A 115,343-nucleotide genomic window follows, 5' to 3' on the forward strand; every position below is an offset into this window, starting at 1 on the left:
CTGTTTCGACGTGTTGGGGTAGAATAAATTGTTAAGTACAGGGAAGCTATGAATCATATTTATCTTAAAAATGGCGATCTAACTAAAGAAGCAAGAAGCTTTTTCATGGATTACCTCAAGCTTCAGGTAATGCTAAATACTGCTGCTATTCTTGTGTGTATTTCAATAATAAAGGATTTGTCATCTATATTTAGCTCTCAGGTAATAGCCTACTCACTGGCCCTTTTTACAAGCTCTATTTTATTTACTGTATTCTGTAAAATGCATTTCGTTGCTTATGTGGCAAGTCATGACAACCCTAAAACATGGGCTAAGTACTTTGGTCAAGGACTATTTATCTTCTCATTCATGAGTTTTGTCTTTGGTCTTAGTCTTTTATGTATGCTGGTTTGGAAGCAGGGCGCTTAACAAGTTAATGAAAAAAGTGGACGTAAAACAGCAGGCTTGCGCTTATTCTTCGCTTAGTTTTGCCTGCTACTTTTCGCCGTTTATTAAGGTGTTATGTGAATTGGAGATGTTAAATGGATTTACTAGATGAAGAAACGATTTCTTTTTTAACTCAAGAAGAGAAGTTGGAATATTATAAAGCACAATCTGACGTTTCGAAGTTCGCACCAAAGTTAAGCGTTAATGAAGATCCGAAGTCAGAAGAAGAGATGTTAAGAGAAGCAAAAGCATATGAAAAAATGGTCAGAAAGAAGTTGGCTCCCTTTTTAAGAATCGCATTAAATAGGAAAAATCGCTCACTAAACCCAAAACAAACTGTTGCGAGTAAATTTAAAACCAAGCTCAAAATATACCTGACAGTTTTAGGTGCCATCATTGTTTTTGTTTTTATCAAGAATGTATTTTTTTAAGCAATGTTCACATAGCAAGTTTTTCAAATTCGTTCGTAAACTCACTGGGGCAATTAACAGTTGGCTTTGCGCGTCGTGCAAGTTTAATCAAGCGTCAAATGCCCCTTAGCAAAACGTTAGCTATTTAAGGGATAAAATGAAGTATAAAGTGGTACCTGTAAGATCGGATTTCTTAGATAAAGTTAGAAATTTAGGTATAGACGATCAAAATCAACCTGTAGAAATCATGGAAGCAAAAGGTGGTGAGCCATGTCGAGATGTACTTCGTGGAGCAAAGGTTGGTGAAGAATTAATATTGGCCAGTTATTGTCCATTCACAAAAACAGGCCCGTATAAAGAATATGGTCCAATTTTCGTGTTGGCAAACTCACAGAGGGGAGAATTTGATAGTAATAAACTGCCATTGCCAAATGGATCTGAAACCGATTATTTAGGTCATACATTTGTGCTAAAAGCATACTGTGAAAACGAGCGTATATTAGACGCAAAATTGACATCACCTGAGCAAGCAGAGTCAGACCTTGAAGAGTTTTTAACTAATGAAAAGGTTAGCTTTGTAATTGCAAGATATGCTGCTTATGGTTGTTACAGTTTCAGAGTTGAGCGTGCTGTATAGCTAATAATTGATTAATAGGGAAAAATTGCTGGGTCGCTATATGTATTGCGCTTCGCGTGCATAAACCAACCCAGCAAATGTTGCCAATTTTCAAGGCGCTAGATATCTTTATGAATAGTTTTAAGATGGAAGCATTTAATGAAAGAAGTTAAAAATTACATCCCGCCTTTAGTTGCTCTCCTCATTCGTGCAGAAGAGTTTAAAGAAGCTGAGTTGACAGAAACGGAGGTTCTAAAGATAAAGGATTCTTCCACATATGTTCTGGTTCCAGAAGATGTTGCTGCAGCAACTGCGGAGAGTAGAGGCTATGCGGATATTGATTCAGAAAATGTGTGGGAAGAGTGGCAAAAAATAAGAATAGAAATTTTCGCTAGCGATACCTAACAAGTTAATTCAACGATAGATACAAAATAGCAGGCTTGCGCTCATTCTTCTCTTGGTTTAGCCTGATATTTTTCACTGTTTATTAAGACGTTAGGTAACCATGAGAGTGTTCAGCAAGATTTTATTTGTGGTGCTTTTTAGCTATCTACTGTTGATGTTCTTAGCTGTTGGTTGGGAATACTATATGCTTGGAATAATAGAACAGCCGAGAATGATTGAAGAATACAGATTCGGTTCTGAAGTAATGGTGTCAAATGGCGGAATGAAATATAAGACACATCAAGCATATGTTGCGTATAGTTTTAAGGCTGTTCTCATCATACTTACCTCCATTTTCGCTGGCCTCTCAGTGTTAAAGTTCACAAAAAAGAACAGTGTATGGAAAGCTAATACAATATATGTGTTAGCAATAGTGGCACTGTTTAAGTTTACATAATTGGTTGCCTAACAAGGAGAATCAAAAATGCTGGACAAAAAAAGTTGGCTTTGCTCGCGCCTCACAAATTTTAGCCAACTATTTTTTGCTGTTTATTTGCAGCGTTAGGACATCACCATAGATGATTAGATTCTTCATATATTCCACTTTAGTAATTTTAAGTCTCAAATCTTTTGCGATAGTGCAAATTGATGACACATTTACTATTGGTTGTAGAGGGAAAACTGACTCTATTGGTGAAATGCCCCTTAGCCAAAAATTTGATCATTAATATATATCTTCAACACAAATTTGGGAGGCATCCACCGATACCTGTATCTTTTTTGCTTGGAATGCGTATCTTTGACTTTTCTTAAATCAACACTTAAGTTGAGTGGAAACCAATTTTTCAATTTATTGCTTAATATATTGTGGATCGAGCTATAGTGGAAAAATATGAATTCAGGCTAGAAATGCCGGGTATCCTGCCGAGCTGTTTTACTATAAGTTGTACCCATTTGATCTTTTAATCAGTATAATAGGCGAGATAATAATATCTATTTTGGAGTTACTCATGAAATATTTACTTGCTGCGTGCTTGATGTTCAGTGGAGCATCTTTTGCTGCATCTAATGAAACAGGAAAAATCACCTCTATTTTAACTGGTCCTGTTTATGGCGATAAGCTGTTTTTTAAAGTGAATGGAACAATTAAATACAAGGCATCATGTCATACTAACGAACATTTTGATTATGTTGTGGATATATCTACTTCAACAGGTAAAGCCTATATGAGTCTAATTATGGCAGCATACGCAGCCGGTAAAACTGTCACTGTAAGTGGATATCATGAATGTTCGATTTACCCTGGTGTGTCTAACTTTAGGTCTCTAAACTCAAAGTAACGTACAGGGGCCGTTCAATATTCTATGTCAGCTAATTTAAATCACAGATCTAAGGCCTTATTAAGACGCGCTTTGAAATGGATTGCTAACTGACATAGAGTAACATTCCTAAAATTGCAAAATACCAAAATCACATAAACACATAAAAGACACCCACCGCGGCTTCGGGGGAGAAACACATGAAAGACACCCACCGAGATTTGTAAATTTTTCCCGAGGGGAAGTCCCATGTAGAATTGATGTCCTTGGCTTTTTTGGCGGCTTCGGGGTAAGAGGTGAAGTATCACTTAAGGTCGGCTTTGCTGTCGGAGATAGCGCGGATATCCAACATGAGCCAGCCCCATTAGGGAATTTCAATTTGGAATGGGTGTCTTTGATTTTTTTGTCTTGTGGAATGGGTGTCTTTGATTTTACGTTTAGAAGTGAAGCATTACGTAAGGTCGGCTTTGGTGTCGGAGATAGCGCGGATATCCAAGTTGAATCTGCCCCCTTAGGGTATTTCAATTTGGAATGGGTGTCTTTGATTTTACGTTTATGGTTTTTAGAGTAAAAGAGCCCAATTGATGGGCTCTTTTATTTTAACCTTAATTTAATAGGTTGCTAATCACTGGTATTAGGTAGGCTAAATCGTGCCTGCCTTGTAACTCTGAATCTAGCTTAGACATGTCAGAAGCATTAAATTCGTAATCGTGTGTACGGCTATTTACATGATGAATTCTGTCGAACGGAGAAGCCGCCTCAAGCTTTTGAAGTGTTTCAGAATGGCTTGCTCCTTTAAGCCTGTTTAGGTCAGTCCCATACACGGCCGGATCAATGTCTAGAGCACTAAAAGTAGGAATAAAATTCGGCTCTTGACAGTTATGGCATCTAGCATAGGCTGGATGGGAAGGCGTCGCCTCTAATATATTGTTATTTATCGTATTCAACATACTTCGGGTAAGGCCAATATTAGTGCCGGGAGCACTGTTTACATACTGATAATAAGGAAACTCATTCAATTTTGTATCCTCTTTTACATGTTTATCGTTGCCGAAAGGTCGATCTACACGTGTATAAGACTTGAATAGACTCTCGTTTCGATTGCCATTAGGTGTGTTTTCCTTAAAAGTAAAATCAGCAGCTTCTAATTCGCCGGGATTCCCTGAATGTGGTGCAACAATAAATTTTGATGCATTCCAGTTTGAAGGTGTATTATAGCTGTTTACAAGAGATGTATTAGTAAATACAACTTTTCGTATATCGTTAGGGAGGGGCATCGAGTCTAACTCTCTTAATAAAGTTGAGCGATAGCTCCCATTTTTATCAACAATATGGTTTATCAATAGTTGCTTAGATGAGGTGGAATGTATATTTTCGTATGATACTTGCACCATCGAACGTATATCACGTATTGCTCGCTTGGCTTCGCTAGTTAGTTCAGACAACTCAAGGAAGAAAAGTGGTGTATAATCTAGAGCTGAAGTGAGAAAATCAAAAGTCGATAGGCTAATTACACCAATACTACCGAAATCATCGAGCATTGAGTCAATAAATAAAGGTAATCTTTGATAAGCCAGTGGTATGTTTGCTCCCTTAAGTGGGGAATCTATGGTAACCCATGTTCTAATGTTGGTTTCGATACCATATTTGTGCGCATAACCGATGGCATATTTAGATACTACACCACCCAAGCTTGTACCAAGTACTGAAATGCTTGGTTTATGGTTATTGGTTTGATTGGCTTCGTTTATCATTTCAATACCTTGAAGCACCGTGAAGGCATTGAGCTGTATATGGTCACCTGAGCCAAACCTTTTACCTTGCTCATATTCATAGGCAAAAAGAAAAATATCAGAGTTTGGATATCTTGCTTTAATTTCTGACGGACTAGCACCCATAAAAGCATTTCTAAATACTAGGTCTAGATCTTGGTAAATAGCGTCTGAGTTATTGTTAACTGCAAGCAGTGCGCCAGGATAAGGTGCTACTACAATTATTGGTTGATCATAAGCTTGAGCACCAGAGTCATTGGTATACAGTTTTAGTTGCATTGAGCCTCGTTTACCAGCATAGGATCTGGTAGAGGACAAAATACAGCCATTTGCGTTTAGAGCATAGTTAATATTATAGCAAGATTGAGGTAAGCTGGTTTTTGAGCTATTAAATAGTGCGAATGCATCCGCACTAGCTAAAAAAGCTGCCATGCTTAATAAAGCAAGTTTTAATTTGTAAAACACAAAATGTCCTTTTGTTTATGATTGTTTAGATAAGCCAATAAAAATTGAATTTCATCTGATATTTATAAAAATTCAACAGTTTTGAAACTGGAAGTTATAAAGTACCTAGTTTAAGTCAGTCTTGTACCTTGATCAAGAGCATGGGTTGGCGTCATGCTTGTCCTAGTTTTTGGAGAGGTCTAGAAGGTTACCAAAAGTTACATTGATACCCTTTGTGTTTACATTTAAGTTTCAAAAAAGTCACGATGACATCCTCATTAAAAGATAAAACGTAGCGATCCTGCTATTGGAACGCAAAGTTTAGGATAGTCACAGGATCGAGTCTTCCAGATGGATATGCTAAGCGCTATATGGATCCCTTCAAAAACTTGGTATGCAGATGATACGTTGTCTATCTTTAGAACATGCTCAATGGACTGAGGATGCTGGATTATGCCAATGGCAAGAAAAAGGCAGGTTAGCCTATCAGATACTAAATATTACCACTGCATATCCCGGTGTGTTCGCCGGGCATTTCTATGCGGTAAAGACCGTCTCACGGGCAAGTCATATGAACATCGGCGAGATTGGGTTGAGGAAAAATTACTGACCCTTGCTAAGGTGTTTTGCATCGATGTATGTGGCTACGCGGTTATGAGTAATCACACGCATATTGTATTGTATGTTGATGATAAAAAAGCGCAAAGGATATCAGACAAAGCAATCGTTCTTCGCTGGCATAAACAGTTTAAAGGCAACTGGCTGATGCACAAATTCATAAATGGAGATCAGCTGAGTGCATCCGAGTACAGTATGTTGGCAGCTGATATTGCTGAATTCAGACTCCGGCTTGCAAGCATCAGCTGGTTTATGCGGGTGCTTAATGAAGACATTGCCCGCAGGGCCAACAAAGAAGATGGTTGTACAGGTCGATTTTGGGAAGGGCGATTCAAGTCACAGGCTTTGCTGGATGAAGCGGCATTGGCAGCGTGCCTGGCTTACGTTGACCTGAACCCAGTCAGAGCCAAAATGGCAGAGACACCGGAAACGTCAGACTACACCAGCGTTAAACAGCGTATTGAGCATGCACAGCAAGGAAAGCAGCCCAAAAGCCTATTGCGTTTTGCAGGTAATCCAAGAAAGTACATGCCCAAAGGGCTGCCGTTTGAGCTGAGCTATTACATTCAACTGGTAGAGTTAACAGGCCGATGCATGCGTGCAGATAAGCGAGGTTATATCTGCGATAGTCAGCCACTGTTGGCGAGGTTACAAATAGAGCCGGATAACTGGCTCAAACTAACTACGCAGTTCACGAAGGTCTTTCATGGCGCGGTAGGGCGAGAGCAAGTGATGACAAATTACTGTGAGCATCTTCATAAAAGGCGTCGAGCCAATCTGACACAGTGTGAGCGGTTACTGGGTTAGTGCTTTTTTCAGTATTAGTTTGAATTCTCTAAATTCAGGTTTGGTGCGCTTTTGTACTGCCAGGCTCTGGCTAATTTTCCGTGGGGCGAGTTTAAATATTTATGACTCTCATTGCTTCTGGCTAATAAGTATGGAATTCAATCGTCTAGTATCGTCAATTTAGAACATACCATGGTATCAAGCTCGAATGGGCTGTAATATATGGCTATGATCCAAGCCATGGGCATCGCAGAGTGTTTTTCAATCAAAAAACTCATCAGGATAAGCTGGTTTGGGGCTATTGTTGATTCGGAGTATATCTTGAAACCTTTATTAAACTTAATTCAACTTCATTGGCTTTCATTCACAGCCTTAATAGCTTTGCTAATTACAGGTTTGTCTTTATATCCAGTAGATAGTCTTCCTGCGGTTCCTGGTACAGACAAAACTCATCATTTTATTGCTTATGGTGCTTTGGCATTTCCAGTTGCGTTAGCGAGACCTGAAAGGTGGTCGCTGTTTATAATAGGTTTTTTAGTCTATAGTGGAGTTATTGAGTTAGTTCAGCCTTATGTTAATCGCTATGGAGAATGGCTCGATTTAGGCGCTAATGGTTTAGGACTATTGGTGGGTGTTTTATTCGCTTCTTTTTCTAGGTCAATTTTCTTAAAAGAAAAATTTTTATAGATATCTAGCACCATTTGTTCATTTCCAAGTATAACACATAGGCTTTAGCGTAGGTGATGAGATGAACGTTTCTAAACTCGGCTGTTTTTTTAAGGTATTGGATGTATGAAGACACTGCTTTTGTACATAAGTCTGCTCTCAGTAATTTTCATATTATTAATAAAGTCAATGTATTATTGGCCAGAAAGTAAAATTAAGCATTTTACTTTTGTTTTTACTTATTCTGATCAATTTGTTGAAGCTATGCGTGCCACAGAGGACGCCGGGTATGTTTCTATCCAATGGCATGACAAATCCCATCAGCGTGATGAAAGCTCAATGGCCTGGGAAGCTGGCGAACCCAAATATAAAAAAGTGGTTGAGCCAGATTTGAGTAAAATTATTGGGCCATATAAAGAAACCGGTTTACAATCACTCTGGCTTCAACACTACCATGGGGCCTGGCTAATTAGGAAAGCGTTTTCATACAAAGATGAAAACGGAACAGGCGAAGGCATTTATGCTTTTGGTACAGTAAACCCCAAAGGTGTGTGCTTGCCAAACACCCAATGTGTGGAACACCTTTTTGGACAGTGGCATGTGATAAAGAATTAGCAAATCACAGGCTTCCAGTCAAACACACCTTGCTTCAATGTCAACTCAATGACAAACTCTGGCCGGGTCAATTTTTTTATACTCGGATTGCACAAGTGGCAGAAAATTGAAGAGACACTTCGGCTAAAACAATATAGACTTCCGGTGCACAGATTTAAGTAGGGTATACCAAGGTAACCATTCCGAATTACCTAAATATTAACCTGTTAATTTGTGCCTTATATTTAGGTGTTGGCTTTCTTTCAGAGTTTTGAGATAACTTAATGATCCGCTGTATTTTTATTTTTTCTTTGATAATTTTCAGTTCAGCTTCTTCTGCTGGCAAAAGAGAATCTGCTGACTTAATGTTGAAAAGCTTGGCAGCCAAGGCCTGTGAAAAGTCAGGCACAGATTGCGAAATAATAAAAAGGCGCTGCCCTCAGATGGTTCCAATGCCAAATACCTGTATTGTTATGGAGTATTTTGACTTGGAAGTGGCAAAAGAGCGGTGCGGTGTTGATACATATATGACATGTTATCAAGACAATATTCGCTTTAAGGGAAAAGCTCTTCATGAGTTTACGCTTCCCAATCAAGGTAAACCTATTTTAAAAAGAGCCTTCAAAGAGTGTGGCTCTGTTGGTTATTATGAGGTCAAATCAAGTCAGCTAAAGAATATCGAGTGGGCGATTATCGGTGTTATGAATAGTGTGATGGAACAAGCAGAACTTTACCCACCAACTTATCAAGATAGTAAAGTGTATTTTGATTGCTTAAGTGCTGTCAAATAGCCTTATAAAACACCAATTAATTAGTATTTAAAGGTTTCTAGTGGCTTAACCCTTGTTTCATAACATAAGTCTCTTGAAGTGTCGGGGTTCACTTATCACTTAAAAGCGACAGAGCTAGCCTGGTTGCAAAGCAAAAAGTCATTGAGAGATCGATATGATTTTTCATCCAGCCCATTGAGTTGGACAGATCCCAAATGCAGGCTCTGCTGGTTAACAATATGTGTCTGTACTTAACGTTCTCTGTACATCGTGTGAGACTCATTGCACGGTAAAAGCGTTCAGCGAGTGCCATTTCTGCAATTTATGATTTAATCAGAGCCTTTTCTTTCCCGAAATTTACAGTGCATAAGATAGTTGCAGTACATAAGAGATGCATAAGTAAGAATAAGTAAGAATAAGTAAAAGAACTAAGTGAAGAGACACCCACCCCTATTTGCAAATGCGAACAGCTGGCAGTGTCACTTTAGTAAGTATAAGTAAAGAGACACCCACCCCTAGTTGCAAATGCGAACAGCTGGCAGTTTCACTTTAGAAATGTATGAAGCACTGTCCTCTCTAGACAAAGCTATTTTTGAATAGAGAAATAAAGAGTTTGAAAATTGTTCTATCCTTACTAACTGAGTATCAGTGTGTTGTGGGGTAGTCCATGAAAAGCTCCTTAAAAGTTAAGCTGTTAACACCAATGTCTGCAATGTTAGCTATGTTTGCTATTGTCGTACTTGCAATGTTGTTTACTTTGCATACGCTTGAATCTCAATTTGTTGAGCTTAAAGATAAGAATATACATGCGGCCAACCAGGGGCGGTTGGCGCTATCGCTGTTTAAAACACAAGTGCAAGAATGGAAAAATGTACTGATCCGCTCTAAATCAGTCCAAGAGCGAAATAAATATTGGCAGCGTTTTTTAAACTCAGAAAATGAAGTGAAAAGGGTACTCGAGAACATTGGGCAGTCAAAACAGCACTCTATGGCGGTTAAAACACTTATCTCTAAAATATTAAAAGACTATAGTGATGCGACAGGAAAATACAAGGCTGGCTATGATATTTTTCTGTCTTCTGATTTAAATATAGAAAAGGCTGATCAACATGTTAAAGGCATAGACAGGGCTTTGAGCGAATCACTGGTAGAGCTTGTTCTGAAAATAGATGAAAGTGTGGATGATAATTTTGAAAGTTTAAAAGATTTTTCATCACGCACTAGTTTTACAGTAAGTTTGATCAGTATGTTGACCGCAATTATTGGGGTTGCGTTTGTTCTGCTATATATTCAAAAAATAATTGTCAGGCCGATTGGCGATCTCAATGAAGTATTAAAAGCGATTGCGGAAGGGGATTACACAAAGAACATTTCGCATTCATCAAGTGATGAGATAGGAGAGTTGGTTCAGAGTGCGCGATATATGCAAGAAAAGTTATCTGACAGTGTCGGGCTCATTAATTTAGTCAACCATGAAGTGAGTACTGCTTTTGCTAAGCTATCAGAAATTTCCGACGAAATTGGTCATAGCTCAGTATCGCAAAGCAAAATAGTCGATAGTTTAAACCAGGCTACTGCACGCTTATCCACCATCGCCGAGCAGAATAAAATGGACTCAAAACAAGCGTTCGATTCTTTTAAATCAACAAGCGAAGCGACAGCACAATGTGCAGCTTCTTTGGACTTAGCTGATAAAGATATGGGCGAGTTGGTTGGTGAAATGCAAGCAATTGCAGGTAATATTGAGCAGTTAGAAAGCCGGTCTTCTGAAATTGTTAATGTGTTACAGGTTATTCAAAATATTGCAGAGCAAACCAACTTATTGGCGCTCAATGCCGCAATAGAAGCCGCTAGGGCTGGTGAACAAGGGCGAGGGTTCGCGGTGGTTGCCGATGAGGTGAGAAGCCTTGCAACACGAACCCAAAATTCAACACTTGAAATAAAAGACATTATCGACGGCACTTTGCTAAGTTCTAAACAAGCGGTGGCCTCGATACAATCAGGTCTATCTAAAACAACGCAAACCGCGCAATCAGTTGCACAGGTGAGCAGTGTGTTGGGTCAAACCTCGACTTCATTTGATAGCCTGATCACGGTGACCCATTCAGTAGATGATAATGCGGTGCACCAACAAGATATTTCGCAAAGTATTGTTGAAGACGTTGCGCAAATGCTGGTGATTTCTGAAACGCTGGAAAAAATGGCACAAAGCGATGAGGTCTCTGTCGCAGTGAACAAAGCTTCTGTCGATTTGCAGTCATTGGTTGAGCGGCTGTCAACCAATAAAGGTGACGTGAGTTTGTTTTAACGATGGAACCAGTCGAGTCTCATAGGCCAGGTCTCCCAGCATGCCATTTAACAGCACATATTCGCAATATATCCGACGTATCCACTTCACTGTTATAAAATAACTTCTTCTGAGCCTGACATCTTTGCCTGGTTCTGTACTGCTAGTGAGAGGGAGCACTGGAAATCTGAATGTTTCAAAGTGTTTAGTATCAATATCGGGGCAGTTTTTTCTGAGCACTTCGTGTAGGATTGTGAAATAACGCATAATGTGGCTATTTTTTCTTTTGACGAGAATGAATTCGCTCAGGCTATACCGTGATTTTTTATCAAATTGATTTTCATTAAGTATCGGAGAACCTTAAGGCCACGGCGTAATTTCAAAAACCGACAACTGTAGCTTTATGAAATATTTTAGAAAAATGATTGAGCAGTATATTCCTGTCACTGATGACGAATGGGGGGATGCTTGCGGAATGTTTGATATCAAAAGTGTTAAAAAAGGAACGACGGTTCACCATGCAGGTGATGTGTTTAGTGAAATATGGTTTATAAAAAGCGGTTTAGCCAGATCATATTTGATTGATATGAATGGCAAGGAGCACACCTGGCAACTCTATTTTCGCGGGAAAAGTAAACATGGTTTGAATCACTTTATGGACGATAGTGTTAGCTTCTACGAAAAAACAGGCTCAATGCTTAACTTTGAAACCCTTGAAGATTCGGTCTTTTACGTAACGTCTCTGAATAAGCTTGATAAGTTCATATCACAAGAGAAAAAGTGGGAGCTTTTAACCAGAATATGGATACATAACACCTATTATTCTGCCACATACAAACGTGTCCTTTCTCTCATGTCAGAGACTGCTGCCCAAAGGTACGCGCGCTTACTTGAAGAGTACCCTTTTATATTTAATCAAGTTAAGTCATATCATATCGCCTCTTACCTGGGGGTTGCTCCCCAGACTTTGAGCAAATTAAAAAATGAATCTAGGTGAATGAATTCACGTATTTCGTTGTTTACCATGTGCTTTTTACTGGAGACTAACAATGAATACCTTTCAAAGATGTAAAAAACAACCTGAACAAAGTACTTCGCTTTACATTGCCAGGTGTGTATGCCGCACTGTTAATACTGCCGCTGAATATATGCAAGGAGTGAGGTGATGGAGCTTACACAAACAGGTGCACAACTTATATTTATTGGAATTGCCTTTTTTCTCATTGGTTTAATACAAGGTGCATTGATACCTGCTGTAAAAAATTCCCGGATGGCGCTTTCTGGTCACTTGACGGCTGTTCAATGTGGTATGGCAGTGGCCCTTTTTGGTGTTATCTGGTCACTCGTGGAGCTGTCTTTATTTTTGGAATTGCTTGCAGCCTATGGCTCCGTATTTGGGTTCATGCTTATCTGGCTGGGAATAACCATTGCGTCAGTAACAGGTGCAAGTCAAGCGCTTCCGATCGCGGGGGCTGGATTCACAGCTAATATTACAACTGAACTCGTTGTTATGATGACGGTACGTATTGGATCACTCCTTTCATTAATCGGGTGTACGGTACTGGTTTTTGGACTACTGCCAATACTGGGATAGAGTTTTTGCAGGAGTTTTTCAAGACAGGAGTTTTTCAAGACACCCATTCTAACATTGGGCGATATTCACATTAGTTTGTGATGGGGGTCAGGTCTGTAATATGCACCTGGCCTATGAGCAAATTAGTGTCTTCTCTCCATATTGAGATATGCATTGTTGAAAACTGACTTGCATTCATGACAGCAAAATAAATCAAACAAATAAATCAAAGACACCCAATCGAACAGTTGATTCAAAGATCTCTTTCTTTGTGCAGACACCCAGTGTAATTTGGTCTTTGTAATGGGAGTGATTATGTGGGAGTAATGTGAATCGGATCTGCATATCAAGTGAATGCAAGTATGCCATTAGTTCATTTGGTTTCCCTGCTCAATGTGTCCATTCTTTTGTTCAAAAGCATACTATTTCTATGCATTTTCTGAGTATCAAAAATGTTGGATGCTTGCTGTCGATACAAGTAGTTAGTTAAGAGCTACAGCGACTTAGCTTACTAGGATATTTAAATGTACCTGTCTAGTCATCTCGTGATACAGTCCCAGTTTATTAAACAAAAAATAACCGGATGCATCATTCTGAGTCGTGATTGTTGCCAAAAAAGTTGCACTTGCAAACACACAGCCTTCGGGCTTCGGTAGAAGCGTTCAGCCTTATGTGTCGGTATATATTGCTCAATTGGATTAAGGAAATATGAAAAAGAAACTACTCGTACTATTTACTTGTATGCTGGCTAGTACAAGTGCATTTGGTAAATATATTACTCATTTAAACTCTAGTGGTGTAGAGATTACACGATTTTTTACTCATGAAAATGGGGCTGTCAGCTTGTATATATCGGGTGCTGTAGACAATCTGGATGAATGTACGTCAACATTTAGAGTTTATATCCCTCACGATCTTCCTGGAAAAAATATAATGGTTTCTAGCGCATTAGCAGCATTTGCATCCGGTAAAAAAGTTGGTTTTCATGGTTCTGGTTGCCGTACCACTTCTTTTTGGGGGGGAACACAAGACGTGCCGATCGTAAATAATATGTGGATCATAAAGTGAGGATATAGCAAGTCATACATGATGAGCCATACAGACGCCTGATAGTATGAGCCTTCAACGCTGGCGCAGTCAGAGCTTAGAACCTTCGGAGAAGCTCTGACTCCGCCACTCTTATCTGCTTGCGGTTGGTGTGTCGAATAGTGCTTGTTGCTGGTACGATGAGTTGTTACTCTCAAAGTCATTAATCATAATGAGAGGCAACATCATGCAGGAATTTTTCGAGAAGTTTGCAATTAAGACCAAGATCAACGTTGTATGGGGTGAAATGGATGCGCTGGGGCATGTGAACAACGTGTCGTACTTTCGTTATTTTGAAACCGCACGGATCGATTTTTTAAAGCAAACAGGACTACTTTCTATCTTATCAGAACCCACCCATAGTCCTGTATTGCGCGATACTTATGCCCAATACAAACGACCAGTTACTTTTCCGGATACCCTCTATATTGGTTCGTATATTACCGACATTAAAGAAGATCGTTTCACCATGCGCTATGAAGCGTTTAGTGAGTCACAGCAGGCGATATGCACAACGGGGTATGCGAATGTGGTGATGTTTAATATGAAAACAGGGCAAAAATCTCCAATACCAGAGAATATGTTGTCGATACTTAAGCAGTACGAGATGGAAGGTGAGTAACAGAACCGGGTTGTTGTTGGCTAAGCCTGTTTTTGTTCAATTCTGCTAACTGGATCCGGTTAACGTTTTCACTTGGGGCTTATTTATGAGCCGCTCTTTTAGCTACGGGTTTGTTGGTGCTTTTGAAATGGTGAGCGGGCAGCGCCCGCTGTAATTGGCAGCTGCCTTGTCCAAACTTTGTTAATGATTCTGACTGTTCTCGTATTCCCTCGTCACCGCTTTTTGATGGCAAATGATGTATGATCAATTTACTATTCTTAGGATAAAAGTGTTGTCTGGTTCGTTTATTGGTTGAGTAATATAGCCCTTAAAGCGAAGCGTAATAATCAAAAAATTCCTGAAGGCGCATGCCGTTAACAATGTAGATAAGATTATGTATAGCAAGCAATATAAAACGCTATTTACATCGCTCAATAGCCGGAAGAGGCCTGAAGATATAGCGCAGGTGATACTAGAATTGCCCGAACTGCAATTAACTCAAGAAACGATGAGTAAGCTTAAGCTGGCCGCTGAGGGCGCATTGTCAAATAATCAATTTGGTTACTCGTCAATGTCCGATGAGTTCTTCAACCCCATAGGATGTGAAAAGCAATTGAATAAAGGTAAAGAGCTATTTCCGTCCGTGGTGTTTGAACCTGATAATGGAGCACTTCCGCAGCATGCAGATACACTGATTGAACAAGCTTGCCCTTTATTAGGGGGAGACCCATCCAAGTTAGACTTTAAACATGACAGGCTAAACAAGCTTGAAAGAAAAGCGGCAAATCTGGATATATCTAAACGACAGTACAATAAAAAATTCAGATATTTGCGCAGACTTCAAGCGAAAAGAGCTCGCCTTGCCAGGGAGCTTAAAAAAAGAGAGTTTACGCTGATAAGCAAATCTGGACTGGCCTTTACAATTGATGAACACCACTTTTTCGATGACGCTTTGACGGCTGCGTTTATCGCTTACTACGTGGCCAGATGCAATTTAAGAAGTGAATATACAACCGATAAACAGCAAAGACCTTACGATGAAATAGCACATCAGCTATTTCAGGATTGTATGCGAGCCAACTCTACAAATTGGTGGGCAATAAGCCATGTTTATCCCGCGCCATTTGTGCTTAGTAAGTTAACCGACGAACAGAAAGGAAAGATGCTGGGTACCTGGTATTCAGTGCTGTGTGAATTAGCGGAATTTTTGAAGGAGCTTTGGGGCAAATCTGACATTTCCAGACAGACAATGATCGTAAAACGCGGAAATGACTCAACGACATGGAACAACACCGCAGGTGCATGGAATAAAGTGCGCGATGCCTGGTTCAGATTTCTTTTTGATTTGGGTATGCAAGATATTGTTGATGTCTTATGCCCTGGAAAAGTACTGAGATTGATGGCTGCGGATGTTGTTGCATGGCACCACCATGAAGAGGGGACACTTGAAGTGGATACCAAAATCTGGAATGAAGTGCCGTTGCCCTGGGAGGTTCTATCTGGAGAGGCTGAATGTAGCAGGCACTTCGTGGAGCGTGTGTGTCGTCGCTATGGCGTTGATCCGGTGCATAAAGGTTGGACTGCACCACCACCTGATATTCAAGTCGCCAAGTTTAGATTAACGCCGGAACTTGTTCATGGTGTTACAGTCTCAAACCCGGGTCTGGCAAAAGTATTAAAGAAGACTGGTGTTTTTTCAGGAAAACCTGTAAAAGACTAATCTGACAGTCTCCGAGGTAGCTCAGTGGTAGAGCGCCCGGCTCTTTTTCCGGGTGGACGTAGGTTCGAGCCCTGCCCTCGGAGCCAAATTTCACACAAAGCCTGTTGAGCATCCTGCTTCACAACCCATTTCACTAAAAATTAATCAAAGACATTTAGTCGAGTGAATTTATCGTCAGGATAGATTCATGTTGTTAGGTTTACAACTTGTGAGATTGGGTTTCTGGTTAGCATTGTCTGGCGGCTGGGTATCCAGCGCAAGTAATGGGAGCAGGGGAGCAGTAATGCAAAAAATTAAAGTTATGGCATTAATCACTATGACTCTAATTTCTGGCTTTATTCATAGTTCGACTAGAGATCTATCGCCGGAAGAGAAAGCGTCTCTGGACATTAAACAGCTGGCTAAAGCCGTTGAGTATTATCACCAGGAATTTGGCAGATATCCTACCAATGAACAAGGTTTAAGCTTATTAAACCGGGAAATATTTGTAAGTAAAGATTGCCCCTGTAAAAAAGTAAAGCTCCTTAATGGGTTGCCAGAAGACCCTTGGGGGAGAGACTATTTATATCTTATGCCTGGAGAAAACAATTCGGAAGGATTCGATATATGGACAAACGGAGCGGATGGGCTTTCTGGTGGAACAGGCATAAACAGGGGATGCGGAAACTGGGATGACCTCCAGTGCGAGTTAACCGAACAAAATGACACTCTGGAGGCTGTTTTTCTTCTCCTGACCATTGGCATTGGGGTTGGTTTGCCGCCATACATTGCTGGTGTATACCTATCTTATAGAAAAGGGAATTCAATCAATAGCTCCCTATTTGGTTATCACTTGGGTGTGCTATTTTACTTGGTGTTTGTGTTGCTCCTGAGTGTGATTTTACCAAGTGCACTTTAATGATAGAGAAGCGCAGCCCATTAATTAAATGAAGGTTAGGAAAGGAATACAATGAAAAAAATATATGGCGTCTTTTTTTGTGTATTATTGCAGGCCTGTTCAACTGTCGGATCGGTTGAGCGCCCGTCAAGTTATTATCAGGAACAGGCATCGAACTCTCAAAATAGTCTAGTGGGTGATCCAGTTTTAGGTAATAACAACGACAGGATCCAGGAACTACTCAATTATCAGGTTAGGTTGCCCGAGAAAAATAGAATCGCAGTGCTTAAGCTCAGTCAAGATAAATATTGGCGTGCTTATTCTAATGACTTTACTGTACTAAATGACTCACTGGTGAAGTCACTGATCACTAAGTTGCGTTCTTCTGATAGGGTTTATGATGCCTCTTTTTTACCAGCCATGCTGGTTTCAGAAAAAAGATCGGTCTCGACGTTAAGGGAAGCTGCAGCCAGGTTTCAGGCAGATTTACTGTTGGCTTATACAAGTTCTTGTTATTCATACCAGAAATACAAATTCATTGATCCCAACAATTCGAAATCTTACTGCTCGGTCGAGTCCATATTACTGGATATACGCTCCGGAGTAATCGTTAAGTCAATTGTCAGTACGGAAGATTTCATAGCTTCAAAGGCATCAACGGATACGAATTTTCGTGAAACGATGAAACGGGCCGAGCTCGAGGCTGTTGCCGCCGCACTGGGAAATGTCGCCAGTGAAGTGACTTCATTTTTAAATGGTGTGCCAAGAATATAGCGTTTACAACGCGCCAAGCGTAAAACCGCCAGAACGGTATGCAGACATTTGTCTCAGTACTTAGCATCACAGGAGTTTGTTTTGGCATACTCCTGAGCAAGGCGACTCTTTGAGACGCTGCGTGCTAGTCTCTTTCTAACTCGCAACCAACAGTGTTTATCTCAATGTACGGTAATAGGGAGATCATTCACCACGAGCGATTGACCATTTTTCTGAGCACGATGAAAACTGGATATTAAAACGTCATTCGATAAGGTGTTAATGTCGTCAACTTCTTCCACCATACAAAACATAATGGATTCCCACCCTAAGTCCTTAATAAAGGTCTTAAGCTGATGCATATTGTCCTGATAGTTTTCATCGGTTGTTAAGAGGCCAATGGAGTGTTTATTGCCGAGTTTGTACTTCCCTGTGTGAGAGATTGAACATTTCGCATATCCACTTAACACATAAACTGTATTGGTGCTTTTATTCATGTTGGTGACATTCTCTGGATTGACTTTGACCCATTTATGCATTTTTCGAACCAGGCTGAGCAGTATGCTGATACCGCTTTTCTACGCCTTGAAAATAGAGGGTAAAAAACCACTGTCTGATGGCATCTGTGAATGATGACACGATCAGTGTCAATTTTCTGTTAGTACTGTTGGGAACAAATTCAAGATACTTAGTGTCATTAGCCTGTCTTTGGATATGGAGCACAAAGGCTTGGGTTTCTGGGAGCGAAAGAGCGCTCACGTTTGGAGTGATGTCTGCAAATTTCATAGCAGAGTTTGCGTGGTTAAAGTTGTGCTTTGGAAAGATTTGTGACGCGGGTCTAAACTTTATGAAGGCGAAAATGTACATACGTATTTTGTTAGGGCAAACTAGGAATGAGCGATATGAACCTATAAGTGGTAGTTTAGCTTTTCAACAATTATTTCACAGAATAACCGAACGGTCGCCATATGAGAGAGTGATATATGTCAATGGGTCAGAAAAGTTTTTTGTTTTTTGTGCTTATACTAGCGCCCTGCCGATTATACTCTGAAGTACAGAATATCACGTTATCTATGCCTATTATTCAGCCAACCTTATATTCAGTCTCTTCAAAGCGTGTATTAGATAGAGCTTATAGCCAAATTAAGGTTGAAGTGAAATATGAGAGGTACCCCGCGAACAGATCTCTGTATGCAGCAAACCGAGGGGTAACAGATGGAATACTTGCTCGTATACCAAATATGGAGCGGTCTTACCCAAATTTAACTATGCTGCCTATACCGCTCGCCTCCGAAAAGGTTTATGTTTATACCCATGACTTGCATTTCAGAATTTACGATTGGCGCGTGATCAGCCGCTATCGCGTGGCGATTGTGCGAGGGTTTGAGCTGGCTACAAAACATCTAAATAAAGATAGCCTGGTAGAAGTGCCCTCGGTTGAGCAGGCCTTTTCAATGCTAGAGCAAAAAAAGGTCGACTTTGTTATTGATCTGGAAAGCGGTCAATGTGTGCTTAATAAGCTCGGGCTAAATAAAATTAGGAGATTAGAACCGGCAATTTCAGAGTTGACTGTGTACCACTATCTTCATATTAGGCATCAGTCACTTTCCAGAGAGTTAAAGGTCATTCTTGAAAGTATGGCTCTTTCAGGAGAGATAAGGTCCATTTATGATAATACTCTGGAAGAATTAGACTGCGTGCGTCCGATAGCACAATAGTGATGGACGGACAGTTGCACTAAGTTTGTCCAATTAGGTTAAAACAATATTAGACTCTTGGCGTTCTGAGCATCTGTTTTAGCTGCGGCGAAGTGGTTGGCTGAAAACGTATTCTCCAAATAATGGCTTAAAGTTGCAGCAAGCAGACCCCTCCAATTGTGTGAGCGTTTTCTAACCTGATCTGCCAACGCAAAAGGGCATAATCGTGCCGGGTTACTTAACCAGGTTTTTAGCTTGCGTGATACTCATGCCAAATGTAGAGCGAAACGTGCGACTAAGATGTGCACTGTCAGAAAACCCGGCTATGTAGGCCGCATCTGTTGCGGACTTGCCTTTTACGAGTGCTTGTAGTGCACAAATCAATCTTCGCCACAACAGAAAAGGGCGCCACGCAATACCAACCTGATCTTTGAAGATGTGCAGAAATCGACTTTCTGAAAGATTAAGGGTTTGTGCGACGCTTGCTGCACGCCATTGCTGCGGCTTAATACAGTCGGCCACAAAACAGGCATCCAGGTTTTCAAGTAACCTCTGGATACGTTCATCAGTGACTGAGCTCTGATTACAGTTTAGTAAAGTCTGGTCAATTGAAATTACTCGGAATATTGGCGCAATAAGCTGAAAAGCGCTTTCCTTGTCTAAGGGGGGATATGCCTTGCAGTCAGCGTTAAGTTCAAAGGAAACCATAGACTGACCTTGTAACTTTGCTTCTAACTGTTCTCCTAACAGGCTGTGTGGCTCTACTAATAAGATCCATCCTTTGGACATTTTAAGACAATGACTGTGTTTAGACGCGATCACGACCTGGCCCCGGAGCGTCTCTCCATTCAATTCAGAGGATGAGTCACAACATGGCCATACTATCTGTATAGCAACATGCTGGTGATAGTTGGCATCTAGCTGTGAGCCGTAAATGAGCACAAGGCCTGTGTCTATCCATACAGTGGAGGTTATCACACCAATAGTCTCCGGTTTTTTTGCGTTTCTTGGGCGCTGGAGGGGCTGGCAATGTCCCTGCATTACACATCAAGTGTATCGTAGTTTTTAGGCAAATGGCTGGTCACTTGCCTGACACAGTATCATATTCGCTTGGCCAGTCCTGCGCCTTCCCAAACTGAATCGTATGGTGCTTTTATCGATGCTGTATTTTGTGCTAAGCGCGTTAGGTGCTCAGGTAGAACTATTTCAAGTATTCAGCAAGATCGGCTGGAATTGGCATAGGTTTGATGGGGCTCACATTGGTTCCGCCGGTATTTCCTTTTGGCACCCAAATTCTGGAGAAGATAACAGAAGCAAAGATCCGGGCTATTTGCCCTAGTACCTTCCTGGCGTTATATCTTTTGAAGCCCAATTTGAGCATCCACCAGTGCGACTGCGTGTGAGGAATAATAAAGGATTGTCCTAATATGTGTGCTCTTTCTAAGTGATAAAAGCTCTTACTGTATTGGGTGTTGTCATACTGCTCTTTAGCCGCGGCCATTTCCTTTTGAAACGCTAGTTTCAGTTCTGATTTCATGGCTAAGTACCTTGTTGGTTATGGTTGATAAATTACCTGCTCTCAGGATCATTCTAAACGCTGAGGATTTGGATGAATTGAATAAACTGGCTGCAAAGTTGTTCTGGTTCAGGGGCAAGGTTGCATCTGTAATCCGTGTGTAATAGCCCGTACTTTTGATTCTGATTAGGCTAGGGCTGTGAACAAATAAAAAGTGTAATAACGGGAAATCAGATGAACACAAGTGAACTTTATAAACACATGTTAGAAACAACATTGAAAGTGGTTGGTGAGGAAGCAAAGCCACTTTTGGCGCCATTGGAAAAGGCATTAGAAGCTCAAAGGGAATCAATTCAAGCTATTGTACAAGCGCATTTGAACAATGAGATCGGTAGTGAAGAAATGGAAGTTGAGTTGCTAAGAGAGCAGAAAATTTTGGAAGCTGAACTTATCTCATTAGAAATTTGTGCAAAAGCGGTAGTTCAAAAAGCCGTAGCCGCGGCTATGTCGAGTCTGACTTCGCTATTAACACGTTAGTTTGTTCCGTTCGCACTGTGTATTGACTATTTCGCAGCACAGTATCGAGGGGGAGAAGCGCCCGGCAGAAAGCATTCATCAGAGGTCCTACGCCATAGTTTTATTTTTTGGGAATAGCTTATAACAATTGGAGTGGGTGTTCGCAGTGGCTCCTGCACACATGCCTACCCAAACGGGTCGTCATAAATAATTTGTAAAAGTGCCTGCATGTTGAATGGCATGTATGCAATTTTAATTACAGAAAGAGCTTTGTTAGTAGTTGAGTGGTTGGCAAATTTTCTAAAAATTTTTTAAGGAAATAAAATGAACCAACTCTGTTACCTGCAATTAAGAGTCATACTATTGTGTTGCTCCTGTGTGTTTTTGAGTGCATGTTTTAAAGAAAGCGTTGCACAGGACGACAGAATTGGGCTGAAAAAAGTGGATTTGTTTAAACAAATACTGGCAGATTACTGTGGTAACTCGTTTTTTGGCACTGTCTATGTCACCTCAGGTGATGATGTGGTGTATGAGGCGAATTGTGGGCCAAGAAATATCCCAAGCTATACGCAATTTATGACGTTTGCGACGCAGCATAATATTGATACAAATACCTTGGGTGCAAAGTATCAAGTTGGCTTCAATACGTCTGACTCCAAATACCGCATTGGCTCAAATACCAAAGAATTTACGGCGGCGCTGTTGCAAAAAAAGCTTTCTCAGGAAGAGATTGAAACAAAGACTATCGGTGATTATTTATCTTGGTTTCCTAAGAATGCGTGCAAGGATGTGACGCTTCACAATTTATTGACTATGTCGTCAGGCATAGATAACTATAGCGATAATCCTGAAGTATATTTGAACTGGGGGTGGCGGCCATTCCTATATGAACCAGGCCTAAATTTGAATGGACCTGAGGCGTTCAGCAATCGCTTTTGTACCTGTCAAAAACAAGGGGGTGTCCCCAGCTTTACACCCGGTGAGAAGTTTGAGTATAGCAACTGCAATTATTATCTCCTTGGTAATATTATTGAGCAGCTCGCAGCTCGAAAGCAAGGTAAAATTCCCTCCGAGTTTTACTTTGGCAACATCTTGAAGCGCAAGATACTAGACAAACTGGCAATGGCCGACAGCGGCACATTTAATGCGATTGGTGTCTATGAAAACATGACGACTGGTTATGTTGATAAAGATAATCCGCTCTTGTCTGACACTACGGGTCGTTTACCGGACATGGGTTTGCCTGATTACCCAAATATTTTAGAAAGCCCTTATAGTAACTCAATGGTGCTCTATTCTGCGGGCAACATGTATTCCACTGTCAAGGATATGCATCGCTGGGATAAGGGTTTGTATGGTAATTTGATCCTTGATCATGATCAGAAAGAAATAGCGTTTACGCCTTACCAGAAGGCTGACAATGGCGCTCAGGGTGACAAGGAATGTCAGGCAGCTCAGGATGACAAGGAATGTCAGGCTGCTCAGGATGGCAATGAGCCTCAGGATACACAACCTGATAGTGTGTCTCAGTGCGAGTATTTTGGCTACGGCTGGTTTGTTAATTACATCCCTAAAATTTATACAGAGGAACTGGACTGTCCAGACACGCCTATTTCACCTGATGAGATGGAAAAACTGCAAGGATTTGAAAAGTTTGTAAGTTACTCTGGTAATTACCCTTATTCCTGGGTGACGAGTTTTTCAAGATTGCTGGATCGCAATCAAGCCGTGATGGTATTTAGTAATTATAATAAAACGGGGTATGAGACAGATTGTATAGCCCAGGAGATCCGTAATGTTATTTTTTATAATAAGGCGTATCGCTCAAAGCATTGCCAAAATGTTTTGAATGGTGGTATGCGAAAACAACTCTTTGAATGGTACTAAGCAATTTGCGTGCTTCTCAGTGCTTTTGGGCTGGATCCGGCTTTTACTTGCGATGCATTGTCGATGTCAGCGAAAGGCTTGTTATGTAGCGTAGTCAGAATCGTTGTCTTTGACTGTGTAAGGGCTTAATTCTGAAATGCCTTGCTGAATCTGGTTCAGCAAGGCATTTATTAAATCAGGGCAATCCAAGCAGGCGCTTTGGATTAATACTCTTCTGACTCATCGTCGGACACATTACGCGCTTGCCTGACGGCTGGCTTTGCCAGGATTTCCACATAGAAAGAGGTGAGGTTTTCTTCCTGAGTTTTGTCGATCAGCTTATTAAGCTGTGATACGTGTACTGGCTCAGCTTCTGCTTCGGTGTTACCAAATTGACAGTCAAAATCCCAGTAGTCAGCGCCTGTTGGTAACGTTTTATTGCGTTCACGCTTAAGGTATTTTTTAAGCTCATGTTTGACGGCGTCAACGCGTCGTGCAAGTTTGATTTTCGGGTGAGTTAGTTCAAATGTTTTTTTCATAGCTGCCTTCAAGCAAGAGATACTCAATCAGCAAAAAGCTTGCCTGAGTAGATAAAGTGTATTCATTTAGCGTCAAAGACGAGTGGATAAATACAGACATGTAATAGACCATTTTACGCTATATTCAGCGAACTGGCGAGGGGTGAAGGCTTGTCTTAGATAATGCGTACTCAAAGCGAAATGCTGTCAGCAGACTGCGCGCCCTGATTATTCATTTAAGTGCCCAAAGCCGGGGTAACCAGTCTGGTGTTCGCCAGTATTTTCCAACCGCGTGCTTATCCAACCACCAAACGATTATTGGTATCCCGACTGGTCAGGATTTGGCCTGCATCAAACCCGGTGGTGCGTTTTGCCATGCGGTCATACAGCAGCACGTTAACCGTTGCAGCCAGATTCATGCAACCGGTTGTTGGTACATACACCACGGCATCGGCAGCATCCACAATGTCTTGTGGCAGGCTGCCATCTTCGGGGCCAAAAACGTAAATTGCATTATCGGGATGCGTAAATTGTGGCAATGGTGTCGCACCTTCCACCAGCTCAATACACACGAGCGAGCGGCCAGGTACTTTCAGACTAGTAAGATCATCAACCTGTTGAATGGGGATATTATCGGCGATGTTTTTTGTGTCGGTATGGTACTTGGCAGCCTTTGCGTAGCGATTACCATTAAAATAAACGGCTTGTGCTTGATAGCAACCCGCAGCTCTTAATACGCCACCTACGTTAGTCGGCGATTTCGGATTAACTAATCCAATCGCGGCAAACGACTCACTCATACTCTTTCACTCTCAATATACGGCAGCGAGGCTACCAGGAACGCTTAACACAGGCAGCTTAGCTACCAAAATATCTGGCAGGCGATTGTATCATGTGGATGATTTTGTGCCAGCCAAAAGCCTAGCACGGGCTCAGCACAGAGATATTATCACGCAATCCGGGCTTTTTTTGTGGGTAGCAATGCTGCTTACAAATGCGCATTGGTGAGATTACATTTATCTGCGCTTATAAAAGCGGCTCCGAACGGGTTGATGAGTGCGTTCGAAAACCGCTTAGTAACCTTATTAAATAGAGATACAATGCAATTTATAGGTCGAGTTTAAAGGTTATCTATTTTACATACTGTTTGGTCCTGGCTTTCATTTACTGTTTGCTCCAGGCTTTCATATACTGGGTTACTATGACCATTCACAAAGGTATAGCAGGGTTTGATGGTATGGATCTGATCGACCTCTTCTGCGAGTGGATTACGGTCTAAGATCACTAAATCAGCCACTTTATTAACCTCTAACGTGCCTATTTTCTCATCGAGCAGGTTTTGCTGTGCAGGTACTATGGTTATACCTCGTAAAGCCTGATAGACATCGATATTTTGCTGTCCGGCAACAGGGTTGTAAGGCATCGGCTCTTTTTGAGCCGTTGCCAGGCGAGGATAAAACCAGGTATCGCGATTGACCATTTGCTCGACGTACCACAGTGGGTTAACGGGTGAGACGGGCATGTCACTGTGTAATGAAAATGGAACATCATAACTGTGTTCAAATTTCGCTGGGTCAAGCATAGTTGCACGACCTGTCGAGTCCGATTCTCCCTCGTGACCTTTGCCATCCAGGATTGATTGGAATGCGCCGCCCCAGTAAGCAACGTGGGCAGGCGTATGGCTGACGGTAATGTTCAAATGCTGTTTCAGTTCAGCATCATGAGAATTTATACAGGGTATGGCTTCATTACGTGCTTGTACAATCAGGTCAACAGCCGACTCGTTTGCAGCCGGATTTCCACCAACGGTGGCATGATGCAACGTGATTGGAAAAGTGTTGTCGCCACTCTCTCTTTGGCATTGTGCCGTTTGCAGCTCCTTGAATGCAGTCAATGCTTGTTCTATAGCTGCATCTCCATTGGCATGAACCTGAATGAGCCAGTTTTCCCCCCAGTAATTTTTTAGCTCTTCAACGAAGCTATCATACTCATAGTTTTTGCCGCTATCACCGGCTTCACCATCACAAATCCCATTTTTGGAATAATCGTCTTTAAGGTATGCACTACAGCCCTGAGTCGAGCCATCGGCCCAAATTTTAACGCCGTAGGCACCGTACAGGCCATCGGTATTGTTATCCCAGGTGTCGGTGTAAAGTGAATTAGCAACTTCGAGTGGGCTTCGATCTTCACCTGTTGAGTCCGCAATGTCTGTGGCGACAAGCGTACGATAGCGCATGTTTGGAGTGTCCTGGTTTTTCTTAGCCAGTTTTTTGAAAAATAGCGCTTCTGATGACTGAAAGGCACCGGCATTGACCAATGTGGTGACACCGGTTTGAGCTATTCTGTGTATAAAACCTGGCGCTATGGCCATTCCTTCGTCCTCAGAGAGGTAGACGAACGGGCTGCCAGGTTCAGCACCTATACTTAGAGAGATAGCTTGCAGGAATGGGACAAAATTAGGAGACTCTAACACTCGACCAGTAAAGGTACCATTGAGCCGGTTATTGTCTGGCGTGTTATAGACTTCAAAACCACCGGTTTTCTGTGCGTTATAGCAAAAGCGACCAGTGTCTTCTGGGCAGAAGTCATTAACAGATATGGTGTTCTTTTCTTTACTGCACTCTGTTACTGAGTGACATAAACCCGCTGCTACAAACGCTCTCAGATTAACATAGGCCACATGTCCAGACTGGTCTAACAGCATTATGGGGGATTGCTGTTCTGGCTCAAATGAATTAATGGGTTGTTCCGCACCCGCATTGTTTACATTTTTATTTAGTTCAATCGCTGGGTTATTGATAAATTGACGAATTTCTTCGATATTTTTATCACTGTTGCCCAGCCGAGATGGGTCGATGCCATTTCCCCACACCCAGACAGGAAGTTTGGGTTGGGGTTCACCACTTATACGTTTTTTGCTGTCATTGAGTGTGTCATAGGTCTCTTGCAATGAGGTCGGGCACTGAAAATTGTCATTGTCATCCTTGTAGTAGGTAGTTTTGTAAGGTTCTGGTAGACACGGTGATAAGTCGGTCATGACAGAAAGGCCAATCACAAATGCCAGATGAGTATGAGGTTCAATAAACCCAGGCATTAGCGTCTTGCCCGCTAAATCCAGTTTACGTGTGTCTTTTCCCGCCTTTTGTTCGAGTGTGTTGAGGTTACCGAGGGCCTTAATAATGCCATCTTGTATCCATATCGCATCAGGGTATGGCTCTTGTGTTGCTGATTCATACGCCATGGTGACTATCTTTCCATTATGGATGATATAGCTGTCAGAGCCTGACGGTTCGATTTGGTCTGAGGTGCCATTACTCATGCACGCTGTTAAAAGTGAAGCAGTACAAGTGACTAGCAGTGCACTTTTGAGGTGCCTTAGCAGCGGTTGAGTTATTGAAGGTAGTGTTAGTTTCATACTGTGATTTCCTTGTTTTACGGTTCTTTAAACCTTGATGCTGGACAGCACCTGATTGTGTAGTCATCCATTTTGTCTGTCGGTAGGTGGAAAGAACATTACATTTTGTTACATGAGCAGCGTATGTAAGGGGTCAGCATTTTTATCACAGCAAATCTAGCAGGGAAGTGAGGATCTGGATTATGTATATCTGTAGTAACACTCGCCACGATAGGAGAGGCTGTTATACCGGTGGCAAGTTTAGTGGCTTAAGCCATCTAAATTCAGCTGATACTCAGTAGATAACTGGTCAATCACACCTGTTTGTCTGGCTTTGTTGAGTGAGGTTTGCATCTTGTTGAAAAAAACACTGGGGTCAGTGATGACTTCAGAGCGTTTGGATACAGTAATGTAATACGCTTTTTCCTGAACCACATACGCACCGATTGAGAGTGCTTTCGGATAGCCCAGTGCTTTTAGCTCTGAGATCAGCGTATGGGTTGAGGCAGCGGTAATATCACTTCTGTTGGCCATGATTTTTTTCAGGGCATGTTCCAGCGTCACTGAGGTGTACACATCTCTTTCAAGTGCATTGGCTTTTTCTCTGATCTCTTGGGTGTATGACACACCCCGCACAAACTCAAATCTGAGCGGCGAAATGTCGTCTACATGGCTGATATTGGCGTGCTCAGGCCTCGAGATAAATCGCAAGGAGACAGTAAACAGAGGAAAGTCAGCATAGTTGACAAACTGGGCGCGTTCAGGCCGATAAGAGAGTACCGAGACATCCAGCTTACCCGTTTTAATATATTGGTTGCCGCGTTTGATGGGTAAGGGGACAAAACGATAGGTGTAGCCATTGTCTTCCAGCAGATACTTGAGGAGTTCTTTGGCATAGCCTGTGGCAGTGTCATCATAGGTGAAGTAGGGGCGCCAGTCAGGACTGTTGATCAGCAGTGGTTTGGTATGCGCAATATTTAAAAACGCGCTTAGTGCGCAAAACAAGATGATTGGAAGACGCATCAACAGAATCCAAGATCCATTGTCTAGCAAGTTTAGGCCATTTTTTAATACATTGCATTGTGTATTGAAATTGCAATAATTTGTTTGTATTCTGGGTTTTTATTTAACAAAAGGAAATTAAAAAATGAAGATAAAGCTAAGTCTAAGTAAGAAAAACATTAAAATGCTAAGTGCAGACAGCCAAAAATTGCCAACTCAGGCAACACCAGCTGTTGCTGGTGGTGGGTTTAAAACTTATCGCTGTACGTTTGACTGCCTGACGGAAACGCCGTTTTGCAGAACTTACAATCCAACTAATCAAACTGGTTGTTGTAATTCAACAATTTGTTAAGTGATATTTAAAGGCAAGCTCGGCTTGCCTTTTTAATGCACCTCTTGATACTAGATGCTTTTACAGCAGCCAAGGCGGATTTGATGAACGTCTCATTCACCGCTCAATACCGTACATCGAGCTCTAAGCGGTAACCTATAGAAAGTAAACTGCGCCTTTCATACCTCAATCTTCCGGGCCTTCCAGCGTAAAAGTGAGGTGTTTACGCATATCTTTCAGGATCACCCCTTTTTTCAGCATTGCGGCGCTCAAGCGCTTTTGCCATTTGAGCAAGTCGGGCTTGGCTGCATCCAGTGTGGCTTGATCTTCAAATTGAAAACACAGAAGCAGGGAGCCAGGAAAGAGGTGGTATTCCACATCAAACCAGCATTGCACCATGCCAGGGATTTCTGCGCGCGCTTGTTCTTCGATTGTATCGGCCACAGTGAGCACCAATGCCTGTTGTTTTTGCTGAACTTTAGAGAGCTTTTTCATGAGGTTTCCAAATTTAAAGCCTGTATGGCGATAACCGCGGATTATACCTAACAGGCTATTGGTAAAGGAAGTGGGAAGTAAGCCCGACTGATATTGCAATGCAGCTACTAGGTAGTTAAAGAGTCAGAGGATCAGGAGGGCAGAGCAGGTGACACCGCTTTATCAAACTGAGGTCCACATCATTTGCACACCTTGCTACTTGCAGTGATGCTTGGTCACATAGTCCTTTAATCACCAGAACATCACAATATTTGCAAAGCCACCAATCCAGTGAGGCAGATAGCTGTCTGTGGTGGACGTAATGGCATCACCTGCAATGGACTTTGAGATACCGAGCGTAACATAAGTTGATTGCGAGGCTATATAGGTGTATTCAATAAACATATCATCGGCCAGGTGGCGCTGGGTCACGCCAGATATCACGGTGGAGATGCCATCTGAAAAATCCAGCCTGGACGCCTGACCAAACTGAATCGGGCTTTTCAGCTCATTGACGTTTATCCTGGCGAGTCTGAATTTAACCTGGTGCTGCTGATGAGGTAATAAAGACAAGCTTAGCTGATGAGAGTATACATTGGTGTTGATAAATACCATGGATGACTTTGACCCGGTAGACCAGGCTGAAGGCGAGCCTTCAAAGTACAGAGGGTCAAACCGTTCGAGTCTGTTGGTGTTTGGGTTGTCACCTGAAAAGGTTTGCCATGAATAGAGTAAAGTGGGTTGCCAGGCAAATTGATGGTAAGTACTGCCTAGTCTAATTCTGCCTCCCCATGCTCTGAGATCTATATTGTTATTCCATTGATATGCCCCATCCCACTGTGAAAAGTAAAACGCTCCTTTATGTTCGTATAAAGTGGCATGCCCGTAATGATTCACAAAGTTGAGTCCGTCACGGCCATTTTCAAGAATGGTCGGCGCACCTGCGCCGCCGGGCGCGGCTTTAGGGTAAGGTGAGCGGGAACGAATAACGTGACCAAAGGTCATTCCCCACCTTCCTTTGTTTGAAAAGAGCGGTGCATTTATATCAAAGCCGTAGAGGCGCGTGTCTGTGTTATTGGAATCCAGCTCATTGGGGTCGATGTAATATCCTGTGACGTTAAACTCCGCTCTGGACAGGCGTGCAATAATCGAACGTTCCCAGGCTTTTCTTGGCCCCAGTTTTAGTGCGCCTCTTTCAAATCCGCTTGTACCGCCGTTTGAAATCAGCATACCTGAGCCAAACTTGAGTGTACGGGCTCCAACAGATAGGTCATAGTTCCAGGCATTTTTCTGATTGGTTTTAATGCCAACATAGCCTTCTTCAAGCGTGGCTCTGCCCGTATTGCCTTCATTATAGGGATCGGTACCGGTGGAATGGGATAGCACGACGGACCCTCGTCCATAAATAGTATACAAAGGGCGTTTAAATTGGAGTTTTACCCCTGGCTTGATATATTCCTCTAAGTACGTTGTGTTTCTGGAGTAGGCTATGTTGGGAGCAAATGTGCTCGGCAACTTCCAGAATAGGTTATCTTCAGCAACCAGATTTAGCCCTGCTTCAAATGTCGTTTTTACAGTGGTTTGCCCATCCTGAGATGTGGCAAGTACTGGGTTGTGCATTGATATACAAAGTGAAAGTGTAATCGTAGGTAAACGCCGCATCATGCAATCCTTTTGAATGAAAAATGAACTATATACACTTCCCGTACGTAGCAAAGGCTATACTGGTTCAACTGCACATCATATAGTCAAGGAGCTCTGTAAATGACGAGTTTAAGCGAAACAAAGCGTACCAGGGCGTTTCTGGCCCGTGAATTTTGTCCTCTAAGTAATCGTATTCTGCTCTTTTCTTTTCTCGTAGTTTGTATGGCCAGCTCGCTAACTGTAAGAGCAAGTAGCGCACAGCAGTCAGTTATGACGGATGCTCAATCTGACCCTAAGCGGCTTGGATTAATGCAGGGGTTCCCGCCGTCACCAAATAAAAGGGTTACCTTGCCAGATGCTGTTTTTTTCAGCTTTCCAAATTTACGCTGGTCCGTGTGCAATATGCGCGAACTGCTGCCAACGGCCAGTGTAAACCGCAACCCCTATCATGCACGTCCTTTGCCCTATAATTTGCGCGAAGGAATAGACGAGATTGTTTTTAACCCGACCAACTCAGATACACCTATGAGTTGGCAGCAAAGCCTCGCAGAGAACTATACCGATGGTGTTTTGATCATTCATAAGGGGCGGGTAGTGTATGAAAAATATCGGGGATGTTTAAGCGAAAGCGCCAATCATGCCGCAATGTCTATGACAAAGTCACTGACTGGCTTGCTGGCCGAAATTTTGATTGCGCAGGGTAAGCTGAATGAAGCGGCACTCGTGGGAAGTTTGATCCCTGAGCTGAAACAGTCGGCATTTGCAGATGCGACAGTCAGACAAGTCATGGATATGACCACATCTTTGCAATACAGTGAGCAGTATGCCGACCCCAATGCGGATATCTGGAAGTACAGCTATGCGGCGAACCCGTTGCCAAAGCCGGACAGTTACACCGGCCCAGTCGGTTATTTTGAATACTTACAGACGGTTAAAAAAGCCGGGCGTCATGGCCAGGGATTTGGCTATAAAACAGTGAACAGCGATGTCTTAGGCTGGTTAATATCGCGTGCATCGGGCAAAAAGTTCAATGTACTGGCGAGTGAGTTGATCTGGTCGAAACTGGGTATGGAATACAGTGCTGATATCACGGTAGATGGTTTGGGTACTCCTTTTGCCGGCGGTGGACTCAGCGCGACACTGCGTGATCTGGGCCGGCTTGGTCTGGTGATGCTTGAAGACGGTAAGGTCGACGGTGTGCAGGTTATCCCCGGCGCTGCGGTAGCCAGTATCAGAGCTGGGGGCAGTCAAAAAGCATTTGCTAAAGCAGGGTTCGGTACACTTCCCGCTGGCAGCTACAAAAGCATGTGGTGGCACTTCCATAATAAGCACGGCGCGTTTGCTGCAAGAGGGGTGCACGGGCAGACAATCTATATTGACCCGACAGCAGATATGGTTTTGGTTCGACTGTCTTCTCACCCGGTTGCCGCTAACGTGGCAATAGATCCTACATCATTACCTGCTTACGAAGCTGTTGCTCAATTTCTGCTGTCAAAACCCAGGTAACGAACTTGTTTGGCGCTACCGTAGATTGACCTGTGTGGCAGCTTTGCTGCCGGTCTCACATAGCCTGATATGCTGAGCCATTTGCTTGCGCCATTTCTCTTACTTCCTCTCGTTTTGGTGCGTCTGCGGTGCTGTAACTTGTCAACTCAACACCGTCACCAAACACTTGATTTAATAGCGCTTGATAGTCTTCAGGGGAACGCTCGGGGGAATACCTGAATAGCTCTTTAAGCGCTTCTCTTTCTATGCCTCGCGCATCTGCTACGTCTAGCAGGGGCAGGCCAACGTCGACAAAGCCTTTATCATCTCTGCTTGCCACAACCTGGCCATCAACGCTGAACACACTGGTCTGCGGTGTTTGTTCAAACATCAGTTTTCTGCGGTAGTTTTCTTCGGCAGCAATCTGGTTGGTCAGATACTGATCGCTATAGTTGCGTACCTGTTCGTCTACATAGTCCTGATAGGACTCGCCATAGCGTAATTCAAACACTTCGGCATTGGTTGGGCCTTCACCTTTGGGGTAGACCTCAATGTGAGCATCAGGAAATTGTTCTGCAATGCGTTGCTGTCGTTTTTGAGGGTCGTTGCGCGTTTCTTTGAATATCTCAGCCACCGGACCATGGCCGTAGACTGTGCCGTCATAGCCTTCGGACACAACGGCTTTGCCATCAAAAAATACGATGCGCTCAATGTCTTGTTGCTGACCTTTGTGGTGATATTGCTGCGCCAGATCGTCCTGATTCTTAAAGCCGCTGAAAAAATTGTTGAGGTCAGGCATCTCACCCTTAAACTCGCTAATGTCTTCGGGTTTTAAGAGGTATATCAGGTTAATCTTACCCGTTAAGTCAAAGCCAGTTTGGGGCACGTCTATTTGATTTGTTTGTGACTCAGACGCTTCTGTATAGCCCGTTTCTTGGGTGTTAGTTGCAGTTTTCTGATAGGTGTTGTGCGTGTGATAAGGGATCGATGTCACTTGCATGTTCAGCTCCTTTGGTCAATGGATTAATTGGCAACGAATATTCCCGTATTCGTGGGCCTATCTACTGAGCTTTTATAAGCAAGCTACGTACCAGACTCAAAAACATACCGAGAGGGCACGTGTTGCACGTTATGACTTGGGGAGAGTAACAGCACAGCTGTTGTGATAAGGGCTTTATGGCAAGGACTTGCCGCTTAGGGGTAAGCGGCAAGCTTCTGGCAGAGCTAGTCTTTTTGTTGTTTTAGCAGCGCATCTAGTTTGGCTTCAACGCGAGCGATATCCTCACGTGTGGCCATGACCTGGTCGGGTTTGCCTTCTTCTTCATGCATTACCTGCATGGCATCGACTATGATACCAATAAAGAGGTTCAGTACCGCGAAGCTGGTAATAATGATAAAAGGTACGAAAAACAACCAGGATTGCGGGAACAGTTCCATAGTCGGGCGTACAATGCCCATAGACCAGCTTTCTAATGTCATCACTTGGAACAGGGTATAGGCAGAAGCACCGATACTACCAAACCACTCTTGCATATTAGGATCCGGATGCTGACCAAATAGTTTGGTTGTCAGAACCGCTGAGACGTAAAATACAATACCCAGCACCCCAATGACCGAGGCCATACCCGGCAGAGAGTGGCCCAGTGCACCAATAACCCGGCGCATCTGCGGTACAATGGAGAACAGTCGTAACACCCGCAGGATCCGAAACGCACGCAGTACGGAGAGCGGCCCACTGGAGGGAACCCAGGAAACAGCAACAATAATTAAATCAAACCAGTTCCAGCCCGACTTGAAGAATTTAAGGCGATAAACCACCAGCTTGAGTATCAGCTCAATGGTAAATATCAGCAGGATCACAAAATCAATTTTATGCAAAATGGTTGCATTGTCTTTACCAAACTGTGTGGTCTCCAGCCCCAGGGTGACCGCATTAAATAAAATGACGGCAACCAGGAAGTTCTGAAACCACTGCGCTTCGACGAGCGACGTCAGTTTCGACATAAAGGAAGTAGAGGTTGTCATGGCTCTTTTTTAGGTAATTATCCAGGCCAGTTATCATGTCGGGAAAATGTGACTTTTTCAAGGTTTGCGACGTTTGCCAGTATATAAAAAGTCGTGAGAACTCGGTTTTGTGACAATCTGTTCCCAATCTGGCGAGTATCTGGCATAACTTTCCTCTTTTTCGGCACTGACTAAAATGATACTGATACCAAAGAACTTACTATTGGTTTTGCAAAAATGTTGTTTATAAAAAATAATTGACCCATTTTCAGGGGGCGCAATTTGCAGAGTTTGCCTGCTTCCCCTCAGGGTTAACTTTCTGAGTGGTTTGGAAATGCTCCACTTACTTTTAACAAAAGCCTACTTTAATGGATTGGAATAATAAAAATGAATGAACTGGATAACGAAATCAATCAATGTAATAACCAAAAGAGCAGACGCGGCTTTTTGACGGGTAGCTTTTTGGCATGTGTTGGGACTGGGTTGATGGCGAGTTCTGCGTTGGGGGCAGAATCGCTTCCTGGGTCGGAAGGTAGCCCAGGAGTGTGGTATTTTGAAGACTTTGGTGCCGTTGGGGATTTCTATCTGGAAAATGGTGAAGTCAATGCTAATCCAACAGATGACACATTAGCTATTATCGCGGCTTTAGAGGCCCTGCCAGAGGGCGCAAGGATATATGGTAAACCAAATGCTTGTTACTGGTTTGGTGAACTCGGTTTAAATGTAAGCCATATTTTTATCAAAAAGAACGTACATATTGATTGGCAGGGAGCTGGTTTAAAGTGTCGGATGCAGTATAACTCCGAATCGAATTCGACGGCTTTATTTGAGTTCTTAGATTGCTCAGGTAGCTTCATGAACTATGTATTTGAGGATATATCCTATGAAGCTGACGGCTCATCCAGGGGAATTATTCCGCTATTTATCAGAAATGTAACTAAGCATACCGAGAATTATAATATTGGGCCATTCCATGTCATTTCGGGCCAGTCATTACTTACTTGTTATTCGTCAAATCCAGAAGGTGCCAGAGCCAGTGACATTTCTTTCATTGGCAGTTGTACCGGAGATAATGTGTATTATGGCGTAAATCTGGGTTATAGCGGAGACAGATTTTCAGGTTCTTATTCTGTCAATAAAGTGAGAAGACTGGCGTTTTTGTATGGCGTAGACACCATTAATATTGTGGCCCATGCGCAAATGGGCCTGCCATCTAGTGGTAACATTATGTTGTCTGGAGGCCATAATGCAGGTGTAGCGGCAAAGCTGAATAACGTTGCTATCAAAGCAAATATTAATCAACTTAATGGGCCTGTCCGGATTTATAGAGCGGCAGGTGCGAGTGGGACGTTTGAAAATATTGATCTGGATATCAACATAGAGCAGGTGGGTTCAAATTTAGGCGCTAGCGAAGCACTGATTGTAATCGATGATAGCAGTGGTAGCATTCCCTCCGAGGGAATGTCGATTGATCGACTTCATGTGGCCATTTCAAACAAAGGGGAGGGTCGAATTCCAATTAGACAGCTAGCTCGCTCCGATAACATGGGGGTGATCAATATTCAGAATGTACCTTACTTTAACGCTGAGCAGTTTTTGCCTGATTTCACTATCCAAAATGGACGCAACTCTTTTACAAAAGGTTTTGTGGGGGATGTGAGTACAACACTGACAACATTGCGGTTATCCCACATCTTGTTGAAAAATAAGCCAGCTATTATTCGTGCATATGTCACAGTCTCTGCTTCTGAAGGGGCAGATTTTTTTGGTCAAAACACGGTGATTGCTAAGTATGCATTACATGGGTTTATGACAAGCAATCACTTTTTCAATATTCAATCACTGAAGTTAATTGAGCAGTCCGCAACCGGCGCAAAAACACCAGAAATCACGATTGTCGCCCAAAATGAAGACGTTTCAGCCAATACCAAGGGGAGCGGGGAGTCAGAAGACAAGAAAGATCCGGATTATATCGGCACTTTGGTATGTGGCGTTGTTGGTTATGAGTCGAATATCCAGGGTAGTATGCAGGTCACTGTAGAGCTGTTTTAACACTGAATATCAATCAGTAAGCGTCTGAACTCAAGCGTTTACTGATTTTTTCTAAGTATAAAGTGGTGACCACAATCGATCCTTATTTCGGTACATTGTTTACTTAACACAGGAAAGCTTCACTTAGCATAGGCTTGTCAACATTTCGCATTTAGTGTCTGAACGTCACTTTGCAGAAGCAATGAGCTCTAGGTTGAGATATTATCAATGATGACTGGAAAAAATAATAACAGGGTCTTGTTGTTTGATGTATACACAATTTAAAGTGCTTACCCGTATTGTAATCTGCACGCTGGTAATGAGCCTGAGTGCTTGTGGAGGCAGTGGCAGCTCGGACACAGGGGCGATGCAGCAGAATACGTCTAATCAGGCTACTCAGTCTTTTGTGCCTGGTGAGCGGTTACAGTTGGATGCGATTGCTTCCAGTTACACGGGTGTGTCGTATCCCCTGAAGATTTATCTGCCACAAAATCGGGTTGCCAATAAAACGTACCCGGTGATCTATGCGCTGGACGCTGAATGGCGTTTTGACACCATTGCGGATAGTCTGGATGATAACAAGATGGAAGTGATTGTAGTCGGTGTGGAAAATTACGCCGATGATAATTACAAACATCGAGAAGATTATTCACAGTGGCCATTGGCCAGAGATTACTTTGATTTTATTAATAAAGAGCTGGCACCGAGTATTGAAGCCCGGTATCCGGTGAATCAATCGGATAGGACGATCATGGGACACTCCAATACAGGTTTGTTTGTTGGTCTTGTCTTATTGATGGATGATCCTCAGCAGCCTTTTTTCCACCGCCACGTGTCGTTTGATGGGAGTTTCTGGGCACATCCGGAAACTACCTCGCAGCTCATTGATGATCGCAGGGCGCAGAGCCAGGCCTTAAAAAGCCGAACTATTCTGGTTGGTGCCAATGGCAGTATCGGCAATGTACTTTATGTACGACAGTTTGATGCGTTACTGGAACGTGCTAACTTTGCACAGCTGGATCTGACTTATCTTGAATATAAACAAGATCATATTCCAGTGGTGGCGCACTCGATGGATGAAGTGTTGACGGCTTTGTATCAAAATTGATGCTAAGCCAGTCGAAGAGATTGTGTGCAATCCGTTTTTCATCATCACAACAGGTGAAATATAACACGTCTCTTAGCAGATGTGTTTGCTGTCTAAAAAGCATAGGCTTAGCGTTATCAGTTTACGGCCTTATTCAATAGGCAGTAACGCTCCGCGAACTAAGGCAAAAATAAACTTACTCATACCGAAAAATAGTCTGCCAGACGTTTTGATTTTATTGAACGTCTGGTCATCACCATAGCTAGCTCTGTGACGCCAACAGCTAAAAAAGTTGCACTGATTTTGAAAATCACAAACGGAGTAAAGGCCAGGATCAGCCCCATATTGATCAAGCAGAGTAAGGCCACCAGCCAAACAACGGCAGTGAGTTGAAGGTGGTTTGTAGTAATTGTTTGCATTGGGTGCTCCACAGTTATGTTGGATGAAGATTTATAAGCCTTAGTCGATGTACCGGCTCCGGTCTTACAAAATTTTTTAATAATTTTTAAGTGCCTGATAGCTAATTGCTGGCTTCTGTAGCGAAGAGTTAGGTGCATTGTGAGAATTAAAAATAAACAAAAAATGTTGTAATAGATGCGGATCCCAGCCGACTAATACGGGCACAATCATAAAAGTGGGGTAACTGAGATTGAATGAGCGGGGCAGGGAGCTGGATAGATCGGCCATCGTCGAAACTTACTGGCCGCAGATCAATCGCGCAGCAAGGGGCTACGAAAACCGGCCATCCCTGTGTGAAGAGCTTACGCAGGATATGGCCTTTGCGCTATGGCGCGCCCTTGGACATTTTGACGGCAAGTGTCAGTTAAATACCTACGTGTACCGGGTGATCCACAATGTTGCGGTCGACCACATTCGTAAGCACAGCAGACAAAAAGAAGATGAACTGAGCGAAGCGCATACACTCAGTACGGATTCACCTGAGTCAAACATACAAAAATACCAACAGCAACAGCAGCTGACCAGAGCTATACATCGGCTGCCATTGAGTCTCAGGCAGGTGATGCTGCTCAAACTTGAAGGGGTTGATACGGCTCAAATCAGTGATGTGTTGGGGATCAGTGAGGCCAATGTCGGGATCCGACTGCATCGTGCTAAAGCACAACTCGCTGAACAATTGAAGGAGAATAGCTGATGGATAATCATGACTTTTCGGATTTAGCACAGTTGTGGCAGTCGACGCCAACGTCATCACTGGCATTGGAAAGGTGTATTCAGCGTCACAAAAAGCAGCGTTTCAGGCTTTGGTTTAGTATTGTCATTGAGACACTGGTATTGCTGTTGGTGAGCGTCTGGTTTGTGCGTGCAATACTTGAATCCGTCCCTCTGGTGACGCAACTGTGGCTGGGCTTTGGCTGCTTCTGGGGTGGGAGTATGTACATTATGGTCAATAAAAGCCGTGCAGCCAGTTTAGGTATAATAAAAACTCAACAGCTATCAGCGGGACTCAAAGTGCATCAACAGCTGCTCAGGGAGGAGATTTTTCGTTGGGATCTCAGCATTAAGGCCACGCTACTGTTTGTTCTGGTTCTACTACTCTATGCCCTGACTCCGTATCTTGTAGGAAGCGTGGAGATGGTTAAGGGGGTGATTGGACTGACAGCATTGCTTATGGTGATAGGCGTGTTTACGTTTAAAAAACGCCAAGCGGAACAGGTACTAAAAACACTGAGTGAGTAATCACTCAGTGCCACGCACCTGAAACACAAATTCGCTACCTTCACCAAGTTGGCTGTTGACCTTAATCTCCGACTTCAAAAGCCGTAATAACCTGGCTGTGATCGCCAGTCCCAGACCTGCATGGGTTTTTTTACAGCCTTTGCTGTTGCTAGCCTGGTAACGTGCTTCAAAGATATAGGGCAGCTCTTTGGGGCTGATCCCCACGCCGGTATCCTGAATAGCGATGTCATAGCCACCGTCTTTGGCGGTCACTGCAATGGAGATGGTGCCACCAGCCGGCGTATGGCGCAGCGCGTTTTCAATCAGGTTACTCATTATCCTTTCCAGTTTGGCGATGTCTGAGTAGACCACAAAGTCACACTCGGTGGGGGTGACGCACAACGTGATGTCCGCCTGTTGTGCCTTGAGGGCAAATTTGGCCAGCACATCATATATCAGTTCACCCATGTTAAAGACTTCAAAGTGCACCTGAGTGTGGCCGGATTCCAGGTGTGCCAGTTCAAATATTTGATCAATCAGGTTTTTAAGCTGCGTACAGTTCTTTAATGCAATACTCATATAGCGTTGCATTTCACCTGATGAGGCAGCACCTCGCTCCACCAGCTCTAGGTACCCCTGCAAAGAGGCCAGCGGTGTGCGCAGGTCGTGTGACAGGTGGGCAAGCAACTGGCGGCGTTGTTCATCCACTGCGGTCAGTTGCGACATCTGTTGATTGATGGTTTGCAGCATGGTGTTAATGCCATTGCCGAGCTGGTGGATTTCGTTATCCTGCTGCTGCCAACTGAGCAGGGGGGCTTGTTTGATATCAAATTTATGGTGTTCAACGGTATGAATATATTGATTCAGCCGTTTCAGTGGTTTGGTCATAAAACGGAACAGCAGTAGCAGCGTGAGAAACAATAGCAGCAGAAAAACCCCTAACCACACAGCCTGTTTCACCAGCTGATCTGAACTATTGAGTTGCGCCACAATCGAATCATAAATTGACGAGCCTATAATGACATACAGATACCCCTGCAATTTCTGCTCGTTGTACACAGGTGCTACAGAAAAGATTTTACTGCCGTCAAGCGAACGGGGGTCATCCCCATAAACCGGGAGCTTAGCAGGTGATTTGATCAGCTGCACTAGCGGGCCCAGGTCAATTGACTCACGTTTTACCTCACCAGGTTTTGCCGAGTAGGTCAGTAGTTTGCCGCTTGGGTCGACAAAGTAAAATTCAAATGCCGGGCCCAGTACCATTAAAGTATGAAACAGGTTTTCCAGTGCTTTATAGTCGTATACACCCTGTTGCAACAAGGGGTTATCCTGCGCCAGATGCTCAGCCAGTCCAATGTGCAGCTGTTGTTCTGCCTGCGCACGGGAAACGGAGGACAGGTTCTGTGTCCACCATACAAAGACAGACACGATCAGCATAAAGACGGCCGTAATAGTCAACGCCAGACGGTGATAAAGTGAAAGGGTCATTGCATTTCCTGCTGTAGCGGTTTGGCATTGAGTTTATAGCCTACACCCCACACCGTTTCTATGATGGCGTGCTCAGTTATTTGCTCAAATTTGTTGCGAATACGATTGATATGAGAATTAACGGTGTGCTCATATCCCAGATGATCATAGCCCCAAACTGATTCAAGTAGTTGGGCCCGGGAAAACACCTGGTTGGGATGCCGGGCAAAAAACAGCACTAAATCAAATTCAGTCGCGGTGAGGTCGACAGGCATTTGCTTGAGGGTTAGCTCATGATAGTGGGGATCAATATGCAGCTGGCCAATGACCACCGGGTTGGTTGTGCTTGAGCTAGGTTGTTGCTGTGGTTCTTGCAGCAGCTTGATGTGCCTGAGCTGGGCCTTGACTCGGGCCTGAAACTCCCGGTAGCTAAATGGCTTGCAAATGTAGTCATCTGCGCCCATTTCAAGACCAATGATCCGGTCCATTTCACTGCTTTTGGAGGTCATCATGATCACGCTAGTTTTAGGGTAGCGAGTTTTGATTTCCCGGCACAGTGTCAGACCGTCCACTTCAGGTAGCATGATATCGAGTATCACGATGGCATAATGTTGATTGGTCAGTTGTGGCATAACCAGATCTCCACTGGCAAGGTGATCAACGCCGAGATCTAGCTCGTTCAGGTGAACGCGTAATAGATCGGCAATATCAGCATCGTCTTCAACGATAAGCACTTTTTGCTGCATAGCAGGTCTCCACACCGGTGTTTGCTACCGGTTGTCAGTGCTCCGTGACCGCAACGGTCACGGAGCGGCTGGGAGACTACTTGGTTCTGGTAATGGTAACCGTCATTAGCGGGTTGTCGAATTTATGGCTGCTTGTTAACACCGACGTTGTCAGCCCGTCATCCATACCAACCACACCTGGGTGCATGGCCACCTTGTTTAACGCTTCTCTTTCGGCACTAAACCCTGTACCACCATCGGCTGGGCCAGGTATGGTGCCCTGGGCTTCCGTATTGGCCTCTGTGCCCGCGTCATAGGCATGTGTCGTGTATGTCATCACTTGACCTACTGTCATTGCAGACACATCCAAAGCATTAAGACCGGTAAAGCCATCATTTGTATTCACCATCATGGAAATCAAAGACAACTTTTGTCCATCCAGGGAGTCATGGGTCAGCGTCAACTCGGTTTTTTGCCCAGGTGGTAGGGGCGCGGTTGCAGAGGTCTGGCTTTGCACGACGTCGAGTGCCAGCAGGCCGCTGCTATCCCCGCCTTCTGCTAATACTTCCAGTGCATCGATTGCCGGTTCGCCCAGTTGCCAGAATTGTCCTTCCTGATGCAGCGCAACGGCAATGGGAGAAAGCGGCTGAGCGTAAGTCAGGTTAGTTGCAGTGATCATTAACTCCACTGTGGTTGGTGTGGGGTCTGTTGGATCTGTCGGATCAGTTGGGTCAGTCGGGTCCGTTGGATCTGGGTCAGCAGGATCGGGATCTGCGGGAGCCGGGTCATCGACCATGTTCATATCATCATCGGGCATAGTAACGGGCATGTTATCGTCGTTATCGCTGCCACAGGCAGCCAGTACTAAGCAGGCCGCAGGCAGGGTGAGTCTAAATAATTTCATGGCGGGCCCCTTACTTAACGGTTACGGTAACTTTGGCAACGGGGTTCAACCAGCGGTGTACTGTGTTATGTAGGTCACTTTTTCCACCGGTTGCGTCATCATCGCCCAGATTGCCGCGGTGAATATGTACAAACGCATTTTCTTCCATATCCGTAACACCACTGCCCTGAGTACCTGGGTCAACGCCCGGAGAGGCGGGAATACCTGGCGTGCCTGGTGCACCTGAGCCATCTACAATTAGTTCATTATTTGCTTCTGTACCTGCATCATAGGCATTCAGATAGATATGATAAGTACCAGGTGTAGTGGGGATCGGCCAACTGTTCAGGCCAACAAATCCATCATTGGTTGGCAGCATCATCGCGACAATTGACAAGCGGTCATTGCCTTCATCGGTTTCCAGGCTGGTCATGGTTGAAGTGACTGGTGCGAGTAGTCCTGCGGCTGGATTTTCCATTGTGTTGGCATTGATACCTGTCAATATCTCACTTAAACCGGCCAGTGAGCCACCTTCTGCCATAGCTGTGAGTGCTTCAGATGCGGCTTCGCCAGCATTGAACAACATGGCATCGCTGGTGTGTGCGCTCACCAGTAACGGGGTAAAATAGATCCCCTGTGTCAGGTTGGTGATCTTCACGTCGAGTGATGCAGCGTTGGCTGTACCAGATGCTAATAAAATACCTGTGATGAGGGGGATGATGCGTGTTTTCATAATTTACTCTTGTTGTTTGGATTTGACCCTAACAAGCATGCAGGTAAATTATTGAGAATCACTCCCGCAATTATCACAAAACCATCACAATACGGTGACGTTTTTGTCTGAGAGCATAATCCTTATTGCTAAAGTGCAACATCCATGAATCCGCCATTTGTAGCCAGATCTCTATTTGTTATTAATAGCCATGAAGTTAAGTGTGGTGAAGCAGAGCGAATCCAATGCAGTAATACTGCTATATAAAAGTGTCAGCTAACGTGGGTAGGAGTGTATAAAGGCGATATGTTCTGAAAAGCCCGCCTGATGAGTTTAATTTAGCGAGTCTGGTGCATTCCTGTTTGATTAGTGTTGCCATGTGACCGGTAGTAATAAGTTTTGCTGCACTGCCCGCAGTTTTGATGTCATTTTTGCAGGTAAGCGTACATTTTCATTTGATAGAGCTTTCATTGGTTGTTTGTGTAGTCTCAGGAACTTAGATATCCCCGTTTTTTGTTTCAAAAGCAACGTAAAAATAAGTCCAGAGTGAAATAAAAGTAAAATATTAACCCGGGTCGCTCATGTTATGCTCAACTGTCATTACCTAAACGAACTACAAGGAAACAGTTATGAAGCTTAACCTCAACAAAAAACAGTTAAAGCGTTTAACTTTTGAACAAAAAAAACTTGAAGGTCAGACACCTAAGGTTGCTGGTGGAGCTGGGTCTTACTATGCATGCTGGTCAGATCAACCATACTACTGTATGACCTGGGATGCAGACTGTATTACCGAGCGTCGTTGTAACACCTGGCCAAACTAAGACGGTCAGAGGTTTAAACGAAACACTGCAGAAAAGGGCTGTTAGTCACCCTTTTCTGTCTTTAGCCTGGTTGGGGCGGTGGAAATAAATGCTAGTCTGCACACTTTAATTCGTATCCGAATAGTAAAGTGTTATCAGTAGGGAGCCCATTACTTCTGGCTGCGACAAGCGAGTCAGATAGAAAACTCAGCTAATGCAGTGCTTAGTCGTGTAGCAGTAGCTGTTCCAGATCGCGGTGAAGTACGTCATCATCCCCCAGGTTGAGTTCAATCAGACGCTTGAGATGCGTGACGCTGTCGAGGTCGATTTGATTACAGTGTACACCGAGGTGACATTCCTCAATATGACGGACCTGTACTTCCATGGCTATCTGTATGTCACTTTGCGGCAGGGCAAAGCGCAGGCTGGCCGGCTCATCTCTAAGGGGCACATACCCAACAGGTAAAGTCACTAAAGCGCCATTGAGTGACAGGTCGATGACTTCGCACTTGTAATCGCCGCTGGCCGTCATCAACACCGCCGGGTTAGAAAACAGTACGCGTGAAAATCGTCTACGTTCTTTCATCAGTATTCTCTTAGCTTGTTTATCTATAGCTTAGCTAGTTTTTGCCCCAGTCTCCACTAATACCAATGCCACTTACAACTTGTTCGATTTGCAGGCGAAAATTTGGCACTAGCGGCGTTAAAAGTTTCTTATCTAGGTGCCTAAACCGCAAAATCTTTACCTGGTTAACGATACTCTTTTCTCGCCTTGAAATAGTACGCATTAGTTATGTAGATTGGTACAAACTCTCGTTCTGAGTAGGTATAAAAAAGCCCTGAAAGTCAGGGCTCATATCTGGCATTATTGGCGATTAACCAATTTTTTTGTACTTGATGCGCTTAGGCTCTGCGGCCTCGGCACCATAGGTCTTTTTCAGCCATTCTTCATATTCTGTGTAGTTGCCATCGAAGAAGTTCACCTGACCTTCGTCACGGTAATCCAGAATATGGGTTGCGATACGGTCAAGGAACCAGCGGTCGTGCGAGATACACATGACACAGCCCGGGAATTCCAGAATCGCGTTTTCCAGTGCACGCAGGGTTTCCACGTCCAGGTCATTGGTAGGCTCATCCAGCAGGATCACGTTACCACCGGCCTTGAGTAGTTTGGCCAGGTGCAAACGGTTGCGCTCACCACCAGACAACTCTTTCACAAATTTTTGCTGGTCATTGCCTTTGAAGTTAAAGCGGCCAACATACGCACGGCTGGGCACTTCAAAGTTACCAATTTTCAGGATGTCCTGGCCATCAGATACTTCCTGGAATACGGTGTTGTTGCCATCCATGTCGTCGCGGAACTGCTCAACGGTCGCCAGCTCTACGGTTTCGCCCAGTACAATGTCGCCGCTGTCCGGTTGGTGTTGACCACTGAGCATTCTGAACAGGGTTGATTTACCCGCACCGTTGGCACCGATAATACCGACGATAGCACCTTTAGGCACTGAGAAGCTTAAGTTGTCAATTAGGACGCGATCACCAAAGCTCTTGGTCAGGTTATTGACTTCAATTACCTGATCACCCAGGCGAGGCCCTGGTGGGATGAACAGTTCATTGGTCTCGTTACGTTTTTGGTAATCAGACTGCTGAAGTTCGCTGAACTGTGCCATACGAGCTTTGGATTTAGCCTGACGGCCTTTCGGGTTTGAACGTACCCACTCAAGTTCTTTCTCAATAGACTTCTGGCGTGCTTTTTCAGATTTCTCTTCTTGTTTCAGGCGGGCATCTTTTTGCTCCAGCCACGAAGAGTAGTTACCTTCCCACGGAATACCATGGCCACGGTCTAGTTCCAGGATCCAGCCCGCCACATTATCAAGGAAGTAACGGTCGTGGGTAATGGCAACGACAGTGCCTTCGTAGTCATGTAAGAAACGCTCTAACCAGGCCACTGACTCAGCATCCAGGTGGTTGGTTGGTTCGTCCAGTAACAGCATGTCTGGTTTTTCAAGTAACAGGCGACAGATTGCAACCCGGCGACGTTCACCCCCTGACAGGTGCTCAATTTTAGCGTCCCACTCAGGTAAGCGTAGTGCATCTGCGGCACGTTCCAGCGCGTTGTCCAGATTGTGACCGTCGTGTGCCTGGATAATGGCTTCCAGCTCACCTTGCTCTTTAGCAAGGGCGTCGAAGTCGGCGTCTTCCATTGCATACTCTGCGTATACTTCGTCGAGACGGCTCAGTGCACGTTTTACTTCGCCCACTGCTTCTTCAATGGTTTCGCGCACCGTTTTGCTTTCATCCAGCACCGGCTCCTGAGGCAGATAGCCAATTTTTGTGCCTGGCTGCGGACGTGCTTCCCCTTCAAACTCGGTATCTACCCCGGCCATGATACGTAGCAGGGTTGATTTACCTGCACCATTTAGACCAAGCACACCAATTTTGGCACCCGGAAAAAAGCACAGAGAAATATCTTTTAAGATTGTGCGTTTGGGTGGTACGACTTTGCTCACCCGCGACATTGTATAGATATATTGAGCCATGAATTTTGCTTCTCTTTATTTAGATGTGGTTATTCTAGTGAATGCCGTGCACGGGGGCAATGTTTGTCTGACACACTGGCCAATTTGTGAAGAAAACCCTTTCAAATTTTACAATTGTTAATCTGGTTTGCTTTTATCGCGAGTCGCTAGTTAGCTTTTACAAGATTCAGGGATAAATTTTAACTTTATAATTGTTAGGGCATTTTTGACCTGTTTCGGGCCAATGAAAACGGTATTATAGCCCTAAGCTTGATAAAGCTACGACATGGAGTTGTAAACATGTGATGCAGTTTTGGCATCAGCGCACTTTTCCTTCATTCCCTGCGCCAGCACATTCAGAACAGCGGATGTTACATGGGGCTTGTGACCAGTAAGCCAGGTTCACATACGCACCAGTTTAATTCAATGACCAGAGAAATAAACAGTGGCCACCATTGTCTACAACCGCTTACCTTCGCGGCCTGGCACATACGAGTGCTGCAATTTGTTAGCCATTTAAGGGACGCTGTTTTGTTTGATGAATGACTTCACAGTATAAGGAAAACGATGAAGCAATATATGTATGCAAAGCCGCGGTTAACGCAGCAAAAAAGAACCCCGATGGGGGCAGATATCCTGAGATTTGCCCGTCTCTTAAGAGGTTATACGCAGGCTGAGTCAGCAGCACATTATGGCGTCGAAGAGCGCACGCTGAGACGCTGGGAAAACAAAGAATACAGCCCTAGGTGGAACGACGTTGTCGGTCTGGTCGAGGATGTTTATGCACTCGATATTTTAGAAGTAATAGGAAAGATCAATGATGATGACACAACCAACCATTAAGCAGTTACGCGCCGCTTTAAAACGCTGGGGTCGTTTCTGGCGTGCAAAAGAACTGGGTAAAGGGTTTAGCCGTCAGGCCGTGACCGAGCGAGTAGGTGATTCCAGTGCCCGTTATGTGAGCAGCGATATGATGAGCGTGCCTGAAGAAATAGAGACATTGACACAGCAGATTGCACAACTTAGGCCTGAATGTATCCGTGCACTGCGCGGTAAGTATCTGGTTGAAGGAGACATTGCACAGGTTGCAAAAACGCTGGGTTTTGACTCAAAACGCTCGTTAGAGTTTTGGCTCGTTAAAGCTGAGCGTAGTCTGCTTCAGAGCTTGTGTCAGCCATAAGGAGGAACACAATGACAATTATGAATACGGTTGAGCAGATAAAAAAACATGAGGGATTCCGTCGTTTTCCTTATTACTGCACGGCTGGCAAACTCACGATAGGGTATGGCAGAAATTTGGAACAAAATGGTATAGCTGAGGAAGAAGCGGAGCAGTTATTGGCACAGGATGTGGCCAATGCTCAGGCTGGTGTGCGGCGTCGTGTTGATATCTCTCATTGCAATGAAGCTCGTCAGGCAGTGCTGACAAATATGGCCTTCAACCTCGGTGTGCGAGGGTTGCTGGGTTTCAATAACATGCTTGATGCAGTACAACATGGCGACTTTGAGCGAGCAGCACTGGAAATGCTGGATAGTCGCTGGGCCCGACAAGTTCCTGAGCGCGCAGAGGAGCTGGCGCAGCAAATGCTCAGTGGGCAGTGGCAATCTTAAATTGGGGGAAACTATGAATGAGGAGGTGGCCAAACCATGCAAGCCGACCAATGGCAAATGAAAAAGGAGCTGAATCTGGCTCATATCCTGACCACCATTGCACTGTTGGTGTCAGGCATTTTATATCTCAATGATCTGGACAAGCGGATCACCACGAATTCGCAGGAGCTTGCACATCTCAAGCAAATCCGCAAAGAGGACCAGAAGCGCATTGAAAAGCGTCTTGACTCTATCGATAAAAAGCTCGACGCATTGTTGAGTGCTAAACGAAACAACGGTTAGCCAGCAGGGCGGTCGATACCGACACGCGTATCGTGAAGTACCGTCACCACATTTCTACACATTGACTGAAACTGACTTACCTGAGCAAGGCTGTTCGGGCCGGACAGTTTTTGCCTGAGGAATTGACCTATGAATACCGCGATAGATCTGTCACGCCTGGCACCACCAGCGGTGATAGAAACATTGAACTACGAAGAGATCCGCGCTGAGTTAGTTGAGGCGATATCGGAACGTTTGCCTGAACACAGCTTTTTGGCATCTGATCCTGTCATCAAAGTGCTGGAGGTTGCTGCCTACCGGGAATTGCTTCTGAGACAAAGGGTGAACGACGCTGCACAAGCGGTGATGCTGGCCTTCGCCTCAGGCAGTAATCTTGATCACCTCGGTGGCTTGTTTGGTGTTGCACGGGCTGATGCAGAAGATGATGAGCGTTATCGGGCGCGTATTCCGCTTTCTTTAGAAAGCCACAGTATGGCCGGTACGACAGGTGCTTATCAGTTTCAGTCTTTGCTCGCAGACGCTCGGGTACGGGATGTTCATGTTACATCGAGCACACCCGGCGTGGTTGAAGTAACAGTACTGACCGACATAGGTGCTGATCTGGCAGCGGTACAAAGTGCAGTGTCAGACCATCTGAATCATGAGGATGTTCGGCCATTGACGGATCAGGTGCAGGTATCGGCCACCAGGCCAACCAGTGTGCCTGTTGAAGCCCACGTTTATCTTAACCCGGGTGTGAATGAGTCGCAGGTCAGACTGGCGATTGATACTGCACTGGATGCATTTAATCAGGCGCATACCCGGTTGGGTAAAGAGATCCCGCACTCTGCAATTATCGATCTGTTACATCAGGGCGGGGTGCGCAAAATTAAATTATTGTCACCTTCGGATGACATAACGCCCGAAGATACGCAGGCCGTGAGTTTGTCGCTGCATTTGAGTTTTTTCTAGGAGGTCTTCGTGACAGTCAGTACTGATTTACTGCCGCCAGGAGCCTCTGAATTAGAACGCAGCCTGAGTGCAGGCACACACTATGCGGAGCGGGGTGTCACACCTGAGCATGTGGCCAAGCTCTGGGATCCGCAAACGTGCCCGGAGTCTCTGCTGCCCTGGCTGGCATGGGCCCTGTCGGTGGATGAATGGGATGAAAACTGGCCGAGCGAAACCAAACGGGCGTTGATCGCTCGCTCAGTTCCGATCCACAAGCACAAGGGAACCGTCGGCTCAGTGAAACGAGCGCTCTCTTCGCTGGGTCTGGAGCTGGAGTTTTTCGAGTGGTTTGAAGATACCGATGATGTTTATCTGGCGCCTTACTTAAGCACGGAGCCACATACCTTCGTTTTTATTGCCTGGGCCAATGCGCTGCCTTACACCAGCCGGGCTGTCAAGCTGGATCAAAGCCTTTACGATGCTATCCATCGGGTGACCAACCAGACTAAGCCACAAAAGGCGCACTTTGATTTCCTGGTGGGGATGAAAATGGCGAGCGCTGCGGCGGCGGGGGCAATTGTCCATCCGATCACGCATAAGCGCTTATATGGTGCGGTTGAGCCCTGTATTGGCGACAAAGCCAAACAGCGTGACAGCCAGGCGAGTGTGTCTGTGGCTGCGTCTTTATCCGATAAGCGTTATCAGGTACTCAGACACCGTGCAGGAGTGGATAAACTACGTCACCGGATCTCTCAGTGCGGTTTACGCCAGGCATTTTGTATGACACGCCGACCTGTGCAGGTTGTTCGTTTCAGAGGACTGTCGGATCAGCGTATTCCCGATGAATTTATTAACAGTGTCAGTTGCGCCGCCCCGGTGATGCATATCAGTCGCCGTCGGGTGAGTGCAGTGCGTTGCTACGGCACGCTTGGCGCACCTGCATAAAGGAGTTTCTAACAATGAGTATTTTACTTCAGCCCGTGATCACTTCGGCGGGCTTGTCGGCGCTGTTCAGAGCGCAACAAGGTGGTTTTAAAGCCAAAATCAGTAAAGTGGGTCTGGGCAGCGGTAGTTATCAGCCCCATGAAGGGATCACTCGTCTGCAGGACGAGAAATACAAACTGGATCTGGCCAGTGCCAAAACACTCGCCGATGGCAAACAGCTACACCTCACGGTGCGTGATGCTGAGCCGATAGCGGGAGAGGGGTTTTTCGTCAATGAAATCGGTTTTTACACCGAAGAAGAAGTCGATGGACAAATACAGCATGTGTTGTTCGCTGTGTATTCCTCCCCAACTGAGTCAATTGCTTATAAATCCAATGACGTTGAGTTGCTACTGGCGTTTGACTTGACCCTGACAGGCGTGCCATCAGACTCAATCACAGTGATCGATCAGGGGGTTGAGTTCAATATTTTGGTGGCCCCTGAGCTGGCCAAAATGGGCAAGGCACAAATCGGCAATATGCATCGACATCTGAAACTCAAGTTTGCACTGATGGACAACGGCGTGCTTTAGGCACCAGAACAGAATACACAAGGAGGCACTACGATGACGCAATACAGCACGGCTCCTGAGCGGGCACAACAGCTGGCCGAAGAGGCCATAAAATTACTCAAACAAGCCAAAGCACTGCAACATCAGGCGCACGTTGATGCTGCCCGGGTGCAGGCCTATCAACAGCACAGTGACGGCCTCGCATTTCAGTTTTTGGCGGCATGCGCTGAGTATGGTGAACACAGCCCGCAGGCTGGCAAGGCCCGTGAGCGCTGGCTGGGCGCACGTAACGCCATTAAAGCGCAGTTTCCAAGAACTTCAATTTAGACACTTTTTAACTCAAATTTAAACGGAGAAATATATGGCATTAGAACACGATATTGCCAGCCTGGTTGAAGCCTCAGAAGCCCTGACCAGCACGGTAGACAACAAAATTCAGAGTATTGATAGCGCGCTCAATGCGGCTATTAGTGCTTCACAGAGCAAAACGGATCAGCATCTGGCAAAAGTGGATGCGAAGCTGAGTTCGTATACGGAATCTCAGTCGCATTTTCGAGTGACAAAGAACCAGGCCCTTGTTCCAAATACAGATGGTTCATTTCCAAAGGACTGGGGCGCAGGGATTTTAAAACAAGCCAGGTTAGTTGAGACTGTAGAAACCGGGGTTGAAGTAAACGACAGAAGCGAGCTTGCACGTGAGTTTTTACGCGCAATCGGCTCAGACACGAAGTATTTTGCCAAGAACTTTAATATCTGGGAGCTGGAGTTTGCCCCTTACCGCAATATCACCAATGCGCAGGGGAATACTGAGAAAGCACAATCATACATGATGTATCAATACGTGCGTCGTCCTACCTTCATGACGTGTGCAGCGGTTGTAAAACACATTCGTGGTGTGGTGCCAACTGGGTTTTGGTGTAGCGGTTTAGAAGCAAATGCGCCTGCTAAGGTGTGCGGCGGTGGTATAGGCCATAGTAATCGTAATTTGTACACACATTGCCACCCTTACATCAATGGTACGCACCTTGATCTGTCTGAAACAACGGTGATTCAGGTTGCATTGCCTGCGGTAGTCACTGGTAATGTCCCAATTGCTAGCGCCTGGGGTCAGTTCCCATACTTGGGTGACAGTGCAGTGTCTGCTTATGAACATCAACCAACCCCAACTTTACCTTAGGAGTGCAACATGGCAAAACTTATCGTCAATAATCAAATAGCAGAGCAATTCTTTGACCCATTTACCCCACCCGCGGTGATTGCGCAGTTTGTGGAGGAAAACTTCGGACAACATAGTGAGTACTCCATTGAGCTGAGTGAGGCTGAGCAGCAAATGATAAATCGTATTCAGGTTCGTAGTGACGTAGAAAAGCAGGTAGCAGACAGCCAGTCCTTGCTTGGTACAACGTCGGACACGACACACTTATTACTCAACGAACTCAGTGGATTCGTCAACAAACTGTCGGAAGCCAATAGCCTGGAAGACGTGAAAGCGTCTGTGACCTCTCTGAAAGCCAGCATTGGTGATATTGAAGGGAAAGTGGCAACGGGTGAGCTGACTTTTCCATATCAGAGCAAAGGGTTGGACACTGTAAAGCAGGAGATCATTGAACGCGCCAATGGCGTTAACAACCTGCTGTAACCCTTGCCCGCTCGCTACATTTTTTCGCTGCCCGCCTTAATTTCCAAACTTGTAATATCAGGAGCTGCTATGTCTCTGACCAATTTTAGTGCCATAGATATGGCCCGTTTACCTACGCCCAAGCTGATAGAGCAGCTGAGTTTTGATGAGATAAAAACCGCGATTGTGGCGGATTTTTCCCAACGCTATGACGGGGCTGTGCTGGATTATGCCAGTGATCCCGCCATTAAGCTCATAGAGGCCTTTGCCTATCGGGAAATGCTGTTGCGGCAGCGTATAAATGAGGCGGCTGAAGCTGTATTACTGGCCAAAGCCAGCAGCACTGAGCTGGATTACTTGGGGGCACGTTTTGGCGTTGAACGTGCTGTAACCTCACCAGGCAATGCCAAAGCGGTTCCTTCAGTGCCAGCGGAGTATGAAAGTGATGAGCGTTATCGTGAACGCATTCGCCTGGCACTGGAAGGATTCAGTACTGCGGGACCCGCGGGCGCTTATGTGTTTCATGCTATGAAAGCCTCACCGAAGGTACGGGATGTGTATGTATCCGCACCTGAATTCGAGCGTGCTTCAGTGACTGACGACAGCGCGACAAGCGCATTCGTGCTGACCTGTACATCAAATGCGGGATTAAGCGAGCCGATGCCGGGTGATGTGGCAGTGACCATTCTCAGTGATGAGGGTTCGGGCCTGGCATCGGACGCTTTATTGAATACAGTCCAGACGTATCTCAACCAGGATGAGATCCGTCCACTGACGGACAGAGTCAGGGTGATACCCGCTTCTATCCGCAGTTTTACCATCAATGCTCGCTTGTATTTATATCCGGGGATGGATAGCGATGCCATTAAGCAGCTGGCCATAAAAACCACCTCAGATTGGCTCAATGAGCACCGCAAACTCGGTCATGATATTTCTTTATCTGCTCTGTATGCGGTATTGCATCGTGAAGGCGTACAGCGGGTTGAGTTACTCGAACCACAGTGGGACATCACGGTGGATCAGGATGAAGCAGCTTATTGCACCGCAATTGAAGTTGACATCGGAGGCGAGCATGTCTGAGTCACTGCTACCCAATCAGGCAAGTAAGCTTGAGCGGGCATTGGATAACGCAGCAAGTCGCATCACCCAGGTGCCAGTATCACTCTCGCAACTTTGGGACCCATGGCACTGTCCGGTGCACTTTTTGCCCTGGCTGGCAGATGGGTTAAGCGTGGATAGTTGGGATAATCTCTGGCCTGAGCATATTCAGCGTCAGGTGATTGCCGACAGTGTGCCTAATCACAGAATTAAAGGCACCGCGGGGGCAGTTAAGCAGTCGCTGAGTAGCCTGAATGCCAGTGTTGAATTGCAGGAATGGTGGCAAACCGGTGGTGCACCACATAGTGCTGAGTTACTGGCACTGGCCCATGACAATCTGGACCCGCAAGGGGACACATTACTGACGCCAAAACTTCAGGCACAGCTGTGGCAAACAGTGGCTGCGACTAAACCATGTCGTAGTCAAATCCAGTTTCGCGTTGGGGTTGCGCAATCTGCTGAGTGTTCGCTAAGCAATATGGCAGCCTCGCACTCCGTGAGCCAGCTTAACATGCAAGCAAGTCCTGCTTTTACGTTCAGGACTGAGTTATTCGCGATAGCTGGAACAGACAAACCTTCAATATCAGACAGTACAAACCTGCTGAACGATGAGGGGGCTGAGTTTGATGAGCATAGTATAGTGCTGGCAGCGCGTTCTATGGGGTCCTGTATTGGAACCGGCAACTTTGAACAACAGAGCTATATGCGGTTTGAAGGTGAGTCAGAAGTAGCATCAAAGGCTAATACGCTATCAATTCAAAGTGTAAAAATGACGCTTATTTAAAAGGACATTATATGAATACGTATACACCTGTCATAACACAGCAGGGGTTAAATGCCGCTGTTAGCGCACATGATCAGGGGATCAAGATTGAAATTGCGCAGATAGCAGTGGGAGATCAAGGATATATCGCTCATCGTGACCAAATTCAGCTTAAAAACGAGCGAAATAGAGTCGATGTGAGTGGTGGTAAGGTCGTCGGTGCAGGTCATTACAACGTGACTGGGACTTTCAAGGATACAGCGCAATATGCCGTGCGTGAAGTGGGGTTTTTTCTTAATGATCAAAATAGAACATTGTTTGCGGTGTGGTCTCACCCCGAAAATGCATTGTTCTACCAGACTCCCTTGGCACAAATTGTTCAGGGGTTTGATCTGATCTTGAATGCTGTGCCTGGAGATAGCATTGATATCCACGCATCGGGTGACCTCAATCTGTTCTACGGTGAAGAGTTTCTCACCATGGCACTGGCTCAGACAAAAATGGCCAGTGCTCAGATCCAATCAAATTTACGACAAATAGCTTTTAATGAGCAGTTAATTCAAATGAGGAAAGCATTATGACGACGCTGAGTCAGAAAATTGCAGAGCTAATTGATGAAAATGCCAACCTTGTCGCCGGCGCTCAGTTATTAACGAATGAAGTTAATAGTCAGCTGGGTCTCATTGATACTGCCCTGAATTCAGTGCCAGATACCGCAATTAATGCCATCAAGTCGCACTTGGAAACCGAACTGTATGTAAACGCTGACCCCAATATCGGTAGCGATAACCATGATGGTAAAACGCCGGAACAACCGTTACAAACGTTGACTGAGGCATGCCGCCGTTTAACAGCCGGCTGCTCGGCACGCATAAAATTGGCGGCTAACGAACAAACGCATTATTTCAGTGGTGTTACCCTACCAGACTGTAATGTTCAATTTGAAGCATACACACAAACGGATTGGCTCCATTACGGTCTGAAATTACACTGTACAGGTGCAGTGGCATTTAATACGCGGGGTATTAATACCCGAATTGCGCTGCAGTTTGATGGTGACTTTGAAAAGCATATTACGTTAGAGCACAATCGCTTGTTTGAGAACATTGGCAGAGCGAATTACTCACTTTCGAGCAGCAATGATTTTTACCCTGTGATTGTACTTTACGGGGGAGAAGGCGCACTGTTTCCGCACTTTGTTGCCGTTAACTACAGTCGCTTCGCCGGGGTTGGTACGGTTGCCATGCAAAATGTTACTTTTGCGGCAGATGTCAGCATGGTAAATGGTGAAAGAAGCTTCACATATATGCCACAGTTTAGAGCAGATATCTCGCCGACTGGTGGTGGCATTCTGGCATTTTATCGAAATGTAGAGGTATACGCCGAACAGTTCACTCCTCCGGATACCGAACTGGCTCCGGGTTGCTATCTGATAACCCAAACCAGTCCTGACAATTCGTGGCTGGTACATAACAAGCCATCTCAGCCTTAAGCATACCCGCCGTACATTTTAACTATAAGGAATTGAATTGTGTCAACCAATACAGAAACGTTGGAAGGACGTCTCGTTTCATTAAACGAGGAAATTGCCAAACTGACTGAAGCCAATAATGCACTGACCGGTCAGGTTATTGCTAAGTCGTCAGTAATAGACAAAGAAGTAGCAGAAGCCCGTGCGTCTTTTCAGGGCTTTATGAAAGAAGCGAACAGTCGCTATTTGAGTTCAGCATATAATATTTACACTAAAGTAGATGCCCTCAGTGACGTCGATGTTGCCGAGCAAGTCAGGGAACAGTTCGAAGCAGGGCACCAGAGTGTTGAGATTATCATTCCTGAAAACACCATCTGCACCTGGAAAACGGAATTGTATGTCCCCCCTGGTCGTAACTTGTTAATTACAGGACGAAATAAAGAAACTTCAATTATCGAGTTTAAGGCCTTTCGACAATATAGTGCGGCCGGTGAGTTGTGTGACTTTATTAATCCAATCAGGATCACAAATGGGGTGAATCTGGCGACGAAGAATATCACACTCAGACAGGTTGCTGAAATTGGTAAAAAGTCTGCTCCTTACCGCCACGGTATGGTTACTCTACAGGGGTACAACGAACACAGTGGCACCGTTGATTTATATTTCCGGGACACGCAATTTGAGACGTATGACTGTATCGTCCACCCAGAGGGGATTGGATTGGGCACTGCCTCAATCTTGTTTCAGGGTTGTCACTTAAAGCAAGTGGCAAATCCACAGTGGTTTACGGCCCATAATTGCGGATGGATTGGCTGGCATTCCTGGTCGTTCATCGGAAAGTACCTATCGGTGATTAAGAGGAAGTGCACGCAGGAACCTTTGAATGTAGATGTTGATGTCTCTGACGGTAAAGTGCTTGATTTTATCGCTGCATGGGGCTTTAGCGATTCGGTGAAATCCGGAATGGATGTCAGTGAGAGATTAACACCACAGACGAATACGAGTTTACAATTTTGGGGAGCAGTCTAATGCTGGCTAATATTAAGTATCAGGGAATCGAATATATTAACTCAACAAAAGCGGAATTGCTGGAGGCGGGCGTACCGGAAAGTATTGTGGATGATGCCTGTCGGACCCAGTTACTGGATGAACTAAGAAAACGACGCAATATGCTACTTCAGGAGTGTGACTGGACGCAGATCCCGGACGCACCGATCGCGCCAGAGCAGCAGCAAGTATGGGCTGAATATCGTCAAGCACTCCGTGACTTACCGAATGGATTAACGGATCCCGGGCAAGTTACCTGGCCAGAGCTACCCTAAGATAAATTGTTTGTTTACCTAATCTGACTCAGGAAACTGGATTTCTTGCCATTCCTTGGGGCAATGTGCGGGTTATTGTAAGTGTGTCAGCAGCCTTACTGTTTTTGGCTGATGATTACTACAGTCCAGCGCATCTTCGCTTCACACTTATGTTCACTTAAAACAGGTTGTACTATGACCGACCTTTTCGATTTTACGGCGCTCCCTGCGCCCGATATTTTAGAATCTATTGAATTTGAAGACATTTATCAGGCGCGGGTGGCGCGGTTTAAAGCCCTTGCGCCGCAGTATGCAGACGCATTGGCCCTGCAAAGTGATCCGTTATCGGTATGCTTGCAGGTCGAAAGTTACCGCGAATTATTGTTACGACAGCGCATAAATGAAGCCGTACAGTCTAACTTGCTGGCAACAGCGCAGGATGCCGATCTGGACCAGCTTGGGCTGTTTTACGGTGTCCTGAGGGCAGCCAATGAAGCCGATAGCGGGTTCCGTCAACGGATCCGGCAAAAGACTCTGGCATCAAGTACGGCGGGCAGTAAAGACCACTATCGCAACGCAGCATTGACCGCCGCCCCCAGTGCGATCCGTGACGTGGAAGTAGATAGTCCCGAGTCCGGTAAGGTTCGCGTGGCGGTGCTATTTCATGCGGATCAGGATCCGACAGCGGCATTGCAGCAAGTACGCAGCTATGTACTCAGTGATGAAGTCAAAGTATTGACCGATACAGTGGACGTAGAGCTAGCAGAGGCCATTGAGGTGGATGTCCACGCTGATATTTATCTCAACTCAAATACGCCTTTACGGGTGTTTGAGCAGCTGGAAGCGAAGCTGCGTGCTGCGTGGCAGACAGAGCTGGCGCTGGGCACGGTAATGACACCCAGTTGGCTCAGTGCCCAGTTGCATGTTGCGGGCGTTAAGCATGTTGAAATCCATACTCCAGCTTCTTTGGTCGAAGTGGCGGCAAATCAATATGTTCAGCTGAAGCAGGTAAGTCTATGTCTGAAAACTTAACCGCTAATACACCTTTGGTACCACCTAATCACACCCCATTACAACGGGCGTTAGATCAGCACGGGCAGCTTACACAAACACTGGAAGCAAGTATTTCGTTGCTCAGAGGCTTTAAGTCTCATCCCAATCCCAATTTGTTGCCCTGGCTGGTCTGGGAATATGGTTTGGATCCTCTGGAACCTTATCTGGATAACCTGGATCAAGTGCTATTGCAGGGGCTGAGCTGGCAGCGGATCCGAGGTACGCGAGCGAGTCTGGCGATGGCGGTTGGTTGGCTTGGGGTGCCCTTATTACACATTGAAGAGTCGGGATCACTTCGGCACTTTTATCGTTATCAATTGCACCTTGATAGTGTACCAGGTGAGTGGCAACTCAATCGGCTGGCACAACTGAGTGAGCTAAGTGCACCGGCCCGCAGCGAGCTGGTTCGGATCACTTATCAGCTCGATATTCGCGAGCTGGCGCTGTCATCAGGTCAGTTTGGCGATCTGCTCAGTGATCAGTCAGGCTTTCATTATACCTTGAAAGATTGCAAGCAAGTGAGGTTGTCTCGCCAGCGTACTCACAGCGAACGAACGGAACTGTCTGCGCAGGGCGGGAGTAAAGTGTTGCGCAAGCGAGGCCAGCTGTGGGGTCATGTCCACAATCACCGTCTGGGCACGCTGGTGCTCAGTGTACCGCCTGTAAGTCACCTTCAGGCTGGTATTTCGCATCAACGTGCCATTGTCAGTCATATCCAAACCCAACCCGGACTCTGGCAAGCAAGCTGGTCAACAGTGAGCTGGTCTGACAGTCAGACACCTCAGCTTGTTCAGTGCCATTACTCACTTACCTAACCACTCAACAAGGAGTTACATTGTCTATTTTCACCTTTAACGGGCGGACTCTGCTTGCGCGCAGCGTAGCCCAAACCTCTCTTTATCTGGCCTGGGGCCGCGGTGATGGCAACTGGCAGACGCCACCATCCGAACCCATCAGTGCCACGCAACTGGCTGATCCCTTAGGGTATCGCAAAGTTAAATTTCAGGGTTTTTGTGAGCCGGATGAGCAAGGCGACATCGATGTTCAGGGCGCGCGTTATCGCCACAGTGCTGAACCTACGCGTCATGTTTATTGCCAATTCGTTTTCGATTTTGAAGATGCACAGGGCGAAACTGTTCGCGAACTGGGGATCTTTTCAGGCACGACGTTCACAGCTGATGTGGCTGCGGGGCAGGTCTATGTACCGCCGGAGCAAATCGCATCAACGGGGACTTTGTTGTTGTTGGATCACCGGGCGCCTTTGGTCAGAGAGCCAGGCGTCCGGGAAAGTTTTGAATTTGTGATGAGTTTTTAGGAGAGCCCATGCTACAGGATTATTATCACAATTATGATAAAGCCAATGGCTATGAGCGGCTGCTGTTTCGTTCTGGGCGTGGTTTGCAAAGCCGGGAGCTGAACGATTTACAATCTCAGGTACGGGATCAGGTGAAAGGAATTGCCGATGTCTTGCTCAAAGATGGCGATTTGGTGTCTGGCGACGATGTCGTGATAGACGCCGTATCCGGAGAGGTTCAGCTGAGCGCGGCCCAGGTTTATCTGGACGGTCATATCAGAGAGATACCCGCAGCCACATTTACTATTACGCTGCAAGGTGGTGTTGATATAGGTGTCTGGCTAACTCACAGTGTTGTAACGGAAATTGAAGATCCATCGCTCAGAGATCCGGCCGTCAATGCCCTTAACTATGATGAACCAGGCGCCGCCCGATTACAGCAGCATTGTCAGTGGGGACTGCGAGAGGACGCGTTGGCCGAAGAAGATGCGTTTTACCCCGTACACCGCATTGAAGATGGTGTGCTGATCATCAAACAAGCACCGCCTCAGCTGGATGCGGTGACTCAGGCACTGGCCCGTTATGACCGCGAAGCCAACGGCGGCAGTTATGTCGTGGAAGGCATGGCGCTGAGTTATCGTGACCGTGAAGCCGATCAGCAGGTCTTTAGCTTGCAAGAGGGTAAAGCGCATATTCAGGGTTATGAAGTCGCCTTTGATACCGCGCGCAGCACTGCCTTTGACTGGGACCCGGATATTGGCACGGTCAGAGAAGAGCCAAAGGCATTTATCAGTGTACCGGCATCTGACGATGGCGCGCGCAGTATGCGGGTTGACCTGGACTTCTTCCCGGTGAAAGCCATAGAAGAAGTGAATGTCAGCATTGAAAAAAGCGCGATATTGACTCGGGCTCAACTGGCAGGTGGAGAGGATCTGCTTCCGGATGAGTCAGTACTGGAGATCCTGAGTGTCACGCAGGGAGAGACGACCTTTGTTGCTGGCGTTGACTTCCTCTTCTTACGGAATCACATCAGCTGGCAGCTCAGTGGTGAAGAACCCGCCCCAGGCAGCCAGTTTGAGGTGCGATACCGCTTTCGTACTCAGGTGGCAATTGAACATGATGAGTTTGGTTTTACCCTGCAAAAGCAGCAGCCACAGGGAGAGCTGGTTGAGAATGCCCTGATCACAGTGGATTATCAGTGGTATCGGCCGCGTATTGATCTTGTGGTGCTGGACCGCTTTGGCCAGCTCAAACGCATTAAAGGACAACCGGCACATCAGCTGCCCGTTGCGCCAAAAGTGCCGGCCAATCATCTGCCACTGGCGCAGGTGAGTCAGATCTGGTTTACCGATCAGGCGCCGGAGATCGAAAACCTTGCAGTCAGGGCGGTCTCTATGTCAGAGCTGGAACAAATGCAGTCTCAGATCAGTGATTTATATCAGTTACTGGCGATTGAGCGTTTGCGCAATGACGCCAACAGTGAGGAGTCTGCCAGTAAGTTCGGCGTATTTGTTGATCCTTTCATTGATGATGATATGCGTGATGCCGGCATTGAACAAACGGCAGCGATTGTCGATGGTGAGCTTATTTTACCCCTGAGCGCCGATATTGTTGAACTGCCTTTGCCGAGCGGCAATGTACTGACCTTGCCTTATGAACTTGAAGACGTGCTGGCGCAAACCAAACAAACTGGCAGCATGAAGGTCAACCCCTATCAGGCGGTGGAACCTATTCCAGCCACGGTGCGTTTGACACCCAGTGTCGACCACTGGACCCAGACAAGCCGTAGCTGGACCAGCCCCATCACCCGACGTTTTGATATCGGCCGGGGACTGCGCAGGTTAACGCGTACACGCACCAGCACTCAGGTACTGAGCCGCACCACGCGTCAGGCTCAATTCATGCGTTCACGTTGGGTGAACTTTACTATTTCCGGATTTGGTCCGCAGGAAACCCTGGAGCGGGTGACCTTTGACGGGATCAGTGTCCAGGCTCAGGAGGTTTAATGATCAAGGCAGACAGCAACGGCCAGATACGTGGCCGATTTTTGATCCCCAGGCAATGTGCCGGTGGGCAGCAAAGACGTGCGTTTCATAGGTGAAAAAGACTCGATGGGGCAGGCGCGTTATACCGGCAATGCCACCATTCGCAGCGAAACCGTACGACGTATCAATTCAATAGTGACGGTGCGTTATGACCCATTGGCGCAAACCTTTACCTTACCTGAGCGCCGTTTTATAGCCGCCGTTGAGCTGTGGTTTAAAAAGACCGGTGAGGAAGCGGTCCGCGTACAGATCCGCGAAACCGAACTGGGGATCCCCAACCAGACGGTGCTGGCAGAGGCGACATTAGAGCAAGGCGACATTAAACTTGGGGGTGAACCGACCTTATTTGAGTTTACTCCGGTGTCGCTTAATGCCGGCGAAGAATACGCGATAGTGGTGCTCACGGATGGTGATGAGCATGAAGTGGCGATTGCTGAACTGGGCAAGTTTGACAGTGACAGTGGATGGGTAACCAGCCAGCCTTACCAGGTCGGTGTTTTGCTGTCTTCAAGTAATGCGTCAACCTGGACACCGCATCAGAACCGCGATCTGGCGTTTCGCCTTAAAGCGGCGCGCTTTACGCAAACAGAAAGTCAGGTGGCTTTGGGCGAGGTGGCGCTGGATGGCCACACAGACTTGCTTGCTCTGGCTGTTGCAGAGCGCCCCGGGAGTGACACCCAACTACAACTTGAGTTTTCAGGTGAAAGCACGGGCACGTTCAGCTTACAAGAGTTGCAGTCCGTCCGGCTAGCTAACAAAGCCACAGAAATAATTAATGTCAGTGCCAGGCTGACCGGCACCGAGACCCAGTCTCCGGTATTGTTTGAAAGCGTCCAGGCTGCACTGGGCACCGTGGCGGAGCAGGCTGATTACGTGACCCGGGCGTCCCCTGTGAAGTGGATGGCAGTCTTAAAGTGAGTTTTGAAGCCCAGCTACCAGGTGTTGCGAAAGTCACGGTACTGATTGAGCAGGGCGACAGCTGGCTTGAAGTGCCGCTGAAATCGACACAGGCCGCGGATGAAGGCTGGCAGTTGTGTCATTACCAGCTGGATAGCCTGACCGAGCGCAGTGCCCGGGTAAAATTATTGCTTTCTGGCAGCCATACGGAGCGTCCTCGAGTGCGCGCTTTACGGGCATTTTCTATCTAAGGAGGCGGTATGCATAATCCACTTACCCCGCATTTTTCACTGCCTCTGCCGCATTCGGACAATTTGCTGCAACAAGATGTAGTGCGGCTGGCTAATGCCCTGACGGCAGTAGACACGCAGTTATTTCAGCAACAACACATTCAACAGCAACAGTATCTTGCGGTGCAGGAGAAGCTGCGTCGCAGTCGCCTGAACCAGCTATTAGGTGAACCTCTGCTTGCGCTGTAGTGCAGGCCCCTTCATTTACTTTCTAAATCATTCAACGAGGAATTTATGGCAAGTATACAAACTGCCGTGCAGGTCATGGTCGACAAACTGGTCGCCGACATGCAAGGCGAACAACCGCTTAGTGCCGAAGAACAGGCGCTGGTCAGTAATGCAATCACCAAACTGGCCGATAACGAAAAACTGGAACAGGCTGTTGTGGCCGTGGCAGAATCGCATATTGATGAGGCCACCACAGCACTGCAACAGGCGGCTCAGGTCAGCCAGACCAGCCTGCAACAGGCAGCACAGACACTCAATGACAATGGCACCGCGCTTGAAGGCAAAGCGGCTAAACTGGATCAGCTAGATGGCATGGCGCCGAGCCTCGCCCGGGTTGAGGCATTGCAGGGGCGAGCTTTTACTAATCAGATACGACCTTTGTTCGGCATGACATCGATTGAATCCACAGGAACAGATAGTGCTTTGAGGCGTTCTACCTCAGTATTTGCTGTGTATGACCATCGTGGTGAAACTTACTTAGTTAGACCTTGTTACACGTACAATGCGAATAATGAGCAATGCAGGCTGGAGTTTTTATCAATTGACGCAGAAGGGGCGAGTAAAACAACGTTACACTCAAGTTATGTTTATAGTAACTCGTTCGCACAGAATCCAACGAATATCATATATTATTACGGCGCCAGTGCATATTTACCATTGGGTAGCAAAGATAGCCCTACGGATATCGAGTATGACATTGTGTACAGCTCTCAGGATTCTCAGGCCACAGGCATAGCCAACTACGGCGGTGTTTATGTACGCTCACAGGGCTATACATCAATGACCAAGCCTAAACAAAACGTTAACGCTAGAGATCAGTATGGTGTGGTAACAGATACTAGCTACAACTATGCACATACAGCGGTATTGTATGACAATCAGAAACATTGTCTGGTAATGGTGGACGAAAGTACTTCCTTGCTGATTGAGAAATATCGTGATGGAAACGTTGTTACTACGACTGCCATTGCGAACGAGTCAGAGCTCCAGGCATATGTCGACAACGGCGATTTTACGACGATAAAATTGATACATCATTATCTTAATCATCCTTATGGAACAAGGCGCTTAACTGGTCAGGAAGCACAGATGAGCGATGCATCGAGTTATTACGGATATTTTGGTGTATTCAATAACACAGTGAAAATGGCAGGAAATCGGTACTGCGCACACTATCGCTTCACAGCCGATTTAAAATTGGAGCCTGTAAACTATTTCTTTATGAGTAGCTCTCGGGCGGCTACAACTTCAGGGAATGCTACAGGCGCAGGAGAGGCCACCGTTGCATTAGAAAGTATGTCGGGTGAGTTATTGGGCATGTATTCTTATCGTTCTAACCCAGATACGGCAGGGTATCATGCAGGTATAATGGGCAATGTCATTATGTGTGTTAATCCATATAGTCACACAGGGTTACTCAACGAGTACTATACGCACAATTATCACGGCCTTGGCCGTACCTGTCGCGCATTTTAAGGAGAAAACATGAGTTGCGAATATTTTGCCGATAAAGGCATGAAAATCGAAGGAAACTACTGGCTGGTGCACCCGCAGACGGGCGAAGCCTGGAATGATGAGTCTGCAGCCGCCTTTATTGCTGGGTACGTGCCGCTGCACCTGAGTGAAGATGCCATTGCTTCACGTAAGGCTATGTTGATCGATGAGATCAAACGCGCTGTGTATGATTGTCTGGAAGCGCAGCTGTGGCGTGTCACCAAAGCGCATGAGCGAGTGCAGCTCGCACACTTGGGTGGCTCAGAGGTTGAAAGAACAGAGGCAAATGCGGCCTATAAGGCAGAATTGGGAAAGCGTGAAGCGCTGCGTCAGAGAAGTAATGAGGCGGAGTTACAGGTCGCGGATCTGGCATCTATCGACGCGCTGGACGAATTTTCCTTCAAAGCTGAGCTGTAATACCAGGCTATTTGCATAAAAAGGTAGGAAAAAGTCCAATCCGGTCAGAATTGACCGGTTTTCTTCCCTTTAAATCAGTAAGATACACCTAAGCTTGAGAAAGTTAAGTCAAGAGATACAGTAAGCTGTCAGAGAACAGCAAGATTCCGCAAGTTAAAAACCACCGGCTCAGAATAATGAGCGGTGGTTTTTTTATGTCTGAATCCGGAGGGTTTACTGTGTCGAGTTTAAACCGGTCAAAGTTGACCGTTTTTACTCCCTTAAAATCAGTAAGATACACCTAAGCTTGAGAAAGCTAAGTCAAGAGATACAGTAAGTTGTCAGAGAACAGCAAGATTCCGCAAGTTAAAAACCACCGGCTCAGAATGATGAGCGGTGGTTTTTTTATGTCTGAATCTGGAGGGTTTACTGTGTCGAGTTTAAACCGGTCAAAGTTGACCGTTTTTACTCCCATAAAATCAGTAAGATACACCTAAGCTTGAGAAAGCTAACGAAAGAACAAATCGTACTTCCCGTGATAAACCCGATGCGGTACTGCCTTATGCAGTGCCAAGTCGGGTTTTTTTATAACTTAATTTTGTAAGACAGAGGATGAGATGAGCCAATTTGCGACACCAGACCTGTCCCGGGTGCCTTTACCTGAGCTGCTACAGGATGTGGATTTCGAACAAGAGTTTAAGGAAATCAAACAGCGTTTTTTAACCGCTCATCCTCACTACGGCGATGCGTTGGCGCTTGAAAGTGACCCGTTGACTGCCTTGTTGCAAACGCTGGCTTATCAACAAGTCTTGCACACTCAACAGGCAAATGATGCGGTTCGGGGCGTGATGCTGGCAACGGCCACTGGTGCAGACCTGGATGCCATCGCCTCGCGTTATAACCTGTTGCGAGGCGACGCAGAGGAAGATAGCCGGTTTCGTCAGCGTATTCAACTGGCATTTGATGGCTTGAATACCGCAGGTAGTGCCTCGGCTTATACCTTTCATGCTTTGTCACTTGATACGCGCATTCGTGATGTCACCGTGTCCAGTCCGGCACCCTGTGACATTGCCCTGACCATTCTCAGTACTGAAGGAGATGGCACGCCGCCTCAGGCATTGCTTGAAAAAGTAGGTAAACACTTTGCTGCCCAGGGATGGGAGCACCAGGGGGGGTCACAAGTGAGACCCCTGGGCGATAGGGTCACCGTTCGTGCCGCTGAAATTGTGCCTTTTACCGTTAAGGCGGAGCTGGTGGTGTTACCAGGGCCGTCTGCTAACGCAATCCGTCAGGCTGCTGAGGCCGCATTACAAGATTATCTGCTGAGCCGTCAGGCGCTTGGGAAAAAAGTGACCCGGGCCGGATTGTTTGCCGCGCTGCATCGCGAGGGCGTCGATGAGGTTCATTTGCTGTCTCCTGCAAGCAATGTATCCGTCACAGATGTGCAGTCGGCTTGGTGTGAACACGCACAAGTGACTGTGGTGGTGAAAGATGAATGAATTGTTACCAGGTAGCGCATCAGTACTAAGCCGGGCTCTTGCCCGACAGATGACAAACCCAGGCAAAGTAAGATCATTACTGCTTGATACACTGGATATCAGTAGCAGGACCCAGGCTGAGCGGCAGCGACTTGCAACGCAGTGGCAGCTCGATGCGATGACCAACAGTGCTTTTTTTGGTGCGGATATCAGTCAGCTCCTCACTGTGATTTGGGACAGCACCCTTTGCCCGGTGACTAAGCTCACTGAACTTGCCCAGGCACTTAACATCCTCAATCTGGATGATGCTCCGGATGAACAGGCGCTGCGTCGCAGTGTGCAGGATGCTTGTATTTTACAGGATATCCGTTTGCTGCTGCGTGCATTATGGGATCCGATGCTCTGTCCCACGCCGTTATTGCCCTGGCTGGCTTGGTCTATGTCTGTGGATGAGTGGGACGAAGCCTGGTCAGAAGCACTCAAGCGCCAGGTGATCCGCGATGCGTTTACAGTTCACCAATATAAAGGCACACCCTATGCGCTGCAAAAAGCACTCGACAGTTTAAACATTGCTACTGAGATCAGGGAATGGTGGCAGTCCGAAGGAGCGGACATCCTCTCAGAAGAGGCCATGCCGCCCGGTACGATTAAAGTGTGGGCATTAGTGAATCAGAATTTGGACGACCATCAGCAAGGACTGCTGACACCCCAGATGTTGAAAAAAGTCCGCCGGGTGATTAACGCGGTCAAGCGCGGTGCCATCCATGTCGATTTACAGCTGGGTATTTCACTGAGCGAGTCTGTAGCACCTTTTGGGACTGTGCAAGCACCGCTCAATCTGATTGATCATGAAGCGGCGGGCCTGGGTATTACGCCAGATCCGACACAGGGCTCGGTGGCAACCTCAGCGGCAGGACACATGCTTAATTGCCAGCGCTGGCGTTTACAAGGTGAAGGCCTTACGCCAGACCGAACTGAGGGCGGGATCACATCTTGTGCTCTGCTTCATTCATTGAACCGCGCTGATATTGTCGCTGAAAGTTTGGGTATTACACCTGAACTGGTGGCTGGCGAGTTGGCGCTGTTGTCAGGGATTCAAGCTCTGAATATTCAATCTTTTCATTTACAAGGAGTGACTTAATGTCAGCATTAACCTTGCAATTTACTCAGGCGGGGCTGGATGTCCTATTGTCTGCACGCGCCAGAGGTTTTAAAGGGCAGATAAGCCATATGGCCTTTGGGGACGCAAGCTATACCCCGTCGAAAAATCAAACTACGCTGCGCTCTCAAAAAGAGCTGGTGGAAATTGCCGATTCGGACTACACCGACGGTGAAAGTAGCAGCCTGAAAGTGGCCGCCAAATTTGAGGCGCCCCTGGAGTACGCAATTGGTGAAATTGGCGTATTTCTGGATTCCGGCGAAAAGCTGGCAAACGGTCAGCCTAAACTGATTTTACTGGGTGTGTATTCTAAACCTAACACCACGCTGGGGTATCGCACGCCGGACGTTAAAGTGTTGCAGTGGCTAACTTTGAGTCTGACACAGCTGCCCTCAGACAGTGTTGAGGTCAAACTCGGTGTCGATAACCTCAACCTGATCCTCGATAACGAGCTGGCCGAATTAACTTTGGCCCAGATCGATACCATGCATCGCCAGATTAACCAAGAATGGCGCCTGACGGCCCTGGAACATGCCTGATGAAAGTGACTTACAAAGTTCAAAGGAGACTATATGACAACTGAAACTAAACCAATCTCGCAGCAGCTAACAGAGGTCGCAGGGCGTGCTAACGCATTGTGTCAGACTGTGGCCGATAAAGCAGGTGAAATCACAACGACACTGAATGCCAAGCTAGCGCAGGTTGATACGCGTGTAACAAACGCTGAAGCGTCGCTTAATGCGGAAATGGCTCAGGCCCAGTCTGAGTTTAATAGCTGGAAAAGTGGCCATACTGAACTGGTTAATGGCTTAGAAGTTCATAAGCAAGGCAAAATAAAGCGTTACTTCTTTGCGACTAATCTCGGTAATGGTGGGTATACCGCAGACAGAGATGGGCCAGATGCTGAATTTCCGCATTGCGCCGCGCCACAGGAACCTTATTACATCAACTTACTTGAATTTGATGCACAAAATGGCGGTGGTTTCGGCGCAGGCGGGGACTACTTTAAATGCGAAGTTATTATGACCCACCGGGGGATGTTTGCAACGAGTTACACTGAACACTTGGTATTTACCGGCACGTCATTTTCGGATTGTGTTTCTGCGGTGATGGAAGCAAAAAGTATTGTTCACAATAACCATCTCAGCCTGTTTATTTCAGAGCCGGACAACCCGGCGAAAGAAATTCCTTTGGGTCCGGACCTGAAAGGGTCTTCAGTCCCTGTGAATTTCAGGGCAATTGGTCAGGGGGGTGACTCGGGAATCGCGAGGTTAACCCTTAAAATTGACCCGAGATACCACTGCGGCGCATCCCGAGCTATTGGCGTCAGTACTGAGTATACGTCGGAGCGTGGTCGCCCAAGTGCAGAGCGCATCAGTCATAACCAACCAACATGGGAGCGATAAACATGGACAGAATAGAAAACGAAGCTCAGATGCCAGTTCAGCAACTTGCAGAGGAGAGTCAGTGGCACTCAATCAGAGCAATGCGCGATGCCTATCTGCGTTCAACAGACTGGCTGGTACTTAAATATCAGGAAACGGAAGGTGCGGTACCTGATGAGCTGAAGCACTATCGTCAGGCATTGAGGGATTTACCGCAAGCATTTGACTCGCCAAACGACGTCGTCTGGCCGGTCAAGCCTGAGCTGTAATACCACCCGACTTCGGGCACGTCGCCCGCCCTGACTCACTGATCGTCTTCGAGTCTTTTTAATCTAAGAGCAAGTCTATGCAAAGAACTACCTTAATCACCCAGGTGCTTGAGCGTCTGACGACGTCCCTGGCGGCTGTGGCTCAGGTAAATTATTTAATCCCGAGCCAGGTTGCCCCGGACCTGACCCAGCAAGCCCAACTGACATTAACGCCTAAACTGGAACGACAGGCCAGCGAGCTGCAAAGTAAAGGCACCGAAATCGGTGTCAGCTATGGACCGGCATACAACAAAAACCTCAGCCCAAACCCGCTGGACAGGCGGGTGCTGAGTGTGCAGCTTGATATTGAGTTGATGGATGGCGATAAAGCCAGGCTGCTGGAGCGGCTGGATGAGGTACTCAGTACAGGCGAAGCCGCAATGATGGCGGACGACGTGCCCACCCATTGGCAACACTTTATTGCCGATAAAACGACCTTTGCTTTTAGTCAGCAAAGTGAAGGCGTGAAAGCTCAGTTACAGTTGAACTGGTCATTTTACTATCAGGTTGAGCAGAGCGAATCGCCAGGCGTGCCAATCACCGACGTGTATTTGGGGCAACACGGTCATGAGCATAAATTGGTCTACAGCACCCAAACGCCCGCAGGGGAGATATTATGATTCCGGACCCCGCTCAATCAGAATTAGCCTTATCTGACTTACAGCATCGTTTAAGTAAGCTGATCACGCTTGGTACAGTACATGAAGTTGACTACGAGGCAGCTCGTGTGAAGGTCAAAATCGGTGACTGGATCACAGCTAAGCTGCCCTGGCTGACCGATATGGCGGCACACAACATGACCTGGCGTGCCCCCGAGGTCGGCGAGCAGGTTATCGTCCTTGCACCTTGTGGTGACACCGCTCAGGGCGTGATTTTGGGCAGTGTTTATAGTGCGGCCGCAGATCATCATAAGCCAGACCATGTATTAGGTGCGGGTGAGGGGGAAAGCTATGCAGCGGCAAGCAGTCGTGAACATGTGCACCGCACCCGCTATCAGGACGGCGCGCTGGTTGAATATGACACTCAAAATCACACTTATCATCTCTATGTGCCGGATACTGATGGTGAAGAAACCGCAAAAATAACGGTACACAGTGAAAGAGACCTTCGTATTGAGTGTGGCTTCAATGCCACGGTAGAAGTGGGCAACAACGCCTCAATCAATGTCGTTAATGATGCCAACCTCACAGTGGGCAATGACGCTTCTGTCAGTGCAGTAAAAAACATTCATGTAACGGCAGAAGAAACACTGAATTTAGCGGGCAAGCAGGTCAATATCAGCTCATCGGAGCAGGATATTGCCATCGCGGCGACGGGCAATCTGTTGCTCAATGGTGCAATGATCAAAGCGCAGGAGTAACCATGCCAGCCATTTCATTAAATAAAGCCCAAACCAATTTGCACGATGATTACAACCCGGCCACGGTGGCTGCAGCACAAAACACCTTTAAGGTCGGTGGAGAAGCGGTGTTGTGTGTTGGTGACGTATTGTCCGTGCACTTACACAGCAAAGACAGCAAGCTGCCGCCTCATGCAGGGCAGACGGTAACAAAAGGGGCGCCGGGCTTTACCATTGGGCGCAAAGCAGTTGCCCGAGTGGGTGATGTCAGCAGTTGTAACGCAAAGATTGAAGATGGGTTTGCGCAATTCATTGTGGGCAACAAAGGAGGTGCCGCATGATAGGGATGAATGCCCAGACGGGCAAGCCACTCAGTGGCGTTGAACATTTAAAGCAAAGTATTCAAGACATAGTAACGACGCCCAAGGGAAGCCGGGTGATGCGTCGTGATTATGGCTGCGGCTTATTTGAATTAATTGACCGACCATTTTCACATTCTCTGGTAGGCGACATTACGATTGCTATATCCAACGCACTTGAGCAATGGGAGCCCAGGTTCTCACTTGAAGGGGTGGCGGTGCACCCGGTCGGAGACGGCAAATTATCAATCGCTATTGAAGGGTTATACCTCATCAATGGTGAACCGGTAACCATCGAAGGGATCCAAATCTAACTTCTGTTTTTTTAATCTACTTCAACTTAAGCCACAGTACTGTGGGGCCAATTCATTGCCTCACGTCTGTGGCTTTTTTATTAGCTAATTGACATACCTTTAAAGGAGATATCTATGTCTGAATTTCTACACGGTGTAGAAGTCATCGAGGCGCAATCTGGTACGCGCCCTATTAAAACTGTAAAAAGCTCGGTAATTGGTGTTATCGGTACTGCGCCTGATGCTGATACAGACGCATTTCCTGCCAATACACCGGTATTGATTGCGGGTAAGCGCAGTGAGGCTGAAAAGCTCGGAACCCAGGGTACGCTGCCTGACGCACTGAACGGGATTTTTGACCAGGCGGGTGCCGCTGTGGTTGTGATCCGTGTTGAAGGTGCAGATGAAGCTGCTGTGATGGCTGCGATGACAGACAGTTCAACGGATGATGGCAAATACAAAGGGGTGTTTGCATTCCTGGGTGCTGAGTCTGTACTGGGCGTTGCACCACGAATTCTGGTTGCACCGGGTTATACGCATCAGCGCGATGGTGGTGCGAACCCTGTTGTTAGCAAATTGGTGGGTGTGGCAGAGCGACTGCGTGCAGTGATCATCGCTGACGGTCCGAATACCACAGATGCCAAAGCCATTGAGTATCGAGGTGATCAGAGCTCACGTCGTGTCTTCCTGGTCGACCCGCATGTCCGCGTATTCAAAGACGGTGTTGAAAAAGTTGAGCCAGCCAGTGCCCGTGTTGCGGGTATGATTGCCAAGTCGGATAACGACCGTGGCTTCTGGTGGAGCCCGAGCAACACGGCAATGAATGGCATTGTAGGCACTGCTCGTCCAGTGGACTTCCAGCTGGGTGACCGACAAGCTCGCGCAAATCATCTGAATGAAAACCATGTTGCGACGATTATTCGTCAGAATGGTTTCAAATTGTGGGGTAACCGCACTTGTTCTGGTGACCCGAAATGGACTTTCCTGTCAGTCGTACGTACTGCGGATATGATCAACGATTCACTGCTGCGTGCACACATGTGGGCGGTTGACCGCAACATCACCAAAACTTACATCGAAGACGTAAAACAAAGTGTGCAGTCTTATCTGGACAGTCTGAAGGCGCAAGGTGCGATTTTGGGCGGTGAGATTTGGGCAGACGAAGAGCTGAATTCGCCGGAAAACCTCCAGGCTGGCAAGGTTTACTTCAGTTTTGACTTTACGCCGCCAACACCGGCTGAGCACATCACCTTCAAGAGCATTCTGACAAACAACTACCTAGAGGAAATCGTATAATGGCAATGTCTCCTAAAATCCTTAAAAAATTCAAACTGTTCGTTGATGGCAAAGGCTACCTGGGCATTGCGGACGAAATTCAGCTGCCAAAAGTCACAGTCAAAACCCGTGAAGTCACATCAGGCTTTCAGGCGCCTATTGAGCTGGACGTAGGTCAGCTTGAGAAACTGGAAGGCAACATTACGTTACTTGAATACAACGCTGACATGATGAAGCTGCTGGGCGACTGGAGTGGCGCAACCACACCTTTGACAGCGCGTGGTGCGATTCAGGCGCAAGGTCAGCCGCCACAGCCTGTGGTTGTGACTCTGGAAGGCTTCTTCAAAGAAGTGGACATGGGTAACTGGAAAGACGGCGAAGAAGCTAAGTTGACGCTGCAATACACCGTGCAGAAGTACAAGCTGGAGATCAACAACGAAGTGATCTACGAAATTGATTTGTACAACGATGTACGCAAAATCAATGGCACAGATCAGATGGCGTTGTTACGCGCAGCGATTGGCGCTTAATTCGCGCTCTTGTCTTGATGTTAGCGGGTACACCTTGCCAGTTTAGCGACCGGTAAGGGGCACCCGCCTATGCGCTGAGTAAATAATAATAGGAGCAAAAGCATGAAAGAAATCATTACCCTGGCATTTCCAATTACGGTTGATGGGCATGAGTATGCCGAACTGACAATGAGACGACCAAAAGTACGTGACCGGTTAATGGTGGATAAGGCAGATATCAGCGAATCGGAAAGTGAAATTCGTTACTTCTCCAATTTGTGCGAAGTCTCGCCGGATATCATCGAAGAGCTTGACTGGAGCGACTTTGTGAAGCTCAGAGAAACCTTACAGGCTTTTCTCGTATCCCGCCCAGGCGCATAAGAGCCATGGTTATCGCCTTAGCCAAGTATACCGGCTGGGGCCTGGCCGAGCTCAACGCATTGACCGAAGAAGAATTAATCGACTGGTTCAATGCTGCGGTTGACTATAAAGAGGCAACCGCTGTGTCCTGATCCGTTGCGGGTCAACATTTGCAGGCATGCGCCTTTGCGCATGTTTGGCACTCAATATTCGGGCATTGCTCAGTGGCTTTTTTAAGGCTGCTGAGCAATGCCACACAACATCTCCCTTCACTCCCTGGTATCACCTCTTAACTCTTTCAGGTAAATCTATGAAACAAGGAACTGTCGAACATCTTCGTGCTCCTGGCGGAGCCAAAAATAAAGTTAAACATCGCCTGGCGCAGAGCAATGGCGTGGACCAGCGACTGGCGAAACTGGGTCGGACGCTGCACGCTTTGCAAGTACAAAGTGATGCCAGTGCAGCCTCTGTGGGACAATTACTGGCGCAGCTTCAGGCGCTGGCATTACTCGCGCCTCAAAGCAGCGATTTGCAAAAACGCCTGCAATCTGCGCTGGCACAACAGGGGTCGTCGGGTCAGCCTGCGCCAGCCGAAGGAACGGTTAACCTGAGTGTTGACAACCCGGCCTCTTTTGAGATGTCAGACGCTTTGCTGGCGTCTATAGATAACCTTGGCGCTGTGATTGCTCGCCTTACAACTCAGAATGAGTATGTACCTCAGCCTGGCGGAGTAAGCCAGATTTCAACAGTTACGGCACCTGGCTTTGTTGCGGCGAGTGCGTCTGAACAAAGTCAGGATCCGATTGAATTGGGTGGCTCGCATAGCGCAGGTGGTGAGGTTGCTGCCCCTGAGCAGGCATCGGATGTGTCCAGTGTGACTGCACTGTCTCAGGCAGTGAACGCTGATTTGAGCCGTCTGAGCAGTTTGATGCCCCAGGTGAGCCGCTCTTTAGACCTGAGTCCGACAGTCGCCGCGTTTCAGTCCGCATTACCTGCACTTCAAAGTCAGGATCTTAAAGCGTTGCTTGAAGGCGACCTGGATGGTCTGAAGACAGCATTGCCAGCGCTGATTGAGGCAGTGGATTTGCCTCAGCTGCAGCAGGCCTTGGCAGCAGAATTGCCTGCATTGGCACAGTTAGATTTGTCAGGTGTGCTGCGCGGTGACGTACAAGCGTTAGCATCGCAGGCCCCTCAGATGCTTGGTGCATTGGGTCTGGACGGCCTGTCGGCCGGTGTCGCACAAGCGTTACCGGCACTTCAGCAACTGGATATGCCAGCGCTGGCTTCGGGAGAGCTGGACTCACTGATCCAGGCTGCTCCACAGCTATTTCAGGCACTGAACATGCCTGGCGCTTCTATGGCGATGGAAAAAGCCCTGCCTGTGCTTAGTAAACTCAATGCGCCTGCAATCATTGAAGGCGATCTCAGCAGTTTACTGGATGCCGCGCCAGAGGTACTGCGCGCGTTTGAGCTGGAAGGGGCCGCAGACAAATTGCAGGCAGCTATTCCAAGCCTGACACAACTTGACCTCAAAGGCATTGCTCAGGGCGATGTTTCCAGTCTGATGAAGGTTGCTCCCCAGTTACTAAACGCGCTGGAGCTGGGTGACGCTGGCACAACTATGGCCGCGGCGCTGCCAGCTTTGCAAAAGTTTGATGTTGATGGGTTGCTTAGTGGTGATCTGACTTCACTGGCCGAAGCCGGACCTGAGTTGCTAAATGCGCTGGGCATGGAAGATGCTGCGGCTGTGTTACAACAACATGCTGGCATAGTGCAAAAACTGGATATTCAGGGAGTCATGCGTGGCGATCTGGCTTCACTGGGTGAGGTTGCTCCGGCTGTGTTTGAAGCACTGGACATGCCGGGGGCGTCGGCTGCGATGCAAAAGGCCATGCCGGTGCTTAACAAACTCAATGCGTCGGCGATTATGGAAGGCGACCTGAGCAGTTTGCTGGACGCTGCGCCTGAGGTATTACGCGCTTTTGAGTTGGATGATGCCGCAGACAAGTTGCAAACTGCAATTCCAGGTTTGGCTCAGCTTGATTTAAAAAGCATTGTGCAGGGCGATGTCTCCAGCTTGATGAATGCCGCGCCGGATCTGTTTAAAGCACTGGACTTGGGAGATGCAAGCGCCTTACTTGAATCGGCTTTACCCGCACTACAAAAATTCGATGTGGACGGGCTTTTGAGCGGCGATTTGTCGTCTCTGACCGAAGCCGGCCCTCAGCTGCTGAGTGCTTTTGGTATGGATGATGCGGCTTCATTGCTGCAACAGCATGCCGGGGTGTTCCAGAAACTGGATGTGAAAGGCGTGCTGGATGGCGACCTGTCTTCGCTGGTCTTGGCAGCACCGGATCTGCTGAATGCGTTTGGTATGGACGGCGCAGCATCTTTGTTGGCGCAACATCAAGGAGCGCTCAGCAAGCTGGACTTTAAAGGACTGATGAGCGGTGATTTATCCTCTTTGGGTGATGCCGCATCTGAGTTTTTAAGTGGCTCGGGTTTATTTGGCGATACTGATGGCGACGCAGAGGGATCCAGTGTCTTTGATGAACTCGACGGGCATTTAGAGGATGAGCCTGAAGAACAGAAAAAACAGCCACGTAAGCGCAAAAACAAGGGCAAGTCAAAGGGCAAACCTGGTGGTAAGCGAGGGCGTAACAAAGGGCAACGCAAGGGCCAGACAGACTCCGAACCGGAGAAAAATGCAGCCAGTCAGCATAAACGCAAGCCCGCAGCACAGGGCAACGCTATTCGCTCGCTCGATGCTGGCAGGCAGCTCCCTAACGCGACATCTAAATCGATACCGGTTCAGGCTGCGGCAAATGACGCAAAGGCCGGCAAACTGGGGCAGTTCGCAGGGAAAAAAGGCGGATTATTCAGTCGTCTGCCCGGGGCCAAAATGCTCGGTAAGCTGGCTGCCCCTTTGAGTGCGGTGATGGGCGCCGTGGACGTTGCAACTACGTTGTCGGATGACAGCCTGAGTGCAGAGCAAAAAACGCAACAGGTTGGCAGTGCAGTAGGGGGGGCCGGTGGTGCCTGGGCTGGCGCAGCCGCTGGGGCTGCAATTGGCTCCGTGATCCCAGGTATTGGCACTGCCATAGGTGGCCTGGTCGGCGGCGCATTGGGGGCGATGGGCGGTGAGTCTGTTGGTGGCTGGCTGGGCGAAAAGCTGGGAGGCTGGTTTGCTGATGATGAACCTGTCAAACCCCAGACAACACCAGAAATCAACAGCACTGTTGGGACATCCCATCTTGCAGCGCAGGAGGCTGGCAAGTCCGGCACTGTGTCTCCAGGTGGCGATGGAAGTAGTTTGCTGAATGTTGCCGAAGGCTTTATCAAAAACCAGTTTATCAATCCGTTTAATCTAGCCGCGGGCACGGCGTCTGCGTTTGCTGAACTCAGCGGGAATAACAAAAGCCGTGCGCATACAGTGGCCAGAGTTGGCAACTTTGTCGGCGATGCGCTGAACTATCACACCGTCTGGCAGGCTGCCAATGATGATACTTTGAGTGGCTCGCAAAAAGCACAGGTGATTGGCGGCACGCTCGGGGGTATGTTTTCCGCGAAAGCGGTGAGTGGTTTGATGGAGAAAAGCCGTAATCCCTGGTTGAAGATGGCTGCGCCACTGGCTGGGTTTATCACTAATGCGGTAGTCGGCGCGCAAATCGGTAGTTGGTTTAGCGAACAGAAAGCGGATGCGTCCGGTGAAGGGGCAGCAGATAAGGCTAATCTGGTAAACACGCCAGAGGCTCTGTCAGGTTCACAAGGTCCTGCAACACCGCACACAACGCCTGGGTCTGAAAATGGTGTCAAAGCTCACCAGGCGGCGCAGGTAACGGTCAACGCCAATATCACAGTCAACGCACGCGGTGGTGAGCAGGCTCAGGACATCGCTATTCAGGTTAAGCAGATCCTTGAACAGCAACAACAACAGGCCATTCGGGACTTGAATGCGCGTTATTTTAATCAGGTGGCTTGAGCCCACATTTCATAATTCAGGTGAACAATGAGCAATACCAATCATGCCAGACACATGATGCAGCTGGGCAACTATAAGTTTTCAGTCAGTACAGCGGCATTCAATAAATTGAAATACGACACGCAATATCGCTGGAAATCACTTGATGCTCCAACTAATAAAAACAGCCCTTTGATGCAGTTTATTGGGGTTGGCGAGCAAACGCTGGATCTGGAAGGCACCATCTTTCCGCAAATTGTCGAAAACGGGCTAAAACAGCTCGATTACATGCGTGAAGAGGCGGCCAAAGGGCAGCCTCTGACTCTGGGTTATGTAGAAGAGAGTGGCAAGACCAACCCCAGTGTTGGTCGCGTACTGGGCAAATGGGTGATCAGTAGTATCAGTGAGACTCGAACCTTGTTCTTTAACGATGGTATTCCCAGAGAGATCCAGTTTTCAATGCGATTAAGTCGTTATCAGGCAGCATTGAAGGAACCCGAATAAGGAGACGTTATGAAAGGGGTCAATTATGTAACACGCGACGGTGATTGTCTGGATTTGATCTGTTACCGACATTACGGGCAGAGCTCAGGAACCGTGGAAAAGGTGCTCGGTGCAAACACCGGGTTAGCCGGGCTAGGTGCTATCTACCCGGCTGGCATCGAAATTTTCCTGCCAGAGTTGCCCAAGCCTAAGACCAAGCATGTGATTAATATTTGGGATTAACTATGAAGCAACAACCCTATTTTTCTATCAAAGCAAACGGCAATGAAGTCACTCAAAGCCTTAAAGATCGGATTGTTGAAGTTAGTGTCACACAGCGAACCGGGCTGCTCAGTGATGTATGTGTTGTGCGCTTCGACAACCTGGAGGAGTTGCCAATTCAACTGCCCGAGCCCGGTAACATACTTGAAATCGCATTGGGCTATAAAGATGGCACGCCTGACAACCATGCCGCACTGACGCCGGTAGGAAAGTTTGATGTGGGCGCTTACGAACTCAGCGGTCCTGCGCGGGCACTCACTTTATATGGCAACAGCATTATGTGGGATGATGACTTTAAGTCGCCACGATTTCGCTCCTGGCCTGAACAGGGTAATGAAACACCGGTCACACTGGGCGAGCTGGTTGAGCAAATCGCTTCTGAGTATGGCTTGCAAAGTGGTGTGGATGACACGTTGCAGAGTATTAGTTTGCCTCATTTGGAGCAAAGTGAAAGTGACATGCAGTTGCTTACTCGCCTTGCCCTGCGTTATGACGCAGTAATGAAGGTGGCTGCAGATAAACTGCTTTTCGTTGCCAAAGGGACTGGACGGTCTTTGTCCGGACAAACCGTGACATCAGCGACTTTGGGGAAAAACCACATCATAGATTGGTCCCGGGTCAGCAATCATTGTCATTTAGTGGGGGCGGTTCAGAGCTACTATCATGATCCGGAGCAGGCACTGCGGATCGCAGTTCAGGCAGGGGGTGGGGCACCTGTGATCACATTACCTTACCTGTATCCGGATGAAGCCAGCGCCCAGGCGGCAGCAAATAGTCAACTGACACGCCTTCAACGTGCTCATGGCGCTGTAAAGCTGACGGTACCAGGCAATCCAGACATAGTTGCCGGGGCATTAATTTCGGTTGATAAAACGGTCGATCATCTTGAAGGTGAATGGTTTATCAAAGAAGTCACTCATCAGCTGACGTCACAGGGCTTTATGACCCAAGTTACAGCTGAGCAACCCAGTTAATCCCGCCTTTGCATCTGCCTGATGTGAATAAGTCCTTTCCTTTTTCCTTTCAATACATCATTTGGCGCTGTTATGCGCCAAATGATGTCCTGCCATCTGGCTCGACAAAGACAACGTATTTATCGGGCTATCTGAGCAATTTGCATATCACTTAATACATACGAAGGATGCGTGAATAAGCTGAGCTGTTTGAATCCCAAGGTTCACATGCCGCTGTAGAGTCATAAGTCAGACTCACTGCCTGGCCGCTCGCTTTTTTGGCCAGCAGCATAGAGTACATGCGGTTACGTCTTTCTTCGGTCAACCCAGAGCTGATAGCCAGCGTAGGGGATTTAGTTGTGCATTTGTTATTTAAGTTGCTTGTACCAGCTTGTAGCGTGACCAAAATGGTATTGGTATTTGCATAAACCACAATCGTATCTATGCTTCCACCAGCAGTCAACCAGGCCGCCTGTGCCTGCCCTGCGATTAACATTGCGCAGCCTAAAATGAGTTTTTTCACTTTGTTTCCTTATGCTTATTATTGAGTTATTCAATATTGTATATATAAAAGGTAAATGAAACCAAGCTTTTGTTTTTGATAATTAGGTTAACGCGTTTGAGTTGACAGTCAGAGGGGTTAAAACAACTCGATGTCAGTGGTGTTTGTACCGGTAGGTTGCTCATTTAGGATATCGATGAGGCTTGCCAGTTGTTGCTCAATCTCTTTACCGGACTCTAATTTGGTGCCTGCAGAGGATCGGGCAGCTTGTATAAGGGTAATGAGCTGTTGCTCGGCTTCCTCTGACAACTCATTGTCGATACTCATGCTGGAAAATAAGGTATCGAGCTGCACTTCAAGATCGTCAATCAGAGTGACAATGCCCGTTTTAATGTCTGTATTTTGCGTTTTAAATTGGACAATGGTTTGGCGCAACTGCTGCTCCAATAACACCTTGTTGACGCATTGCTCCACACCATCCATTACGTAAGCGAGATAATCCCGCATAGTGCCCACTTTGTCGGCATGCACTGGCATGTTTTTAACCAGTAAAGAGGCATGACGCCAGTTAAATGCCGCCCTGTGCTTGCCAAAGGCCATGATCCTGCCAGCGCCTTGCAATGATTCCAACAATGCGGCATCGATATTCTTGGTTATCCCGTCGTCAAAAAAGCAGGGGTTGGTTTTTTGATCGCGAATAATCAACGAGCACTTCAGGCCAAACCCTCGGGTGAGCTTGAAAACGGCCTGAGCGAGATGAGGCAAATCACCACATTGAAAACTATCCCGATAAAACCCCATTACATAACCGAGCGACGATAAGTCCGACAGTGCTTTAACCGCGACTTCCTCTGCATTGCCCTGATGGGCTTTGTGTGCTTTGAGCAGCACAGAGATTTTTTTGAGTAGCTCCTGCTCATCTACTGGTTTGGCAATAAAGTCGTTACCGCCCGCATCATAGGCCTTTAAGCGCTCTTCCAATGAATTCAGATTAGAAAAAAACAAAATGGGCATAGTGTGACCAGCAAGTCTGATTTTATAGGCAGCCTCATAGCCGTTCATACGGGGCATCTGAATGTCCATTAAAATCAGATCAGGCGGACATGAATCGACCAGTTTAAGTGCGGTTTCGCCGTCCTTTGCAACCTCTGTATGATAGTGTGATGACAGCATATGTGTGTGGTATTCAACAACAAACTCGTCATCATCAACGATCAGTATGGTCTCCATTCAGTTCACCTGTTTAGTTTACTTCGCGCTGGCTGACAGCTTAATTACACTGCTATTTTTCTCGTCAGCCCCCAAGTTCTCAAATCAAGACTAGAATACAAAAAGAAACTTTACCAATGACCTAATGGACGGGGCACGAAGTGAAACTTTTGTTGTTAGTACTCACATTTGCACTGATTGTCGGGTGTTCTGATGCACCGCGTACCCAGCTTAGGGTAGGGTTCAATTTGTGGCCGGGCTATGAGACCCTCTATTTGGCCAAGCAAAAGGGCCTGCTGGCAGATAACATTGAGTTGGTAGAGTTACTGTCTGCCACCGACACCATGGATGCGTTTCGGCATGGCCGTATTGAAGTAGCTGCACTGACGCTGGATGAAGCACTGCTTCTGGTGTCTGAGGGTATTGCGCTCAAAATCGTATTGATTATGGATGTCTCAAATGGGGCTGATGCGGTCGTTGCCAGAGCACCGATTGCTGAATTAGCACAACTCAAAGGAAAGCGTATCGCTTACGAGCAAACGGCCGTAGGTGCGCTGATGCTGCATGAAACACTGGATGCTGCGCATTTGACGATGGCTGACATTGAAGCGGTGCACTTACCCGTGAACCAGCACTTTCGGGCCTTTCAGTCACATGAAGTCGATGCCGTCGTGACGTTTGAGCCGGTCACAACTCAGTTGGTCAACCAGGCGCATCATATTATTTTTGATAGTGCGCAAATTCCGGGCAAAATTGTTGATGTGCTGGTGGTTCGAAGTGCACAGCTTGCTTATCACCATGATGCCTTACAAGCACTGGTGACGGCTCAGTTTGCAACGCTCGCCTACATAGAAAAAGACCCGCAAAGTGCAGCGCAGTTGATGTCTCCCAGACTTGGATTACAGCCCAAAGAATTATTGGCTGCATTGGGGGGGATTGCATTGGCCGATATGCCGACTAACCGTGATTTGTTGGTGGGTACAGGGACGCCATCTCCCTTGCAAGTCACTGCTGATCAGCTGTTAGCTGTGCTACTCGAGCATAATATGATTGCAGAAATTGGCGATGTGGATGATTTAGTTGACGCGAGGTTCGTGACTCAATGAGACGCCCGGGTGTGCCAACGTCCCTGGCGTTCTGGGTGCCTGTGGGGATATTAGTGCTTTGCTTCGCAGTACTGAGCCTGAGCACTATGGTCATTTATACGGGCAGTCGGGCCGCCGCTCAATCAAGCCATGAGTCACATGCTAATTATTTGCTGCTGACGCTGAAACGTCATGTCGAAGTAAACCTGAGCTCAGACAAACCCGACGAAATTCGGCATGACTTATCTATTATTGGCACGGTTCCGGAAGTTGCAAACATTGCAGTGGCTGATGAGGCGGGGAAAATATTATTCAGCAACCAGTTTGCTGATATAGGCAAATCGTTACAAGACGTGGCCAGTCACCACACCAATCAGGCGTTTAAAATCGCGCTGACTAACAACATGCCGTCAATGGTGTTCTCGGCGGACCATAGCACACTTGAAGCGTTGCAAAGCTTTGCCTTGCCCTCTGATACTGAGATTCGTTCTACCCGTCGTGGGTTGATTTACTTAGATTATAATCTGGCATTGAGTGAGCAAATGCTGTGGCGCAATATTCGCCTGAATCTGGCTTTGATGTGGGCCGGCTGTGGTGGGTTGATCCTAATGGTGATGGTACTGTTAAGGAAAGGCGTTATTGCGCCATTGGGGGAACTGGCCAGACAGGCGACTTTACTTGCAGATGGCACTTATACACATCAGAGCGTACGTTATGGGTTTAAAGAAATTGCAACGCTGACAGAGACATTTAACTGGGCTTCCAGTGCGATTAGTGAGCACATTGCACAATTGGACAAAAATAAGTGCGAGCTTGAATCCAGGGTCAAGTTACGCACTGCGGAATTGCAAAGTGCCAACCTGAATTATGAGCAGGCACAAAAAATGGCTCGTCTCGGTCGCTGGGAGCTCGAATTGGAAAGTGGTTTGGTACATTTATCTCAGGAAGCCTACGATATCGTTGGAGCGTCACCCGCACAGCCTGTGACGTTAAGTACATTGTTTGGCCACGCAGATGTTGTATCTGAGCCTGCGTTACAGGCTATTTTTGATAAGCAGCAACAGCACCATGACTTTAATTATGAGCTGCAAAGTGACGACGCATGTCGTTTCATTCGACTCGTCGCTGAGCGATGTGAAGACAGTAATACCGGACACTACAAAATGGTCGGTATTGTTCAGGACATATCGGAGCAGATGCACAAAGAGCTGTCGCTGATAGAAAATCAGGCGATGACGCGGGCCATCATAGATACAGCTGCGGATGCCATTATAGTGATTAATATGCAGGGAGAAGTACAGGAGTTTAGCCCGGCGGCGGTGGAGATGTTTGGCTATGCGCCTGATGAAGTATTGGGTAAAAATCTGCGAATGTTGATGCCTGAGCCTTATCGAAGTAGCCATGATCAGTATATGCAAAATTACTTTGATACCGGCGTAAAAAAAGTCATCGATAATAAGCGTGAAGTGACGGCACGCAATAAAAGTGGCCGGTGCTTTCCCATCGACTTGGCTGTTGCCGAAACTAAGGTGGGAGAGGCTAATTATTTCACTGCCATTATACGTGATATTACGGAACGTAAAGAGGCAGAGCAAAGGCTCCTGGAAGCGATGCAGGCCGCTCAAAGTGCGACCCGTGCGAAGTCGGAGTTTCTCGCCAACATGTCTCATGAAATTCGCACCCCTATGCATGCGATAACTGGATTAACGCATCTGGCACTCAAAATGGATGCGCCTCCCAAAATGCATAACTATCTGAAAAAAATACGTTATGCAGCAGATAACCTGCTGGTACTTCTGAATGACATTTTGGACATTTCTAAGATTGAGGCAGGTAAACTGAGTGTGGAGTCTGTTCCGTTTGGTTTGCAGACTTTGATTGAACATGTCTGTGGTTTGATTGCGGCCCGGGTTGACGAGAAACAACTGAGCTTTGAGGTAAAGCAAGACCCTCAACTGCCTAAAGTCCTTATGGGGGATGCGCTCAGGCTCAGTCAGGTATTGCTAAATTTGCTCAGTAACGCAATCAAATTCACCCCCCATTTTGGCCGTATCACCCTGCAATTGACTGCAAAAGCGGTGACAAAATCCAATGCTCAGATTCTATTCTGCGTGTCTGATACCGGCATCGGTATTTCACCGAGTCAGCTGCAAACTTTGTTTGCCCCGTTTACTCAGGCTGACGCTTCGACCACTCGACAATATGGAGGGACTGGCCTGGGTCTGGCGATCAGTAAAAACCTGGTGAAACTCATGGGGGGCAGGGTTTGGTGTGAGAGTAGCGAAGGAGAAGGTGCACGTTTCTTTGTCGAGATTACATTTCCACTTGGTGAGACTGCAACAGAACCGGGCGTACAAATCGGTGCCAAAATTGAGCCTGGGGCAGTATCAGCAGTACTTGAAAGGGCAACTGTGTTATTGGTGGAAGATAATGATATTAATCGGGAAATCGCACAGGAGATACTAACTGATGTGGGTATGCAGGTGTTCACGGCGGAACACGGAGAGGAAGCGCTGGAGCGGGTACGTGAAGCGGATGTTGATTTGATTCTAATGGACTGTCAGATGCCCGTGATGGATGGATACACCGCGACCCGGGAGATTAGAAAAATACCGACTTATCGCCAGGTGCCAATTATTGCCCTGACGGCGAATGTGATGCACCATGATCTGCAAGAGATTAAAGCGTGTGGCATGGACGATCACATCGCCAAGCCAATTAATGTTGAGCTGGCTTATCAAAAGATTTACCAATGGCTTTGTCGTCAATCCCAGCTAAGTATGCCTGAGGGGCTCGTTGTTATGGAGTCTGTGAAGCCTTACTCGACCGTAACCGAGCCAATGGCATCACATGAAAGTGCAGAGAGTGATTTGCTTGATATGGCGCAGGGTCTTAAGCATGTTAATGGCAACAGAGACTTTTATCGTAAAATGTCCGATAAGTTTATTGTGGCACAAAGCACGTTTTGCACGCGCCTTGAACAAAGCTTGCAGGAGAAAGATATTGAAGCGGCTGCCAGAATGGCACACACATTGAAAGGACAAGCTGGATACCTTGGGTTGTTGCGCTGTGCTGAGCTTGCGGCGCAGCTGGAGCAGTCAATTACGCAACAAACATCGCAGCAGGCGAGTTTGCTTGAGGCGCTGGATGCCGTTTTGGCACGTTCTTGCCAGATGCTAAAAGCCGCATTGGCAGAGCCTGGTGTGTGAGTTTAATTTTAGACGGCTAAACATCTAGAAGTTGAAATTTATTCCCATTGCTTCATAATGTCGCTGGAAAGTGGATCGCGTTACGGAGATCCAGTCACTGAGGGGAATACCATGCCAATCACAGTAACCGACGATTTACCTGCCATCAGCCATTTACGCCATGAGAATGTTTTTGTGATGCCGCAAAGTCGCGCCAGCACGCAGGAGATCCGGCCAATGCGGCTGGCCATACTCAATCTGATGCCAAATAAAGTAGAAACTGAAGTACAGTTTATTCGCCTGTTGGCGAATTCGCCGCTTCAGGTTAATGTTGATCTGTTGCGCCTGGATACCCACCGTAGTTCAGAAAACTCTGAGCAACACCTCAATATGTTTTATCGCTACTTCTCCGATGTAAGAAAAGAAAACTATGATGCGTTGATTGTCACAGGTGCGCCACTTGCGCACCTTGAGTACGAAGACGTGACCTATTGGGAAGAGTTACAGGCATTCTTCGACTGGGCCGAGCATCATGTTACGTCGACCCTGTTCTCCTGCTGGGCAGCGCATGCTGGTTTGTTCCACCATCACGGCCTGAAACGTGAGTTGAAAAAAGACAAACTATGTGGGGTGTTTCGTCATCAGTGTTACTTTGAACATGGTGCTTTGACGCGTGGGTTTGACGATGAATTTTTGGTACCCCACTCACGCTATGGTCATATTGAGGCCAGTCAAATTGATGCGTGTGAGGAGCTGGTGACGCTGGCGGGGTCCGAGCGAGTTGGCGCTTATTTAATTAAAAATGTGTCGGGTAGCCAGGTTTATATTACTGGACACCCTGAATATGATGCCGATACCCTCAGTAAAGAGTATTTCCGCGATTGCGAAAAAGGCCCAGATGCGCCTAAGCCGGAGAACTACTTTCCAAAAGATGACGCGTCTGCAAAGCCATCCAAGACATGGCAAAGCCATGCTTTTTTGTTATTCTCCAACTGGTTAAACTACTATGTTTACCAGACTACTCCGTACGATATTAATCTGGTTAGCCAGGATGTTAGGACTAACAATTATGCCGAATAAACATATCACCACTGCGGCCGACGGCGCAGCCATTGCTGAGGCGCTAAAAACGGCCATGCAACAGCGTATTTTGATCCTCGATGGGGCCATGGGCACCATGATCCAAAAACATAAGTTTGAGGAAGAGGACTATCGGGGCGAGCGCTTTAAAGACTGGCATGTATTGATTAAAGGTAATAATGACCTGCTCAGCCTGACTCAACCTGAGGTGATCCGTCAGATCCACCGCGAATATCTTGAAGCGGGTGCGGACATTATTGAAACGAATACTTTTAATGCCACCACCATTTCGATGGAAGACTATGACATGGCCAGCCTGAGCCGTGAGATCAACGTCGAATCGGCCCGGCTTGCACGCGCAGTATGTGATGAGTTCACTGCTAAAGACCCTGGTAAGCCGCGTTATGTGGCCGGTGTTTTGGGGCCGACTTCAAAAACCTGCTCTATTTCACCTGATGTGAACGATCCGGGTTATCGGAATGTGTCGTTTGATCAGCTGGTGGAAGCGTATATTGAATCTACGGAAGCCTTGATTGAAGGCGGCGCGGATCTGATCCTGATTGAAACCATCTTCGACACGCTTAACGCCAAAGCGGCAGCGTACGGGGTGGAAGAAGCGTTTGAGCGAACCGGTATCACTTTGCCGGTGATGATCTCCGGGACTATCACGGATGCGTCAGGACGCACTTTGTCGGGCCAGACAACCGAAGCGTTTTACAACTCTATTCGTCATATCAAACCTATCTCTATTGGTTTGAACTGTGCGCTGGGCCCCGACCTGTTACGTGCTTATGTCGAAGAATTGTCGCGGGTATGCGAAACCTATACGTCCGTGCACCCTAACGCGGGCTTGCCAAATGAATTTGGTGAGTATGATCTCGAAGCCGATGAGATGGCAAAGGAAATCATCGACTGGGGTAAAGAGGGCTTTATCAATATCGTCGGTGGCTGCTGTGGTACCACGCCTGAACATATTAGCGCTTTTGTAAATGGACTCAAGCAGGTCGCTCCGCGTACCTTACCTGAACTTGAAGTCAGAATGCGCTTGGCGGGCCTTGAAGCCTGTAATCTTAATTAGGAAGTACTGATATGACGCAATCTACAGCCATTTTTACCAACGTTGGTGAAAGAACCAATGTTACCGGCTCGGCGCGTTTTAAGCGTTTGATCCTGGAAGAAGATTACGAAACAGCACTGGATGTGGCGCGCAGCCAGGTTGAGAACGGGGCCCAGGTGATCGACATCAATATGGATGAAGCGATGCTGGACTCTAAGGCCGCCATGGTTAAGTTTTTGAACCTGATTGCCTCAGAGCCGGATATTTCTCGTGTGCCAATCATGGTTGACTCATCTAAATGGGAAGTCATCGAAGCGGGTTTGAAGTGTATTCAGGGCAAGGCCATTGTTAACTCCATCTCGCTGAAAGAGGGCCGTGAGCCGTTTGAGCGCCAGGCGAAAATCATTAAGCGCTTTGGCGCGGCAGTGGTGGTCATGGCATTTGACGAAACGGGCCAGGCCGAAACGGCCGACCGCAAGTTTGAGATCTGTGAGCGCTCTTATCGCATTTTGGTGGATGAATTGGGCTTCCCGCCTGAAGACATTATTTTTGACCCCAATATCTTTGCTGTTGCGACCGGTATTGAGGAGCACGACAATTATGCGGTCGAGTTTATTGAAGGCACGCGACGTATCAAGCAGAACCTACCGCACTGTAAAGTGTCGGGCGGGGTGTCGAACGTGTCTTTCTCATTTCGGGGCAATAACCCGGTGCGTGAGGCCATTCACTCGGTATTTCTGTACCACGCCATTCAGGCCGGTATGGATATGGGGATAGTGAATGCAGGTCAGTTGACGGTATACGATGATATTCCGGATGAACTGCGCAAAGCCGTTGAAGACGTGGTCCTCAATACGGACCCCGGAGCGGGTGAGCGTTTGGTAGAGATAGCGCCTAATTACTCGGGAATGGCTCAGGCTGAGAAAGCTGAAGACCTGGAGTGGCGCAGCTGGCCGGTGGCCAAGCGTCTTGAACACGCATTGGTAAAAGGCATCACTGAGTATATCGAAGAGGACACCGAGGCGTGTCGCCAGACGTTCGACAAACCGATTGAAGTGATTGAAGGTCCTTTGATGGACGGCATGAATGTGGTCGGTGATTTATTTGGTGCCGGTAAAATGTTCCTGCCTCAGGTGGTGAAGTCTGCACGTGTTATGAAGCGAGCTGTGGCCTATCTGGACCCTTATATTGAGGCTGAGAAGCAGGCCGGCGAGAGCAACGGTAAGATCATCATGGCCACGGTAAAGGGCGATGTTCATGACATAGGTAAAAACATTGTCGGCGTGGTGCTGCAGTGTAATAACTACGAAGTCGTCGATTTAGGCGTGATGGTGCCAGCAGAAAAAATCCTGCAAACGGCCATTGATGAAAATGCCGATGCCATTGGCTTATCGGGTCTGATCACGCCTTCGCTGGACGAGATGGTGCACGTGGCGAAAGAGATGACGCGTCGTGGTTTTGAGATCCCATTGCTTATTGGCGGTGCAACCACGTCGAAGGCACATACCGCGGTGAAGATTGAGCCGCAGTATGATAAAGGCGTCGTTTATGTGAATAATGCCAGCCGTGCGGTTGGTGTGGTTTCCAGCCTGCTTAGTGCTACACAAAAGCCGGTATTTTTGGAAAAAACTGCCAGTGAATACGTCAAGGTACGTGAACAACAGGCGCGTAAAAAGCCTCGTTCTAAGCCGGTGACGCTGGCGCGTGCACGTGACAACGCCGTTAAGCTTGACTGGGACAATTACACCCCGCCTGTGCCTAAGAAGCTGGGTATTACCGAGTTTAAAGATGTCAGTATTGCCACTTTACGTGAATACATAGACTGGACGCCGTTTTTCATGACCTGGACACTGGCGGGCAAATATCCGCGTATTCTGGAAGATGAAGTCGTGGGTGAAGAAGCGAAGAAACTCTTTGCCGATGCAAACGCCATGCTAGATGAGTTAACCGCCAAAGGCAGCTTGCAACCACTGGGTGTGATTGGTCTGTTCCCGGCCAACCGGGTAGGGGATGACATAGAAATTTATCGTGATGAAAGTCGTGAGGAAGTCCTTCTAAGATCTTGTCAGCTACGTCAGCAAACCGAGAAAACTGATTTTCCTAACTACTGTCTGGCTGATTATGTTGCACCAAAAGGCACGCCGGACTATTTTGGGGCGTTTGCCGTTACGGGGGGTCTGGAAGAAGATGATCTGGCGGATGTATTCGAGCAGCAGCAGGATGATTACAATAAGATCATGGTAAAAGCGGTTGCAGACCGCCTGGCTGAGGCTTTTGCAGAATACCTGCATGAACAGGTTCGTAAGCAGTATTGGGGTTTTGCCAGTGATGAAAATCTCAGTAATGAGCAGCTGATCCGCGAGAATTATCAGGGGATCCGACCTGCGCCTGGCTATCCTGCTTGCCCAGAGCACACCGAGAAAGACAAGATCTGGCAATTACTGGATGTGGAAAACCGTATCGGTATGAAACTGACCAGCTCATATGCCATGTGGCCCGGTGCTGCGGTATCTGGCTGGTATTTCTCTCACCCAGATTCTAAGTATTTTGCGGTAGCGGCTATCCAGCAAGATCAGGTTGAAGACTATGCCAAACGCAGCAATATGACGTTGGCTGAAGCCGAACGCTGGTTGTCACCTAACTTAGGATACGAGCCACAATAGTGGACAATAAAAAGTAAGGGCCGATAGGTCCTTACTTTTAGCCAAAAAAACAACCATTTTTCTTGCATTTGTTTATTATTTCGTTATTATTGCTCTCTTGCTTTAAATAACCTCTTATTTAAAGCGTCATAGAAGTAATGCCCTCTTGCCTTGATCCAGTAAGCCCGCATTAAAAATTAAGAAGTAGAGCTTATTATAGTCAGGCGATATACCACTGCAGTTACCCCACCGGGGTCGTTGTGAATGCAGCTATTAAGATCGCCAGTACCATTTCCTTTTAAGCGCGCGTCGGTTCGTTGACTCCAAAGTGTCGAAAAATTGATCGCAGATTTTTTCAGGTATGGTATCAAACTGTCATAAAGCTCGTTTATTGTTTAAAGCGATAGCCGACAGGCTGCGCATTATAAAAGTGAGTTTTATTATGTCTTATACATACAACGGAACAGAGATCCGTGTTGAGCAACCAATTCGCTCAATTTCGGTCAACAAATCAAAAGTCGTTTTTGCTGATGGCTCAGGCCGCAAACAAACGCAATTTTCAAGTGGCAGCGAAGCGCGTCACTTTATCAATTGGTTGACTCGTGTCTGCTAAGTAATACCGCAGCACCAATCAATACCGAACGCCGAGGTGACTGATAAGTTACGTCGGCGTTTTGCTTTTTATACATTGCGCTGATGCGCGTTGTGGTGTATTTTTTCGTAGTTTTCACGGGGACATTGCCGTGAATGCATCAATCGTGTGAAAACATTATAATAACGAAAAAGGAAGCCAACAATGGATTCGACTTCTACTCCTTCCGCTGCCGAACCTGGCAGTCAAACCGCTCCATCTCAATTGCAATTTACCGGTAATGCCAAAGAATATTTTGGTATTTGGATTGTCAATATCCTACTGACGTTGCTGACATTGGGTATTTATTCGGCCTGGGCAACGGTGCGTACTAAGCAATACTTTTACGGTCATACCGTACTGGACGGACATCGCTTTGATTATCTGGCTACGCCGATTCAGATCCTAAAAGGCCGTTTGCTCGCTGTTGGCCTGTTTGTTATCTACAGCGTGGTGTCTGGCTATTTTCCACTTGTGGGCGCGATGATGGCATTTGCACTGGTATTTCTGGTGCCCTGGATGATCAATCAGGGGCTTAAATTCAGCATGCGCATGACTCGTTACCGCAATATTCGCTTTGCCTTCAAAGGCAATTTGGGCGAGGCGATGGTGAACTTTGTGGTGCTACCATTTGTCAGTATTTTTACCTTGTATCTTTTGATGCCCTGGGTGCTCAAGCGCATTGATGCGTATATTCACAGCAATATTCGATACGGCGATAAGCCAGTACAAGTACAGTTAGAGGGCAAAGAATACTATGTAGCTGCATTATTGGTGATATTACTGGGCATCCTTGTGATGATGTTGCTGGGTCTTGCATTCAGTCTGGTAGGTGGTATCAACATTAACCCTGGTGAACTGGGCACGGTCAATTTTGGCGTGTTTCTGATTGTGCCTCTGTATTTGTTTGTGATTTCTGCATTACAAGGCATCTACCAGGCGCAGATCCGCAATCATATTCTGAACAACGCACAAATAGAAGACGTGGCTGAATTCGAATCGAATTTAGCGCCTCAGCGCTATGCGCTTATTCTGGCAACTAACGCAGCTGCGATTGTGCTGACTGCCGGCCTGGCCTTCCCCTGGGCGAAAGTACGTAAAGTCAAAGCTCTGGCCGGAGCAACTCAGGTTATGTTATTGCCTGGTGCAGATCAGGTGTTAGATAATGCGCAGCAGGCTGATTCCTCTTTTGCTGAGGAAGCCGCGAATGTGTTTGACGTTGATATTTCGTTGACCTGATGATTAAGGGATATTTTTATCTGCCAAACAGCAGTCGGGTGCAGCAGAGCTACGCCCGACTGAGTGGTGAGCGCATTGCTATTTATGTTGATGATGAATGTGTGTGTGAAAGCATGCAAACGGCGCTTAATGTAGCTGCTCATCTGCCTGGGCAGGCCAGCGAATTGAACTTTGCTGATGGCGCACGCTTTGTGCCCCATGACGTTGCATATCGCTGGCCATTTCAACAACGCAAGAGCGGATTGCTGGCGCGGCTGGAAAGTAATTTGGTGCTGATCCTATGCGCGCTTTTCGCCACACCTGTGCTGCTCTATGCTTTGTTGTTTAAGCTGGTCCCCGGCATTGCAGTGACTGCGGTAAAGGCCATGCCTGATGTGGTTGTTGAACAAATGGGTCAACAATCCATGGTGCTCATTGAGCGCACTATGTTATCGCCCAGTGAACTTTCAGCACAAGAGCAGCAAGCCGTTTTTACTTTATGGCACGACACTGTCTCTCAGCTTGGCCTGTCCGCAGAAAGGTATCGTATTGATGTGTATCGTTCGGATCATTTTGGCGCCAATGCCTTTGCTTTGCCCCATGGTCAGGTCGTGGTAACCGATGAGCTGGCGCGACGTCTGGCCGACCACCCTGACGCGCTCAGAGCGATTTTATTGCACGAAATTGGTCATGTAGAGCGCATGCATAGCGTGCGCCTGGCATCTCAGGCCGCCGTTGCCAGTATTGCGATTGCGATGCTGTTGGGAGATATGGACATAGTTGCTGAGGTGGTGCTTGGGTCGGGCAGTGCTTTGATGGATCTGCAGTTCTCACAAAATATGGAGTGGGAAGCTGACAACTATGCCTTGATGCAACTTGAGCGTCTAGGCTACAGTGGCGAAGACTTTGCACAGGCTCTGGAGTCACTGGTACCGCTTGATGAAGCGCAATCGCAAAGTTGGTTAAAGTACCTGTCTACTCACCCAAGCCTGCAAGAACGTATAGAACATGCCAGAAACCACACTACACCCTGATAGCCCGGTTAGATATGGGCTTCTGGTAAAGGGGACTGAGTGACATTGATTTACCCGCAAAACGTGTGTTTATTACTATATCTCTAAAGGCCTCAATGAGGCCTTTCATACCAATTTCACTTAATACCTGGTCTATTTGAAGGAGCAAATAGGACGCTAACAGCGTTAAAAATCTGTCATTTAGAACCTTATACCTTAGACATAGGTTCACAAATTTTTGCCTTGTTATCGACCCTATTTTCTCGCTTCAAAATAGATCACTTAATTAAGCAAATTGGTATTATTTTTCTGGCCCGGTATTGATTTGAGTTTCTTGTTGCACCACAACCCCAGACTTTTAAGTGACGTTTTTTTATCTCCTGTAACTCTTTATTATTGTTTCAATAATTGCGCTCTGTGAGCGATTTTTACTGCATTGTACTTATTTTTTGTTATGGCTAGGTTAACTTATGTTCGTGCCTTCCTGTATACTAAGGCACACTGTGCGTGATTTGTGTGCTGGGGAGGCAAATGAAGTTTTTGGTGTTGTTATTGCTCGTTGTGTCGCAATGTGCCAAAGCTCACAACCCTTTGGTTGTTGATATCATTAGCAGTGAGAATTTTTCTCAGCGTTATCAAGCTTTTCTACAGGGGCGCTCGGTGCTTGATGTCACTGATTTTCGCCCAACCACACAGGGATCTCATATCGAGATCATCGAAATGGTATTATTGCAACAAGCGCTGTTTCTTGGCGGGGAAACCCGTGAGGTGGTTTTTAATCCTAAGCCTTCAGTCAATATTCTTGAATTCACCGACATGGTTGCGGGGGAGAGCCTGATTTTGGCACGTACCGTTTGGCATGAAGATGTCATTAATTATCGTGGCTCTGTGTATGTCAGTGATCCGGTCGTGAAGTTTGGTGAGTATGAAGCCGGTATATATGTGGCAAAGCGCAATCAGGCACTGCATCAGACCACCCAAGATGGACTGGAGCAACTGACGCTGGTGGCCAACCCTCGCTGGCGGGTAGACTGGCACGCCCTGACAAATAGCAACATGAATCTGGTGAGCTTCATCGGTCCCTGGGAAAGCATGCTGAACATGGTGGAAACTGACATCGTCGATGGCATGCTGGTCAATTTCAGTGTCAGCGAATCTTTGCAATTGGTGTTTGAAGGCCGAGACTACGTACCCATAGAAGGGGTAAAAATGGTGTTGCCTGATTCACGTCACTTCATCGTCAGCAAACGTCACCCCGAAGGAGCCCAGATTTTTGCCGCGCTGAACCGGGGCTTGAAAGAGCTCCGGCGTCGGGGGGTGATCCGCAAAGCGCTGACAGAATCTGGTTTTATTAATCGTAAAGTACAAGATTGGGCTGTTATTAATCGTGCTATGCTGCCGCAGGAGTCCAGACCATGATCCGGCTCGGTGCGCCTCTAAGCTGGCTGTTATCTCTGTTGTTCAGTGTGTCTGTGACGGCCACTGAGCTCGCTTCGCCCGAGCAGCTGGAAAAATCCCTGGCCGGGTTGAACGAAACACTCAAAAGTGATTTCGATCTGTCGCTGCTCCCTGAATTAAGAAAGTTGCGGCGCGACGCACAGGCGATTGATGCGCTGGAAATTGTCGCTCAAACCTTATTACTGGAGGGGCAGATCCGCCAGCAATACGGCGACTATCAGCAAAGCCTGGTGTTGCATAATGATGCATTACAGCTGGCTGTAGAGCGTCAGGATCTGGCGCTGATGGCGCAAAGCCGATTAGCTATTGCCAGGTTGGAAATGGACCTTGAGCGCTATAACTATGCGCAACGTTCATTGGATGATGTGCATCAGCTGATAGAACAGATGAGTAATAAAGCTCAGCCAGCGCCTTATGTGGCTCACCGATTATTATTGGCGCACAGACTATGGCAAGGCTATCTGTATGTCTTGCTGGGGAGCTATCATCAGGCCGTTGCGGCCCTGCATACGGAAGATCTGGTGGTAACTGGCACGCCGGAACTCCTGGATAAACTGCTGCTGGTCAGGGCCTGGGCATTGCTAAAACTGGGCCGTTATCAACAGGCACAACCTATCCTTAATCAGGTTGCTCAAAGTAACATTCTCATTCGTAATCAGCGTATGCGGATCCGCTTTAACTTGCTGCAATCCATGGCCTGGTTGCAGGCCGGGGAGTTTCAAAAAACACTCGGTACGGCAATGCCTGCGTTAATGGAAACCTTTACAACCCGATTTTTAGAAGAGCAGGCTGATTTGCAGTTTGTGTTGTCTAATGCCTACGTCCAGCTGGCGACTACCAGCAGGCGCATTTATATCTGAAGCGCTATGCCCTGAGCAAAGATGCACTTAACTTTCAAAAGCGCAACAATAAGTTGTTGCAACTTGAGTCGCAGTACGCGCTGGCAACACAAAAACAGCAGTTGAGTTTGTTGGAAAAAGACAATGCGATACAGGCACAAGAGATTTTCCGTCACCAGCAAATTTTGGAAAATACGCGCCTGGCGCAGCAGCGTGGCGCATTGTTGCTTATTCTGGCGTTGGCATTGTTGGGTTTCTTATATTGGCGTTGGCAGAACAAGCGTTATTTGTCTTTACTGGAAGAGCAAGTGAAGCAAAGAACGGCTGAGCTCGATGAGCGAAATCGTCGCCTACAAGCGCTCAGTTATTCAGACAGCCTGACGGGTTTGCATAACCGGCATTACTTTTTTAGCGCGGCAGACAAATTACTCGTGCAATCCCGGGATGTGTCGCAGAGCACGATTTTTTGCCTGATAGACATCGATCACTTTAAACAGATCAATGACAGCTATGGTCATGCCACTGGTGATGTGGTGTTGCAGCAATTTGCCGAGGTGGTCACGAGCCAGCTCAGGGCGCAGGATGAGTTGGTGCGTTGGGGCGGCGAAGAGTTTTTGCTGGTAATGCCTCAGACTGACATGACAACAGCACAGCAGGTGGTTGAAAGGCTCCACAATGCAGTGGCGCAGTATGTGTTTAGTCACGATGATCAGCCGCTGAGCTGTACTTGTTCGATTGGTTTTGCAGCTTACCCCCTGCGCCTGGCTGATGCGCAGCTAGCGAGCTGGGAGCAGGTGCTGGAACTGGCTGATAATTGCCTGTATCGTGCAAAGAATGGCGGGCGCAATGCCTGGGTAGGGCTGAAATTACCCGCTCAGCCACTGGCTATGACCTTTGAACAACTGCAGCAAAATATGGAAACGTTTACCGTCACCAGTACGCAGCTTGCGGGCTAGTGGTGGGGTTTTTATATTTTTCTAATGATAAAGTATTTAAATAATTAAGTTTGTTCGGTTTAAAACACGCCTGCTTGGTCTATGCTGATTAGATTAAGGAAATGTGGAAGGTTTGCACGTGAGACTGAACTTGCCCGACAATGCGAGAATACTGATCGTCGATGATGACCCCAGTAGCATACTGATCATCAAAAAAGCCGTTGGTGATTTAGGTGAGGTGTTTTCAACCTCTGAAGCCAGCTATGCTTTGGTGCTTATCAAAGAGATACAGCCCCATGTGATTTTGCTTGATATCGACATGGGTGAATACAATGGCGTGGATATTTGCCGCACACTGAAAAGTGACCCTCAAACAGCCCACTACACAGTCGTTTTTATTACTGCAAGTCGCGACCCCGATACAGAATTCCAATCTCTGACTGAAGGCGGTGCTGACTATATTTCGAAACCGATTGACCTGAAAACCTGTCGTATGCGGGTGTATAACCAGCTGGCGATCGTGGCTTATCAGGATGCACTGGAAAGTACCACGGAGTTATTACTACGGGAGAAAGAGCTCTTTCAGGTGACGCTCAACTCGATAGGTGATGCCGTAATCGCCACAGATAAAGCAGGCTATGTAAGTTATATGAATCCGGTGGCAGAACGCTTAACTGGTATAGCGGCAAGCTATGCTTTGGGCTCACCGATAGAAGCGGTGATGGACTTACGTGATGCAACCACACAGAGTGAGTCAATCAACCCTGCCAGAAGAGCGTTAACCGAAAAGCGCAATGTGGCAATGGCCCTGAACTGTCAATTACACAGCAAAGATGGTCAGATTTATCGGGTCGAAGATACTGCTTCACCCATTCGTGGCGAAGATGGCTCGGTATTGGGGGCGGTGATGGTGTTTCACGATGTGAGCGAGTCGGTTGCCATGGCGGTACAAATGAACTTCTTAACCAACAATGACCAGTTGACTGGCCTGCCAAATCGGGTACTCCTCCACGACAGGTTACAACATGCAATAGCCAGTGCCCGGATATCGAATATGCACATAGCTGTCTTATTGATAGATATAGATCACTTTAAGTATATCAATGATGCGTTGGGTCACCATCTGGGCGATGAATTGATTAAGAAGGTAGCGAAGCGACTGGAGTCGGTGATTGATCCCAATGCGTCACTGGCACGGGTGGGCGGTGATGAGTTCGTTTTACTTTTGGAAGAGGTTCGTTCTGCCAGTTATGTGTCGGTTGTTGCAAACCACCTGATTGCCAGTTTTAAAGAGCCATTTCTGCTTGAACAAAAGGAGTATCAGGTCTCAGTCAGCATAGGGGTGAGTATGTCATTGTTGGATACCCACGAAGAAGAAGTGCTGATGCGCCATGCTGATGTTGCCATGTATCGGGCTAAAAACCAGGGCCGAAATACGGTGTGCTTTTTTTCTCAGGAGCTTGAAGCCGAGTTAATAAAACGCCATGAGCTGGAGTTGTTGTTGCGTGAAACGCTGGATGCAGAAGCGTTAACGGTGTTTTTTCAGCCTCAGATTGCCATTGACTCCGGTCGCGTGTGTGGTTTTGAAGCCCTTGTGCGGCTCAAAGAAAAATCAGGCGCACTGGTTGCGCCCCAGGAGTTTATTTCGCTGGCCGAAGAGTTGGGTCTAATCGACGAATTGGGTGAACAGGTTTTGCAAAAAAGTTGTGCATTCGGGCGTCGCTTGCTGGACCAGGGGGTGACGCTTAAAGTCAGTGTCAATGTGTCATCTCAACAACTGAAGCATGCTCTGTTTGTCGATCAGGTTGCAAGGTGCCTGGAGAAGCACAAGTTACCGAGCCGGCAGTTAGAGCTGGAAGTGACAGAAAGTGCGCTGGTTGAGAGTTTTGAACAAGTGCAATGCAAACTCGCGGAGCTGACTGACATGGGGGTTACGATTGCCATTGATGATTTTGGAACGGGTTATTCCAGCTTATCCTATTTAAAAGTTTTCCCCCTGGATGTACTTAAAATCGATAAGTCATTCATACAAGACATGGGATCAGGGGAGCACCACCTTGGCATTGTACAGACCATCGTATTATTAGCGCGCTCCCTTGGCCTTAAGCTGGTGGCCGAAGGCGTAGAGACAGACACCCAGGTCAGTGAGCTCAAATCGCTGAAATGTGACGTGGCACAGGGCTACTTTTATGCCAGGCCTATGGATAGCCAGAGCGCATTTGACTATGCACTGGCGCATGCTCTCGGCAAAGATCAAGTTTAGGGAGTAGAGTGTATGTTGGCGGTCCATCTGTGAGTGGAAATATCGTGGAGTGTCAGGGCTTTTCAGCTTTTCTTGAAAAAAAATGACTGTGGCCCTGTAATGCCGGTTGCATAGACTATAGTTTGCATATGCATACCATTTTTGTGGGGTGGTTGCGGTCTTGCACTTGAGAGCCGCCAAAAACTCGTCTGCTGGGTTAAAAGGTCATATATGATAGGGATTCTGTCTGGTAAAAAAAATAAGCAAACGCGCTGGTTTGCGGGCGCATTCAGTGTATGTTTGTTGTTGATGATAGTGTTGGCTTTGATTTTCTTCGAGCGCAAGTTGCAAGGAGAAGTGCAATTTGAGGTAGAAAACCAGCTCAGGCAGAGTGCAGCACATATCGCTGAGCAATTCGAGCGGCGTTATCGGGCAGATCTAAGCTATTTGCACTTTCTAAAAGATACGCCACCTTTTCCGGGCATTGCCCGCGCACTGAAAAATAATGGGGTTGATCCACAGGATAATCAGCCTATTGAGCTGTGGAAGTCTCGCATTGCCACTATTTTTAGGTCTTTGATTTATAACAATGCTGAGCTATTGCAGCTGCGTATTATCATGCCGGACGGTCGGGAGTTTGTCCGGGTTGATCGGCGCCGGGGCAAAGTAGAGCAGATCCCAGAAGCAAAATTGCAGGACAAATCGCATAAAGATTATGTTCAGGAAACCCTGGACTTGTCTGAAGAAATGCACTTTGCATCGCGTATTTCTCTGAATTTTGAAAACAACAAAGTGCAACGACCATTCACCCCGGTTTTGCGTATTGCTATGCCTCTGTTCGATGCCGACAACGACCTGTTTGGTTTGTTGGTACTCAATTCCAGTGCGAAGCAGCTCATCGACTTACTGGACAGTGACACGGGCGAGTATTATCTGACTGACCACCAGGGGCATTATATCTACGGCCCTGACACGGTTTTTCATTATACCCGGGACCTGGCCAGACCACGGATGTTTGACGATGACTTCAAACTACATAGTACTGCCAAGGGTCGTGTTGATGGGGTATATAAGCACGGCACAGATACCCTTCAGGTCGCGATACAGCAGGAATTAAATAGTGGTTACCAGGGCCCGGGGCATGAGATGTTTATCACCGCAATTGCGCTTCCGCAACAGTCCTCGGCATTATTAAATGAACGACGCTTGTCGAGTTATATGTTGTTAGCCGTCGTGACCTTAGTGCTACTGCTGTTCATGGGCGGCATTGTTGTTTTCTATCGTAATCGTGAGCGCTACCAGGAAGATAAAGCCGTCTATGAATCGATTATTGATGGCGCTGACGAGCCCATTATCAGCTTTGACACACAGCTTAACGTACAGACATATAACAGTGCGTCTTTGTTGATATTTCCCAGTCTCGCCGCCAGTGAGCGACAGCACAATATTACCGATCTGATTGAACTGCCCATGGACCGTTTGCAGAGCGCTGTGTGTTATTTTAAGAGTGAGGGGGCACCTAAGGATACCGACTGGTACGAGCGTTACACCGTACAGGATGAAGTTCGGCATGTGAATTTCAAAGTTTCGCCGGTGCGAGGTCCTGATAACCAGCTGGTTGGGGTTACTTTGTTCGGTCGTGACACAACAAAAGAAAAGCTCAGTGAACAGCAGGTAAAAAGTGCGAATGAAAGCTTGGAGCTTCAGGTTAAAGAGCGCACCGGGGAGCTGGAGGCCGAAAAAGCCAAAGCGGTCAAAGCGTCTGCGGTTAAAAGCGCCTTTATCTCTACCATCAGCCATGAAATGCGCACCCCGCTCAATGGTATTCTGGGTACACTCAACCTGATCCGCCGAGAGCCGCTGACCAAGAATCAATTATCGTATCTGGAAATGACAGAAACCAGTTCTTCAACGCTGGCTTCTCTTATCAATGACATTCTAGATTTGTCTAAAATCGAAGCGGGCAAACTAGAGCTTGAGCAAGAGCCGCTTAACCCTATTTCAGTGGTGGAGCATGTTGTGACATCCATTTCTTTAAAAGCGTATGAAAAGCAGCTCACTTTAGTGGTCGATGTTGCAGATATTGATTTTATTGAACTGGTGGGAGATGCTGGCCGGATCAAACAGGTCATCTTTAACCTGGTGAGCAACGCCATTAAATTTACCAGCAAAGGCTGTGTTTGCGTGCGGGCAGAGACGACAGAAGATGCAGGCAAGATATATTTGACGGTGGCCGTAGAAGATACCGGGGTGGGGATTGATAAAAATAACCACCATAAGATTTTCTCTGCCTTTACCCAGGAAGACAGCGGTATCAGCGCTGAGTTTGGTGGCACAGGACTTGGCTTGTCAATTTGTAAAAACCTCTGTGAATTGATGGGGGGACAAATTGGCTTTGAGTCGCAAAAGAACATTGGTAGCAAATTTTCATTTACCTTACCGTTTGCTTTGGATACGGCAAAGGCTAAACCTCACAACAACCTGTTGGACGGATATCGGTTTGAGCTGCATGTGGCTGATGGGCGGGAGCGTAGTTTCCTTTCACATGTCATTACTAAGTATGGCGGTACCTTGGTGGAACGTAACGGTGAGTATCTGGTTGTGGATCATAATCATCCGCATATTGAAAACCTGACTGATACCAAGGCATATTCTCGCACTATCGTTCTGTACAGTGAATTTACCCAACAAAATATCGCTCGTGGGTGTTTGGCGAAACTGGTTAAACCTATTCGTTTGGGTCATTTTTTGTCTGTATTTGATCAGAATGCGATAGAAAAAATGCTTAAAAATCAGCATCAGGTGCATGTCCCCAACATACAACATCATGCGCACAATGATTTCAGCGGTGTGACAGTGATGATTGTTGATGATAACCAAATTAACCGAGAAGTTGCCCGGGGGATCCTGCATGGTATCGATGCAGATGTGGTGACATACCAATCTGGCCATGAAGCCTTGAGTGCCTTGCTTAATTTTGAAAAAAACAACCAGCCGGTATTCGCTGTTTTGATGGATTGTAATATGCCAACAATGGATGGGTATCAGGCAACGCGTCTAATTAGAGAAGGGAAAGGAGGCGAGTCTTTTCGCCATATTCCGGTGATTGCAATGACAGCAAATGCGATGTCGGGGGAGCGGGAGCGCTGTCTGGCGGCAGGCATGGATGACTATGTGACCAAGCCCATACAGCCTAAGCTACTGTTTGATGTATTGTCTAAGTTTATGTCATATCAAAAACCGGATGAACGGCAAATGCACAGTTTGCCCGACAGCCATACTTCAGAAGAGACAGAGGGCCAGAGTGCGTCAAATCAGGGGGGGTTGGTGTCTGATTTAGCGGGTCAAGTACTTGATGTAAGTGGCACCATCGAACGATTGCAGGGTGACATTGAGTTATATCAGCAAATCTGCAGGTTGTTTTACGACGCTGCGTCAGAGAAGTTATTAGCACTGAAAGAACACTGTGATGAGCTTGCCCATGCTCAGGTCAAGCAGGTCAGCCATGCATTGCGAGGACAAAGCGGTGACATCGGTGCTCAAAGGCTAACCCAGTTACTGGCTAAGCTGGAAGAGAAGGCGGATCAGCAAGACGGTACCGATTATGGTGTTTTGGTGGAGTGCATTTCTGTCCAATTTGAGGCGCTTGAACAAGCGCTCCAGAATGAGGTGTTTGAAACGTCGGCCGTACCGAAGAGAAGTAACGAGAGTTAATACGCAATGATTCAATAGCAGGGAGTTATCTGCAAATGCAAATAACCAGACGGCGGACCAGACTAAGATGAGTGATGTGACAAAACACTCAGATGGGGCTCTAAGAGAAAACAGACCTCTTTGGCAGCTTATTTGGCCTTTGTTGCTTGTCATTGTGCTGGGCGCCATGGGTGGTTGGTATAGTCACCAATCCCATTTGCAACGTATTGATGCTCGAATAAAAGGTGCTATGGCAGATGATCTGACCCGTCTTACTCAGGCGATGGAAGAGCGAATGGCCTTGTATCGTTATGGACTGGCGGGAATGCGTGGTGCTATTCAGACAGTGGGGGCGCAGAACTTTACTTACGATCGTATGCAGCGCTACACAAGCAGTCGCTATCACGAACGAGAGTTCCCGGGAGCGCGAGGGTTTGGGTTTATTCGCTTTGTTCCCACTGAAAGCAAAGCGGAGTTTGTTCAGAGCACCCGACAACAAAGGCCTGATAAGCAGTTTAGCATTAAACAAATAACACCACATGAACAAAGCCTGTATGTGATCCAGTTTATTGAGCCTGAATCGCGTAACAAGCAGGCAGTAGGCCTGGACATTGGCTCAGAAGCTATGCGTCGGATTGCGGCGACTGAAGCCGCCAGACGCGCTGCAGTTACATTAACTGCGCCAATCACCTTAGTACAGGCAAATCAAAAAGCGCAGCATGGCTTTTTGATACTTATGCCAGTGTATACACAAAACGATATCCCTAAAAATTCCACGGAGCGCATGGCTCAACTTGCAGGCTGGAGTTACAGCCCGATCCTCATTGATGAAGTGCTGGACTCGCTGAAAGGAATTAAGCGTAACCTGGTCCTCAATGTCAGGGATGTCGACCGTCAGAATAGCACTTTGTTCTTTAGTCACGGAGAGCTGCAAGCAGAACTGAGTCAGTATCGAGTCCACAGTGTTAGTCAGCTGTATGGCAGGACTTGGCGGCTGGAACTCAGCCCCACCACAAATTATATCGAGGCACTGGGGTTACCGAGTCAATACAGAGCGGCGCGAGAAGCGGTGATGATCACACTGGCATTAATGCTGGTGGTGTTTTGCGTGCAGCTGCTGATATTACGTGTGCACCAGTCTAAAGCACATCAGCTGGATTTATCTGAAACACGGGAAAAAGCCCTGTCAGAGGCCAATGCGGTGCTGGAACAAAAAGTACTTGCCCGAACAGCTGAAATAGAACAGGTGGGGGTATTGCAGCGCAGTATTTTAGCCAGTGCGACCTACTCAGTGATAGCAACCGATGTTCAGGGAGTGATCACGGTTTTTAACCCGGCAGCGGAGAAGCTATTGGGTTACAAAGCGCAAGAGATGATAGGTAAATGCACACCCGCAGTGTTTCATCTGGAGCTGGAAGTGGCACAGCGCGCAGAACAATTAACAGCAGAACTGGGTTATTCTGTTGAGCCCGGCTTTGAAGCTTTTGTCGCAAAAGCACGTCTTGGCAAAAACGATGTAAACAACTGGACTTATGTCAAAAAGAGTATGCAATTGACGCCGGTGCGCCTGAGTGTGTCGCGCCTTCAGGACAACCATGGTAAGTTGGTTGGCTTTTTGGGGGTTGCTTACGACCTGACTGAACAGTTGGAGCATGAACAGGCACTGGCGGAAGCGAAGCAAGTGGCCGAGCATGCAACGCGGGCCAAATCAGAATTTTTGGCCAATATGAGCCATGAGATACGCACGCCCATGAATGGCTTGTACGGCACTTTACAGCTATTGAGTGAAGAGACACTATCAGGCAGAGCCAGGGAGTATCTGGATAAAGCCACTTATTCGGCCAAGGCATTAATCACCATAATCAATGATATTCTGGACTTTTCTAAGATTGAGGCAGGAAAACTCTCATTGGAGGTTCGGCCATTCAATTTGACGGAATTAATTAGCCATATTCAGGCAGACTTGCAGGCTGTGGCCGTTCAGAAAGGGATTTATCTGAGTGTTGTTGAGCATTCTGGTCATGCCTGCTGGGAAGGGGATGCCGTCAGGGTTCGACAAATACTCCTCAACTTAATCTCTAATGCGATTAAATTTACTCAAAAAGGAGGAGTGGATCTTGAAATCGAGGAGGTACAGGGCGAACCCGGTGTAGTGTTTAGTGTGCGCGATACAGGCGTGGGCATCGGTAAAGAAGCATTAGGCCGGCTGTTTCAGCGTTTTGAGCAGGCCGACAAGTCCACGACTCGCAAGTTCGGGGGAAGCGGGCTGGGGCTATCCATTACGCATTCTCTGGTTGAACTGATGGGGGGCACCATTGAGGTGCAAAGTATGGAAAACGTGGGCAGTGTTTTTACGGTGTACCTGCCACTTGAGAAAAGCGCACAGTCGCAGGCCGAGTTGTCCGAGGATGGGATCGTACTCCCAGATCTAACGGGTGTGCGGGTGTTAGTCGCAGAAGACAATGAAATTAACCAATTGGTGGTTCACGCGTTGCTCAACAAATGTAATGCAGACATCACTATGGTATGGAACGGTCAAGAGGCTGTCGAGCAGGTAGCGCAGCAGTGCCCGGAGTTTGTGTTAATGGATATCCAGATGCCTGTGATGGATGGGGTCGAGGCATGTAAACTCATAAAACAGCAACACCCGGCATTGCCAGTGATAGCCCTGACTGCTAATGTGTTAACCGAAGACAGGCAAAAGTATCAGCATGCAGGTTTTGATAGCTATATTGCAAAACCAATTGAACAAAAAGTGCTTTGGCAGGTGATTTCAGCGTATGCACCGAAACCTAATAGAATGTTGGGTCGGCTGAAATCCCTATAATGAGCTATGATAGTAGTACCCTCGTTAATTAACTCAGGCAGTCCGACCTGTCTTAGTGTGGGTGTAGAGTGGCAGAACCCTGGGTAAACGGGATGGAATTCGATGTTTGAAATTGTACACAGTATCGAGAGTTGTACGGTATTGGTGGTGGATGATGCAAAAGTGATCCGCAAGTTAGTGAGTGCGATATTAAAGCCTGTTTGCCGCACGGTAAGTTTTGAAAGTGCAGAAACCGCTTTAAAAGTGTGCCACAAAATTAAACCTGATTTGATCATTATGGATATTAATCTGGAGGGAATGTCCGGGCTCGAAGCGTGTAAAGCCATTAAAGCACAACCCGAACTGGCCGACATTCCTGTGATCTTTATTACTGCAAGCCAGGAACCCCAAGTACAGGAAAAGTGCTGGGATGCAGGCGCCGTCGATTTCATCGAAAAGCCCCTAGTTGCCAGTACGCTGGTTAAACGGATCTCCACCCATCTGAAGTACAAAGTACAGGCGGACATTCTCACCAACCAATCCTTCGTCGATGGCCTGACAGAATTATATAACCGCCGTTTTTTCGATATTGAAATTGATCGCCTGTTAAAGGATAGCCTGCGTCGGCGAGTGCCACTGGCATTACTGCTTATTGATATCGACTACTTTAAAAAATTTAATGACAGTCAGGGGCACCTCGAAGGGGACAGAGCGTTGAAAGACGTGACCCGACAAGTGTCGCTGTGTACTCAGCGCCCGGTCGATCTGGTGTGTCGTTATGGTGGTGAAGAAATCGCGGTGTTGTTGCCCGATACTTCAGTACATAGCGCGCAGGAATTTGCCTCTAAGGTTGTGCAAAGTGTGGCAAAGCTCGCCATTGCTCATCCAACATCGCCCCATAACTTTGTCACTGTGAGTGTTGGCTTGTCCTGCACGGGCAGTGCAAAAGCCACTACGCCGGCCAAGCTGATTGAGCAAGCTGATGCTGCTTTGTACAATGCCAAAGAATCTGGGCGAAATCAGTATCAAGCCAGTATGGCTGTCCCCTCTTACTAATACCAATTTCACTTAATACCTGGTCCATTTGAAGGAGTAAATAGGACGCTAACAGCGTTAAAAATTTTTCATTTAGAACAACTAAATAGCAAAATTTTTGCCTTGTTATCGACTATATTTTCTCGCCTCAAAATAGAACACTTAACTAAGCAAATTGGTATTATTTCCGCCGGGCTAGTGCCTTACTGTCTGGTGTATCTTGACAATAATCTGGTACACAGTGCACGTGCTGCACTGTCCAATTTATCGCCGAAGAGCTCAAAGAAAGAGATGTTTTTACGTTTTATATAGCCAATGCAAACCAGTAAGAGCAGCAACCATATTAGCTGGTTTTGCCAGGCATTCAGTGCCCACTGTCCTTGCCAGGTAAATCCGGTGTTGTTGAATGGGTAAAAGTACTGGATGGGCCATTGATAGCCATCCGGCCCTTTAGAACCAATTAAGTCAGTGAATAAATGCAAATGGATGGCGATAAACGACATCAGCCAAACGCACCCTCGCCGGGTACGTGCCAGCAATCCAGCACAGGTTGCAATACCTATCGCAAACAACAGGTTGTGGGCATAGATATGATGCCATTGTTGATAGTATCGGGTTGTCCCTGAGAGCCAGTCAATGAGCAATCCGGCACCGTCAAGATCTGGGGTTAAGCCCGCGACAGTAATGAGTATACGTTCACGTTTTGTAGTCAGTGTGCTGGCACCACATAGCCAGCTCATCATCAGGTGTGCACTGGGTGTCATAGGGCCCCTTTGATTAATATGTTTGTCTGGTTTTGTTTTTCGACCGTTCAAATTGAGTGAAGCGGTGCGTCCCCTTTCTGGATGATCCCATCAAGCTTTGCTGGTTGTCCATTTATATGAGGTAAAGTCGTCCATTTACTGTGAAAACACGACCAAAACAAATTGGATAATGGGGGCCAGATAAGATGCGGGGCAGTTGGAGAATGAGAGACGAGCTAGTCAGAATGAGTCACTTAATTTGTGGGATTAGTATAAACTAGCCTTATATTGGACTTAATACAGCAGTAAAAATGAGCTCAGCGCTACCCATTCAGGCCGTCTACAATGAACTAGTCTCGCAATTAACTACGCAGCCCCGTGTTTTGTTACAGGCCCCTCCAGGTGCTGGTAAGTCCACCAGGCTGCCGTTACAGCTCATGTTGGATGGGCATTTTAAGCGTATCATTATGCTAGAACCCAGGCGTCTTGCAGCACGTAATATTGCGGGCTTTCTTGCCGCACAGCTGGGGGAGTCTGTGGGTGAGCGTGTGGGGTTGCGGATCCGTCAGGAGGTCAAAGTCTCAGCTCGCACTCAGCTTGAAATTGTCACTGAAGGTACATTAACGCGTTTGCTGCAGGCTGACCCTGAACTGGATGGCGTTGATTTGCTCATTTTTGATGAATTTCATGAGCGCTCTTTGGCGGCAGATACCGCGCTGGCGTTTGCGCTCGAGTCGCAGATGGCGTTGCGCGATGACCTGCACGTGCTGGTGATGTCGGCGACGCTGGACAGTGAACGGTATCAACAATTTCTGGCATGTCCTCTGGTGCGCTCTGATGGGCGCAGCTTCCCCATTGATGAAATTTATGTGCCGTTAAAAGATGAACGCCGTTGGCTGGAACACATCCCGGCAATGGTACGTCAGGCCTTAAAAGATCAGACTGGCAGCATCTTAGTGTTCTTACCCGGACAAAAAGAAATTCGTTATGTTTCAGACGCGTTGCGGGATATCTTTAATGCTCAGCCGGAACTGATGTTAGCCACACTGTCAGGTGATCAGGACAAACAAGCTCAGCAGGCTGCCATTGAGCCAGCACCAGCGGGCATGCGCAAAGTGGTGCTGACGACAAATGTTGCCGAGACTTCCCTGACCATAGAAGGGATCCGCATCGTTGTAGACAGCGGCAAGCGCCGGGCTGCTCACTATAACTTGCGCACAGGTGTCAGTGAGTTGGTGACACAGTCCATTTCACGTAGTTCAGCGGTGCAACGTGCTGGGCGTGCAGGCCGTATTGAGGCTGGGGTAGTATACCGTTTGGGCAGTAAGGCCTTGTTTGAGCGTCGCGATGCCCATGACCGGGCGGATATTTTGTGTAGTGACCTGAGTGGTCTGATGTTGGAAGCTAAGGTGTGGGGCAGTGAGGTAACTGAACTGGCCTTGCTGGATGCGCCGACAGAGGCTCAGCTGTCTAAAGCACAAGCTTTGTTGCGCAGCCTGGAGTTAATTGATGACCGTGACCGCGTCACTGTGCTGGGCAAACAGGTTCAGTCATTGGGCGCAGACCCCAGATACGGACATATGTTATTAAAGTCAAAAGCGCTTGAAGCCGATTACCCGGGAATAACTCGCCTGGGCTGTTATTTTATCGCGTTGCTGGAAAGCCGGGTGTCAGTGTCTGCTGAGTTGAGTATCGCATTGCAACAGCAAGCGCTAAAACCACATGGTGCTTTTCGTCAGCAGCTGTCATATTGGTTGCGTCGGGCACAACTGCAGCAAGCACAAGGGGAGCTGGCGGTTGAGCATCTGCCAGTCGTGATTGCGCTCGCGTTTCCCGATCGGCTTGCAAAACGTCGCGGGCAGGGCTGGGTATTAGCCAATGGTGCCGGGGTGAATGCACACAAAGAATACTGGCTGGATGCCAATTATCTGGCGATTGCCGATCTCGGCGGCCACAAAGGGCAGCAAATCTTCAGTGCAACGGCATTTGAACCTAAACAGTTATACACTGCGTTGCCCTATTTGTTTACTGAGCAGGATGTGTGTGAGTTTGAGCAAAAGTCAGGGCAGTTTATCCATGAACACCGCATTTGTCTCGGTCACTGGGTGTATCTTGCAAAACCCGCAACGGGGCCGGTCGACACAGCATTACGCACTCAAGCCTGGCTAACTCTGGTGCGTCAGCAGGGGTTGCTGATTTTTAATGCCTATGTAGATTGTGAAGATTTGCTAACCCGAATGACGCTGGCTCAGCGGCTCTACCCGGAGGAGTTTCGGGCTCTGGATGAACAGAGTTTGCTGAAGCATCTTGAGTCTTGGCTTGGTCCCTATTTAGATAATATTAAGCAATTACCTCAGTTGAAAAAACTCGATCTTCATGCTGCTTTGTTAAGTACACTGGAATGGTCTCAGCAGCAGCGTCTTAATGCGTTACTCCCTCAGCGTATTACGGTGCCTAGCGGATCAAATATACGTATTCAGTATCAGCTTGATGGACCCGCACGTCTGGCGGTAAGGATGCAGGAAGTATACGGCATGAGTCACAGCCCTGTGTTATGTGAAGGGCGTTTACCTGTGCTGATGGAGTTGCTCTCACCCGCTCAGCGGCCGCTGCAACTGACTCAGGACTTAGCCCACTTCTGGCAATCCAGCTATCGTGAAGTACAAAAAGAAATGAAAGGACGCTATCCAAAACACTTCTGGCCGGATGATCCCGCAACTGCTCAGGCTACCAATCGGGTAAAGAGTCGTATGTAGACTTAATTCTGATTAGTGTTACGAACTTTTGATTAAGCTTGTTGCTACCTGTGTGCCGGATAATGGGTTAACTAAGGTTTTTGTTAAATTGTTGCTTTATTTGCAATTTTATTGATGTGTGCTAGTCTAAAAAGTCTAATCAGACTGTGTTTCGGGTGCATGTGAAGTTAAAACACTTGCTCATTGCCACCTTCATTTTAGTGACGGCATTCCCTTTGTTTATCGGACTGTATTCTCTCAACAGTTACACGGGTGTGCAGTATCGTGAGCAGGTCAAGTCCCACCTGAGTGCGATTTCGCAAATCGCTAAGCTACGGATACTGGCGGGGGTAGAGCGCGCAAATGACAATGTGGCGCAAATAGCCAGCAGAACGCAATTACGTCGGTCGCTGGCACAATGGAATGATACTCGCAGTGATCTGGCACTTGTGCAAATTACCCGGATCATTAATGATGCAGCCTTAGATAGATCCTATCTCAAAAGTATAGGGGTGTTTGATCAACGGGGTCAGTTCGTGACCGCGACCAATGGGTTTGAACGGCTCGATAATCTGGTCTCAGCCCAATTTGAAGATCGCCCCGTTCGTCTTGAGCAGCATCAAGGTGTGGTGCAACTAAGTCGGGTTGCCCCGTTATTGTTAGACGGACGATTAACCGGTTATGTGAAAGTGGACTTTTCCACTCAATTTCTGAACCAACTGGTGAGAGATCGCACGGGACTGGGTCAGACAGGCGAATGGCTGATTGCAATGCACAACAGCAATGGTGATGCCTTATTTGCGACGCCTTTGAAATATGACCCCAAGGCTGCATTCACACGTACAGTACCCTTTACCCAAGGCACAGTGCCCATTATTCAAGCTCTGTCAGGCAACGAACTGGTTCTTGAAGAGGCGCCTGATTATCGTGATGTTCCTGTGTTGGCGTCAACCCGCTACATCGAGCAGTTAGACTGGGGGTTGGTAGCCAAAATAGATGAAAGTGAAGTGAATGCCATGGTGCATGCCAATCGCTCTGTTATCTATGCCGCTCAGTTGGGTATTGTCTTTTTGGCCGTGATTGTCGGGGTTGGCCTGTCGACTTATATTTCTCAGCCTATTGAGAACCTAAAATCTCATATTGAGAAAGTCACTCATGATGGTGAATTGAGCGACCCACCAAGAGTGACGCATGGCTGGCAGGAAGTCCGAGAGCTGACCGCTCACTTTAGTTATATGATGCATTCACTTAAGTCTCTGAATGAAAATCTGCAAGATAGAATTGATGAGCGCACCGCTGAGCTAACGAAGGCCAATGCTTTGTTGGAGAAAACAGCGAACCAGGATCCTTTGACGGGCTTGTTCAACCGGCGCTTTTTTACATTACGCTTTGAGCAGGAGTTGGATCGGTCATCTCGTTATGGGTGTTTGTTTGCACTGGTGCTGCTCGACATTGATCATTTTAAGCAAATTAATGATCAGTGGGGTCACGATATCGGTGATGAAGTACTCAAGGAAGTTGCGCGGTTCTTACTGGTGTCCAGTCGTAGTTCCGATATGGTTGCCCGTATTGGGGGTGAAGAGTTTTGTATTTTGATCCCTGAATGTGAACAGGATCAAGTGGCCATTTATTTAGAGCGTCTGCGTTGTGATCTGACGGAGTTGAATTTCACTGCCAAAGATACACGGTTCACTATTTCAGCAAGTTTTGGTGTGGCATTTTATCAACCCGGGGTGCGCAGTGGTAAAGTGATGTTAAAACAAGCGGATGACGCATTGTATGATGCAAAACGTACGGGGCGAAATCGAGTATGTGTTTACCAGGAGCAGCATCATACTTAGCCTGCATTTTACACTCATGGTTTAACTAGTCACCATGAGCACATATCTTCATAGTTGTCATTTCAGCTTGAAATTGCATTTTGTCGCATGATATTTCAAAGCAGTACCTTTAATATTAATATTTTCATGGTAACTTAGCTTTGGACGTATATTGTCAATATAGTCTGGCCAAAATGTATCTTGGTTACAATTGTGTTAATTTAGGTTTGCAAGTTTGGTTCTGCTTGTTTAACATGATTGTAGCACGTGGCTAAGACTGTTCTATCTTAAAAAGAAACGTAAGGAAAAGCCCATGAAAGCTTCTATCAATCGAAATGGTCATCGCTTAGGTGTGAAATCAAAAAAGCTTAAGCAGTTAACCAATCTTAATTTATCACAGGAACAGCTAGCTGAAGTCGTTGGCGGTGGCGGGGGATCTGATGGTGCCCAACCTACACGCCCCTTTCACTCTGCTCCTTATTGTTGCTAGTAGAGTTTTTACATAAAGGATTGAGCATGAATGAATTTTATATCGTGGCGGGGTGGGGAATACGCTTTCTTGAACTGATTGTTGTGCTTTTTGTACTCTTTTCGCTCAGGAAATATAGCTTTAGCTTGTTTTTTGGTGGGAAGTCGAGTTTAAAAACACCTGCCGATCATAAAATGCATTCATGTTTTTTAACTGCGCTTGCCGTACTGGTTTTTCATGCCATCAGTGGTAGTTTAGCTACGTATATGTTGGACATAGAGGCGGGTAATCAGTTGGTGATCAAGCTGTATTACTTTGTGATAGTGTGCACAACCGCTGCTTATGCTGCCACTTTGTATTTACTTCATGTTATCAGAGGGTGCCATTTCGTCAGAGTGGCTCGGTATAGCCTGTATATTACCTTATTCCTGATGTTATTAAACGCAGCACAGCTGGTCTTGAGAGGGTATCTGGGGAATGATCTGTTGTACTCTATATACGGTCCTGCAACTGTGATTGCAAATCTGTGTGAGTGGCTGATTGTCGCCAAGTATCCGTTTTATAAATTTATGGAAACCCGGATCCGGCAGGAGGCTTAAACATGTTGCTACTCGTTCTTACCTCTTTGGCTATTTTTTTGATGCTTGGTATTATTATAGGCGCTTGTATTCAGGGCGCTCAATTACATGGGCCAGAGCAAAAAGTGCAGGACTTTTTTACGCGTTTTCGTGCTGAAGAAGACACTAAACAAGAGCTATATGAATCCGCATACAGGATTGTGATGGATTTGGGTGAGGCGCTGGATGAAGAAGATATTATTGCGCAATGTGACGCTGTGCGCAGTGCTCACGATAGAGCGCGTGCATTTAAAGCCTACGCGAAGGATCAACCGATACCCGAGCCTTCAAGAACAGCTAGACAAGGGCTGAAGGTGGTCAAGTAAGCGCATTAAGGCGCTGACCTACAGCAGCAGATCAGCGCATTCTTTCGTTCGCCTAAAATGTAATGATGGTTGATACGGCTTCTTCTTCAGCCGTTTCTATCGACATTTTAATGGTCCGTTTTTGCCAGTCTATATCCAGCATGCCATAGTTACTACCCGACTTATTGATTAAGTGGCGGTTGCTGGTGGTGAGATCTGCGATGTTTTTGCTGACAACGCCAACCTGACCTGTCGGTATGGTTGCGCCACTGGCAGCACAATTACCCCATTCACCTTTAACGCCATTGCCGCTCTCATCGACTTCGGTGTAACACCAGGGTTTGTCATGATCCCGGGTAATACACCCTTGATAGGTTACCGCGGCATATTTAGCAGGGAATTTGCACTGTTTGTTGTAGTTACCGTCTCCTTTGGTATCGGCATAGACAGGTAAACGTAACGGGTTTTCGATGTGATATGGCCAGTTTTGTCCAAATCCGGAAGCAGTGACCTCATAAACTCTGGCCATATTTCCATATTCACTGCTGGCAGGGATCTCTTTTTGTAATAATTCACCCCAGTGTTGGTCGCCAGATAAGAAGATCACTGCTTTTGCATTACCCGCATTGATTGACTTTTGTACTAACCTAAGCAGGCGTTCGCGCTCCAGAGGCACTTCAGCCCAGGATTCATAACTTGTACCCGACATGTCGGATTCCTGTAGGTTGCTTAATGCCTGTTCGAACTTTTTACCATCTCCATAGGCACAATAGCTATTCCGACTGCGACCCTGATACAAAGGTGGCAGGACCTGTATCCCACTGGCAATTAACTTAATTTCGGATGGCTTGCTAAGCTCTTTTTCCAGCCATTGCCACTGTTGTTCACCCAAGATGGTCGTTGCGTCACCTTCACAGGCTCCATAGCTGGAAAAGGTGGGTGAGCGAAAGTAACGCGCATCTAGCGTGATCACATGCGTTTGCTCTCCTTTTTGTCCCAGCATTTTCGCTTCATAGATACCTGCCTGACCATTGAGCCTGGGATCGTCCGCCTTGGCATCAAAATGGCGTAAATATTCCAGTTGGCTCTCGGCACGTTTAGGATAGTGTTTACCATCATTGTTACGGCCAAAGTCGTGATCATCCCAGGTTGCCATAACCGGTATTTCAGCAGCAAGAAACTTTTGATAGTCTGAATTACGCTTCTTATCATCATATTTTTGGCGCATTGTACTCATGTCTTCGGTGTCTGCGTAAATATTGTCACCTAGCCAGAAAAATAAGTCAGGCTTATGTCCTATCAGGCGTGCCAGAGCAGCAGGCATGTCGCCTTTTGTTTTAAAGCAAGAACCCAGCGCGACACGATCCAGGCGCTTCTCTGGTTGCGGATGCGTGTGACTCATCAGGGGATCAGGCGTTTGTGTCGCGCACTCTTCCCAGCTTCCCTGCTCGTCAACATAACACCAGGGGCCACTGTGATTACGTGTAGAGCAGCCGTAAAACTGCTCGCCCTGATAGTTGGAGGGGGTCTTACAGCTTTTCCCGGAGACTGTAGTAAATACGGGGATGGTTTCAATCCGGACATTGCCCCAGCTGGAGCCATCAGTGGCTTGCTTAAGGTAACACCACTGACTACCTGAGTTATTTTTATCCGTTGTGCCCTGATAACTGGCACCCATATAGCTAAATGTGTTCTGACACTGGTCGTAATGCACCTCTGGGGCGCTCAGTGCATGGAAACTGCCAAATACAGTGCTGATGCTGAGCAGTAAGCGTATTGTCTTCATTATTTTACCTGGTATTAACGCAAGCGAAGTAAACAAGTTGCGCTTGCAAGTTCTGTGTGTATTTCCTTTGTTAATTCAACCCAGATGTTCTTTGCAATTTGCAAGTTTTGGTGCACGGGAAGCCTCGTCCTATTGAGGAAGGCGCAATTTTAGAGACAAGATGTGAAATAATGTTTTCAACTTTATGTCAAAATAAAGTTGATTGGCGCTTTTGATTTTATTGTTGAGGATTTTTGTTTACTGGAGGTGTTGAGTGAATTAGTGCTTAAAGTAAAAGAGCGAGGGGGTGTGGAGTCGCCCATTTTTTGTGTCTAAAAGGTGTGTTTTGTATATAGCTTGGTTTTTATTGTGTCTTTTTTGTTTTTATGAATTTCTTCATTGCTACCTTTGAATGACTTGAGGCCCTTCATGGCAATCTTAAATGATTGGCAATGAGGTCTGAAGGCAATAACTTATTATAAAATATTAGATTGATTGAGAAGTGAGTAGTTACTTTTAATGGCTGAGTGATGTCATTTTTTAGTTTTACTTTATTGTTGAGTTAATCCGAATGTTCAATATTATTTAATAGGTTTTTTAAAATTTTTAATGGGTATTTTTTGTCCTTTTTGGTTTGCTTAATTTGATTTTATTAAATAATTAAAATGACGTTGTCATTAAAGAGATAAAACTTAAAAACTGAGCAAAGAAGAGCAACTGCCGCTCAAAGAGACACGTCGTGATTGTTGTAGGTGGTGGCTGGTATACCCAGACAGGATGTTATGAGGACGGTTGTCAGCTGAGATAAGGTTTTGCATTTTAAATGTTCATTTTCTGAGTCTTAAATACTTGGCTCACTTTGATAGTTCTGGTGGCTCATTTGGTTATCTGCAATCCTATTTTAGTAAGGGAACGAAATTTATAGAGTAAGTTAATGTTCATTTATGCTTAGAGGGGCGCTTTATTTAATTAAAAGGAAATTAGTTATGAAACTAAAAGTGAAAGAAAAAATTAAAAAGCCTCTATGACACTATGAGTTTCAATGTGAAAGAAATGATGAAGCTCGCGGGGTGGTACTGGGACTTCTGCATGAATAGGTGCTGAGAAGTACCTTGCCAAACATTGTAATCATCACTTCAGCACGCCTTAATTGGTCATACCTGATTGACATCAAAAACTAATTATTAATTACTAGTATCAAAGTATTAAAAGGTGTAGGTTGAACCTGCATCTAATTAATTTTAATAACTAAATTCATGTCTAAGATGGCGTGCTTGTGGAAGTCACATCTCCATAGTGTTGCGCTATTGTAGTTTGACATGGTGTATTTGCTGCTGCTGACGTACCAAATTGCTGATTTTCAAAGGGGTTAAGTCGCAGTGGCTGTGGTTTGCATTGGCCTATCCCCCCTGCCCGGAATAGGTTTGCTTTGTACTGTAGGAGTTCACGTGCAATTAAAAAACCGTCTTAGTATCGTTGCTGTTCTGCTAGCTGTTGTCCCCTTACTTATTACCTGTTTTGTTATCGGTGTTTTGGCCTACCAGGAAGGAAAAGCCGCCGTGACGAAGGAAATCGAAAATAACCTGGTTTCACGTCGTAACGCGATGCAAGCTCAGGTTGAACGTTACTTTAAAACTATCTCGGATCAGGTGGTAACACTGGCGGGATCTACTATGGTGGTTGACGCCAGTCGGGCTTTTTCTGCTGCATTTGCGAGTTATCCCCGCGCCCGGGAGGCTGAATTGTCTCTGAGCCGCTTCTATGAAACTCAGTTTATTGACCAATATAGACAAAA

General features: G+C 46.7%; 114 protein-coding genes and 1 tRNA gene (1 of these 115 running past the window's edge). 91 read left to right on the forward strand and 24 right to left on the reverse strand.

From position 1 onward, the window contains the following. The first annotated feature begins 48 nt into the window (after positions 1-48). From IY568_RS11495 to IY568_RS11515, 5 genes are all read left to right on the forward strand, one after another. A complete protein-coding gene (locus IY568_RS11495; RefSeq protein ID WP_194867607.1) occupies positions 49-408 on the forward strand; it encodes a hypothetical protein in 360 nt (119 codons plus the stop codon). Positions 409-521: 113 nt separating this feature from the next. Then, positions 522-857 carry a hypothetical protein gene (locus IY568_RS11500; RefSeq protein WP_194867608.1) on the forward strand — a complete coding sequence of 112 codons (336 nt, stop codon included), beginning with the start codon at positions 522-524 and terminating at the stop codon, positions 855-857. Between the two features lie 136 nt (positions 858-993). Then, positions 994-1,473 (forward strand): DUF1203 domain-containing protein, encoded by a 480-nt coding sequence (locus tag IY568_RS11505; RefSeq protein ID WP_194867609.1) that lies wholly within the window; start codon positions 994-996, stop codon positions 1,471-1,473. Positions 1,474-1,611: 138 nt separating this feature from the next. Continuing rightward, positions 1,612-1,857 (forward strand): hypothetical protein, encoded by a 246-nt coding sequence (locus tag IY568_RS11510; protein ID WP_194867610.1) that lies wholly within the window; start codon positions 1,612-1,614, stop codon positions 1,855-1,857. Between the two features lie 989 nt (positions 1,858-2,846). Further along, positions 2,847-3,176, forward strand: coding sequence for a hypothetical protein (locus IY568_RS11515; protein WP_125561948.1), 330 nt, complete (start codon positions 2,847-2,849; stop codon positions 3,174-3,176). A 584-nt stretch (positions 3,177-3,760) separates the two neighbouring features. Here IY568_RS11515 and IY568_RS11520 read toward each other — a convergent pair. Next, entirely contained in the window at positions 3,761-5,392 is a 1,632-nt protein-coding gene (locus tag IY568_RS11520) for a hypothetical protein (RefSeq protein WP_194867611.1), read from the reverse strand. 432 nt (positions 5,393-5,824) lie between these two features. On the opposite strand from IY568_RS11520, the gene IY568_RS11525 reads away from it, so the two are divergent. The 13 genes from IY568_RS11525 to IY568_RS11585 all read left to right on the forward strand — a co-directional run bounded on the left by IY568_RS11525 (position 5,825) and on the right by IY568_RS11585 (position 17,723). Continuing rightward, the gene (locus IY568_RS11525) at positions 5,825-6,796 is read left to right on the forward strand and encodes a transposase (RefSeq protein ID WP_194867612.1); all 972 of its coding nucleotides are present in this window, start codon (positions 5,825-5,827) and stop codon (positions 6,794-6,796) included. Between the two features lie 201 nt (positions 6,797-6,997). Then, on the forward strand, positions 6,998-7,462 hold the full coding sequence (locus IY568_RS11530) for a VanZ family protein (protein ID WP_228553302.1): 465 nt from the start codon (positions 6,998-7,000) through the stop codon (positions 7,460-7,462). A gap of 105 nt (positions 7,463-7,567) precedes the next feature. Further along, a complete protein-coding gene (locus IY568_RS11535; RefSeq protein ID WP_194867613.1) occupies positions 7,568-8,056 on the forward strand; it encodes a hypothetical protein in 489 nt (162 codons plus the stop codon). Between the two features lie 263 nt (positions 8,057-8,319). Further along, complete coding sequence (locus IY568_RS11540) at positions 8,320-8,826, forward strand: hypothetical protein (RefSeq protein ID WP_125561939.1); 507 nt, start codon at positions 8,320-8,322, stop codon at positions 8,824-8,826. Between the two features lie 646 nt (positions 8,827-9,472). Beyond that, the gene (locus tag IY568_RS11545) at positions 9,473-11,113 is read left to right on the forward strand and encodes a methyl-accepting chemotaxis protein (RefSeq protein ID WP_125561937.1); all 1,641 of its coding nucleotides are present in this window, start codon (positions 9,473-9,475) and stop codon (positions 11,111-11,113) included. Between the two features lie 382 nt (positions 11,114-11,495). After that, positions 11,496-12,089 (forward strand): Crp/Fnr family transcriptional regulator, encoded by a 594-nt coding sequence (locus tag IY568_RS11550; RefSeq protein WP_138539455.1) that lies wholly within the window; start codon positions 11,496-11,498, stop codon positions 12,087-12,089. Positions 12,090-12,257: 168 nt separating this feature from the next. Next, positions 12,258-12,686: a hydrogenase gene (locus IY568_RS11555; RefSeq protein ID WP_228553304.1), complete on the forward strand. Its 429-nt coding sequence runs from the start codon at positions 12,258-12,260 to the stop codon at positions 12,684-12,686. 687 nt (positions 12,687-13,373) lie between these two features. Next, complete coding sequence (locus tag IY568_RS11560; RefSeq protein ID WP_138539454.1) at positions 13,374-13,733, forward strand: hypothetical protein; 360 nt, start codon at positions 13,374-13,376, stop codon at positions 13,731-13,733. Between the two features lie 205 nt (positions 13,734-13,938). Next, positions 13,939-14,373 carry an acyl-CoA thioesterase gene (locus IY568_RS11565; RefSeq protein WP_125561929.1) on the forward strand — a complete coding sequence of 145 codons (435 nt, stop codon included), beginning with the start codon at positions 13,939-13,941 and terminating at the stop codon, positions 14,371-14,373. A 373-nt stretch (positions 14,374-14,746) separates the two neighbouring features. Next, positions 14,747-16,072, forward strand: coding sequence for a hypothetical protein (locus IY568_RS11570; protein ID WP_194867615.1), 1,326 nt, complete (start codon positions 14,747-14,749; stop codon positions 16,070-16,072). Between the two features lie 10 nt (positions 16,073-16,082). Continuing rightward, positions 16,083-16,158: transfer RNA gene (locus tag IY568_RS11575), tRNA-OTHER, on the forward strand. A 197-nt stretch (positions 16,159-16,355) separates the two neighbouring features. Continuing rightward, a complete protein-coding gene (locus IY568_RS11580; RefSeq protein WP_194867616.1) occupies positions 16,356-16,970 on the forward strand; it encodes a type II secretion system protein GspG in 615 nt (204 codons plus the stop codon). A gap of 51 nt (positions 16,971-17,021) precedes the next feature. Then, entirely contained in the window at positions 17,022-17,723 is a 702-nt protein-coding gene (locus IY568_RS11585) for a hypothetical protein (RefSeq protein ID WP_138539451.1), read from the forward strand. 161 nt (positions 17,724-17,884) lie between these two features. Here IY568_RS11585 and IY568_RS11590 read toward each other — a convergent pair whose 3' ends face one another. Both IY568_RS11590 and IY568_RS11595 read right to left on the reverse strand, forming a co-directional pair. After that, complete coding sequence (locus IY568_RS11590) at positions 17,885-18,199, reverse strand: hypothetical protein (protein ID WP_125562480.1); 315 nt, start codon at positions 18,197-18,199, stop codon at positions 17,885-17,887. Between the two features lie 34 nt (positions 18,200-18,233). Next, the gene (locus IY568_RS11595; protein ID WP_194867617.1) at positions 18,234-18,488 is read right to left on the reverse strand and encodes a hypothetical protein; all 255 of its coding nucleotides are present in this window, start codon (positions 18,486-18,488) and stop codon (positions 18,234-18,236) included. A gap of 197 nt (positions 18,489-18,685) precedes the next feature. Here IY568_RS11595 and IY568_RS11600 point away from each other — a divergent pair, with 197 nt between their 5' ends. Beyond that, positions 18,686-19,420: a substrate-binding periplasmic protein gene (locus tag IY568_RS11600; protein WP_194867618.1), complete on the forward strand. Its 735-nt coding sequence runs from the start codon at positions 18,686-18,688 to the stop codon at positions 19,418-19,420. 213 nt (positions 19,421-19,633) lie between these two features. On the opposite strand, the gene IY568_RS25290 is transcribed toward IY568_RS11600, so the two are convergent. Together IY568_RS25290 and IY568_RS11610 are read right to left on the reverse strand one after the other, a co-directional pair. Further along, complete coding sequence (locus tag IY568_RS25290; protein WP_323744743.1) at positions 19,634-20,377, reverse strand: helix-turn-helix domain-containing protein; 744 nt, start codon at positions 20,375-20,377, stop codon at positions 19,634-19,636. Positions 20,378-20,600: 223 nt separating this feature from the next. Then, positions 20,601-20,936 carry a DUF3703 domain-containing protein gene (locus IY568_RS11610; RefSeq protein WP_194867620.1) on the reverse strand — a complete coding sequence of 112 codons (336 nt, stop codon included), beginning with the start codon at positions 20,934-20,936 and terminating at the stop codon, positions 20,601-20,603. Positions 20,937-21,149: 213 nt separating this feature from the next. On the opposite strand from IY568_RS11610, the gene IY568_RS11615 reads away from it, so the two are divergent. Both IY568_RS11615 and IY568_RS11620 read left to right on the forward strand, forming a co-directional pair. After that, positions 21,150-21,452 (forward strand): hypothetical protein, encoded by a 303-nt coding sequence (locus tag IY568_RS11615; RefSeq protein ID WP_194867621.1) that lies wholly within the window; start codon positions 21,150-21,152, stop codon positions 21,450-21,452. Positions 21,453-21,755: 303 nt separating this feature from the next. After that, complete coding sequence (locus IY568_RS11620; protein ID WP_194867622.1) at positions 21,756-23,318, forward strand: serine hydrolase domain-containing protein; 1,563 nt, start codon at positions 21,756-21,758, stop codon at positions 23,316-23,318. A gap of 203 nt (positions 23,319-23,521) precedes the next feature. Here IY568_RS11620 and IY568_RS11625 read toward each other — a convergent pair whose 3' ends face one another. The 4 genes from IY568_RS11625 to IY568_RS11640 all read right to left on the reverse strand — a co-directional run bounded on the left by IY568_RS11625 (position 23,522) and on the right by IY568_RS11640 (position 28,232). After that, positions 23,522-23,836: a DUF6172 family protein gene (locus tag IY568_RS11625; RefSeq protein ID WP_125562218.1), complete on the reverse strand. Its 315-nt coding sequence runs from the start codon at positions 23,834-23,836 to the stop codon at positions 23,522-23,524. Positions 23,837-24,111: 275 nt separating this feature from the next. After that, positions 24,112-24,615, reverse strand: a complete 504-nt coding sequence (locus tag IY568_RS11630) for an RNA methyltransferase (protein WP_125562220.1) — start codon at positions 24,613-24,615, stop codon at positions 24,112-24,114. Positions 24,616-24,935: 320 nt separating this feature from the next. Then, complete coding sequence (locus tag IY568_RS11635; protein ID WP_194867623.1) at positions 24,936-27,230, reverse strand: amidohydrolase; 2,295 nt, start codon at positions 27,228-27,230, stop codon at positions 24,936-24,938. 240 nt (positions 27,231-27,470) lie between these two features. Beyond that, the gene (locus IY568_RS11640) at positions 27,471-28,232 is read right to left on the reverse strand and encodes a substrate-binding periplasmic protein (RefSeq protein ID WP_194867624.1); all 762 of its coding nucleotides are present in this window, start codon (positions 28,230-28,232) and stop codon (positions 27,471-27,473) included. 124 nt (positions 28,233-28,356) lie between these two features. Here IY568_RS11640 and IY568_RS11645 point away from each other — a divergent pair, with 124 nt between their 5' ends. After that, positions 28,357-28,563 (forward strand): hypothetical protein, encoded by a 207-nt coding sequence (locus IY568_RS11645; protein WP_194867625.1) that lies wholly within the window; start codon positions 28,357-28,359, stop codon positions 28,561-28,563. A 165-nt stretch (positions 28,564-28,728) separates the two neighbouring features. On the opposite strand, the gene IY568_RS11650 is transcribed toward IY568_RS11645, so the two are convergent. Beyond that, complete coding sequence (locus IY568_RS11650; RefSeq protein WP_125562228.1) at positions 28,729-29,037, reverse strand: hypothetical protein; 309 nt, start codon at positions 29,035-29,037, stop codon at positions 28,729-28,731. Between the two features lie 231 nt (positions 29,038-29,268). Then, positions 29,269-30,636, reverse strand: coding sequence for an alginate export family protein (locus IY568_RS11655; RefSeq protein WP_194867626.1), 1,368 nt, complete (start codon positions 30,634-30,636; stop codon positions 29,269-29,271). A 144-nt stretch (positions 30,637-30,780) separates the two neighbouring features. On the opposite strand from IY568_RS11655, the gene IY568_RS11660 reads away from it, so the two are divergent. Further along, positions 30,781-32,166, forward strand: a complete 1,386-nt coding sequence (locus IY568_RS11660; protein ID WP_228553305.1) for a serine hydrolase domain-containing protein — start codon at positions 30,781-30,783, stop codon at positions 32,164-32,166. Positions 32,167-32,221: 55 nt separating this feature from the next. Here the strand turns inward: IY568_RS11660 and IY568_RS11665 are convergent, their stop codons facing one another. Next, a complete protein-coding gene (locus IY568_RS11665; protein ID WP_194867627.1) occupies positions 32,222-33,145 on the reverse strand; it encodes a hypothetical protein in 924 nt (307 codons plus the stop codon). Positions 33,146-33,369: 224 nt separating this feature from the next. Next, positions 33,370-34,170, reverse strand: coding sequence for an ion transporter (locus IY568_RS11670; RefSeq protein ID WP_125562232.1), 801 nt, complete (start codon positions 34,168-34,170; stop codon positions 33,370-33,372). A gap of 366 nt (positions 34,171-34,536) precedes the next feature. Between IY568_RS11670 and IY568_RS11675 the strand changes: the two genes are divergently transcribed. Continuing rightward, the gene (locus IY568_RS11675; protein WP_194867628.1) at positions 34,537-36,201 is read left to right on the forward strand and encodes a hypothetical protein; all 1,665 of its coding nucleotides are present in this window, start codon (positions 34,537-34,539) and stop codon (positions 36,199-36,201) included. 247 nt (positions 36,202-36,448) lie between these two features. Then, positions 36,449-37,288: an alpha/beta hydrolase gene (locus IY568_RS11680; protein ID WP_194867629.1), complete on the forward strand. Its 840-nt coding sequence runs from the start codon at positions 36,449-36,451 to the stop codon at positions 37,286-37,288. Positions 37,289-37,467: 179 nt separating this feature from the next. Here IY568_RS11680 and IY568_RS11685 read toward each other — a convergent pair whose 3' ends face one another. Further along, positions 37,468-37,686, reverse strand: coding sequence for a hypothetical protein (locus IY568_RS11685; protein ID WP_125562238.1), 219 nt, complete (start codon positions 37,684-37,686; stop codon positions 37,468-37,470). A 230-nt stretch (positions 37,687-37,916) separates the two neighbouring features. On the opposite strand from IY568_RS11685, the gene IY568_RS11690 reads away from it, so the two are divergent. Together IY568_RS11690 and IY568_RS11695 are read left to right on the forward strand one after the other, a co-directional pair. Then, positions 37,917-38,420, forward strand: coding sequence for an RNA polymerase sigma factor (locus IY568_RS11690; protein WP_194867630.1), 504 nt, complete (start codon positions 37,917-37,919; stop codon positions 38,418-38,420). Next, positions 38,420-38,965 (forward strand): hypothetical protein, encoded by a 546-nt coding sequence (locus tag IY568_RS11695; RefSeq protein ID WP_194867631.1) that lies wholly within the window; start codon positions 38,420-38,422, stop codon positions 38,963-38,965. The genes IY568_RS11690 and IY568_RS11695 overlap by 1 nt, the downstream gene beginning before the upstream one ends. On the opposite strand, the gene IY568_RS11700 is transcribed toward IY568_RS11695, so the two are convergent. The 4 genes from IY568_RS11700 to IY568_RS11715 all read right to left on the reverse strand — a co-directional run bounded on the left by IY568_RS11700 (position 38,966) and on the right by IY568_RS11715 (position 42,752). Continuing rightward, positions 38,966-40,432 (reverse strand): sensor histidine kinase, encoded by a 1,467-nt coding sequence (locus tag IY568_RS11700; protein WP_194867632.1) that lies wholly within the window; start codon positions 40,430-40,432, stop codon positions 38,966-38,968. It lies immediately after the preceding gene. Next, complete coding sequence (locus IY568_RS11705; protein ID WP_125562246.1) at positions 40,429-41,157, reverse strand: response regulator transcription factor; 729 nt, start codon at positions 41,155-41,157, stop codon at positions 40,429-40,431. Before IY568_RS11705 ends, IY568_RS11700 begins: the two co-directional genes overlap by 4 nt. Before the next feature lie 76 nt (positions 41,158-41,233). After that, positions 41,234-42,040 carry a spondin domain-containing protein gene (locus IY568_RS11710; RefSeq protein WP_125562248.1) on the reverse strand — a complete coding sequence of 269 codons (807 nt, stop codon included), beginning with the start codon at positions 42,038-42,040 and terminating at the stop codon, positions 41,234-41,236. A 10-nt stretch (positions 42,041-42,050) separates the two neighbouring features. Further along, a complete protein-coding gene (locus IY568_RS11715; protein ID WP_125562250.1) occupies positions 42,051-42,752 on the reverse strand; it encodes a spondin domain-containing protein in 702 nt (233 codons plus the stop codon). 608 nt (positions 42,753-43,360) lie between these two features. On the opposite strand from IY568_RS11715, the gene IY568_RS11720 reads away from it, so the two are divergent. Beyond that, positions 43,361-43,552, forward strand: a complete 192-nt coding sequence (locus IY568_RS11720) for a hypothetical protein (RefSeq protein ID WP_125562252.1) — start codon at positions 43,361-43,363, stop codon at positions 43,550-43,552. Positions 43,553-43,754: 202 nt separating this feature from the next. On the opposite strand, the gene IY568_RS11725 is transcribed toward IY568_RS11720, so the two are convergent. Together IY568_RS11725 and ettA are read right to left on the reverse strand one after the other, a co-directional pair. Beyond that, entirely contained in the window at positions 43,755-44,117 is a 363-nt protein-coding gene (locus tag IY568_RS11725) for a PilZ domain-containing protein (protein WP_125562254.1), read from the reverse strand. A 289-nt stretch (positions 44,118-44,406) separates the two neighbouring features. Continuing rightward, positions 44,407-46,071, reverse strand: a complete 1,665-nt coding sequence (gene ettA, locus IY568_RS11730; RefSeq protein WP_010385184.1) for an energy-dependent translational throttle protein EttA — start codon at positions 46,069-46,071, stop codon at positions 44,407-44,409. A 546-nt stretch (positions 46,072-46,617) separates the two neighbouring features. Between ettA and IY568_RS11735 the strand changes: the two genes are divergently transcribed. The 42 genes from IY568_RS11735 to IY568_RS11930 all read left to right on the forward strand — a co-directional run bounded on the left by IY568_RS11735 (position 46,618) and on the right by IY568_RS11930 (position 78,482). After that, positions 46,618-46,893, forward strand: a complete 276-nt coding sequence (locus IY568_RS11735; protein WP_125562256.1) for a helix-turn-helix domain-containing protein — start codon at positions 46,618-46,620, stop codon at positions 46,891-46,893. Continuing rightward, positions 46,868-47,230, forward strand: coding sequence for a hypothetical protein (locus IY568_RS11740; RefSeq protein WP_125562258.1), 363 nt, complete (start codon positions 46,868-46,870; stop codon positions 47,228-47,230). Before IY568_RS11735 ends, IY568_RS11740 begins: the two co-directional genes overlap by 26 nt. A gap of 11 nt (positions 47,231-47,241) precedes the next feature. Then, positions 47,242-47,661, forward strand: coding sequence for a glycoside hydrolase family protein (locus IY568_RS11745; RefSeq protein WP_010385181.1), 420 nt, complete (start codon positions 47,242-47,244; stop codon positions 47,659-47,661). Positions 47,662-47,697: 36 nt separating this feature from the next. Continuing rightward, the gene (locus IY568_RS11750) at positions 47,698-47,943 is read left to right on the forward strand and encodes a hypothetical protein (protein WP_010385180.1); all 246 of its coding nucleotides are present in this window, start codon (positions 47,698-47,700) and stop codon (positions 47,941-47,943) included. 129 nt (positions 47,944-48,072) lie between these two features. Then, complete coding sequence (locus IY568_RS11755) at positions 48,073-48,894, forward strand: baseplate assembly protein (RefSeq protein WP_194867633.1); 822 nt, start codon at positions 48,073-48,075, stop codon at positions 48,892-48,894. A gap of 9 nt (positions 48,895-48,903) precedes the next feature. Next, entirely contained in the window at positions 48,904-49,818 is a 915-nt protein-coding gene (locus IY568_RS11760; RefSeq protein ID WP_138539431.1) for a phage tail protein I, read from the forward strand. A 14-nt stretch (positions 49,819-49,832) separates the two neighbouring features. Continuing rightward, a complete protein-coding gene (locus IY568_RS11765) occupies positions 49,833-50,390 on the forward strand; it encodes a phage tail protein (RefSeq protein WP_125562264.1) in 558 nt (185 codons plus the stop codon). 33 nt (positions 50,391-50,423) lie between these two features. Further along, a complete protein-coding gene (locus IY568_RS11770) occupies positions 50,424-50,696 on the forward strand; it encodes a hypothetical protein (protein ID WP_125562266.1) in 273 nt (90 codons plus the stop codon). 34 nt (positions 50,697-50,730) lie between these two features. After that, entirely contained in the window at positions 50,731-51,546 is an 816-nt protein-coding gene (locus IY568_RS11775; protein ID WP_125562268.1) for a hypothetical protein, read from the forward strand. Positions 51,547-51,555: 9 nt separating this feature from the next. Then, a complete protein-coding gene (locus IY568_RS11780; protein WP_138539430.1) occupies positions 51,556-52,008 on the forward strand; it encodes a hypothetical protein in 453 nt (150 codons plus the stop codon). Positions 52,009-52,077: 69 nt separating this feature from the next. Next, a complete protein-coding gene (locus tag IY568_RS11785) occupies positions 52,078-53,067 on the forward strand; it encodes a baseplate assembly protein (protein WP_194867634.1) in 990 nt (329 codons plus the stop codon). Beyond that, on the forward strand, positions 53,060-53,869 hold the full coding sequence (locus IY568_RS11790; RefSeq protein ID WP_194867635.1) for a phage tail protein I: 810 nt from the start codon (positions 53,060-53,062) through the stop codon (positions 53,867-53,869). The genes IY568_RS11785 and IY568_RS11790 overlap by 8 nt, the downstream gene beginning before the upstream one ends. An 11-nt stretch (positions 53,870-53,880) precedes the next feature. After that, positions 53,881-54,429, forward strand: a complete 549-nt coding sequence (locus tag IY568_RS11795; protein ID WP_125562276.1) for a phage tail protein — start codon at positions 53,881-53,883, stop codon at positions 54,427-54,429. Continuing rightward, positions 54,426-55,340, forward strand: a complete 915-nt coding sequence (locus tag IY568_RS11800) for a hypothetical protein (RefSeq protein ID WP_194867636.1) — start codon at positions 54,426-54,428, stop codon at positions 55,338-55,340. The genes IY568_RS11795 and IY568_RS11800 overlap by 4 nt, the downstream gene beginning before the upstream one ends. A gap of 39 nt (positions 55,341-55,379) precedes the next feature. Continuing rightward, a complete protein-coding gene (locus IY568_RS11805; RefSeq protein ID WP_194867637.1) occupies positions 55,380-56,348 on the forward strand; it encodes a hypothetical protein in 969 nt (322 codons plus the stop codon). After that, a complete protein-coding gene (locus IY568_RS11810) occupies positions 56,348-56,641 on the forward strand; it encodes a tail fiber assembly protein (RefSeq protein ID WP_125562282.1) in 294 nt (97 codons plus the stop codon). Before IY568_RS11805 ends, IY568_RS11810 begins: the two co-directional genes overlap by 1 nt. Positions 56,642-56,815: 174 nt before the next feature. Next, the gene (locus tag IY568_RS11815) at positions 56,816-57,652 is read left to right on the forward strand and encodes a baseplate assembly protein (protein WP_125562284.1); all 837 of its coding nucleotides are present in this window, start codon (positions 56,816-56,818) and stop codon (positions 57,650-57,652) included. Further along, positions 57,637-58,488, forward strand: coding sequence for a phage tail protein (locus tag IY568_RS11820; RefSeq protein WP_194867638.1), 852 nt, complete (start codon positions 57,637-57,639; stop codon positions 58,486-58,488). Before IY568_RS11815 ends, IY568_RS11820 begins: the two co-directional genes overlap by 16 nt. A gap of 20 nt (positions 58,489-58,508) precedes the next feature. Beyond that, the gene (locus IY568_RS11825; RefSeq protein WP_194867639.1) at positions 58,509-58,988 is read left to right on the forward strand and encodes a hypothetical protein; all 480 of its coding nucleotides are present in this window, start codon (positions 58,509-58,511) and stop codon (positions 58,986-58,988) included. 8 nt (positions 58,989-58,996) lie between these two features. Then, entirely contained in the window at positions 58,997-60,973 is a 1,977-nt protein-coding gene (locus IY568_RS11830) for a DUF4815 domain-containing protein (RefSeq protein ID WP_194867640.1), read from the forward strand. 78 nt (positions 60,974-61,051) lie between these two features. After that, complete coding sequence (locus IY568_RS11835; RefSeq protein ID WP_228553306.1) at positions 61,052-61,930, forward strand: hypothetical protein; 879 nt, start codon at positions 61,052-61,054, stop codon at positions 61,928-61,930. Then, positions 61,927-62,160 carry a hypothetical protein gene (locus tag IY568_RS24760; RefSeq protein ID WP_228553307.1) on the forward strand — a complete coding sequence of 78 codons (234 nt, stop codon included), beginning with the start codon at positions 61,927-61,929 and terminating at the stop codon, positions 62,158-62,160. Before IY568_RS11835 ends, IY568_RS24760 begins: the two co-directional genes overlap by 4 nt. Before the next feature lie 9 nt (positions 62,161-62,169). Further along, positions 62,170-62,388 carry a hypothetical protein gene (locus IY568_RS11840; RefSeq protein WP_194867641.1) on the forward strand — a complete coding sequence of 73 codons (219 nt, stop codon included), beginning with the start codon at positions 62,170-62,172 and terminating at the stop codon, positions 62,386-62,388. A 45-nt stretch (positions 62,389-62,433) separates the two neighbouring features. Then, the gene (locus tag IY568_RS11845; protein ID WP_194867642.1) at positions 62,434-63,903 is read left to right on the forward strand and encodes a hypothetical protein; all 1,470 of its coding nucleotides are present in this window, start codon (positions 62,434-62,436) and stop codon (positions 63,901-63,903) included. A gap of 9 nt (positions 63,904-63,912) precedes the next feature. Further along, entirely contained in the window at positions 63,913-64,338 is a 426-nt protein-coding gene (locus IY568_RS11850; RefSeq protein WP_194867643.1) for a hypothetical protein, read from the forward strand. Between the two features lie 596 nt (positions 64,339-64,934). Then, a complete protein-coding gene (locus IY568_RS11855) occupies positions 64,935-65,816 on the forward strand; it encodes a baseplate assembly protein (RefSeq protein WP_194867644.1) in 882 nt (293 codons plus the stop codon). Beyond that, the gene (locus IY568_RS11860) at positions 65,809-66,936 is read left to right on the forward strand and encodes a phage tail protein I (protein ID WP_194867645.1); all 1,128 of its coding nucleotides are present in this window, start codon (positions 65,809-65,811) and stop codon (positions 66,934-66,936) included. The genes IY568_RS11855 and IY568_RS11860 overlap by 8 nt, the downstream gene beginning before the upstream one ends. Then, the gene (locus tag IY568_RS11865; protein ID WP_194867646.1) at positions 66,936-67,493 is read left to right on the forward strand and encodes a phage tail protein; all 558 of its coding nucleotides are present in this window, start codon (positions 66,936-66,938) and stop codon (positions 67,491-67,493) included. Before IY568_RS11860 ends, IY568_RS11865 begins: the two co-directional genes overlap by 1 nt. 33 nt (positions 67,494-67,526) lie before the next feature. Beyond that, entirely contained in the window at positions 67,527-68,360 is an 834-nt protein-coding gene (locus IY568_RS11870) for a hypothetical protein (RefSeq protein WP_125562303.1), read from the forward strand. Positions 68,361-68,362: 2 nt separating this feature from the next. Next, positions 68,363-68,608, forward strand: coding sequence for a phage tail assembly chaperone (locus IY568_RS11875; protein ID WP_125562306.1), 246 nt, complete (start codon positions 68,363-68,365; stop codon positions 68,606-68,608). 77 nt (positions 68,609-68,685) lie between these two features. Further along, on the forward strand, positions 68,686-69,267 hold the full coding sequence (locus tag IY568_RS11880; RefSeq protein WP_194867647.1) for a hypothetical protein: 582 nt from the start codon (positions 68,686-68,688) through the stop codon (positions 69,265-69,267). Continuing rightward, entirely contained in the window at positions 69,264-70,007 is a 744-nt protein-coding gene (locus IY568_RS11885) for a phage baseplate assembly protein V (RefSeq protein WP_138539414.1), read from the forward strand. Before IY568_RS11880 ends, IY568_RS11885 begins: the two co-directional genes overlap by 4 nt. 2 nt (positions 70,008-70,009) lie before the next feature. Further along, a complete protein-coding gene (locus IY568_RS11890; RefSeq protein WP_125562313.1) occupies positions 70,010-70,327 on the forward strand; it encodes a PAAR domain-containing protein in 318 nt (105 codons plus the stop codon). After that, a complete protein-coding gene (locus tag IY568_RS11895) occupies positions 70,324-70,659 on the forward strand; it encodes a GPW/gp25 family protein (RefSeq protein WP_125562314.1) in 336 nt (111 codons plus the stop codon). Before IY568_RS11890 ends, IY568_RS11895 begins: the two co-directional genes overlap by 4 nt. A gap of 114 nt (positions 70,660-70,773) precedes the next feature. Beyond that, on the forward strand, positions 70,774-71,934 hold the full coding sequence (locus IY568_RS11900) for a phage tail sheath C-terminal domain-containing protein (protein ID WP_125562316.1): 1,161 nt from the start codon (positions 70,774-70,776) through the stop codon (positions 71,932-71,934). Next, the gene (locus tag IY568_RS11905) at positions 71,934-72,443 is read left to right on the forward strand and encodes a phage major tail tube protein (RefSeq protein ID WP_010385144.1); all 510 of its coding nucleotides are present in this window, start codon (positions 71,934-71,936) and stop codon (positions 72,441-72,443) included. The genes IY568_RS11900 and IY568_RS11905 overlap by 1 nt, the downstream gene beginning before the upstream one ends. Before the next feature lie 102 nt (positions 72,444-72,545). Further along, on the forward strand, positions 72,546-72,803 hold the full coding sequence (locus IY568_RS11910) for a phage tail assembly protein (protein WP_010385143.1): 258 nt from the start codon (positions 72,546-72,548) through the stop codon (positions 72,801-72,803). A gap of 5 nt (positions 72,804-72,808) precedes the next feature. Next, positions 72,809-72,934, forward strand: a complete 126-nt coding sequence (locus tag IY568_RS25150; protein WP_267251733.1) for a hypothetical protein — start codon at positions 72,809-72,811, stop codon at positions 72,932-72,934. Positions 72,935-73,092: 158 nt separating this feature from the next. Then, a complete protein-coding gene (locus IY568_RS11915) occupies positions 73,093-76,764 on the forward strand; it encodes a hypothetical protein (RefSeq protein WP_194867648.1) in 3,672 nt (1,223 codons plus the stop codon). 27 nt (positions 76,765-76,791) lie between these two features. Then, positions 76,792-77,247, forward strand: coding sequence for a phage tail protein (locus IY568_RS11920; protein WP_125562320.1), 456 nt, complete (start codon positions 76,792-76,794; stop codon positions 77,245-77,247). A gap of 9 nt (positions 77,248-77,256) precedes the next feature. Beyond that, entirely contained in the window at positions 77,257-77,469 is a 213-nt protein-coding gene (locus IY568_RS11925; RefSeq protein WP_010385140.1) for a tail protein X, read from the forward strand. 2 nt (positions 77,470-77,471) lie between these two features. After that, the gene (locus tag IY568_RS11930) at positions 77,472-78,482 is read left to right on the forward strand and encodes a phage late control D family protein (protein ID WP_194867649.1); all 1,011 of its coding nucleotides are present in this window, start codon (positions 77,472-77,474) and stop codon (positions 78,480-78,482) included. Between the two features lie 151 nt (positions 78,483-78,633). On the opposite strand, the gene IY568_RS11935 is transcribed toward IY568_RS11930, so the two are convergent. Together IY568_RS11935 and IY568_RS11940 are read right to left on the reverse strand one after the other, a co-directional pair. Continuing rightward, complete coding sequence (locus tag IY568_RS11935; protein ID WP_125562324.1) at positions 78,634-78,984, reverse strand: hypothetical protein; 351 nt, start codon at positions 78,982-78,984, stop codon at positions 78,634-78,636. A 117-nt stretch (positions 78,985-79,101) separates the two neighbouring features. After that, positions 79,102-80,193 carry a response regulator transcription factor gene (locus IY568_RS11940; protein ID WP_194867650.1) on the reverse strand — a complete coding sequence of 364 codons (1,092 nt, stop codon included), beginning with the start codon at positions 80,191-80,193 and terminating at the stop codon, positions 79,102-79,104. A gap of 140 nt (positions 80,194-80,333) precedes the next feature. On the opposite strand from IY568_RS11940, the gene IY568_RS11945 reads away from it, so the two are divergent. The 15 genes from IY568_RS11945 to IY568_RS12015 all read left to right on the forward strand — a co-directional run bounded on the left by IY568_RS11945 (position 80,334) and on the right by IY568_RS12015 (position 105,115). Beyond that, a complete protein-coding gene (locus IY568_RS11945) occupies positions 80,334-81,278 on the forward strand; it encodes an ABC transporter substrate-binding protein (protein ID WP_125562328.1) in 945 nt (314 codons plus the stop codon). Continuing rightward, positions 81,275-84,466: a PAS domain S-box protein gene (locus IY568_RS11950; RefSeq protein ID WP_194867651.1), complete on the forward strand. Its 3,192-nt coding sequence runs from the start codon at positions 81,275-81,277 to the stop codon at positions 84,464-84,466. The genes IY568_RS11945 and IY568_RS11950 overlap by 4 nt, the downstream gene beginning before the upstream one ends. 111 nt (positions 84,467-84,577) lie before the next feature. Continuing rightward, complete coding sequence (locus tag IY568_RS11955; protein ID WP_125562332.1) at positions 84,578-85,525, forward strand: homoserine O-succinyltransferase; 948 nt, start codon at positions 84,578-84,580, stop codon at positions 85,523-85,525. Positions 85,526-85,580: 55 nt separating this feature from the next. After that, entirely contained in the window at positions 85,581-86,603 is a 1,023-nt protein-coding gene (locus IY568_RS11960) for a homocysteine S-methyltransferase family protein (protein WP_194867706.1), read from the forward strand. A gap of 11 nt (positions 86,604-86,614) precedes the next feature. After that, positions 86,615-89,245 (forward strand): methionine synthase, encoded by a 2,631-nt coding sequence (gene metH / locus IY568_RS11965; protein WP_194867652.1) that lies wholly within the window; start codon positions 86,615-86,617, stop codon positions 89,243-89,245. A gap of 421 nt (positions 89,246-89,666) precedes the next feature. Beyond that, positions 89,667-89,837, forward strand: a complete 171-nt coding sequence (locus IY568_RS11970) for a hypothetical protein (protein ID WP_164487836.1) — start codon at positions 89,667-89,669, stop codon at positions 89,835-89,837. A 183-nt stretch (positions 89,838-90,020) separates the two neighbouring features. Next, a complete protein-coding gene (locus IY568_RS11975) occupies positions 90,021-91,094 on the forward strand; it encodes a YjgN family protein (protein WP_194867653.1) in 1,074 nt (357 codons plus the stop codon). Next, on the forward strand, positions 91,094-92,107 hold the full coding sequence (locus IY568_RS11980; RefSeq protein WP_194867654.1) for a M48 family metallopeptidase: 1,014 nt from the start codon (positions 91,094-91,096) through the stop codon (positions 92,105-92,107). Before IY568_RS11975 ends, IY568_RS11980 begins: the two co-directional genes overlap by 1 nt. A 510-nt stretch (positions 92,108-92,617) precedes the next feature. Next, positions 92,618-93,505, forward strand: a complete 888-nt coding sequence (locus IY568_RS11985) for a hypothetical protein (protein WP_049866203.1) — start codon at positions 92,618-92,620, stop codon at positions 93,503-93,505. Further along, entirely contained in the window at positions 93,502-94,404 is a 903-nt protein-coding gene (locus IY568_RS11990) for a hypothetical protein (protein ID WP_194867655.1), read from the forward strand. Before IY568_RS11985 ends, IY568_RS11990 begins: the two co-directional genes overlap by 4 nt. A 53-nt stretch (positions 94,405-94,457) precedes the next feature. Continuing rightward, positions 94,458-95,339 carry a GGDEF domain-containing protein gene (locus IY568_RS11995; RefSeq protein ID WP_194867656.1) on the forward strand — a complete coding sequence of 294 codons (882 nt, stop codon included), beginning with the start codon at positions 94,458-94,460 and terminating at the stop codon, positions 95,337-95,339. Positions 95,340-95,457: 118 nt separating this feature from the next. Then, positions 95,458-97,581 (forward strand): EAL domain-containing protein, encoded by a 2,124-nt coding sequence (locus tag IY568_RS12000; protein ID WP_323744744.1) that lies wholly within the window; start codon positions 95,458-95,460, stop codon positions 97,579-97,581. 210 nt (positions 97,582-97,791) lie between these two features. Then, positions 97,792-101,274 carry an ATP-binding protein gene (locus IY568_RS12005; RefSeq protein ID WP_194867658.1) on the forward strand — a complete coding sequence of 1,161 codons (3,483 nt, stop codon included), beginning with the start codon at positions 97,792-97,794 and terminating at the stop codon, positions 101,272-101,274. 67 nt (positions 101,275-101,341) lie between these two features. Beyond that, positions 101,342-104,080 carry a CHASE domain-containing protein gene (locus IY568_RS12010; protein WP_194867659.1) on the forward strand — a complete coding sequence of 913 codons (2,739 nt, stop codon included), beginning with the start codon at positions 101,342-101,344 and terminating at the stop codon, positions 104,078-104,080. A 102-nt stretch (positions 104,081-104,182) separates the two neighbouring features. Continuing rightward, positions 104,183-105,115 (forward strand): diguanylate cyclase, encoded by a 933-nt coding sequence (locus tag IY568_RS12015; protein ID WP_194867660.1) that lies wholly within the window; start codon positions 104,183-104,185, stop codon positions 105,113-105,115. Between the two features lie 182 nt (positions 105,116-105,297). Here the strand turns inward: IY568_RS12015 and IY568_RS12020 are convergent, their stop codons facing one another. Next, on the reverse strand, positions 105,298-105,858 hold the full coding sequence (locus tag IY568_RS12020) for a metal-dependent hydrolase (protein WP_194867661.1): 561 nt from the start codon (positions 105,856-105,858) through the stop codon (positions 105,298-105,300). A 290-nt stretch (positions 105,859-106,148) separates the two neighbouring features. On the opposite strand from IY568_RS12020, the gene hrpB reads away from it, so the two are divergent. The 5 genes from hrpB to IY568_RS12045 all read left to right on the forward strand — a co-directional run bounded on the left by hrpB (position 106,149) and on the right by IY568_RS12045 (position 111,804). Then, on the forward strand, positions 106,149-108,593 hold the full coding sequence (hrpB, locus tag IY568_RS12025) for an ATP-dependent helicase HrpB (RefSeq protein ID WP_194867662.1): 2,445 nt from the start codon (positions 106,149-106,151) through the stop codon (positions 108,591-108,593). A 161-nt stretch (positions 108,594-108,754) separates the two neighbouring features. Beyond that, complete coding sequence (locus tag IY568_RS25295; RefSeq protein WP_125562353.1) at positions 108,755-110,413, forward strand: diguanylate cyclase; 1,659 nt, start codon at positions 108,755-108,757, stop codon at positions 110,411-110,413. Positions 110,414-110,705: 292 nt separating this feature from the next. Next, the gene (locus IY568_RS12035; RefSeq protein ID WP_164517584.1) at positions 110,706-110,882 is read left to right on the forward strand and encodes a hypothetical protein; all 177 of its coding nucleotides are present in this window, start codon (positions 110,706-110,708) and stop codon (positions 110,880-110,882) included. 26 nt (positions 110,883-110,908) lie between these two features. Continuing rightward, on the forward strand, positions 110,909-111,460 hold the full coding sequence (locus IY568_RS12040) for a hypothetical protein (protein ID WP_125562355.1): 552 nt from the start codon (positions 110,909-110,911) through the stop codon (positions 111,458-111,460). A gap of 2 nt (positions 111,461-111,462) precedes the next feature. Continuing rightward, positions 111,463-111,804 (forward strand): hypothetical protein, encoded by a 342-nt coding sequence (locus tag IY568_RS12045; RefSeq protein ID WP_125562357.1) that lies wholly within the window; start codon positions 111,463-111,465, stop codon positions 111,802-111,804. 52 nt (positions 111,805-111,856) lie between these two features. On the opposite strand, the gene IY568_RS12050 is transcribed toward IY568_RS12045, so the two are convergent. Further along, complete coding sequence (locus tag IY568_RS12050; protein ID WP_194867663.1) at positions 111,857-113,569, reverse strand: alkaline phosphatase D family protein; 1,713 nt, start codon at positions 113,567-113,569, stop codon at positions 111,857-111,859. A 1,427-nt stretch (positions 113,570-114,996) separates the two neighbouring features. On the opposite strand from IY568_RS12050, the gene IY568_RS25300 reads away from it, so the two are divergent. Next, on the forward strand, positions 114,997-115,343 hold the 5' portion of the coding sequence (locus tag IY568_RS25300; protein WP_194867664.1) for a methyl-accepting chemotaxis protein. 1,960 nt of this gene lie beyond the right edge of the window; only the first 347 of its 2,307 coding nucleotides appear in the window; its start codon is at positions 114,997-114,999; its stop codon lies off the right edge, out of view.

This window comes from Pseudoalteromonas sp. PPB1 (genome assembly GCF_015356275.1).
Classification (GTDB): Bacteria; Pseudomonadota; Gammaproteobacteria; order Enterobacterales; family Alteromonadaceae; genus Pseudoalteromonas; species Pseudoalteromonas rubra_D.

Coding starts and splice junctions, on each gene's coding strand:
- IY568_RS11495 (WP_194867607.1), top strand. CDS start 49: ATGAATCATATTTATCTTAAAAATGGCGATCTAACTAAAGAAGCAAGA.
- IY568_RS11500 (WP_194867608.1), top strand. CDS start 522: ATGGATTTACTAGATGAAGAAACGATTTCTTTTTTAACTCAAGAAGAG.
- IY568_RS11505 (WP_194867609.1), top strand. CDS start 994: ATGAAGTATAAAGTGGTACCTGTAAGATCGGATTTCTTAGATAAAGTT.
- IY568_RS11510 (WP_194867610.1), top strand. CDS start 1,612: ATGAAAGAAGTTAAAAATTACATCCCGCCTTTAGTTGCTCTCCTCATT.
- IY568_RS11515 (WP_125561948.1), top strand. CDS start 2,847: ATGAAATATTTACTTGCTGCGTGCTTGATGTTCAGTGGAGCATCTTTT.
- IY568_RS11525 (WP_194867612.1), top strand. CDS start 5,825: ATGCCAATGGCAAGAAAAAGGCAGGTTAGCCTATCAGATACTAAATAT.
- IY568_RS11530 (WP_228553302.1), top strand. CDS start 6,998: ATGGCTATGATCCAAGCCATGGGCATCGCAGAGTGTTTTTCAATCAAA.
- IY568_RS11535 (WP_194867613.1), top strand. CDS start 7,568: ATGAAGACACTGCTTTTGTACATAAGTCTGCTCTCAGTAATTTTCATA.
- IY568_RS11540 (WP_125561939.1), top strand. CDS start 8,320: ATGATCCGCTGTATTTTTATTTTTTCTTTGATAATTTTCAGTTCAGCT.
- IY568_RS11545 (WP_125561937.1), top strand. CDS start 9,473: ATGAAAAGCTCCTTAAAAGTTAAGCTGTTAACACCAATGTCTGCAATG.
- IY568_RS11550 (WP_138539455.1), top strand. CDS start 11,496: ATGAAATATTTTAGAAAAATGATTGAGCAGTATATTCCTGTCACTGAT.
- IY568_RS11555 (WP_228553304.1), top strand. CDS start 12,258: ATGGAGCTTACACAAACAGGTGCACAACTTATATTTATTGGAATTGCC.
- IY568_RS11560 (WP_138539454.1), top strand. CDS start 13,374: ATGAAAAAGAAACTACTCGTACTATTTACTTGTATGCTGGCTAGTACA.
- IY568_RS11565 (WP_125561929.1), top strand. CDS start 13,939: ATGCAGGAATTTTTCGAGAAGTTTGCAATTAAGACCAAGATCAACGTT.
- IY568_RS11570 (WP_194867615.1), top strand. CDS start 14,747: ATGTATAGCAAGCAATATAAAACGCTATTTACATCGCTCAATAGCCGG.
- IY568_RS11580 (WP_194867616.1), top strand. CDS start 16,356: ATGCAAAAAATTAAAGTTATGGCATTAATCACTATGACTCTAATTTCT.
- IY568_RS11585 (WP_138539451.1), top strand. CDS start 17,022: ATGAAAAAAATATATGGCGTCTTTTTTTGTGTATTATTGCAGGCCTGT.
- IY568_RS11590 (WP_125562480.1), bottom strand. CDS start 18,199: ATGAATAAAAGCACCAATACAGTTTATGTGTTAAGTGGATATGCGAAA.
- IY568_RS11595 (WP_194867617.1), bottom strand. CDS start 18,488: ATGAAATTTGCAGACATCACTCCAAACGTGAGCGCTCTTTCGCTCCCA.
- IY568_RS11600 (WP_194867618.1), top strand. CDS start 18,686: ATGTCAATGGGTCAGAAAAGTTTTTTGTTTTTTGTGCTTATACTAGCG.
- IY568_RS11610 (WP_194867620.1), bottom strand. CDS start 20,936: ATGAAATCAGAACTGAAACTAGCGTTTCAAAAGGAAATGGCCGCGGCT.
- IY568_RS11615 (WP_194867621.1), top strand. CDS start 21,150: ATGAACACAAGTGAACTTTATAAACACATGTTAGAAACAACATTGAAA.
- IY568_RS11620 (WP_194867622.1), top strand. CDS start 21,756: ATGAACCAACTCTGTTACCTGCAATTAAGAGTCATACTATTGTGTTGC.
- IY568_RS11625 (WP_125562218.1), bottom strand. CDS start 23,836: ATGAAAAAAACATTTGAACTAACTCACCCGAAAATCAAACTTGCACGA.
- IY568_RS11630 (WP_125562220.1), bottom strand. CDS start 24,615: ATGAGTGAGTCGTTTGCCGCGATTGGATTAGTTAATCCGAAATCGCCG.
- IY568_RS11635 (WP_194867623.1), bottom strand. CDS start 27,230: ATGAAACTAACACTACCTTCAATAACTCAACCGCTGCTAAGGCACCTC.
- IY568_RS11640 (WP_194867624.1), bottom strand. CDS start 28,232: ATGCGTCTTCCAATCATCTTGTTTTGCGCACTAAGCGCGTTTTTAAAT.
- IY568_RS11645 (WP_194867625.1), top strand. CDS start 28,357: ATGAAGATAAAGCTAAGTCTAAGTAAGAAAAACATTAAAATGCTAAGT.
- IY568_RS11650 (WP_125562228.1), bottom strand. CDS start 29,037: ATGAAAAAGCTCTCTAAAGTTCAGCAAAAACAACAGGCATTGGTGCTC.
- IY568_RS11655 (WP_194867626.1), bottom strand. CDS start 30,636: ATGCACAACCCAGTACTTGCCACATCTCAGGATGGGCAAACCACTGTA.
- IY568_RS11660 (WP_228553305.1), top strand. CDS start 30,781: ATGACGAGTTTAAGCGAAACAAAGCGTACCAGGGCGTTTCTGGCCCGT.
- IY568_RS11665 (WP_194867627.1), bottom strand. CDS start 33,145: ATGCAAGTGACATCGATCCCTTATCACACGCACAACACCTATCAGAAA.
- IY568_RS11670 (WP_125562232.1), bottom strand. CDS start 34,170: ATGACAACCTCTACTTCCTTTATGTCGAAACTGACGTCGCTCGTCGAA.
- IY568_RS11675 (WP_194867628.1), top strand. CDS start 34,537: ATGAATGAACTGGATAACGAAATCAATCAATGTAATAACCAAAAGAGC.
- IY568_RS11680 (WP_194867629.1), top strand. CDS start 36,449: ATGTATACACAATTTAAAGTGCTTACCCGTATTGTAATCTGCACGCTG.
- IY568_RS11685 (WP_125562238.1), bottom strand. CDS start 37,686: ATGCAAACAATTACTACAAACCACCTTCAACTCACTGCCGTTGTTTGG.
- IY568_RS11695 (WP_194867631.1), top strand. CDS start 38,420: ATGGATAATCATGACTTTTCGGATTTAGCACAGTTGTGGCAGTCGACG.
- IY568_RS11700 (WP_194867632.1), bottom strand. CDS start 40,432: ATGACCCTTTCACTTTATCACCGTCTGGCGTTGACTATTACGGCCGTC.
- IY568_RS11705 (WP_125562246.1), bottom strand. CDS start 41,157: ATGCAGCAAAAAGTGCTTATCGTTGAAGACGATGCTGATATTGCCGAT.
- IY568_RS11710 (WP_125562248.1), bottom strand. CDS start 42,040: ATGAAATTATTTAGACTCACCCTGCCTGCGGCCTGCTTAGTACTGGCT.
- IY568_RS11715 (WP_125562250.1), bottom strand. CDS start 42,752: ATGAAAACACGCATCATCCCCCTCATCACAGGTATTTTATTAGCATCT.
- IY568_RS11720 (WP_125562252.1), top strand. CDS start 43,361: ATGAAGCTTAACCTCAACAAAAAACAGTTAAAGCGTTTAACTTTTGAA.
- IY568_RS11725 (WP_125562254.1), bottom strand. CDS start 44,117: ATGAAAGAACGTAGACGATTTTCACGCGTACTGTTTTCTAACCCGGCG.
- ettA (WP_010385184.1), bottom strand. CDS start 46,071: ATGGCTCAATATATCTATACAATGTCGCGGGTGAGCAAAGTCGTACCA.
- IY568_RS11735 (WP_125562256.1), top strand. CDS start 46,618: ATGAAGCAATATATGTATGCAAAGCCGCGGTTAACGCAGCAAAAAAGA.
- IY568_RS11740 (WP_125562258.1), top strand. CDS start 46,868: ATGATGATGACACAACCAACCATTAAGCAGTTACGCGCCGCTTTAAAA.
- IY568_RS11745 (WP_010385181.1), top strand. CDS start 47,242: ATGACAATTATGAATACGGTTGAGCAGATAAAAAAACATGAGGGATTC.
- IY568_RS11750 (WP_010385180.1), top strand. CDS start 47,698: ATGCAAGCCGACCAATGGCAAATGAAAAAGGAGCTGAATCTGGCTCAT.
- IY568_RS11755 (WP_194867633.1), top strand. CDS start 48,073: ATGAATACCGCGATAGATCTGTCACGCCTGGCACCACCAGCGGTGATA.
- IY568_RS11765 (WP_125562264.1), top strand. CDS start 49,833: ATGAGTATTTTACTTCAGCCCGTGATCACTTCGGCGGGCTTGTCGGCG.
- IY568_RS11770 (WP_125562266.1), top strand. CDS start 50,424: ATGACGCAATACAGCACGGCTCCTGAGCGGGCACAACAGCTGGCCGAA.
- IY568_RS11775 (WP_125562268.1), top strand. CDS start 50,731: ATGGCATTAGAACACGATATTGCCAGCCTGGTTGAAGCCTCAGAAGCC.
- IY568_RS11780 (WP_138539430.1), top strand. CDS start 51,556: ATGGCAAAACTTATCGTCAATAATCAAATAGCAGAGCAATTCTTTGAC.
- IY568_RS11785 (WP_194867634.1), top strand. CDS start 52,078: ATGTCTCTGACCAATTTTAGTGCCATAGATATGGCCCGTTTACCTACG.
- IY568_RS11790 (WP_194867635.1), top strand. CDS start 53,060: ATGTCTGAGTCACTGCTACCCAATCAGGCAAGTAAGCTTGAGCGGGCA.
- IY568_RS11795 (WP_125562276.1), top strand. CDS start 53,881: ATGAATACGTATACACCTGTCATAACACAGCAGGGGTTAAATGCCGCT.
- IY568_RS11800 (WP_194867636.1), top strand. CDS start 54,426: ATGACGACGCTGAGTCAGAAAATTGCAGAGCTAATTGATGAAAATGCC.
- IY568_RS11810 (WP_125562282.1), top strand. CDS start 56,348: ATGCTGGCTAATATTAAGTATCAGGGAATCGAATATATTAACTCAACA.
- IY568_RS11815 (WP_125562284.1), top strand. CDS start 56,816: ATGACCGACCTTTTCGATTTTACGGCGCTCCCTGCGCCCGATATTTTA.
- IY568_RS11820 (WP_194867638.1), top strand. CDS start 57,637: ATGTCTGAAAACTTAACCGCTAATACACCTTTGGTACCACCTAATCAC.
- IY568_RS11830 (WP_194867640.1), top strand. CDS start 58,997: ATGCTACAGGATTATTATCACAATTATGATAAAGCCAATGGCTATGAG.
- IY568_RS11840 (WP_194867641.1), top strand. CDS start 62,170: ATGCATAATCCACTTACCCCGCATTTTTCACTGCCTCTGCCGCATTCG.
- IY568_RS11845 (WP_194867642.1), top strand. CDS start 62,434: ATGGCAAGTATACAAACTGCCGTGCAGGTCATGGTCGACAAACTGGTC.
- IY568_RS11850 (WP_194867643.1), top strand. CDS start 63,913: ATGAGTTGCGAATATTTTGCCGATAAAGGCATGAAAATCGAAGGAAAC.
- IY568_RS11855 (WP_194867644.1), top strand. CDS start 64,935: ATGAGCCAATTTGCGACACCAGACCTGTCCCGGGTGCCTTTACCTGAG.
- IY568_RS11860 (WP_194867645.1), top strand. CDS start 65,809: ATGAATGAATTGTTACCAGGTAGCGCATCAGTACTAAGCCGGGCTCTT.
- IY568_RS11865 (WP_194867646.1), top strand. CDS start 66,936: ATGTCAGCATTAACCTTGCAATTTACTCAGGCGGGGCTGGATGTCCTA.
- IY568_RS11870 (WP_125562303.1), top strand. CDS start 67,527: ATGACAACTGAAACTAAACCAATCTCGCAGCAGCTAACAGAGGTCGCA.
- IY568_RS11875 (WP_125562306.1), top strand. CDS start 68,363: ATGGACAGAATAGAAAACGAAGCTCAGATGCCAGTTCAGCAACTTGCA.
- IY568_RS11880 (WP_194867647.1), top strand. CDS start 68,686: ATGCAAAGAACTACCTTAATCACCCAGGTGCTTGAGCGTCTGACGACG.
- IY568_RS11885 (WP_138539414.1), top strand. CDS start 69,264: ATGATTCCGGACCCCGCTCAATCAGAATTAGCCTTATCTGACTTACAG.
- IY568_RS11890 (WP_125562313.1), top strand. CDS start 70,010: ATGCCAGCCATTTCATTAAATAAAGCCCAAACCAATTTGCACGATGAT.
- IY568_RS11895 (WP_125562314.1), top strand. CDS start 70,324: ATGATAGGGATGAATGCCCAGACGGGCAAGCCACTCAGTGGCGTTGAA.
- IY568_RS11900 (WP_125562316.1), top strand. CDS start 70,774: ATGTCTGAATTTCTACACGGTGTAGAAGTCATCGAGGCGCAATCTGGT.
- IY568_RS11905 (WP_010385144.1), top strand. CDS start 71,934: ATGGCAATGTCTCCTAAAATCCTTAAAAAATTCAAACTGTTCGTTGAT.
- IY568_RS11910 (WP_010385143.1), top strand. CDS start 72,546: ATGAAAGAAATCATTACCCTGGCATTTCCAATTACGGTTGATGGGCAT.
- IY568_RS25150 (WP_267251733.1), top strand. CDS start 72,809: ATGGTTATCGCCTTAGCCAAGTATACCGGCTGGGGCCTGGCCGAGCTC.
- IY568_RS11915 (WP_194867648.1), top strand. CDS start 73,093: ATGAAACAAGGAACTGTCGAACATCTTCGTGCTCCTGGCGGAGCCAAA.
- IY568_RS11920 (WP_125562320.1), top strand. CDS start 76,792: ATGAGCAATACCAATCATGCCAGACACATGATGCAGCTGGGCAACTAT.
- IY568_RS11925 (WP_010385140.1), top strand. CDS start 77,257: ATGAAAGGGGTCAATTATGTAACACGCGACGGTGATTGTCTGGATTTG.
- IY568_RS11930 (WP_194867649.1), top strand. CDS start 77,472: ATGAAGCAACAACCCTATTTTTCTATCAAAGCAAACGGCAATGAAGTC.
- IY568_RS11940 (WP_194867650.1), bottom strand. CDS start 80,193: ATGGAGACCATACTGATCGTTGATGATGACGAGTTTGTTGTTGAATAC.
- IY568_RS11950 (WP_194867651.1), top strand. CDS start 81,275: ATGAGACGCCCGGGTGTGCCAACGTCCCTGGCGTTCTGGGTGCCTGTG.
- IY568_RS11955 (WP_125562332.1), top strand. CDS start 84,578: ATGCCAATCACAGTAACCGACGATTTACCTGCCATCAGCCATTTACGC.
- IY568_RS11960 (WP_194867706.1), top strand. CDS start 85,581: ATGCAACAGCGTATTTTGATCCTCGATGGGGCCATGGGCACCATGATC.
- metH (WP_194867652.1), top strand. CDS start 86,615: ATGACGCAATCTACAGCCATTTTTACCAACGTTGGTGAAAGAACCAAT.
- IY568_RS11970 (WP_164487836.1), top strand. CDS start 89,667: ATGTCTTATACATACAACGGAACAGAGATCCGTGTTGAGCAACCAATT.
- IY568_RS11975 (WP_194867653.1), top strand. CDS start 90,021: ATGGATTCGACTTCTACTCCTTCCGCTGCCGAACCTGGCAGTCAAACC.
- IY568_RS11980 (WP_194867654.1), top strand. CDS start 91,094: ATGATTAAGGGATATTTTTATCTGCCAAACAGCAGTCGGGTGCAGCAG.
- IY568_RS11985 (WP_049866203.1), top strand. CDS start 92,618: ATGAAGTTTTTGGTGTTGTTATTGCTCGTTGTGTCGCAATGTGCCAAA.
- IY568_RS11990 (WP_194867655.1), top strand. CDS start 93,502: ATGATCCGGCTCGGTGCGCCTCTAAGCTGGCTGTTATCTCTGTTGTTC.
- IY568_RS12005 (WP_194867658.1), top strand. CDS start 97,792: ATGATAGGGATTCTGTCTGGTAAAAAAAATAAGCAAACGCGCTGGTTT.
- IY568_RS12010 (WP_194867659.1), top strand. CDS start 101,342: ATGAGTGATGTGACAAAACACTCAGATGGGGCTCTAAGAGAAAACAGA.
- IY568_RS12015 (WP_194867660.1), top strand. CDS start 104,183: ATGTTTGAAATTGTACACAGTATCGAGAGTTGTACGGTATTGGTGGTG.
- IY568_RS12020 (WP_194867661.1), bottom strand. CDS start 105,858: ATGACACCCAGTGCACACCTGATGATGAGCTGGCTATGTGGTGCCAGC.
- hrpB (WP_194867662.1), top strand. CDS start 106,149: ATGAGCTCAGCGCTACCCATTCAGGCCGTCTACAATGAACTAGTCTCG.
- IY568_RS12035 (WP_164517584.1), top strand. CDS start 110,706: ATGAAAGCTTCTATCAATCGAAATGGTCATCGCTTAGGTGTGAAATCA.
- IY568_RS12040 (WP_125562355.1), top strand. CDS start 110,909: ATGAATGAATTTTATATCGTGGCGGGGTGGGGAATACGCTTTCTTGAA.
- IY568_RS12045 (WP_125562357.1), top strand. CDS start 111,463: ATGTTGCTACTCGTTCTTACCTCTTTGGCTATTTTTTTGATGCTTGGT.
- IY568_RS12050 (WP_194867663.1), bottom strand. CDS start 113,569: ATGAAGACAATACGCTTACTGCTCAGCATCAGCACTGTATTTGGCAGT.